The organism is Nostoc sp. C057 (genome assembly GCF_013393925.1).
GTDB lineage: Bacteria > Cyanobacteriota > Cyanobacteriia > Cyanobacteriales > Nostocaceae > Nostoc > Nostoc muscorum_A.
Genome location: NZ_CP040282.1, coordinates 1 through 113,001, shown reverse-complemented (window position 1 = coordinate 113,001; position 113,001 = coordinate 1). Strand labels below are relative to the sequence as shown.

Below are 113,001 nucleotides of genomic sequence, written 5' to 3'. Positions count from 1 at the left end.
GGATTTTCGACTAGTACCGTGAGTAATGACAATAAAAATTTATTAGCTGGGTTTGCTCAAGGAAGTTTTAGCCAAGTACTACAATCAATCCAGTCATCAAATACTCAACAAATACAATCTTTACAGTCAGATGGCAAAGTGTTTGTAGTGCCAGCCCAGACAACTGTTCAGATATTCGTAAATCAAACGATTTCTCTATGAAAAGTAGCTTGCACTTACCTATTTTATTGAGTAAAAGTATATTAATTACCGAAGAAAGGCAGAGGGCAGAAGGCAGAGGGCAGAAGGAAGAAAATATAAATTTTGCCCTCTGCCTTCATGGTTTAAAGCCCCTAAATTTATTTATGGGGTTTCCCTTCTGCCTTCTGCCTCCTGCCTTCTGCCTTCTCAATTTATTCGTTCTGAGTCCGATTCAAGTTTTAGCTGGTAGTGGAGCTAGAATAGTTTATCAAAGAGAAGCCCAAGGGATTAATTCGGCAGGAATTGAGTTGAAAGTTTGGCGGGGATATGGCTTAACAATTAACTTCATTCCGACTGGTGAAACGATTAAACAAGTCTGGATTGGAGATCCCACTCGTATCTCTTTTACTTCAAATGGAAGCTTATGCCAAAAAACTGATAATTCTTCGTCAAATGATTCGACTTCTAACTGTGGTCAAGCCAATGCAACAGTTATTTTTCTACGTCAAATCAAACCAATAAGTTTCCCCAATATGACCAATAGCATTGATGGCAGTACCCAAATTACCGTGATTACTAGTGGTTCGGATGGGCAGAAACAATATCAGTTTAAATTAATTCCTGCAACAGGGCAACCATCATATACCAGTTTGGTGATTAAGCCGGACGTTCTGAGACCACTGCCGGTAATCAGAACGAAACCGCAAATCGTGCCAACAGTTAGAGAAAACAAAATGCCTGTGACAACTACAGCGCCACCGCAAGAAAGAGTGGCTGCTGTTACACCTGTAAAAACTACAAACTCTATAATATCCCCTGGTATTCCCCAAGCAAGAAATGATGCTAATGCCCTTGTTTACGGATTAGCGAACGCTGGGCGCAATGGTCAGATCAAGCCTGGATCTGCGACATGGAATAAAGTTCAAGATGCAATTAAATTGCTCCGACTTGGTAAGAGTAGAGAAATAGCTATCTCCCACTCTGGTATTTCAGAAGAAATTTTTAATCAGTTAATCGAGTGGGGGCAGAGATAATGAACAAGTATAGGCATGAATCATATAGAAAAGGGCAAAAGTAATAGTTAATTGGAAGGTAAGTTAGATGAAATTCCCCAAATATTTGTTAATAGCTACAGCTTTAATTCCATTGACCTTATCTGCCCCATCGAGGGCAGATACTCCTACCATCACCTATTCACAAGGGAAATATAAAACCCAAGCTCCTAATTGGTCACGCATCACTTGGGGGAATCTCCCACCTGTTCAAGAATCAGGATATCTGACCATTCCAAACAACTTAATCTCAGTATTTGGCTATGACCCGTCGCGGTCGTGGTCAGCAGGTCAAAAGGTAGATTCTGTGGTGATGCTGGGTGATACTGATGATGCCTTTGGAATGTCTAATTTTAGCCTAGAATCTATCAATCTCCTCATCCCAACAACGAACAAACTCACATTAAAAGATTTTGGACTAATGCAATGGCAAACGCCAAAAACATTAGTTAAGGCAATACCTAGTTTAGGCAATCTGACTTTAAAGCAAGTTCCTCCGTTAGCGGCTTTGTTTTCTCAAAATGGGGGAGTTGGCAATGGTAGAATTTCCCAAGTTGTAAGCTTAAATCCCCAAATTGCAAATCTACCTTTGGGTAAGCTTGATCTAAGCAAGTATTCGATTGATTCAATTCCTGGACTGACGAAAACTCAATTGGGGCAGTTCCAATCATGGCAGCAAAGTTACATCAATCAAGTTCCTGGACTCAACAAAGTACCCTTCGATAAGATGCCCCAGCCGATAAACTCTGGTGTTGGTGTTGTGGGTGTTGCTTCTGTCGTACTTGGTACATCCGAAAAAGGTGATGGAAAAGTTGGAAATAATTATTTTATCTCTGGCAGTGTTGTCAGGGGCGACCAAACTTTACCAGTAGCTTGTTCTCCAGGTCAAGAATGCTCATACATGGAGTTAGGCGACTTTGCGGCTTCTGAAGGGGGACTATACGGAAAGCGCTGGGTATCTGGTTCATCACAGCAGGTTAAAGGTGGCTATGGCTTTCTTGCTGCTGTCAACGGTGGTTTTGAGCCGACAGGAAGGCTGGTATATGGTAGTGGATTTAAAGTAGCGCTAACTGGAGTCAGTGAATCCCTTGGAACCGCAGACTTTGGTTTATTCTTTAGAATTTGTGCGCGTCCCCCTTTTATGCAAAAAACTTGTACGCCCTATTTTATTGGGCCAGTTCCCTGGATACCTGTAAGTGAAAATGACTTGGTGATTGTGGGGGTAGGTCGATGAAAGTCACAGGAACGACTTCTCAATCCGTTAACCCAAATCAATTACTGCCATCAGGGATTGAATCGGTGTTGATTTCGCCAGCCGGAGTAGGATTAGTCGCCTGTGGTGCAGTGATTGTGGTAGCCAAATATATTGATGCTTTAGGAGGAAAGTCTAAACTAGCCACTGCAAGATGGGGGGGAACAAGAGAGAAAAAAGCAGCCCGGAAACTAGCGTGTAAACAAATCAATAGCCGCAAACATAACCAAGTATCGTTATATGTTGGCACTCCCAAGAATACAAAAACTGAAATTGTCAATGGCATTAGAAAAACCCAAATTCCTCTTGATGCCAAAACCCTTTACTTTCCAGAAGCACAACGGGGAATTTTAGTTTGTGGTGGACCAGGGAGCGGAAAGTCATTTTCAATGATTAATCCGATGATTCGTTCGGCAATAGATCAGGGATTCCCCTTGGTACTTTATGATTTTAAGTACAGTGAGCAAGAATCAGCTACATCTACATCTAAGGGACAAGCCCCAATACTGGCAGGATATGCGTTGGAGCGAGGTTATCAAGTTACTGTATTAGCTCCAGGTTTTGCAGAATCTGCGGTCGCCAACCCCATAGACTTTCTTCGTAATAATGAAGACTCAGAAATGGCGCGACAGTTGGCGATTACACTCAACCGCAACTTTCAACTTGGAGAAAAGAATTCTGGAAATAACTTCTTTACCAATGCTGGAGATCAGTTGGTGCAAGCTGTTTTTATGCTGGCGAAAGGAACTCCTTACCCAGATATAATGATGTGCCAAGCAATCCTGGGGTTGCCAAAGTTAGTTAAGCGTATGGAGCAAGCAGAAAATCTGAATTTCATGGTCAGAGAGGCTTTCGCACAGTTTGTATCTGTTGCAGGGTCGCCAGAAACAGCAGCTAGTATTGTCGGTACAGCTAGCGGATTGTTCAGCCGTTTTATGGTTCCCTCTGCCCTCGCTGCTTTCTGCGGTCAGACTAACATTCCATTGGATTTGAAGGGGCGGCAGATGGTGATTTTCGGGATGAATAAAGAGAAGCGTGATGTGATTGCGCCTCTGCTAGTCTCAATTCTACATCTATTAGTGAGCCGGAATGTAGCTAACAAACGTACTTGTCCAATTGTTTTAGGGATTGACGAATTACCCACATTATATTTACCAGCACTTGTTGATTGGCTGAATCAGAACCGCGAGGATGGACTAATTTCTATCTTAGGTTTACAAAATCTCTCAATGCTGATTGAATCTTATGGTGAAAACACAACTAATGCAATATTTGGTGGTTGTGCGACCAAAGCATTCTTTAACCCCCAAGATGATGTCGCCGCCGAACGATTTAGTAAATTTTTGGGTGAGGAAGAAATTAAATACAAGCAACGTTCTCGCTCATCAGGAGGCAAGGGTGGTGCAAGCATTTCTAATTCTGACCAAAACAGTACTCGCAAGTTATTTGATGTCAATCAATTTAACACCTTACCATCGGGAAAAGCAGTAATTATTAGTCCCGGTTTCCGTTCTCGTGGTCAAATAAGTTTGCCAATATTGCAATCAATTAAAATTCCTCAACATGAAATCAAATCGGAAGCTGACAGTGTAAAAGCTTGGTACGAGTTTCAAAAGTTTTTATCTAAAAAGTCTACTCTCTTAACTCCAGCAGATGAAGAGATGAGAATTCGTCGAGCAGAGGCATTAAAATTGTTGCCTTTAATAGAAACTCAAGAGCAGCTATCAGAATATGCAAGTCTGATTTAAATGAAAATTGTCTGGGATAAAATTGAAGTCAAAAATACTTAGGATAAAATTCATGTCACCAAGTAAGTTTTACCCGTTCTCTGATTATGATAGAAAACAAATTGCTAAACTTCCTTCTGATATAGCAGCCCTAGCAGATAAATATCCGAGCGAGATTTTAAACACTGCTGATAGTTGGGATAACTTGCCTTTTGATGCTAACTATCTTCCTGAGTGTATTGAAGTCTATAGTGGCGATGCAGATAATGCCAATATTTTTGTATTAAATGGTGTGATGAAAGATTATATCCCAGCTCCTGCTGAAAAAAATACATCATCGATAACAGTGATGATTGATGGAGAATTTGCTTACATTGAAGTTGAAGGGAGACAGGTTCTTAATAAACTAGGTGGAATAGTTTTGCCAGAAGTAGCTATTAATCCTGAACTGTTAATTCAGTCAATTCTCAAAGGCGAAAATAATGATTGATGATGGCGAAGCTAAAGAGATTAAGCAAGATTATCTAGAAATTTTAGAATCTCTCCTCAAACTCATCCATGCGAAAGCTAAAGAAAAAGGATTAGATCCCAGCAAGGATGTTCATATTTACTCTAGCTCTAGCAAAGTTTATCAAGGAACATTGGGAGAATCCCCCTCTAAAAACTTATTAACACCAACGATAGTAAAGAACTTAAAAAAAGCTCTGTCTGACCCGAAAAATTCTCAAGGTGCAATTTCTATTAGAATTGGTAATGAAAAAGTATTCCATATTAAAAATGGAGAAGTACTGACTGACAAATTAGGTTTAGCTCCGGCATCACAGAAAAATAAAGTTGTAAGTAATGAGCGAATCTACAGTGTAGAAGCTTTAGGAAAACAAGTGCAAGTATTGCAGAAAAAACTAAGCGAACAACAAAAACTTGTAGATAGTATCAAATCAGAACAGCTTTCACCCGAATCTTTATCACAACTAGCTGCTCAAGTTGCCGAAATGAGTAAATCTTTGGAGAAGCAGCAACAGTTGATTGAAAACACCCAAAAAGCATTGTCACAGGTAAATGAACGGTTTTTACCACAAGTTCAAAATACGGTTCTTCAAAATTGGGTGGGTACGGTTGAGAACAAGGTAAAACAAACTGCCAAGAATGTTTTTGAGCGGATTAAAGATGTGCTGACACCCGAAGTAACGAAGCTCAGAAAGGAAATTACTTCACTTAAATCTCAAATTAATGAACAAATTACTAGCTTCAAGGATGAAGTTAAATATCAGACTGACAGTGTAAGAAATCAACTCAATCAACAAGTTGGTAACTTAACTCAAGAGATACGTACACAGGTAGACGGTGTTAAAAACACGGTTGGTCAAAGCCTTATGGGTGTCAAGTCAGGTATTGACAATACTCGAACTGAACTACGGGCTGCTGTTGAGGATGTCAAAGGTCAGGCAATTGAGCAAAGTGTCAAAGCGCTGCTGAATATCTTGGGCAAAGATAACTCTGATGGTTCTAAAAGTTTTAAAAGTAGAAGTTTTGATTTTGAACGCCTTGGCGATAATGTAATCGTTCGTGCCAAAAACGGCGAGGCTGTTCTTACTGATGGAGTTTTATCACCTAACGTAAATGAGCAACAGTTACAGGCACTTGATAAAGTTCAATCTGTTGTTGATATGCATCATCAAATTCAGCAGGATTTTCAACAAGAATCACAATTTAGAAATATGCACAGGTAAGCCCGCATTTCTCATAAGCTTGAGGGGATATTGGGCAGAGGGGCAGAGGGGATTGAACTTGGCACATTGAACTTTCCTCTGCCCCCTATCTCAAGAGCCTCCCTGTTCCATGATCAAAGGGGAGCGTAAAAATGATACTAATCCTAATCATTGGTTTGTTGTTTGCACTGGGTGGAATAATTTTTCTAGCTTGGCTGTTTGTATTATTTCCACCTTCAATGCCAAAGTCAAAGTATCGCTCCCAAAGTTTTAAGCAATCGCCATTACCACCTAAGAGTACAAAATCGTCTGATATTTCATCTCAAAATTTTGTACGACAAAGCCCAGCACCAACGCAAAAGACTTTCTTAGCTAAAAACTTTAAGAAGCCTGGACGACAAAGCCCAGAACCAACGCAAAAGACTTTCTTAGCTAAAAACTTTAAGAAGCCTGGACGACAAAGCTCAGTACCAACCCAAAAGGCTTTCTTAGCTAAAAATTTTAAGAAGCAATTACTACCAAGCCCAGCGCGAACACTAAGGGTTAGATTACCTAAAAATCTTAAAAAACACTTGAATAATATTGAGTATGCTAGTCAAGTATTACTTGAGCTTCGTAGCATAACTCAATTAGCCAAATTGCCAGTAGTAATCGCTACGCTACGCAGGATATCGCCTTACGTTTTTGAAGAATTGGTACTCACTTGCTGCTTTGAACAGGGCTGGCAAATCCAACGCAACTTTCGGTACACCGGTGACGGCGGGATAGATGGTCGAGTGTTGATTTTGGGAAAGCTTTATGTAATCCAGGTTAAGCGTTACGCTGATTACATTAGTCCAGAACACATCAAAGATTTCCTGTCCTGTATTGAAAGTGAAAGAGCTAGTGGTGGATTCTTCGTGCATACTGGCATAACTGGACAGTTATCAAAACAGTTGATTCGTCGCTCCGACAAAATAATCTTAGTGAGCGGTCAGAAACTGGTAAATTTTGTTTTAGGTAAGCAGTTGAAGATAATAGGGATAACAATACCAGTTAAATCAGTGAACAATTATCAGTGAATAGTGAACAAATAACCCATCAATTCATTGATGCAAATATCTGATAACTGTTGAAGAAGGCAGAGGGTAGAGGGCAGAGGGCAGAAGGTTCAATTTAGAAGGGGATTCAAACCAGGGCAAACGCATCTAAAGTATAAGAATCCTTTAATAGCAAGGGTTTTGGCGTTTTTTAATTTAGCCTATTTTTTCATCAAGATCCTTGCCCAGCAAGGGTTTCAGAAATCCCGTGCGTTCGCCCTGGGATTCAAACCCCTCCTAAATTGAGGCCACAAAACAAGAAAATTTGGTGGGGGTCTTAAACCCTTGTTCCCAACTCTTGGAGACGCTGCGCGAACGGTCACGAACAGAGGACACGAGTCAGAATTCCCTTCTGCCTTCTGACTTGAAAATACTCCTTCGATGCGTATCTATATAGATCCGTCTCACATCACATTTTCATGCAAGGCTTTGAAACTTGTTTCATCGGAACTGCCCTCTGCCTTTCCCGATAACTGATAACTTAGCGTCGAAATCGGAGATGTTCACCGTTGTCATCTGGCGATGGCGAATTAATTCTCAATCTTTCCATAATCGATGGTTTGTCATCTCTAATCAGCTGCCTAACGATATTCATTTTCTGCTCAAAACTCAAAGCTTTGGCATCAGTTGTAACACTCGTGAATAACTCGCTGACTTTTTTTCCTGTTACCTTTTCACCTTTAACATACTTACCTACTTCCATAACTACCTCTGCCAGTTGTTCACGAGCTAAACCTTGAATCATCTTTTTGAGGTGCAATTTAACTGACTCTTTTGATAATTCAGTTTCTACTTCTATATTTGTTGTGAGCCTTAAAGAGAGGGGCTGAACATTTTCTTCTTCATGATTTTGATGATGTTCCAAGTTTTCAATCAATTCAAGCACTTTTTGTAAGGCAGTAGTAAATTCGGTAAGAGTTTGAGATTGACTCATCCCTAGCAATTCTTTCAGTTTTGAGAGCGCTGATACAGTCTTATAACTTGCAACAGTTTCTTGAGCAACGTAGTCAGAAATAGCGTTAAGAACTAAGTGTTCTGAAGTTCGAGTTTTTTGGGTCAAATACCCTATTAATTCATTGTCTAGTAGTTGCTGAAACTGGTTGAATCTGGTTTTTCCTCCTTTTAGTTGCTGGCTGAATTGAGAGAGTTGTTTTATTAGTTGTGGTAAGGGTTCAGTAATGATGGACTCAACTAATGACTGTTCTATACTTTGAGCAATTGATAAGATAGTTCTTTGTGATGAAAGTTGTTGTTCAATTTGAGTAATAGCTGCTTCTAAGCCGTTGAATCTGGTTTTTCCTCCTTTTAGCTGCTGATGATATTGAGAGAATTGTTTTATTAGTTGCGGTAAAGTTTCAGTGAGGGCAGACTCAACAGCCGAGTATTCGATATTTTCAATAATTGGATCTATAATTCTTTGCGAATCAAGTCGTTGTTCAATTTGAGTAATAGCTGTTTCTAAGTTTTCAAACTTAGTTCTTGTTCCCTTTAGCTGTTGGCAAGTTTGAGAGAATTGTTTTATTAATTGTGGTAAAGTTCCAGTGAGGGCAGATTCAACAGCCGAGTATTCGATATTTTCAATAATTGGATCTACAGTTTTTTGTGAATCAAGCCGTTGTTGAATTTGAGTAATAGCTACTCCTAAGCCATCAAAGGTGGTTCTTCCCTTATGCTGCTGGCAAGTTTGAGAGAGTTGTTTTATTAGTTGTGGTAACGTTTCAGTAATAATAGATTCAACTAATGACTGTTCTATATTTTGAGCAATTACGTCTACAGCCCTTTGTGAAGAAAGATATTGTATTTCATGCTCAATTCTTGTAGATATTTTATCAAATGCGGGTTTCAGAGCTTTTTGCTGTTGGCAAGTTTTAGAAAGTTGTTCTATTAGCCGTGGTAAAGTTTCAGCTAGGGCAGACTCAACTAATGACTGTTCTATGTTTTCAACAACTGATAAGACAGTTTTCTTTGTTGAAAGGTGCTGCTCAAATTGAGAAATTGCTGTTTCCAGGTCGTCGAATTTAGTTATTCTTCCTGATATATGCTGGTGATGTTGAGAGAGTTGGTCTATTAGTTGTGGTAACGTTTCACTTAAAGCAGACTCTACAGCCAATTGTTCAATATCCTCAGCAATTATATCGATAGTTTTTTGTAAATCAAGGCGTTGTGATAATGGCTCAATTGCTGTAAATATTTTGTCGAATGTGGCAATACCTTTTTTTAGCTGCTGTCTTAAAGGAGAAAATTGTTTTATTAGTTGCGGTAATATTTCAGTAAGGGCAGAGGAGACAGCCGAGTATTCAACATTTTGAGTAATTGCGTCTATAGCTCTTTGTGATGAAAGTCGTTGCTCAATTTGAGTAATTACTGCTTCTAAATCGTCAAATCTACCTCTGACTCGTTTTTGCTGCTGTCTCAAGGGAGAGAGTTGTTTTATTAACAGTGGTAAAGCAATACTTAGCGTAGATTCAACTAATGACTGCTCAATATTTTCAGCTATTGCCCAAACAGTTTTTTGTGAACTTGAAAGTTCTGACTGTTGAGCAATAGCTGTTCTATGAGCTAATTGCTGACTGCCTTGAGAGAGTTGCTCTAGTAATTCTGGCAACAAAGTTATTAGCGTGGACTCAACTACTGACTGTTCAATAAAGTCAGAGATTACATCCACTGTTCTTTTTGATGAAATTTGTTGCTCAATTGAAGCAATCACTGCTCCAAAGTCATCTAATGTGGTTCTGGCTCCTAAGAAGTGCTGCTGATACCCGTACAGTTGTTCTGTTAATTGTGGTAACGTTTCAACCAAGGCATCATCAACCACTGATTGTTGAATATTCTCAGTAATTGCGTTTAGGAGTTGTTCGGTAGTTGGTCGTTCGGCGTTTCCATTTTGTTCAAAACTGACATCACTTGCTGCGCCGTCAATAATTGCTGAATCTTCTGGGTTAATTTCTCTTGAGAAGTTCGTTGCTCGTTGACCTCGAAGCCGACCATCTGTAGAGCTTGGGTTAATTCTTGCACTAATGGCTCCAAGTTGCTCGATTTCTTGGCATTCAATGTCTCGGCTAACTGCTGTAAGAACTCGCTCAACCTCTGTTGCTGGGCTACCTCTAAGCTCTGAATTTTCTCGGTGAGTTGAGAGTTTTTGATTTCTAACTGCTCGAAATTCTTGTTCAGTTTCCCGTGAGAGGTTAATAATTCCTCTATCTTCTCGGTTAAGAACTGTATCTGGGTTGGGTTGTTGTTGGTTGTCATGGGTTTGTCCTATTGGTTGATTTGGTGAGGTTTGTTGTAAAGAACTTTCTTTAAGCTGAAGTTTGGGTGGTTCTATTGCAGCAACTTTTGAGTGTTGATTGTGCTGTTGCCAGTCCCTTAACTTCATTGCTTCATGGCTCAATTTTTCGTAAGCCAGTGGCCCACTTGCGACTATGAAATCGTCAACACCTTTAGAAGGCCCTGGCAAGCTGACGACCTTGACCCTAGCTCCAGCTTTTTGTAATAATCTTCCAGTTACGGAAATATCTCGCTCAATATTGAGCTTCGTTTCCGGCTTGGTTTCGTAGTCAAAGCAGAATTTGATTTCTCGAGAAGGTGTGGCGAAAACTGCTAACTCTTCATGTAGGTAAGACTTGCCAATTTTCTTGCCAAACTCATCTTTGGGAGTTCGGTATCCCGCCGAAATCCCAGGTAGCCCAATGGCAGCATGACCCTGACTCAACAGATTAGCTGCTTTTTTAGCTCCTTCTGCGATCGCACACGGGATATTATGTTTCCAAACACAGTACCAAAATCCTGATTGGCGATCGCTATCACTGGGGTTCACCTTGTGTTTGGAGTAAATGCGTTCGGCAATATCGTCAGGGACATCTAGCAAGAAGATACTTAATTCAACTTTTGGGGGATGCTCATATTTAATGAATTTCCCTTCAATTATTTGCCCAGACTCATCTTTTTTGGGTCTTGGTTGATTTGGCTTGTAGCATCCCCATCGTTTAATCGGCGGTTTCTCACCTGGCTTTAAGTCAGCAAATGTTCGCGCATCAACTCCAGCATCACACCACCATCCACCAGCATCAAGATGAGAATATGCCCTTATAAAACCATCTGTTAGCCGTCCTGTATTTGTTCGATTCAGCTTTTCGCTGACCATGAGCCGTTCCCAGGCTTCATGCTCACCACCTGCATAGTTAAACTGAAGACTCTCAAAGTTCAACGCTGTAATATTGGGATGAATAGCACTTGATTCAAACTCTTGCCAGTGCTTTGGTTCAATAAAATTAGGTATTTTTTCAGTCTGATTGGGTGTCCAGAATGGTTCTGTTGGTACAGCAGTCTTTAATACTGGTTTTTCAAAAACAGGAGACTTTCTATCATCTCTATGTTTCTCTTTGAGAGTGGGTTTGGCTACAGTTTCTAAACTCGTCGTAACTAATGGGGCTGTCCGACTAACTGGCTGACTAACTGATAAGGAGACTTGTTCAGTGATTGGTGGTTGAGCTTTCAGTACAGGCTCTGCTATTGCAACTTCAAGTTTTACTATTGGCTGATTAGCTCTTGGACTGACCGAGGCAGTTATCGCTTCTGATTGTGATTTTTGCTGTAGTTCCACTTTTAAGGAATTCATCAGCAATTCTAAGGCGTTATCTTTGGCTTTAGAAGAATGGGCAAGCTCTAGTAACTCTGATTTGTCTTTAGTATAAAGTTTGACGTTATGCCTAGCTCGGCTAATTGCCACATAAAAACTTTCTTGTCCAATGGTGTAATCTGCTGCAATCAACGCTAAATCAGTAGTTTTACCTTGGCTGCTGTAGATTGTGCTGACTAACGCATAGTCTAAGTTTTGCGCCTGTTTGAGGTTGATAGTCTCAGTAATTTTGGTGTCTTTGTACTCAATTTGGGCAGAGTCTCCCTCAATCGCCGTGACTATAAACTCCTGCCCATTTCGCCTTTGTAATTGGCGGTCATTTTTCTTCCATTGCAAGCGATCGCCAACGGCAATCTCAATTTCATCACACTGGTAAACCGCTTTGTCAAAATTGGTATCTACTTCTAAATGTGTCCCAGCAGAAGTTCTTAATGTTAGTCGGTCAAGATCCTTGCTGACAACTTCATAGATTTGACCTTTCTCTAAACCCCGGCGCTTATAGTTGCGCGTCGGCATCACCACATCACCCAGTTCAAAGTTATGGGTGTAGCGCATCTGAACTAAAGTGAGATTTTTTGCTTGTAACTGGCTGATGTTTGCAGTTGCCCCTAAACTTCCTTCCTCTTTTAACTTGCCTCGAATTGCTTGGGTAAGTGCCAATTTTTCAACATTTGTGCCAGCAAGTACTAGCGTTCTTGCTCGTTGTTCTTTCGCTAATGCTATATAGTCAGCAGCAATTGTCTCTAATTTCGTATCAGGTGATACCTCTAAAATACTCCCAATTGTCTCTAACTGCTTAAATCCCGCTTCTACTCTCCCGTCTGCCAAAAGGTCTACTGCGATCTTTAACTCTGGGTTTCGCTGCCTGTTCGACTGTGTTAAGTGCGCGGTCTGAATGCCAGCTTGTTGCAGAGATTTGAACGGGTTTCCCGCTTCTACAGCTGATAATTGCTTGGTGTCCCCTACGAGTAATAGTCTTGCTCCAAGAAGTGTAGCTCTCTCTAATAGGGCATGAGCATCTTTAGCACTAAGTAAACCTGCCTCATCTACAATCCAAATCTGGTTTGCTTCTACAACTTGAGCTGGTTCTCCTACCAATAAGCTGGCTACAGTCTCAGAATGTATGCCTAGTTCCTCACTCAGTACCTTTGCTGCCATTGATGAAGGGGCAAAACCTTTGACTGTATAGCCCTGGGCGAGTGCGATCGCGTTTAATTCTTTGAGGGCAAAAGTCTTACCCGCCCCGGCTACCCCTTGCCAGGCAATGAATTGGTCTGTTGTGGTTGCAGCTAGACTAACTGCTTGCCTCTGCCCAAGGTTTAGTGAGGTTTTCTCTAACTGCCTTTCAATTACTTCCTTTGAGCAGATAGGGTTTACTTTACTTTGTCCTGAATGCATCAATTCAATCGTTGCTAGTTCTCGCTTTACTGCCGCCCATGTTGTGTATTGCAGCTGCATTCCAGGCAGAGCAATTAACTCTTGATGTTGCTTGATTAATGGCTCAATTGCAGTCACATCAGTAAAAAGTCTTTCTCTTAGAATGAATTTCTCTAAATCCTCCTGCTTGAAGGCTACATTCCTCTCACTACAATGTGCGATTGCATTATCTAGAGCATCTTCTAGAGTTTGTTGTGAAAAAGAATCTTGTACAAAACTATTTGGCTCAGAAGGTTGAACAAAACTAATGCCTAGCGCCGCAGCTTTTTCATGCCACAGTGATTTGAGTTCCGATTCTGTTACCTTTTGCTTGCGCTGCCGAGTAGTATCCCAGACTTTTTCGCGTTCTGCCCATGTAGTTGATGCACCCGCCGTCGCAATGATTTGCTGTCGCCGTTTTGAGAACGCCTCCAAATCCTGTTCCTTGAACCCTTTGATCTCAAATTGTCCATGTTGACGCGGCTCGACTTCATACCCCAACTTGATTACTTCTGCTGCCAAATAGCTTTGATATGCCATGCCCAGGAATTTCTTATTGGCGAATATCTCACTATTGACCAAACTCATCCACTTGCCGTAAGCCTCAGTTGTGTTCATGACTAAGCAGTGGGTATGGAAATGGGGGTCTAAGGAGCGACTTTCGATGTGGTCGAACTCTGCAACCACCAAGTTAGCTGTGTTTACTCTGTGACGAGAATCTCCTTGTGTGACTCTAGTTATGGCGTAACGTTGTTCCATCAACGTTAATACTTTTTTTAATGCCTGATGGTGCGCGGCAATTAATCTCTCATCTCCACCTACCAACGCCATTAGGCTCACACTTTTGGGGGCGGAGAATGTACAGTCTAATGCTGCCCTGCGTTCATCGGGCTTCAGTACCTTGGCATTAAGCTGCTCACGACCATTAGGCGATCGCCCCTCGATGACATTTTTAAACGCTTGCTGATTTTCAACTGCTCCTGACAATCCCAACTTCACAGCGCCTTCACCACTCCAGCGAGACTTCGCTTGGTGGTAGTAGTTCTTGATGAAGTAGTTCACCGCCATCTCTGAAGAGACATTCGCAGCTGTTAGCATCGCTCACCTCTGCCATGAGATTTACATAACTTAACTCGACGACTATTGGACAACTCCCAAAAAATATTGAAGTCATTGTTAATCATCGTCATCAAACTCATTTTGGTTTGATGCCGATTGAAAAGTTTTTGGTGAGACAATGACAGCAACAAATTTTTATTCACCAACTCTCATGCACTTAAATATAGCAAATTTCTGTCGAAAACTTTCCGCCAAATTTGGCGTACTGTGCGTCGTGTTTTGCTATTATTCATTTAGTAAAAGAATAATATCATTGTAATAGCATATCCTCCGAAAACGCTTGTATTCTAAGGGATTTTGCCAGAATTACGCCAGAGTTGTGCCATTTTTTTGAGAAGAAAGCACTTGATTATCAATAAAAATAATTTGTTGATAAATACTATTTAAGATTTCAGAGTTATGCTAGAGTTATGCCAGAGTTGTGCCGGATTTATATGAGTTTGAGGCTCTTGGTATCAAATTCCATAAATTTGCCATAATTGCGCTATTAACGAATTATGATTTCATGAAATGGTTGAGTAATTTTTGTTGAAAGTAGATGGCAGATTTAATAATCTCATTCGATCCGGGAGCATCCTTGAGTAGAGTTTTTTTTACTCTAGATTCAAGTAAGCCGGAGTTGCTTTTGATGGAACCCTACACAGCATTAATCCCGAAACAAAGCCTTTTAAGTTATGAGGAGGATGCGATTGGTATATCTTCTCCAGAGAATTCAGCTTGGATTGAATACAATCAGCAATGCTGGGGTGTAGGATTAATTTGTCAGAGGTTTTTTGCAGATTTGAAGTTAGAGCAGCCAAAATTTGAGCTAGCGATTTATAAAACCTTGGCTGTTGTGGGTGCTATAGCCCAAAAGAAGTCGTTAGCCAACGGTGCAAGTATTCGTCTAGGCATCTTGTTTCCTTACGGAGAATACTCGGATCGCAAATTATTTGAGATATCGATTACAGGCGCTCTGCTCAACTTTAAATGGAGGGGTGAAAAACGTTCTTTCAAGCTAGTGGAGTTTGTTTGCCGCCCTGAAGGATTTGGATTGCTCTCAAGAGGACGTACAACTACTCATAACTTGCGTTCGCGCAAAATAGCTGTGGTGATGATTGGCTATCGCAATGCCTCTATTTTGATTATGGATAAGGGTGCGATGACAAGTGGAGTTACAGAAGATTTAGGGTTTCAGAAGTTAGTATCATCAGTACAGCGTCGGGTAGCTGGACAAAAATCTCTGACTCTTGCGGCTGCTATTAGTGCTGCTGGTTCCAAAATAAATCTCAAAGCCTTATTACCTTTAGTTCGAGTCGAAGATGCTTTACTACAAGAATTAGAAATTCAATCAATCAAATCAGCAATCAGTATTGCTCGTGAAGAATATTGGGCAGTGCTTTCAAGTTATTTGCATCGTTATATTCCATCAGATATTGATGAGATGATCTTTGCTGGTGGAACTGCCCATTATTTCAAGAGTGAATTGAATCGATTATTTCCGCGTCCAGAAAAAATTTCTTGTGATGCCTTGGAATATTTAGTACAGCAAGAATTTTTAGCTGAGAAACCTAAATCAGATTTATCCTTTCGCTTAACTGATAACTACGGTTTTTTCTCTTATCTTTGTAAAAATTCTCAACAGGTCGCAAATCATGCCTGAGCAAGTTGATTTCCGTTTTCAGTTCAGTACTTCATCTCCTTATTTGCCCCTCTTAAAATATCTGAGTCCCAAAAATAAAACTCTTGAATTTCCGAGACAAAAGATGATTATCTGGGCAATCGCTGCCTTTTGGCATCCAATAGCTTGTCGGTGGTTAGGAGGGTTCTCAGAATCAGATTTAAAATCAAAGGCAAGAATTTCAATTTACCAACTGCAACAACAAATTATTTATTTAGCTCAAATTTTTAACTTGGAGCAAGAACTGGAGAGCCATCTAATCGTTGCAAACCCTACTGACAAGGTTGATACACATTTGGGTTCTTCACCTACTCACGAGGATGATGATTGTTTACTAGAAAATGCCTTTAACTAGGAATAAAATTATGCCTTATACCAAAGAACTGCTACAACAAACATATTCACTCTCTGTAGAAGACGTTGATGCCACGTTGACAGCAAGTAATTTACCTATTGACCAAGCTGATTACAGTGATGAAGAAATTCAGTCCCGTTTTGATGTGATTCGAGCGTTGATTCAACAGGGTAAAACCTATAAACAAGCGGCAGCACACTTCCAACGACAATCGAAAAAACGTGCTGATAAAACTGAATTTCCACCAATGAACATCCTAGAGATGTTAACTCACATCAAATCAGAGTACGGCATTGAGCTAGAACTAACTGAAGCGATTGAGATTATCAGCGCTTGTGGACTATCTCCAAATCAGAAGGAGTATCGTCAGTTGGAGTGTGAGCGCTTTCTCGAAGCTTGCGACCTAATTAAGGAGCAAAATAAAACATATTTTGATGTAGCTACTCACTTTGGTATAGTTCAACCCCAAGATGAGAGCCAGTTAATTGCTGAGTTTTTTGGTGAAGAAGCATCTGTTTCTGAAGAGGAATTGGTCAATTTAGTGGACAATATTACCCGAAAACGCGCTCAAAATATTCCCGGGCTAGTCAACCAAATGTATCTCAAGAATGTACTCCGCGCACTTTCGGAAAACAAACAGGATATTAAGAATTTTTATTCTGGACTAGAACAACGTATATTGGAGCGCATTGAGGGAAAGTCCCCATTGAAAACTCTAATGGCGAATCACTATCCGATGAAGGATTTTCCGCTTTCTTCGCCCACGCCGATGCTATCGCCCAACGTGTCCGAGAATGGAACGAGTACCGATTAGAACAAGAAATTGCTCACCAGAAACGCACCATTGACATTCAGATTGAGAAAGCATCTAATGCCAAACTCTATTCAAAGCTCAAAAAGTCAAAAGAATGGATCAAAGTTCGTCAAGAACGCTTTGAAAAATTTAAAGAGTTTCTTTTTTGGATCGGTGGTTGGATCGGTTCTGGTCGCTCAGGGATAATTACTTACTCCATTACCATTTCCGCAGTTGCTCTTGGTTCTGTGATGATTGGAATTAATACCCCCAGCACTATCCCTTGTCCTGATAATAAAAGCTACTGTTACCAATTGCGGATTGACAAAAAGCAGGTGATTCTCCCCGAACAAGCAAAGCAATTATTGATAGAGTACGAACGCTCTAAAAATAAACCTCATCGCCACCGTCAGTAATTTTGTAAGCATTGATAGATAAAAACGGGATTACAGCGTAACTCACCTACTTTAATAAGAGGTGTCTTTGTCGAAAGGCAAACTGTCTTCCGGCTCAAAGTTACGCAGGTCTTGTTCCATCTGCTGCCGACGTTGGACGTATGTTCTGTTATCTTCAATCCTTCCTCTCATCTGCCATGCACCAAAATTAATACCCTTTTCTGCGTATTTAGCAGACACTTTGTTGTAATCATCAACCTCGATTTTCTTGCGCCACTCAAGCTGTTCCAAGGCACTTTCACTGATGCCAATTTGACAAGCATATTCTACATATTCAGGTCTGAGAGAACCATCTGGGTTAAATTCCTTTTTTTCTTGTTCAGTGAAGAAATCGTAGGCTGTGTAGATTGGCCACGGCTCTGGATCAGTCTCGTCCAAGTGCTTCCACTCGTCGTATTCTTCTTTCAACGAAAGAGCATAGTCAGTAATTGCTTCGTTACTCATTCCTGTAGACAGCATTTGTTGTCGGGCTTCATCTTTCAAACTTCCATCTGGGTTAAATTCTTCATTATTCATATTTATCCAACGCTTAATCCTTGACATAAAAACCTCTCAAAAATTTAATGGTTCTTCAGTACTTACTATGCCAAATTATTAGCTATATCCGTAAAATAAGATTAAGAATTGCATTAAAATTTTGCTAACCGCATTGCAATCATTGACACATAAGGAATATTTGTTATTAGCTGTAAATACTATCAGATTATTTTTTGGAAGATTTACAGCTATGGTTCATAAAAATGATATAAAAATCCTCACAGAAATTCTTGATTTAGACGACATAAAAGTAATATCACATCGTCTTCATGAGGGGATTGGAATAATTTTACAAACTGAATCGAAAAAACTAGATGCTACTTGTCCTAAGTGTGGCACAAAAAGCCATAATTTACATCAAAATCATCGACATATTGTTAAAGACTTACCCTTTGGAGAGAAGCCAGTATTTTTAGAAATAAATAGGCGACAATTCAAATGTAGAAAATGTCAAAAGCCATTTAGTGAATATCTAGATTTTGTGAGGAAGAAAAGAACTTATACAAAACGGCTTGCACACAAAACCATACAAGAAGTTTTAGAAAATGACATACACAGCGTAGCATCAAAAGGTATCGTTACAACAGAAGAGATAGAACGTATGTTAAAAGATGCATCTGAGGATTTACCCAATTTAAAACCTTTGAATTTAAAAAGACTTGGACTTGATGAGATAGCTCTGATTAAAGGCAAGGGGAATTACTGTGCAGTATTAGTAGATTTAGATACATCTAAACTAATTGCGATTTTAAGCGGTCGCACACAAGAAATAATCAAGAAAACCCTTATGGAATGGGGCACTAAGCTGTTAGAGCAAATAAAAGAGGTAAGTATAGATTTGTGGCGAGGGTATAAAAACCTAGTGTTAGAATTAATGCCGAATGCTCAAGTAGTAGCAGATAGATTTCATGTAATGACACAGATAAATAAAGAATTAGATACACAAAGAAAAAGAGAAAAACGAAATATAGAAGATTTAATTAAGAAAGAAAAATTAGCGGCAAAAAAGATGAATACGAAGATATATTGCTCGCATTAAAAAATAGTAAATATCCCTTACTTAAGAATGAAGATAACTTAAATGAGGAACAAGCTAATAAGCTTATCCAAGTTAAAAATGTATCTCCTGTCTTAAAAGTAATGCATGAACTAAAAGAAAAGATTAGAAAAATTTTTAATAAGACAAATGATTGGTATGCGGGAGTGTTTAAACTAGGTATGTGGTTATCGAGAGCTAAAAAATATTTTCCCAATAGCAACAACACTATTATTCGTTGGTATGATGAAATTATTGCTTACTTTGATAATGGTACAAATAGTGGTATGGTTGAGGGAATTAATAATAAGCTTAAACTGATTAAACGTTCTGGCTATGGATTTAGAAATTTTGAAAACTTTAGAATTAGATGCTTATTAAATTGGCATTTTATTTATTAGTTTGGCATAACAAGTACTGAAGAGCCATAAACATAAGTTTTTTAAGGTATTTACGTATAATCAAAAACTTCACCAAGAAATCACTTATGTGAATTTCAGATACAATTTTGATTTGGGATTGGAATGATCTTCCCAAATTAAGCTAAAGCTGTAAGGCAATTGCAAAATTCAAAATCTGAAGACCAGTGATTTCTCGGTAAAGGTATGTGTAAGTCTAAAGAAATTATTAAGGGAATACCCAAGTAAGATGGGTAGAAATTGGGTAGTTATGCGCTATTTTTACCCAAGCGATTGAGCGATAATTATGTGTATAGAAAGCGCTGGCAAAGATTTTAAGCTGGCATTTAATAAACTGCAATATAAAACAGAGCCCTGGATTTTTACAGGGCTTTTTAAATTGAAAACTCAGTTTTCGAGTTTAAAAAAGTGAATGATGGTTTGATTGTATCTTTTACAAACAAATGAAAGCGAGTTTTAATTAGCTGGATTGGAGTTGAGTACAAGATCAAGTAAAGTACGAGCAGGTTGTGATTTAAATAGTGCAGCTTGGTGGTCACTATAAGCACGAACTAGGCGATTAAGCGTGCTGGCACCAGTTTTGGCTTTTTCAATTTCTTCACCTCTGACAATTTCGCCATCAAGCATCTGCTCAATCACAAGTTTAATATCACCAGCTTCAAGGCGGACTTTTTGTAGCTTTTCTAAAGTGCTAAGTAAGGTTTTGAGTGAATTTAAGATTTCGTCACTATCTAGGGCATTTTCCACTGATTCAGCGATCCCTTGAGTTTGTGTCTCATCTGGAAGTGTCAGTAATTCAGCAGTAGATATTTTAGGTTTTGTCTCAGATTCGCTTGCCATTAATCCTGACTCAAGAAATCTTTCTGAGTGTATCGTTTAATTTAGCTTTTGTTTAGTATGACTTTTAGGGAATAGCAGATTCAGGTATGTTGTAAATTAGCCTCGGCGAAAGAGAGCTTCTAGATAAACCTGGGAAACACGGCGATCTCCATCAGCATTTTGCAACAGAAACAGTGAGATAGCTGCGGTAATAAGGCGATGTTCATCCCAATCAGGATGCTGTTCTAGATAGCTGTTTAAAGACTGATGTAGTGTTTCAGGAAGATTAGTCAAGATGTTTTGGGTTGAGTTCATGGGAGCAAAGCTTCCGAAAAAGCAAATCAATAGGGACAATAAGCCAGAGGTGATGCAGTAGTTGTCCTGTTTCACCCCATTCTTTAGTTGTCAAACCACCTGTGCTAGCAACTGAATAGTTTTATACAGTCGATGTTCAAGATGGAATAGACAGCAAAGGCTAGTCGATTTATTGTGTGCTGACTGGCTCGGTTTGTCAATGTTGCAAAATATTAAACATAAATATAGAAAAAATAAATAATTACGTGAAAGCTAGGGTTAGAGATAGATTTTCTTTACGCAACTTAACAAAAACTCCGTAAGACAGACTGATGGCTACAGTCATGACAAAATCCCCAGTGGATGAATAGAAGCTGATTATCTTGTCAAACAACTGTGGAAAACAGTAGAAGTAGCTGTGGAAAGTCTGTGGAATCAGTTAGAAAAAGTAGAGCTAATGATAAGAATTGCAAAAAGTTACAATGTCAGCTCTGCAATTGTCAGGGGCTGAAAATACAGTAGATCCTATGCTACAGACAAATCTTTGGCTCAGTGACGACTCAAGTGGAAAAATTCTTTTTGCGTCACGTTGGAATAACCTCGTATGTAATTAACAACTTCCTTTGACGGTTACAAATCAAAATCAAGGCTGAATGTTTCCCCTGAAGAATCCTCTTCTTTCTCCTCTGCAAATGGAGTTGGAGTCAAAGACGTGAGTTGGTTTGATTCAGTATTAATAGGTGTGTCAGCTAAAAGTTGTGCAGGTAATCCAGCCTTGATAAAAACAAAATAGCAATCAACTATAAAGTAAAGCGTGTCCAGGTAACTTTTATCTAGTTTTTGCGATTCTGCAAATATGCGCTCTCGGTAATTATCTTTGAGGCGAACTTTTTCCGGTGCTAAGTCTTTTTTATCTGCCATAGTTATAACTTTACTTAGAAGATGTAGTAGTTGGATTCTTGCTGGTGATGGTTTTTGCCATCTCTAAAAGCCCAAAGACATTGGCTTCTACCGGATTGTCCAGGATTTTGAAGCCGTTTTTCTCCAACAGCTTCTTAAATCCAGGTAAGAGGCAACCTCCACCAATCGCCCAAATTTCATCACCTTGGTGTCTAGCATCAAGCGTCAGATTCACCACTTTCTTCAAGTATTTTTCATACCAATCTTTTAAGCAAGCGCTGTAAACATCTTTGATATCAATGTCCCGGCTGTACCGAGTATGCCCCATTTCCAGACAAAATCGGATTTTTGATGCATCCCCAATTTTTCCGCCATTTAAATGCTTCATCTTTTGGGAAATATCATTGATGAGAACTTCTACGCCAGTGGGGTAGGCGGTGTGAACTTCTCGTTTTCCTTGGTTGTAACGAGAATGCAGAGTCGTGCCATTGCCAAAATCTAAAATGGTTAATTTTTTTGGTAGTTGATGCCCAAACAATGCACCCATCCCTTCTAGTACGACTTTCAGGACTTCTATTTTCACGTCTGATTGTTTGCCAGCAAGTATTGGCTGATATTCTCCATTGAGTACTTTTTGTAGTTCTTCAGCCAGAGCAACATCATGTAAGCTGACGACTAATTTTAAATGCCAAGCCTTACGGTGTGGGAGATGTGCCAATGCACCGAACAAAGTCAATAATGCGTTATTGACTTTGTTTTCATTGTTATCAGTGTTTCGGTCAAAATAATTTCCTGTACGGAAAGCTGATTCTCCAACTGTGTAAGCATTACCGTTAAAAACTACCCTCCCTGGTACGTCTTCCATCTCGGCATTGGTTATATAGCTGGGGACACGAACTACTTCAAACCCTTCGACTAAAAGTTTAAGGCTTCCGTAACCGTTATCGAAACCCGCAGGAAAAATTTTTTGCAAGGTGTGAATGTTTGACATAAATACAAAAGTAATACACTTTGATTTGTGAAAATTATCTGTTGAAGTGATCTGCAAGGGCAAGAGAAAGAAGAATAAAATAACTTCCCCCTTCTTTCCTAATCTCAAGAGCTTATCATAACCCCTTGGGGGCTAAATGGGGTACAAAATGTTAATGAGTCAAATATACCCCATTTAGCACCTATATGTGCCCTATATAGGGGTCAAAAATTCACCAAAGTCTTGAACTAGTGTTGGGGTATATATAGCCCCCATATAACCCCCAATAAGAATTTTTGAAATCTTTTTTATCAACGTAACAGAAATTAATTTTAGAGCGTTGTTAACTCTTTGATTTATACTCTACTGTCAAGGTCTAAATTAGCTTTACGCAACGCAAGATGTCTAGCCAAAGCTCTGATACACTTGGAATTTACCTACGAGAAATTGGTCGCATTGATAGGCTATTACCTGAACAAGAAATTTTCTATGCAAGACTTGTAAGGTCTATGCTGGCACTTGAGCAGCAAAAGAATCTTCTTGTGCAACGGCTAAAGCGTTCTCCAAATGGGTCTAAACTCTCTGCCGAGGTGAATAAAACAGAAGCAGAATTAACCCAAATCCTTGAACAAGGGCAACTGGCAAAACATTTAATGATTACTGCCAACCTCCGTTTAGTAGTTGCAGTCGCTAAAAAATATCGTTGGAGTAAGCTGGAATTTTTGGATCTGATTCAAGAGGGAGCAATAGGTTTACAAAAAGCGGTAGAAAAATTTGAGCCGAATCGGGGCTATAAATTTTCTACTTATGCAAAAGGCGTGGATTCGGCAAGCAATTACCAGAGCAGTTGCAGAACAATCCCATACTATTCGCCTACCCCATGACCTGACCAAAAGATTGATGCAAATCAAAAAGGCACACGTTGAACTTTTTCAAACCTTGGGAAGAACACCCACTATTATAGAAATCGCTGAAGCTGTTGATGCATCACCTAAACAAGTTGCCGAATGCCTAAACGCATTTCGTCCGCTAGTTTCTTTAGAGCTAGGAATTGGAGAGGAGCAAGAAAACCAACTGCAAGAGATATTACCCGACGAAAGAATCTCTGCACAAGAGTATGTTGCTCTAGAATGTCTCCGATCAGATTTACAGGATTTATTAGCTACCTTGAAACCAAATCAACGCCAAGTCTTAATGTTACAGTTTGGGTTGTCGGGCGAGGACAAGTTGACAGCAAAACAGGTTGCACAAAAACTTAATCTCAGCCATTCCAAGGTACGCTCTGCTCATGGACAAGGTATCAAAGCTTTACGACGTGAGCAAGACAAAATTAAAGATTATTTGGCTAGTTAAAAACTGTTTATGGCAAAGAAGAAGGAATCGCTGTTGTTGAAAGTACTTCTGGCGTATTCAGTTCTAATCGCCGTTTGTTCACAATCGGGGCACTTACAGCACTTACGGCAGCTATGAGGTACGTCCTAAAAGCTGAAAGCGATGATAGGAGAGGGGCAAGGAGAAAACTATATTGCATAATAGCCGGAAGCGCTTTAACCTTAATTTTGATGATTGAAGGTCGCCCGTTATATTCTCCAACTATAGTTTCATTACACAATAATAATCCTGCTGAATTAAGTAGCTAGAACAATAAATGGCGTAGTAACGCAACATTAACTATATTACTGAGACGCATGAGGCTACACAGGTAATTGATACTTTTTTGTCCCTTGTGGCTACCACTCGTAAGTTTAGGATTAAGTTACTAGCTCAAATGACTCTAGATAAAGCTCCTATTAATCTGCTCGACTATTCCTACTAGACAGAGCAACGGATTCCCCTAGATTCTTGAAATAATATCTTGCATCTTTATTAAGCAAGGCTTTTAATAATTCCCCAACATAAATTATAAGTAAAATATTTTCTTATTTATAGTCAACACTTAAGATGTACTATGACCCTAAATATACTCTTCGTTAAAATTTACGTCTAGCAAGGAGAACAATCCTAAAGCCGACTTCCTTGATTTCACTTATTTAAAAATAAAAATACTAATGGCGAATAACGTTATTCGCTTCTGATAGTCCCTTATATAAATCTCAGAGACTAACAGTAAATCACCGTTTATTATCAGTAAATAACTATGACTCGTAGAATTATCGCACTGTTCAACCAAGCCGGAGGTGTAGGAAAAAGCACTCTTACTATGAATCTTGGTTATCATTTAGTACAACGAAATAATAAAGTATTACTTGTTGATATGGACCCACAAGGGTCATTGACGATGTTCATGGGTCTAGAGGCATCAGAGTTAGAGGATACAGTTTACAATGCAGTTGTCGATGGTGATGCCTTACCTATCAGCAAAAACATTCACGGTATGGATATTGCACCATCCAATATTGATTTGAGTGGTGCTGAACTGGGACTGGTTATGGCTGATATGCGAGATTTTAAGCTGAAGCAAGCCTTAGAACCAGTAGTAAATAACTATGACTTTATTTTGATAGACTGTCCACCTAGTCTAGGAATATTAAGCTACATTAGCTTAGTGGCAGCTACTCATGTCCTGATTCCTATTCAGACACATAACAAAGCACTTCGAGGAACAGAGCTACTATTTCAAACACTTGCTCGTGTTCAAAGGGGAGCAAACCAACAGCTTAAGGTTGCTGGTATCATTCCTACCATGTATGATGGACGCACCGCACAAGGTAATAGAAGCCTTGATTCTGTCCGTCAATTAGGAGCGCAAATCCCTGTTTACGAAACTATTCCTATTGCTATAGCTTTTGCGGATGCCTCTGAAAAACACATGCCTTTGGCACTTTATAATTCAAGCCATCCAACAGTAAAAGTTTTAGAAAAAATTGCTAAAAGTCTGGATACTTTACAATGACTAATAAGAAAAGCTCTGAGCCTGCCTATAAAGTCAAGGGTGTTGATTTACTATTTTTACAAAAAAATGAAACACCGCTAGAATCAGTTTTATTATCAGCTATTCATCTCCCCTCAAAACAACCTAGACGCTACTTTGATCTTGAGGCAATGGAAGCACTCACAGCATCAATTAGACAAAAAGGGGTGTTACAACCCCTTCTTGTTCGTCCCAAGGGGCAAAATCAATATGAACTCATTGCAGGTGAACGACGTTATCGCGCTGCCAAAGAAGCTAAGTTGGAAACAGTTCCAGTTATCATAAAGGATTTTTCCGACGAAGAAACTTTTGAAATCGCTCTTGTGGAAAATATCCAACGAGAGGATTTAAACCCTCTTGAAGAAACAGAAGGGATTTTAGACTTGTTATCCTTAAAACTTAATCAGTCAAGAGAAGCAGTCATCTCAGTGTTTCACGTAGTCTCTCACCCTGAGAGGGAGTCGGCGAATAACGTTATTCACAGTGATGAGTGGAAGGTAGTTTTGGATGTTTTTAACATCATAGGAAAATTTACTCCTAACAGTTTTCGTACTAATCGCTTACCATTACTCAATCTTCCAAAAGATATTTTGGAATATCTTCGCCAAGGAAAAATAGAATATACAAAAGCAAGAGAAATAGCCCGAATTAAAGACGATAGCCAGAGGGAAGAACTGTTAACATTAGCAATTACTGAAAAGTTATCTTTGAATCAAATTAAGGAGCGTATTAGCAGTATAAATACAGCCGTTACTAAAACAACGTCTGAAAAAAGCGCATTGTATCAAAGCCGTCTCAAGGCTATATCTGCAAAAGCCAAAAAGACTAAAGTATGGGATGACTCTAAAAAAACACAGAAGTTTGACAAGCTCCTCGCAGAAATAGAAAAACTTCTTGCAGAAGAATAGGTAGCAAAGCATAACCGATATTCACTCCTCCAATCATCTACTCCTGACGGAGGTATTCTTTGAAAATGAGTTTTCGATGACACTAATACTGGGCGTGTACCTTAGTATTTATGTACTATAATTGACTGAATTCCAATATTATAATAATGTGCGGCCTCTTCTAACAGGCAATGTCCACTCCCCCTAATCTTTCCCCTCAACAAGTAAGCGCCTTTCCTCAACACGAAACAATCACCGGAGTAGTAGAACGCCTAACTTTTTACTCTGCTGAATCGGGTTACACTGTGGCAAGGCTGACCCGTCCCCGTAGCACCGAACTGACAACAATTGTCGGCAGCTTTGCTAATATTCAGCCAGGTCAAACTCTACAGCTAACTGGTTTCTGGCGTGACCATCCACAATTTGGCCCCCAGTTCCAAGTAGTCAACTACAAAGAAACCAAACCAGCCACTCTCACCGGAATTGAGAAATATTTGGGCAGTGGACTGATCAAAGGTGTTGGCCCAGTCACAGCAAGACGCATTGTTGCCCACTTTGGTTTAGAAACCCTGGACATTATCGAAAACCAAATTGACCAGCTCATTGAAGTTCAAGGCATTGCCAAAAAGCGGATTAAGTTAATTAAAAATGCCTGGGAGACACAGAAAGCCATAAAAGAAGTGATGGTGTTTCTCCAAGGGCATGGCGTTTCTACCACTTATGCTGTGAAGATTTACAAGCAATATAAGGATGAAGCAATTGCCACTGTTACCAATAACCCTTATCAGTTAGCAGCCGACATTTACGGGATTGGTTTTCTAACTGCTGACAAGATTGCGAGAAATATAGGAATTGCGCCTGACTCAGAATTTCGTTACCGTGCGGGGATTATCCATTGCCTAAGTGAAGCTGCCGAAGATGGTCACTGTTACCTGCCACAAAGCGAACTGATTGAGTCGGTAATCAAACTGCTGACAACCGAATCTCATCAGCCCACAGAAGAAGCAATCGCACAAATCATCAAAGACATGGCTCTAACAGATGAACTGATTAGAGAGTGGGATGAGGATAAAACCCTACTTTGCTACAAACCGACTTACTTTCATACTGAACAGAATTTAGCTCAACTGATCCGCCAACGCTTAGAAAAGCCTGTTGATACTGACATTGAGCGCGTGCGTGATTGGATAGACCGCTTCACCGCTAGCCGTAAAATTCAGCTTTCAGAACAGCAACGCCAAGCTGTAGAAACAGCAGCTTATTCCAAAATCATGATCCTTACTGGTGGCCCTGGCGTTGGAAAAACTTTCACCACCCACACCATTGTCTCACTTTGGAAAGCAATGGGTAAATCTATTGCCCTGGCAGCACCAACTGGACGGGCTGCTCAACGTTTGGGTGAAATGACTGGGCTGGAAGCTAAAACTATTCATCGGTTGTTAGAATTTGACCCGCGCTCAAGGGGTTTCAAGCGTGATAGCGAAAATCCTTTGCCCCACACGGCAATTATCGCTGACGAAGCTTCGATGCTTGATTTGTTTCTGGCTTACTCCTTAGTTAAAGCAGTATTAGCTGGCGCTCTACTATTGTTGGTGGGTGACATAGACCAGCTACCATCTGTAGGGCCAGGTCAAATACTGGCTGATTTGATTAATTCTGGTCGTGTGCCAGTAGTGCGGTTAACTCAGGTATTCCGCCAAGCTCAAACAAGTGCAATTATCACTGCTGCTCATCAGATTAATCGAGGAATTTATCCCACGATTGAGCCAATCTCTGACAATCCTGTGTCCGACTGTATTTGGCATGGCGGCGGACATCAGCCCGAACATGGTGTACAGGCAATCTGCGAGTTGATTACCGATTTGATTCCACGCTTAGGTTTTAATCCTGCCACTGATGTCCAAGTGCTTTGCCCGATGACACGGGGAGTAATCGGGACTCGTAACCTGAACACAGTATTGCAGCAGTTGATCAACCCACCCAGCCCCAGCAAGGTGGAGATTAACAGAGGTGGAAATTTATTACGCGAGGGCGATCGCATCATCCAGCTAACCAATGACTACAACCGCGAAGTTTTCAACGGCGACTTGGGAATAATCCTCACCATTGATACTGTCGAGCAGGAAGTTACAGTACTGTATGGTGAGCGGACTGTGGTTTACGATTACGCTGACCTCAATGAAATTGCCCTTGCCTGGAGCGTGACTATTCATAAAAGCCAAGGCTCAGAATATCCGGTGATAGTTCTGCCAATCTATATGCAGCACTATATGATGTTGACCCGGAACCTGTTTTACACCGGGCTGACCCGTGCCAAGAAGTTAGCGATCGTGGTTGGAGCAAAAAAAGCGATATCTCTGGCGGTGCGCTCTACTGATGACCAACGGCGGTACACAAGGTTGAAGCAGAGGTTACTTCAGGCAGGACTGAATTGTTAAAAATAAAAAAGTTTATTGAATTATTTGATTTATACTTTTAAATCCCCTGGTAAAAAAAGCCGAAAAGTTTGTATGTCCAGCCTCAGTTCAGACATGGTTCGCATCTATTTGCAAGAAATTGGTCAATATCCTTTATTGAAGCCAGAGGAAGAAATTGCTTATGGTAGACAGGTACAGGAAATGATTGCCATTGAGCAATCTAAAAATGAACTCACTCAACAGCTAGAGCGTGAACCAACAATGACAGAATTAGCCAATGCTGTTGAAAAAACCGAAGCACAAGTCCGAGCAGCACTACACCTTGGTCAAAAAGCTAAACAAAAAATGGTGACAGCTAACCTGCGACTAGTAGTTTCTGTTGCCAAGAAATACCAGAACCGCAATTTGGAATTTTTAGATTTGATCCAAGAAGGAGCAATTGGTTTACAACGGGGTATAGAAAAGTTTGATCCCAACCGGGGCTATAAGCTATCGACTTACGCTTATTGGTGGATTCGTCAAGAGATTACACGCGCCATAGCAGAACAATCGCGCACTATTAGATTGCCTGTTCATCTCACTGAAATACTTACCAAAATTAAAAAAGTACAGCGAGAAAGTTTTCAAAAACTCGGTCGTCATGCCACTGCCGAAGAAATTGCAACACTCTTAAACATAAGCACAGATAAGCTTCGAGAATATCTCACTGCTTCTCGCACAGCCATTTCTTTAAATAAACAAGTCGGAGATGAAAAAGAGACAGAATTGGGCGAAATTTTAGCCAGCGATGCCGCTTCACCAGAAAAACTCCTTAGCCAAGAACTTCTATCGCAAGATGTAGCTAAATTCTTAGAACCATTGACACCTATACAGCGTCAAGTGTTGACTTTAAACTTTGGGCTAGAGAACGATCAGCATTTCAATCTAGCTCAGATTGGCCAACAGCTAAACCTCAGCCGAGAGCGGATTCGTCAAATCCAGGTCAAGGCGATAAGTATTCTCCGCCATCGACAAAGCGACATGCAAGAGTACTTAATTGATTAAGTAGAATTACTTTCGTCAGATGATGCACGGATCTTGTAGAACTAAGACGAAAAACTATATTAAAGAAGTAAGTCCACAACAGTAATCAGTCAATGCCCAGTAAAACAATTGATGTCCGAGAGTACACTGTCAGAGCGCACAAGCGGGAAATTCACACTCGCGTTTTTAACTTCGTATGTAAGCAGTGCGAACAACCCACGCAACGAGAAACGTTTGGTGTCCGACCGCTCTACTGTGAAATATGTCGTCCGCCACAAGCACCCAAGAAATCATTAGTCCCTATAGGCAAGAGGAAACCCAGAGCTATGACTTACAAGAGTGGGAAGGATATAGCTGGGTAATTTGTTGTCTCAGGGTTTTGAGCAATCGCCTTTTGGCTATGCATTACTAAAAAGAGTAAGAGGGAATGGCACGCTTGTTAATCGCAAAGCCCTGATATAACAAGATTTTGAGTGTGGGAAGTGTGGGGAGAGGGGAAAGGGCGGGAAGTGTGGGGAGGGTGGGGAGAAAGAGGAGAATTTGAATAACTGCACATCAATGAACGCTGCATTGCCTCCCACACCCCCACACCTGCCAGCAAGGAGGTTTCAGCTTTTCAAGCGTGCCATTCGAGTAAGAGGCTAGAAAGTAGATATAGTTACATCTGTGACAGGTTAAGATAAAATTATCAATCAGTTAAAATACTCAAAATCCCCTTGATAAGAATGATAATCGTGTATGGGTAGAGGGGGAGGAGCAATGCACCTTCTCCCGCTATATAGCAGTTGAAAATCTAGTCTAAACCCCAGTGGAGACAGGCTGTTAGTTCGGTATCGCTAACTTAAAAATTTTGTTGACGAACCCAATATTTTAGATAATATCAATCAATTACTATTACTTATTGACAAGAGCTAAATAGCTTTAACCTCTCACTGATGGGTCAAGCCTAAATGCAAAATCAGAACTTATCTTCACAGTGGCTCTCTCGTGCTGAAGGTAGCGCGATGGGAAAAGCCCTACGGGATCGAGTGCCGCGATCTAGCCATGAAGAGTGGAAACCTGCCCCCAATCGTCCTGACTGTGTTGCGCTGCTGGAGGAATCCAACCAAGGAAGATTGCTGGAATTAGTGCCGATTCGCTATGGACGAATGCTGAAATCTCCTTTTGCATTTCTGAGGGGGGCAGCGAATATCATGGCAGCCGATCTGAGCGAAACTCCCAAGACTGGAATCAAAGTACAGACTTGTGGAGACAGCCATTTGTCCAACTTTGGTGGATACGGTACACCAGAGAGAAATCTCGTCTTTGATGTCAATGACTTCGACGAAACCCTTTGGGCCCCTTGGGAATGGGATGTTAAGCGTTTAGCTGCAAGTATTGTGGTGGCAGGTAGATACCTCAAACTAAGAGACAAAATCAGTCGGGCAGCAGCGATGGCATCTGTGCAGTCCTACCGAGAACATATAAATGAGTACGCCCAAATGACTGCTCTGGAGGTATGGTATGCCCATATTGGGGTGGAATCGCTACTCACCTTTACTACTCACACTAAAGAACTAAATATTGTCAAAAGTGAAGTGAAAAAAGCAAGGGCATTCAAGCCTGTCTTGGATCTGCACAAATTAACTGAAACGGTGAAAGGACAGCGCCGTTTTATTGACAATCCTCCTTTATTATTCCATCCGTCACCTGGAGATCGCCTTGCATCAGAGATGTTATCTGTTTTTCAGAAATATCGGAAAACACTACGTGAGGATTCCCGTATTTTACTAGACCAATATCAGATTGTTGATGTAGCAATGAAGGTGGTAGGGGTTGGTAGTATCGGCACCCGTTGTGGTGTTGCGCTTTTGGTGACAGGAGATAACGATCCTTTATTCCTACAAATTAAGGAAGCTCGTGCTTCAGTTCTAGAACCCTATGCTGGGAAAAGCACTTACGAGAACCACGCCCAAAGGATTGTAGCGGGGGCAGCATTTGATGCAAGAAGCCAGCGATATCTTCCTGGGCTGGACAAAAGGCGATAGTGGTCATGACTTCTACCTGCGGCAACTCAGAGATATGAAAACTTCCGTCGAGATTGAAGGAATGTCGGAGACGGATTTGAGGGCTACTCCCATTTATGTGGTTGGGCGCTGGCGCACAGTCATGCTCGTTCGGGGAATCGATTTGCTATTAGTGGTTATCTCGGTCAAAGTGACACCTTTGAGCGGGCGATCGCTAATTTTGCAGTAGCTTACGCCGATCAGACCGAGGATGATTACAAAGCACTAGCTGATGCAGTTGCAGCAGGGCAGATCAAGGCAATCGAAGAATAATTTTGGACAAGGATTTGAATCCGAAATAATGAAGAAATTGAACGCAAATACAGCCCAGTATCCAACTAAAAAGCGATTTCGCCTGTTTCAGGGAATTTTACCAATGACCGGAGCCACCATTGGGAATGATATCGTTGCGGGTATTGTGCTAGCAGCACTGGGCATTCCTGAAGTCATGGGATACACAAAGATTGCCGGAACGCCCATTGCCACAGGTCTTTATACACTTATTCTTCCAGCCTTGGCGTTTGCGCTCTTTGGATCTTCTCGCCATTTAGTGGTCGCAGCCGACTCTGCAACAGCTTGCAATCCTGGCGGCTGGGCTATCAGGCTTGGCAGCGTTGGGGAGTTCCCAATATTTAGCGGATTCAGGATTAGTCGCCATTTTAGTAGCTGGACTTTTTACTGTTAGCACGCCTGTTTAGACTGGGTTTCTTAGCGGATTTTCTGTCGCGTACCGTGTTGGTAGGTTTCTTGACTGGGGTAGGAATTCAAGTGGCGATCGGTCAATTAGGTGGATTGTTGGATTTAAAAGGCGGGGGAATAATCCAATCCAGCAAATCATTAATACCTTTGAAGGTCTGCCCCATGCTAACCCATTAGCGATCGCTATTTCTCTAGCGGTCTTGATTACCATTAAACTATGCGACAGATTGCTTCCAAAATTTCCAGGTGCGTTGCTGGCTGTAATAGTAGCAATTCTTGCCAGTTGGCTGTTTAACTTTGCCAGTCATGGTGTTATGGTAGTTGGATCTATCCCTAGCGGACTGCCATCCTTTGGATTGCCAACTGTTGCTCTGAATGAAATTGGGCAATTATTTGGCATTGCCCTATCGTGCTGTATCGTCATTATTGCCCAAAGTGCAGCGACCTCACGCGCTTACGCCTTCCGATACAACGAGGATTTTAAAGAAAATATTGACCTTGAGGGTCTAGCTCTGGCGAATCTGGCGGCGGGGGTGAGTGGAACCTTTGTGGTGAATGGTAGCCCGACCAAAACTGAAATTGTTGACACAGCAGGAGGACAAAGCCAAGTAGCTCAACTGACTACAGTAGCAGTGGTGTTAATAGTCATCCTCTTCTTCACTCAACCAATTAGCTATTTGCCGAATGCGGTTTTAGCAGCAATTGTATTTTTGATTGGATTAAAATTGATTGACATTCAGGGGATGCGGGCAATATTTTCGACCCATCGTGAGGAGTTTTATCTTGCGCTCGTTACTACTGCTACAGTTGTTTTTATCGGTGTTAAAGAGGGCATTGTTTTAGCAATTATTTTGTCGCTGATTTTGCATGTGCGTCATAGTTACCGACCGCATTCAGCCATCATTATTCCCGATGCTCAGAGATTATGGCAGCCGATTCCTGTGCGTATCGGCAGTGTATCAGCATCTGGTCTGATCGTTTATCGGTTTAGTAGAGACTTGTTTTATGCTAACGCCAGCTTCTTTTCAGAGGAGGTGCAAAATCTCGTGAAAAATGCGGAATCACCCGTGCGGTGGTTTATTCTGGAGTCCAGAGCAATTACTGAAATCGACTACTCTGCATCGCAAACGATTCGGGATGTCGTCAAGGAATTATCCCTTCAGAACGTAACTTTTGTCGTGTCCGGTCTGTCGCCGGAGGTAAAAGTCCAGTTCGAGCGGGACGGGCTGACAGATTTAATCGGAGCTAATCGGTTTTTTAACCACTTAGAAGAGGCATTGGTGGCTTTCCACGAAGTTGGTAACGAACAATCAACTTAAAGGAATTACAAGTCACTGTGCGGTCGCTTATGAGCGACTAATGGTCAGACTACTAGGTAAAATTAAGCTAATAGTTGGTAATCAAGATAAAAAAACATCAAAAATGCTTGAGAAAGAGCTTAATTTTTGAAGTCGTATGGATAGAACTGAGCAATCTCCCAAGGCAGTTTTATGATGGACGAACTGCACCTCTACGAAACCGACCTGAGAAAAACTAACTAGGGCGGCTCGGCTATATAATAACTTGATTAAAGCTCTAATTTTGCTTGAATTACTACCAAGATAAGAAGTAATTATACAATTTGAATAAAGAAGCAAGGTTACTTTATTTTTTATTTACGATGAATTTTTGGTTTTTATCTTGAATTTGTAAGAGTTCAGGGATGGTGACAAAGCGATAGCCCTGATTGCGAAAATTGGCAATAATTTCTGGTAAAGCCTGTACAGTCCTAGAACGATTACCACCACCATCATGCATCAATACAATTCCACCAGGTTTTGCCTCTCCGAATGCATTGCTGATTAATTTGGAAACAGCAGGACGGGAATAGTCTACAGAGTCAGATGACCACAAAATAATAGCGTATTTACTATTTCTAGCGTAGTCAACTACGCCATTATGCATCACTCCTCCGGGTGGTCGAAATAAATTTGTTTTTAAGCCTGTAGTTTTAAAAATAATATCTTCGGTGTGGTCAATTTCATAAGCAGCAGCTTGTGGATTCAAGAATTGATACCAATGATGCCAAGTGTGGTTGCCAATGACATGACCTTCAGCAATTTCCTGCTTGAGTAAGTTGGGAAAATTTTTGACATTCTCTCCAACCACAAAAAATGTCCCTTTGATCTGATTTTTTTTCAGGATATCTAACACTTGTGCTGTACTTTCAGGCCAGGGGCCATCATCAAAGGTGAGAGCAATGACTTTCTGTTCGGGAGAGAGTTTTGCTGATTCAATTATCGCACCTTGAAAACTTGATGGAATAGAGTCAGAAAAACCCTTTACTTGTGCTTCCTCCTGCCAGCTTTTAAGCATCGCTGTCTTGAATTCCTCAACTCGTTGTTGAGTGACGACATTTGCCGCTACATTATTTACATTTAGAGTCTGTTTTGATTCCAACTGAAAAAGATTTATTTTGCTCAAGATGATTAAACTCAGACTAAAACCACCACATAAGATAAGCAGCCCAACTAATTTCCCTGGAGTCCAAAGACTCTGCTTATTATTAATCACGTAAAATACCTAAAAAATAGTCAAATAATCAGTCATCGTGCTGATCGGAAGTTAGAATTTTTATCTGCTTGTCTTCAGAGAAAGTATAGCCATCTATTTATGTATTGCCAAGAGTTCGATTGCTTATTGTCCAATTTAGCAGGTTAAGATTTATTCTGTTAAAGACCCTAACAAACACTCTGCCTTAGTCAATCCACTATTGGTGTTAGATTATCTTGTTCATATTTAGAAAATCTTTACTTTCTAGAATGGATTTGCTTGGGTTTCAATACAATTATCTAAATAAACACACTTTCGTCATCACTTTGTAATATTTCTATCAACTAAGTATGTAATCATCTTGGAATCATCAATTCAAATTAGCTGTCAATGACTAATCTAGCAAATCCAGAACATAGTAATTCTATTTGACTACCAGTAGAGTCTTTATTAAGACTGACATTGCAAACTAATCTTACTATGTTTTTGGCAAGCAGATTATAGATGTTCCGCATCAATCCAAAAAACCACCAAATAAATAAGTTTATCCTGAAAATAACTCCATGAGATTACGCAGTTTTCTCCTAACTATTATGAGTACTGTATTAATAACATCACCCAGTTTAGCGGCTGATATCAAATCTCAAATATCTGATAATAATCGGAGTCATTTAGAGTCAGCAAGAGATTGGAATTATTTATTGGCTAACTATCCAAGCCGAGTCAGTATACAGAGAAATTTGATTCCCCAACTCAAGCAACCAGAGATTTTCACGAATATAAACGAGCCTTCTTTATTTGGTGGAATCATCTCATTAGGCAAAGAGATACCAGAATTAAAGTCTCAAATTAGAGCATTAATGGCTCATTACAGTTTTCTCAAACCGGGAATGTTTTTCTTAGATGTAGAAACAGGAAATTATTTGAATATTGATGGCGAAAAAGTATTTCCGGCAGCTAGTACTATTAAATATCCAATTTTAATTGCTTTATTTGAACAAGTAGATGCGGGTAAAATCAAACTTGATGAAAAGCTAGTGATGCGGCGTGACTTAGTAGCGAGTGGTTCTGGTGACTTACAGTATAAACGAGCAGGACTCAAACTGAGTGTAATGGAAACTGTTAACAAAATGATTACGATCAGTGATAATACTGCTAGTAATATGATTATTGATCGTCTAGGCACAAAAGCAAAACTCAATCAACGTTTCCACGCTTGGGGACTAAAAAACACAGTAATTCGCAATATGTTAGGAGACTTTAAAGGTACTAACACTACTAGTCCGGCAGATTTAGTCAGGTTGTCAGCCTTAGTTGACCAACATAAGTTGATTTCAGAGGGTAGTCAGTTCCAAGTAATAGATATCTTGCGTCATTGTCATAATAATAAGTTACTGGCGGCTGGTGTGGGCAAAGGTGGAACTATTGCTCATAAAACTGGAGATATTGGATTTTTGGTTGGGGATGCAGGAATTATTAGTTTGCCAAATGGGAAGCATTACTTGGCAGGTATTTTTGTGATTAGACCCCATGATGATGAGCGAGGAAGGGAGTTTGTACGCCAAGTATCGCGGCTAGTTTATCAGTATCTAGATCAACCAAAATTATCCCAGAAATATTAATTTAATTTTACTTAAGGTTAATTGTACTTAAAGCTACACCTTGATAATAATGCCCTAAAATTTGCAGGTAGTTTACTCCTCTTTTCGCTAAATTGTATGCGCCCCATTGACTCATGCCTAAAGCATGACCAAAGCCAAGTCCTTGAAGAATAAAACTACCATTTGCTGCTTTGGTAAGGATAAAGTGGGTACTTTTAATTTTGAGGGCTGTACGTACTTTTTCGCCACGCAGTACAATGGTTGCTTTATCACCAACGATTTTTAAGGCTTTAACACTACCAAAAGGTGAGTAGGTTTGTGCAATCATATCTAAAACATTGCCGACACTAGAAATCCTGGCGCTAATTTCTCTTTGGGAGAAAGTTTTTACCCATTTGCACTCGCTAACATTTTGATCGTAATCTTCAACAGCACGCAGGTAAGGCTCGTGGCTTCCCCAAACATCTTCAACATTTTCAGTATGTCCTCCAGAACAATCATGAAAAACTGAGAGAATAATACTGTCTTCATAAGTTAGTACCTGTTTATCAGTAGCATCGACGGCGGCATAAGTACTAGGAGTTTCATTGATTACTCCTTTATAATTTTGCCAGTGATCTGGACTATCACCTAAATCGTAAACAGGATTATTACGCTGTTTTTCTCGCTCATAGAAAGCAAAAGTCCGGGCGGCAACTGCTTGTGCTTTCAAAGCTTCAGCAGGCCACTCAGTATCCATTTCGCCACCAACAACACTGTAGAGATACTCTTGGTCATCAACCCAGTTAACGGCGGTTAGTCCTTTCTCTGTTGGCACAACAAGAGTTCTGCCTCGATACCAGTGTTCGCCAATGTAAACGAATCCCTTACCTGTGGGTTCAATCCAAAATAAACCAGACTGCCATTTATCTAAAGCCACACCGCCTGGAATAGCTTGGGCATAAAATGAACTCATTGCTGGTAATTGTCCGAGAGTATGACCAGTACTATCTTTAACCAACGCAGTTGTAGAACTGCCAACTGTTACCTGATTAACACCCCTCTCGATTGCTATTCGCAGTATTACAGATGCTTGACTTGGGGTAGCTAAACTCATCCATAATAAGGCACTTACCCACCAATGACCTACTTTTATCTGTGTAAATAAAGTTTTTAATAACAATTGGCATTTCATGTAATACATTTAAAAAGAGTTTTAAATTTCTATCCAATGTTATCTCTAATACCGTAGATTGCGTATATTTAATGTACTCTTCTTGGGCAATCTCATATATTTTTTATCGAACAGAATTCAGGAGTCAGAAGTCAGGAGTCAGAATGGACTAAACCTTAGCTATCCGCTAACAGAATGAGTTCTGTACGAAAAAGCGGATAGCGCACCGTAAAGCCAACTCTTAGAGAGGCTGCGCCCTAAGCGTAGCTATGCCGCAGGCTTTACGGCATGGCAACGCTTAGAGCGAGTCCGCGAACGTCTGAGTTCTGATTACTGAATTCAGAATAGTTGAATTCTTCTTCAATCGTCCCTCCAGATAAATCCGGTATCTGTAGCTCAATAGTAGGGTTAATATGAAATTTGACACTCGGCTAAAAACAAACTATGCCCAAGACTTGGAACATCAAGATAGATAACTATTTTCAAGCCAACCCCAATTGCATCATCGCCACTGCTCATGTAGACTCGTTCCCCACAGACCTACCCCTAGAACCGAACATCCGCGAACCGAACCGTAAAAGCGCAACCTACAGACAAATGTTCGACTCACTGACAACCGAACCTGCAAAATTCTTCTCGCGTCACAGTGGAATCGTTCTGTCAGCTAATATTGCTAAACCTGTTAAGAACAAAACTGAACTGGAGCTAGAAGTCTTAGAAGCTAACGAGGGGGGTAGTGATGGGATTATTAACGGGGGGCATACAGTTTTAGCTTTTGAGCAAGCGAAAAATTACAAATATGACCTAACCGAAGCCAGGGTAAAAGTTACGATCCACATCGGATTGAGTGAAGAATCAGCCAAAGATATAGCCCTAGCTTCAAATACTACAACACCAGTAGATTCTCGCTCCAAAGTCAACGCCAGGGGTGATTACAAATTCATCAAGCAGTATTTAGCCCAGTTAGAACAGAAGGAAGATAGAAAATTCCGCATCGCTTATTACCAAAACCAAAGTGGCGCTCCCAGAAACGCTCAGTGTAATATCACCCATTTGCTCAAGCTCCTTTACTGCCTTGATAGAAATAAATACAACCCCGACGGCAATAAACGAACCAAACACCCAGCAGGGATGAGTCTTCCAAGTAACATCACAGACGCAGAAAGAGAAAGATTAACCGCTTTACTGCCTCTCTTGACTCATGCTTTGTGGATAGAGCAAAGACTCTACGAAATAATCCAAGAATATATCAGCAACCCCAGAAGAAAGGGTGCTAACGATTTAGCATCAATAGATATACGTAAAACGACGTTGTTGCCTGATAGCAAGTATTCATTCGGGTTTGGTGCGCCAACCGACTTAGCACTACCGATAATCGCATCATATCGGGTATTTTTGGACAAGGAGTATAAATGGATTCTGCCGTTTAACGAATTCGCTGAAGATTTCCTGCAACACTTGTGGAATAACTACTTCCGTAAATACTTGGTGTCGGAGAAAACAGCAGGAAATACAGTCGGCACAAAAATCAGCCGCAATCAAGAGATTTGGGAAAGTTTGTATATCTCTGCACAAAGTTATCTAAATCAGCACTTGGTAAAAATGGTTAACTCTAGCAAGAAAGAAGAGGAATCGAAAGTGACACAAAGTACAAAAAAAAGGGGAAAAGGGAAAAGCGATGAACTCAACGCGACTACTGTCCCTAAATAGCCCAGCTAATTAACACCCCAATATTTTGGCATTTGTTACTTTTGCAAGATGTCTACTAAGCAATAAAAAACGACTCTGCAACACTGAGTAGAAAATAAACGCTTGGTAAAGAATGAGACTTGTCCCGATTAATAGCAAATGCAAGTATAGACCAACCATTGATTTTTATGCAAGCAAATCGCAGTTATGTTAGTATTCAGATGAATCTCGGTTCTAGTGGGGAACAGCCGCTAGAGGAAACGGGGAAAGTCCGGTGTAAATCCGGCGCTGTCCCGCAGCTGTAAACAAGGCTTGCCTTGTGAGTCAGAATGCCCGCCGAAGTTGACTTGTAAATTTTGTACATCTGCGAGGCACAGATAAGTATTTTTATGAAGGTTTATACAACTATTCAGCTTTACATTCTCATAGTCCCATATATCAAGACGCTACAGATTACGACTTTCTATGAGAGGGTAAGCGGTTAATTTTCGGTAGAAATTGTGTCTTGAGATCCAGCGATCGCGATCGCCACTCCAGGATGAGAGTATCACTTGAAATATAGTCACAGCAACAAAAAACTCTTCCCAATCACGCATAGGAATTGCTAAGTTACTAAATTAATACTTCAGTTAATTATCATGCCGAAATTCTATCTTCACCGAACTGGGAAGATTCCTACTGCTATTCATCCCTTTGTTAAACAAACGGCTCTTCCTCAAGGCAAACACAAGCCCAGTCTACTGCAATGGAAAATTATTCAAGATGTTCAAAACATTGCAATATCGATGTATCGGATGATTTATATTGCGATTGCCGACCGTGGGCAGTTACGACATCACTCCTCTGATTCAGGACGAGCAGCAATGAGTAAACGGTTGGATCGACTCAAATAGGTGTACAAGATCGTTCAAAAAAATGCCAAGTTTATTATATTCTGTAATTGTTTTTTTTCTGCTATTAGTAATTGGAATTGCGGCTTATTTCCTAACTGCCCGCAAGTATCAATCCTCATCCACAGTTGCCAATTCCTACGATCAATGGACACTTGACGGCATCCTAGAGTTTTATTGGGGAGAACACATTCACCTTGGTCACTACGGTTCGCCGCCACGACGAAAGGATTTTTTGGCTGCTAAATCTGACTTTGTACATTCTATGGTTAAATGGGGTGGAATAGAAAAATTACCCCCTGGTGCTACCGTCTTAGATGTTGGCTGTGGTATTGGCGGCAGTAGTCGGATTTTAGCGCGAGATTATGGGTTTGCTGTCACAGGGATTACCATCAGTCCTATTCAGGTGAAACGCGCCCAGGAATTAACACCTTTTGGGCTAAATGCCCAGTTTGCGGTTGATGATGCAATGGCATTGTCGTTTCCAGATGCCAGTTTTGATGTGGTCTGGTCAATCGAAGCAGGTCCCCACATGCCAGATAAAACCATTTTTGCTAGAGAATTAATGCGGGTGCTAAAGCCTGGTGGAATGTTGGTTGTAGCTGACTGGAATCAGAGGGATGACCGCCAAAAGCCGCTAAATTTTTGGGAGAAACGAGTAATGCGGCAACTCCTCGACCAGTGGTCTCATCCAGCTTTTTCCAGCATTGAAGGTTTTTCCGAGCTTTTGGCAGGAACAGAATTGGTTGAAGGGGAGGTAATTACGGCAGACTGGACGCAAGAAACCCTTCCTTCTTGGTTCGATTCAATTTGGCAAGGAGTGGCTCGACCAGAGGGATTAGTGCGTTTTGGGCTGTCTGGTTTCATCAAGTCTGTGCGCGAGGTACCGACGCTTTTACTGATGCGTTTGGCGTTTGGTGCAGGATTGTGTCGATTTGGAATGTTCCGGGCTGTGCGGGCAGAGGGAAGCACAGAATTCATGGACAGAAACTTTGCTAACCAAAATCCCTCAAGCTTGGTTAGGTAGCGATCGCAGCTATTTATGAATATTTGGATTTTAAATAAGTTTGGGGGGGTTAAATCCTCTAGTTCTAGAGGCAGAACACAATTGAAGCCTAACTAAATCCCCGTCACAAAACGTAATTATGAATTATGAATTATCGAATTAAGGGATTTGTCGCAGTTCCAAACAAAGCTATCCGTCTGGTATTACAGGGGGTTGGTAATCGATTTGACTACTTTTATGACCATCTTTGGCAACCCCAGGAACCTCGTCAAACGCGATTAGTATTGATTGGACGAGAGCTTGAGCAGGTTCGGATTGAATCATTGGTGTTGGGGGAGGAAGTCAATGCGACCATCCAATAGTGTTTGGCAAGGAAATTTTGGCTACTGGCAAAATAGTTTTATTCATAATAATCTGCTGGTCATTGGTTACACAGCATGGAAAGGATTTCAGTCATTTGGACGGGGAGTTGTCTTATGTGATGTAGATACTCAAGTTACTCAGTCAACAATTACAAACTTTGATACAGTTCCCTTCACCCTCCAGTTTCTCCCCTGCGATCTAATTGGGCTTTACTTGCAATCACAATCACTTAACTCATCTATAATCTCATCAATTTTTCCAGCAGTCGCAACATACAATCCCCATCAAGATATTCTTCTGGTGCTAAAGGTTGAACCTCAGATTGAGGTTAATTTTTTACACCAACTAAAAATTACTCCACCCGATTGCTACGAACAAGTTTGCAAGCGTTGGTCAGAATTTCAACCAAGCTTAATGCCCTAATAGTTACTTTATTCCTCAATGCTCAAACCACAATCAAGCAAGATTCCGAAACCTACTCGCTACCAAAATGCGGCGATAGATTATTACATGAACCTATCCCACTAATATGAAAATGTGGTAATCTACTTCTCATTTGAGAAGGGTGTATCACTGTATGGCTGGACGTTTTGAAGGACTGAGTGACGAAGAAATGGAAGTTGTTTGAAGATATATTTTCTGAGGAGGCATCTAAACGTGGCAAAGGAATGCCTCATGCACCATATCGTCATGTATTAAATAGTCTGTTGTACATTTTAATTACTGGGTGTCGATGGTGTGACCTACCACGTGGGGGTGTATGGGCATCGAAAAGCTCTTCCCACCGATGGTTAAAGCGATGGCGCTCAGATGGAACATTTGAATATTTACAAGGACGTATCTTAGCAATCGCTGATGAGAAAGGTCTTATAAACTGGGATTTTGGAGCTATTGATGGCTCTTTTTCCCCGCTTGATGGGAGGAGGTGAGGAAATTGCTTATGGTGGCAAGGGGAAAGGTGTTCTTATTCACACACTGACTGAAGGCAATGGAATGCCCCTAGCTAACTCCACCACTGCCGCCAATAGTAACGAGACAGAACAAGTATTACCTCTACTTGACAAAGTAAAACTGAAAACTTTAAAACGGGGTAGACCACGTAAAAAACTTAAGGTACTGGCTACTGATAAAGGTTACGATTCAAAGGAAAAACGTGCTGCCCTCCGTAAGCGAGGCATTCGACCCCAAATACCAAAACGGGTTTGGAAAACCAAGAAAAATAGAGGTAGACCTATTAAAATCTCTGTTCCCAGATATCAGCAAGAACGTTGTTTTGCTTGGTATCAACGTAAATATCGTCGCCTAGTTGTTCGTTGGGAACGTAAAAAAGTATATTTTGATGCATTCATTGATCTTGCTACTATTCATATCTGGATTCAAAGAATTTTATTAGTGGGATAGATTCATGGGACTCACAAATTCCGACTATCTCCATTATGGGTATTGGGAGCCACTACCTACTTATGGTGAAGAATTAACTCTAACTCGCCTGCGTGTGGCGCAAGAAAACTATGCAGCCAAACTTTTCAGTTTTATCCCAGAGGGGACAAAAACTGTGCTTGACGTAGGCTGTGGCATTGGTGGTAATGCGGCATATTTGTGTGATCGCGGTTTTAGTGTTGAGAGATTAGCACCCGATGCACTTCAGCAAGAGAGATTTATTCAAAATACCAACGGTAAAGTACCTTTTTACTTAACTAGATTTGAAGATTTTCACTCATCAAACTCCTACGATTTAGTTCTGTTGAGTGAAAGCAGTCAATATATTGCTGTTGACGATTTGGCTCAGGGTGCGGCTTGTTTATTGAGTAATGGTGGCTACCTGCTGGTTGCCGATATGATGCGTTCTAATGCGGAATACAGAGAAGGTATTTTTTCTAATTGTCATATCGCCACTGAACTCCAAGCGACTTTAGTTCAGGCTGGATTCAAGTTAATCAAAACTGAAGACATTTCAACCCATATTGCGCCAACGATTGACTTGTGTGTTGATAACTTTCGTACTTTTGGGCTGACAACGGTCAAATATATTGCTGATGTTGTGGCGATCGCTGTTCCTCCATTACATACACTCGGTCGTTGGGCATTTAAGCGCTGGCTGGAAAAGTTGGTTGTCGAAGGGTTAGCAGCACGCGCAATTTTTGAAAGCCATTTATGTTATTCCATCCAACTCTGGCAGTTATCAAAAAGAGTTTAATCAAGATGACCCCAGAAATAAACATCCGAGATTTCTAACAAGCTTTTATCGCCACCAAATATATTAATAATTGGTTACGAGGCTTGGATTGGTTATTGAAGAGGAGTATGTTGACAAACAGAGCGATGGTCTCGAAGATTATTATCGCCGCAGGCGATGGCTCTTTGCGTGTACAAGACTGCCGACGCACCAGAAGACATCGCTTGGCAACTAAAATTAAACTAGTAAATGGTATTACGAATTGAGCTAACGTTTGTAAACCAAAAATCCAGCTATTGCATCTAAAAGTGCTTCTGGCTCATCTGCGCGGATCAAATGACTGCTATTCTCAAAAATTCTCAAATCGGCATTAGGAATTGCCTGAGCAATTTCTTCAGAAAACTCTGGAGCGCAAATCCAGTCATACCGGCCTGCAATAACTAGAGTGGGTGCAGTAATTTTATGTAACTGGTCAAGAATATTGTAGGTGCGGAGGAAACCGCCAAAAGCAACATTGATCGCATCAATTGAGAGAATATTCCTCTGCCAAGCAATGCCTGACTTAATGGGATCATATCTTAGCGAATACATTGGTCCCAACACTTGAAAATACTGTCTTAGCTGTTCCTCATTTTCAAAGTTCCCATCCCAAAGTCGCTGAACGCTTGCTTTTTGTTCCTCAGTTCCTTTTGATGCCAAGATTTCCTTAGCTCTTTCTAAAAAGCCACTATGGGCTGCCGTGGCAATCACAATCAGATGAGAGACATTTTGAGGATAGCGAACTGCATAAGTTAGAGCCACCATACCACCGTAAGAACTACCAATCACAACAATTTTCTCAAGACCAAGGTGTTGGCGCAATGCTTCCATATCTTCAACATTATTGTCTAAAGTATAGGTTTCTTTAGACCCACGGGCAGACCTTCCTTGACCGCGATGGTCAAAATAAACTAGTTGTAGTTTTCGGCTTAAAGTCGAGAAAGTTGGTTTGAAGGAAGTATGATCCGCACCGGGCCCCCCGTGAATTAGAAAGGCAACAGGTTTAGAGCAGATGCTCGCGCCATCCACCACTAGTGCAGAACCTTCCACATCAAAGAAAATCTCTGTATCTCGTATTTTCGCTCGCATTTTTGGGATTATTATATAAAATCAAATGACTTCAAATATATATCAGACTTTTACCCTTATGTTGGGAACTACCGTGTCAGGCTTCGTAGTAAGTGCGAGGATATCTGTATGGCTAAGACTTCAGGTTCTAGGTTTTGGTTCTGTACAACAAGCAGATCGTAAAGAGTCCAATTAATCGTGCCAATAATGCTGTTAATAGCAATTTGAACATTGAGCGCAGGTGGATTAAGAAATATCCGTTGAGCAATACCATCCTCAATAATGGTCAATAAAATATTGCGATAGTTTTGCCGCGCTGACTGAAGTTGTTCGGTTGCTTTCATGTCACCATAACCGACTTGCATGAAGAATAGCTTGATTAGTCCTTGATGCTGATGAAAATAGCGCAATGTGAGTAAAACAACCATTTGCATTGCCTCATCTACGGGAACATTTTGGTTTACCCCTGGCAACATTCGCCAGGGGCCGCACAAAGCCATAACAGACGTTGAACTTCTGACAATTCGCCTGGGAGCAATGGGAGTTTTTGAACTCGATTCCGGTTTGTAAGGGTGCAAGTTGCTATCAAATATTTTCAATTGGGCTGTTCCAGACTCAAATCAATCACCTCAAGGACATCTGGCAACCAGCGAACGTGTTCAATCATTTTGTCATAAGTCCGAGCTTTGTCTCTGATAAGTCTGACATAACTTTAATCCTCTTTTATTGTTACCCAATTACTCAAAACAGCTATGTAGCAACATCAAAAGAAATAGATTTAGCCCATTAATTATTTATCTCCCACACAATCCCGGAAAAAACTTACTCCAAACACTTTGCTCTTTTGAAGGTGATTCTTCTGAGCCTAAAACATTCTGTAGCCCTCGCTGATTACTCTGAATCTCCTGCATATTAAGAGAATGAATCACCTGGGCTAACTCTGGATTTTCTTCTAATAGTTCGGCTTCAAGCTCTAACTCCTGCTGCAACAGTTGGGCATTTCGGCGCAAGAACATCTGCTGATTGTGTCGTTGTATGATTTGGGATTCAGTCAGGTGTAATTGTTCTTCAAAACTCAAATCATCGTATTCGTTATACATTTTATTCAACTCCAATTAAATCAAAGTATTCTGCGAAAAGTTCCATCAAGTATTTGAGAGCTAAACAGTCGCCATAACTAGTGTATATTTGAGCAATAGTTTTGAAGATTTCTAATATATTATCAGGCGTTACTTCAGTAAAACGAGAAGCTAAATTAAATGCTGAGTTTTCATCTTCTGGCTCTAGTGGCGGTGCGTCTGTCCAGACTATTAAACCTCGCTTGTCCAGTTCTGCTAAAGAAATATCATTCACAGCATCCACAACGGAGTCAGGCGCATACTTTATTAATAGCTTAATCACCAAATAACACCTCCATAAAGTAGCTGATATCCCAGCCTCAATCTCGTAATAAATTCGTCAGTATTGCGATTACCCCAAACAGGATTACTAGGGCTTTTTATCCAGTTGATTGGACTATGACAAATCTCATTATGACAACGGTAGCACGTAGGAAATGTAGATTGACCAATGATGTCGTTGCCGTAGTAAGCGTGATGGATTTCTTCACTTCTCTTAGTCAGGCAAACGACACAATAATTGTGAGTTTTTCGGTGAGCGATCGCTACTTGTTTCTTGTACTGTTTGGGATTACCATATCGAGCATTCCAGTTTAATTCTCTGGGTATCCGAGATTTTCTAGTAATAGAGTTACTCCCTTTTCGTTTAACTCTTGCCCTGTTAATTCGTGCCACTTCTGTTTGATTTCCTGAAAATGTGGTCTTCTCCCTAATTCTGCTGCCCATTTTCTAATGTCTTCGTACCAGTCAACCTGCTGCTGTGAGGATTGCTGATTATTTTTAGAACTATTAACAGTGTCAGCCTTCGGTTTGGAATCTTGTTTTTGTTCCAGACCTTTGATATCAAATTCAGGAATCAAAGCTACAAAGGGATTAGACCGAGTGGGAATCACCAGGGCATAACGTACACCAGCTTTATCTAGTAGTTCGCAAGCTTGGCGTAACATCTCCAAAATCTCTTTTTTGACATTTACAAAGTCTTGGGGATGGTCAAGAATATAAGAGGATGTTTGCCCTGTGGCAATAAAACAGACATTCTTTAAGGATGGGCGACTAAATCCGGTTTCTCCAGAGAGCGGGGACTGGCCCATAAACACCCCATGTCCTTTAAGTCCGGCGGTGAATTTGATGATATAGTTCCAAAAACCTTGCAAGTCTTTGGCAGTATCAGCATCAACCATTCCCGGAAGTCCCTTGCCCCCACCAAATACAGAGTCCACCTCATCTTGAGCAAGAAATAATTCAGGAACACCCTGACATTCACCACCAACAATTGATACTCTAGCTTTTTGCTTATCAATTTGGTCTGTGGCAAAGGTGATCCAATTTTTTAATTCTTTCATGCCGTCAAACTTACGGCTAAACTTGCACAGCCATCTGGTGACATCATCCTTTGGATCGCTGCCGATGACAATTGCTGGCGTTTGAGATTTTGCAGCGATTTTGTTGATAATCACGCCTGCCAGCGTGGACTTCCCAGATTGTGTGCCACCAGAAAGGTAAAAATGGTGATTACTGCGAAGAGTCATATTTTGATTAGATGCAGCATTACACAGTTCATCAATCCAAGCACCATCAATTCTGATGTACTCAGGATAATTAGTTGCGATCGCTTGCAGAATTTTCATTGCACCCGGATTAATCACCGACTGCACCGACTCTTCATCGATGTCAGCAATATCGGGATTGGGAATACCAGTCGGTGAAGGTTGTTGTTGTGCTGGTGGTTCTGGGAGTGTAACCAACCCTTGCAACTGATATTCAGCTATCCACCGGGGGCGCTCTTGCATTGGTAGCCGATTCACATAATCAGCAACTCGGCGTTTAGCTGCGATTGCAGTGGTGACATAATCATAAACAGCTTCACCTTGTAAATGCTGCTTAAGTGATTTCAAGTCAGCTTCTAGCAAAGACTGGTAAACTTTTTCCTTACTTTCGCTGATTTGGGCGGATACCCCAAATAAGCCAGCACTCACAGTTCCCGCACCAAGCAGCATCCCGGTTGTTATTCGGTCAGTGTTTAAGAAAAAAGGAGCAGACAGGCATAATACAGCACTCGCTCCTAAAGAACATAAGATAGTCCGTTCTGCATGAATCACTCCACTGGCAGTTAGACGTTGTAATTCAAATGGCATAAATTTATCTCACCCCCAACGCAACACCAGCTGCAACTAATGTCAAGAAGACAAACAGGAATATCACTCCAGGCATTAACCCAATGGTGAAAGTCTTGCGGTTGAAACCGAATCCTTTAACGACTAAGCCAGCAAAGTTAAAGAAACCAACTGCCAAACCGCAAATGCAAATCATGCCAATGATCCACACCAAGAATTGACTGACTGGGCTAGCAACCGAAAGAAACCCCATTAACATTGATAAGCCTACTCCAGAGACGGCATATCCAACGAAAGATAGTTTCAACTGCATAATCATTAATAAAGGAAAAACGTAACTGATTTAGGTTCGTCACCATCAAATGAGGTTGTCCAGTTTAGAGTTTTTCCTTCTGTGTTCATCTGCTCCTGGATTTCCCTAATATTCTTTGGCATTTCCTCTAAAGTGACGGATTCTTCTGGTTTGAGGTCTTTGATATTTTGTTCTTGTTGATTTTTCATATTCTTCTCCTTCAGAACCTAAAGCTGTCTCCCACCTCATCGAACGCCTTTTCATACCCCCCAAGCTGACGCTGCTGCTCCTGTGAACCAAAGGCATGACGGATCACTGCCTCCCCTTGTAACGCCCTGGTTCGCTGCAAATCCTCCTCAACCTTCATAGCTTCACTCGAATATGCCAATTGGTTTTTATACATCTCTGCCAAGGATTGCAACTGTTTGAGCTTGTGCCGGGAGAACTTTGTATGTAGCCACTTCTGTGCTTTTAACGTGCCAGCCACTTCTGCTTCATCAAGAACCTGCTTTGCTGTAGTGTAAGCTGGCAATGTGTAGCGATCGCGGATTGATGAAGGTAAATTACCCTCAATTTGTGTTGCATCACCCACCCTTAAATCCGTTGATACCACTCCATCACCTTTACCGCCGAATAAACCAGGAAGCCATTTACCTAACATTGCTATAACTCTCCTGAACTTGTTGAACTTGTGAGCCGATGTACCGGGTTATGCCATATATCCCCATGAATGAAAACATCAAAACGGTCATTGCTGCGATCGCAGTTTGAGCCATCATTCCCCGTTGCATCAATTCCTCAATCTGTCTATTGGAATGCGATCGCGCCTTTGACTCATCAATAAGTTGCTGGACGACTAGGAATTCTTCTGTTGTCAGATTTTCTAGTGTTAAGCCGGACAGACTCAACTCGCCGTCCTTCTTCAGGTGAATATTGAATGCTTTGCGATGGGTTTGGTCTTGTTGCTCCATATATTGCCACGCCCAAAACGAGGGTTAATAGCAGCAGATTGAGTACTGCTGCTAATCCAATCAATTTATTCGGTCGCATTTGTTGGGCTAATGCCGAAAATACCCGCAACGAGTTCGTCACCGATTGCACGAAAGGAATCTACGTCAGCTTCCTCCTCCATCGCTTTAGAGACAAACTTACTCACCACGTCCTTGGGGGCATTGCGGATCGTTGATAACAACTGGTCGGCTTTGTCAGTTGTGTAAGCATCAATCCCGACGTTGAGAACATCCTCCAAGGATTGAATTTCTTGGTTAGAAACCTGAGATGCGTGAGCGATCGCTCCTTGCAATGGAGGAGTGGATTTACGGCGAGGTGAGTTTTTACCTAACTTACCGTTGCCATTTTTGGACTTGCCATTAGCAGTGGTCAGAGCAGTTGATTTCTTGGCTTGTGCAACTTGAATTGCCACTTCTTGGGCTTCGGCATCATTCAAATTATCAACATCCATGCCAATAGCTGATGCGGCGGACAAAATATCGCCCTCATCGAACTCAATCCCTTGCAAAGTAAGTATTTGTTTGATTTTTTTCATATTATTGTGTTTCTTATATGGTACTACACCACTAATATAGTCTATATTGGCTACATATCACATAAGAACCTAAAGATATTTATTTGTAGGGTTCTTGTCCCATAACCAATCTCATTCGATAATCTGGGTGATTAAATATGGATGCAACAATGCCTAGAACAAAAGCACAGGGAATGACCAGGATTGAACTTTACGTGCCAACAGCACTCTTTGAAGAAGCAGAAGAACTGGCCGAGTTTGAGGGGTGGAAATTATCAGAACTACATCGTGTATTTTGGGAAAACGGTTTTGGCATTTATGTCGAGCGCAGTAACAAGAGAATGATTAACAAACGCCTTCGTTCTAAGGCGGTGAACGACGCTGAGGCTGTAGAAGACTAACAAAGACGGAGCGCCCAGGGAAACCTGGGCATTACATTATCAAAACAGGAGTCAGGAGCCAGAATTCAGTAGGGTATTTTGTGCGACACAACGAATAGCGGTAGTTGAATCTCGACTTTGCTCGATTATCACGTAGCCGAAACTCAGTGCATCGCTGGCGGATAGCGCAACGTCAAGATTACTGACTTCTGACTTCTGACTTCTTCTTCAATGGAGGCAATATGTATCAAGATATGTATAATCTTGCTTGGGTAAAAACAGCTTGTGAACACGTCTTAGGTAAAAGCATTAGTATTAGAGCTTGGCGAAAATGGTTAAGGATATGTGGTGTACAGCAGTATGCCCGACAGGTGAGATTGAAAGAATGCTGCTATTTGTTAGGGCTTGCATATCTCAAAAGTCAAAATCTGTTCAAAAGGTATTCTTTGTCAGACGTTTCATTGTTACTCAAAAAAGATCAAGAGCGTTTTGCCCAATTTGGTATCGACTTAGAAGAACCAGATTTTCCGTTATCTGGGCGAGAACTTCCGAATTTTATCTACGACAGAACAAAGCGTAAAATCAGCTTGCGAACTGTGTATCGTTGGGCTGAAAAACACAGTATTCCCTTCTCTGTATCGAGAATTATTCCCCCACAAGAACTAATTAGATGGCTGGAATTAGGAAATGCCGCTTCTTAAAGATGAATTCAGAACCAAGAATTAGGACGCTCTCTACTAAACTCTAGAAAGCACGACTTTTTTGGACAGAATACCGGTTCTTGTTTCCTGATTTCTGACTCCTAAATTCTAATTTCTAGCCGCTCTTTTTTTTTGCACTGCTCTGTCGCAAAGCGGTACAGAATTCCGGCAGGTGTGCCGTGACATCCAAAACCCCTGCTGTGTATAGATGTCACAAAAAGCGGCATGATGTCAACAACGCCCAGAACCCTTGTGTTTCCGTTAATGTCACAAAAAGCGGCACAGTTGAACTGTGACATAAGCGTGCAGGGACAGTACTCAAAGCCATACAGAATGGGTGTCACGCGAAAAGCGCCCACTTGACGAAAAAAATAGGGATGAAAAAAGCCCCGTTTTTATGGCTTTTTATGAAGTGGGATCGACAGCCCCTGACGCTCACGGAACGCCTGCTTTTTAAGTGTGGGATTCGCTATACTCTATCCCTTACAAGCTTTTCATGACTGATGCTGGATTTTATTTCCCAAGCTTTCTATTTTTTATTTTGCAAGTTTTTCTTCTTCTTTTGTTTAGGGCACTGGATATCGACCATCAACCCATGCTCAAATACGATAGTGTGTTCTGGAGTTGCTCCATCAGTAAGGAGAGTTTTTTTCTGTTTACTCATCAACTTTATTTCCTTAATTGTGTTCTCGAAAAAATGAAGTTGATAGCCACAATCACACTCAAATGATGAAGGGAATGTTTCTTTGGGCATAAACTAATCGAAAAATTATATTTCCTTGGCATTTTTTTTCATAATCCCATTGCCCAGATGAAAAAGTGTAATCTTTTGTATAAGTTATTGAAACAGAGGAAAGCCGGTGGCATGGTTAATCTGTGAACCGCAGATTCGTTAAGGAAAGAAATTATACATTAAGCGGCTAGTGAGAAAATTTCCGTATAGTCAAGCTCATCGCAATAATCCTATTTGAATTACTTTTTTGTTTTGCCAACAAGTGTGTGCTGTTTTACCTAGCCTTTCTTCTAGGTTTCCAATATTTAAACTTTGTGGGACGATTAACCCAGTATTTAAACTCAGCTTAAACATCTTGTTCTGAAATGTGATCTAAATTCATCACTACACGGGAGTGCTTAATCATGGCGCAGGACGAACTAAAGAACAAAGTAGCTTTGATTACTGGTGCAAATAAAGGTCTGGGGCTGGAAATGAGTCGCCAACTCGGACAACATGGATTGACAATTCTGATAGCGGCCCGAAACCTAGATGCAGCTAAAACAGCAGTGAGTAACTTGGAGAACGAAGGAATAATAGCTCACCCAATTGCCCTGGATGTCACTGATAGTACTCAAATTGAATCTGCTGTTCAACAAATTAGTAACTCTTTTGGTCAACTTGATGTCTTGATCAATAACGCGGGTGTGTTTTTAGATGGTGATTGGTTAACCAGTAATGCTAGTTCTATTTCTGTAGACATTATTCGACAGACATTTAGCACCAATTTTTTTGGCTTAGTGGAATTAACTCAACGAGCATTGCCGTTAATATTGAATAGCCCTAGTGGTCGAATTGTAAATATGTCGAGTATTGAAGCCTCGTTAGCACTTCATGCTGACCCCAATTCATTTATCTATGATTCCAAACCATTTGCTTACAATGCTTCTAAGGCAGCAGTGAACTCATTTACCATTCATTTAGCTCATGAGTTACGCAATACTCCGGTGAAAATTAATAGCGCTCATCCGGGTTGGGTAAAAACGGAATTAGGTGGTGAAGGTGCAATGATGGACATCGCATCAGGTGCGAAAACTGGTGTTGAATTAGCGATATTGCCCAATGATGGCCCCAGTGGTGGGTTTTTCCATCTTGGTGAACCAGTAGCTTGGTAGCCTATACCACGATTTGAAGCAGTGGCATAAGTTATTAGTCATTACGCAAAGTTCTCACGATTTTCATACACTCGATACTATTGACCAAGACGGTAAATGGCGATTTATCCCATACATTGAAGGAATGGGATAAATCGCCGTCTTTTGTAAAAAGTTGAGCATTATTCTTCTAACTCGGACTTTTCCATTTCTGGTGAAAAGTTGGCTCTACACTGCTCAAGTCATCTATTATTAGAGGCACTTCTCAGTATGTGGGCATCGACTTAAGCATTGGATATTGTCTCCAACTGTTGCTTGAGAATTACAATTTCGATTTGATACGCTTCAATTTCAGTTTGAAGTTCGACACGTAATTCCAGTGGTGTAAGTGGCTGAATCTTCTGCTCTTCAAGATGTAACACTTCGGAAAAATCGTTTTTATCTAGGACAGCATAACGCCAAGATTCGTTACATAAGCCAGTCAGTAGATTATTGGGTGGATAATACTGAATCCCAACAATCACTCCCTGCTTAGTTCTTTGCCCTAACGAGTATTTTGGTGATGTCCAATGGTTAGGAATAGTGACAACTTTTGAAGTTTCCATACGATTTCAATTATTATTGTTTTAACTGTGTTTGTACTACTCGCTGCTGCCTTTTCTCTACCAAAACCTGACCAATAGATCCCCCAGTACCCAGCCCAAACATTCCTGTAGCAATCATGTACATTGCATTTTTGCCAAAAAATTGCACTCCTAAATATCCGATAGATATGGCCGCTAATGTGCCCGTGAGACTTACAGCAATTACTTGTGCTTGATTCCGTTCCATAATTAGAATGCCTTTCCCTGATAGAGGTTTGAAGTTGTATGATTTTGCTATTAGGTAATCGCGCTACTGGGCAATTTATGATCGAATTGACACCAAAGCAACAAATTTTTATGCTAGATGATGTGCCTACCCGTTTGCATCATCTAGCTACACACTTGTCACAGATTCAATCTTTGTGGACTCAAGGCTCATCAGAGGATTTAATACTGGCCTTGGTTAATGAAAGCAGATACTTTATTGAGTGGACTGTACCAGATATGGTAAAGGCAGATGATATTGACCGAGCCTGTGAATTAGTTGATTTAGTTCGTCTTCTGACTCGTTGGCTATTCCATTGGGACAATATTTGGACTGATGCCGAACAAAAGCAATCTGCATCTCTTGAAACTTCATATTGGTTACGTCGGGTTTTGGAAATATCACGTACTGAACCGGAATCAATGAGTGCTTAATTTGACTCAGTTAGTTTCTTGGTGCTGGGGAACTTCTCGTGATCTGAGCAGGTATCACCTTCTATCCCATGTGGATGAATCGCACAAACCAGCTTTACTTTCCCATATTCAATACCATGAAAATTTCGGCATCCTTTGCAAGCCTTTGGTTTCGCTTTGAGTCTTTCCTCTAAAGTTCTGTCGATTTGTTCTTCAATTTGAGTTTTCAACAGACGATCTAGAGCTATTGTTTGCAATCCAACTCCCCCTAGCATCAGAGACAAGCCAGAAATCCAACTTTTTGCACCCTCTCCCGCAATTGCTCCTTTAACACCGATAATGATACCGATCGCCATTGCCGTTGCTCCTGATGCTGCAACAAAAACATTCAAATATTTAAGCTTTGACATTGGTTTTTCTCTCTATTGTCGAACAAAATAAAATTCTGTACAACTGATCGATTTGACTTGCTTATTTATATGAAAATCATCGGCATTTCGGTGGTTCATACTTCGTAACAAAGCCCCAAAGTTGTAAATCGTTACTGCTGACTTGAGTTCTGATTTGGTTAATTGAATTTCCATTGCTGTTTCTTTCCCTAAAATTTATCCCGTTTAATACTGAAACTTGCTCCGATTAGAGAACTGCCCAAGAAAGCGGAAAAACTGACCAACATTGCACCCAGGCAGATATTTTTCTGCTGCTCCCAACCAGAGATGATTATGTTGCGGTTAGCATTGGACTCGATTACTTCTAGCCCCCAGCACCCCATTGCCCCTACTCCAGAGAATTCAGTTAAGAGCAGAGAGACAATTGCAGTTGTTTCTATGGTGCGGTCGAGAAGAATTCTGGGGTTAAATCTTCTCCTAGTTCGGCGGCGAAGAACCAATTTACTCTTGTGATCTAATTGAGATTGGTAAACAGCTTGTTTGTGATTAGTCATTTTATATCCTCCAATTGAACATAGAAACCTGCACCTGTATTCGTAATCTTTACCTTTCTTTGATTGACCAAGGTTTGAATCACACTAAGACTAAAATTGATGGTGCATAATCGAGCGCTACCCCCACAACGACGGAGATACTGTAGGCATAGTGAGGAATGGTCAGCAGAGGTGGGATGAGTGGATTTTCTCGGCATAATCTTGACTATGACTCTATGATTTGTAGATGATGTGAATTGAAAAAAATCCTTGAACTGGCGGCATATCTGGAAAATGAACTTTCCTTATACTGAACCTACAGACCTGAATTTATGGAACTAGCTGATAATCTGATAAAATTCGTTCATGTTTGATAACACCTGCAAATTTATCGCTGAGATGTATTCTCCTGATTTTGCTACTTGGCTATTAGGAGAACCGATTACTTTAACCAAATTAAGTCCTACAGAATTGTCTTTAGAACCGATTCGTGCTGATGCCTTAATATTGCTGCAATCAGATGAAGTTGTTCTCCACATTGAATTTCAGACCAAACCCGATGACGATATGCCGTTTCGGATGGCTGATTACCGCTTGAGAGTGTATCGCCGTTTTCCCAATAAACGAATGCACCAAGTGGTAATTTACTTAGCCAAAACTGAATCAGAGAAGGTGTATCAAACTACTTTTACTACTGAAAGTTTACGACATGAATTTTCAGTGATTCGTTTGTGGGAGCAGCCTTCAGAGATATTTTTGAGAACCCCAGGGTTATTACCATTTGCTGTATTAAGTGCGACTAACAACAAGGTTGCTACACTGCAACAAGCTGCTGAGACTATTGATAAAATCCCTGAAAGGCGAACTCAAAGTAATATTGCTGCCGCCTGTGCAATTCTGGCTGGGTTAGTATTAGAGCAAGAAGTGATTGGGCGTTTATTCAGGAAGGATGTTATGCAAGAATCAGTGGTTTATCAATCAATCAAGACCGAAGGTAGCGATGAAAAAGCCCGTAAAATTGCTATTAACTTATTAACTGAGGGAATTAGCGTCGATGTGATAGCTCGGGTTACTGGTTTATCAGTAGAAGTAGTGCAACAATTACAGCAGGAATAATCCGAGAACCAAGAGTAATTTTGCGACTATTCCTATACTGAATCGGCTCACCAAGGGCTGCATTTTAATTCCCCATTTTTTACCTTACTCAGTGACGGTGCGGGTTGTTGACAACAATGCCCGTGTTTGTCGTAGCTGCTTGTACTCATCCCAATTCCTGGGATTATAAGGTGATGACATTGATTCTTCAAAGTCCCAGTTCTGAGAATTGGTGTCGAAAAACTCAACCGCTGCATCAAAACCACACTTTAAAAATCTGCTGTATGATTCTTCCGAGCAAAGAATCGATTCGACAATTGCAGTCAAAAGTTTGAGGTTGGTTTCACTAGCAGCACCTTCTTTGTGGAGCCATTCAATTGCTTCGATTAACTGTTGTTTAGCAGATGCCGCAGTAGATTCAGGTAATGCTGCAATGGGAATAAAACCTGTCAATTGTTTCATGTCTGATTGGCTCAAAAATTATCTATTTCTGCAACACCTTCATCAGTTACCACTTTCCGTTGAGATTTAGCTTTGGTAATTTGGAATTCGTTCGCTTTAATCACGGGCATTGCAGCCTCTTTGACTGCTGCTTTTGCTTGATGATAAAGGAACTGAACTACCCCGTCTGCGTCTTCCTCTTCTTCGACTTGCGCCCATAAAGAACAACCTAATTCGATTGATTCGTAGTTGCCCAAGTTGAATTTTCTTGAATAACTAATTGAGACAGTACCGATTTTCATTGACTCGTTTTTGCTGCTAATTTATGTAGTGGCGACTCCAAGGTGAATCGCCTTTCTCGTGTCTAATTACCGCTTGTTAACTTGCGGCATTGCTGTCTGATTCTGTCCTTGCAGAGATGCCCTCGCCTCAGTTTCCGAAACTGGGGGTAATGCTGGTGCAGTGACAGCATTACTAGCCCATCGCTCGTAAGTTTCGTTTGTAACCCAATGAACTGTTGCCCCAGATTCCGCACCACTACGAATCATTTCGGCTGCAACGAGCGCGTCTTTTTCAAAGTCAGACTGTGGGTTACGGTACGACCATTGGATGAACCAGTACGTTCCCAGCGCTCCTTCTACCTTTTGGAACTCCGCACAGAAAATGTAGTTTTTGAGTACGCTAGCGATCGCACCGAAGCAGAACTCTTTGGGATCTCCGGGCATCCCCTCTTCGCACCACTGCTGAAATGCGCGATGGGCGAAGTGGTTGTAGAGTCCAGCAAAATTGTCTTTACTGCGGCGATGGATTAAGAAACTAAGCAACATCGAAGCTGGCCCTTTAAACTGGTCTTTGAGTCCGCCTGCTACCGGAATCACCCATAGTTCGGTAAATGGCTCGTTGGTGAAATTCTCGTTGATAGTCAAGGCACGGTCAGGGCGAGAAATAGCGATCGCAAAGTCAGCCTTGTTACCTTTGAGATATCCTCCTGCTTGTGCTTCTAAAATCGTCAGTTTTGGAGGACAATCGAGAAGGAATTGCCCGTATTCTTTAGCGCAATTCGCTTGTAATTTTGGTTGGCTGGGTGGAATGAGAAAGACGCTGTTGTTGATTTTGATGGTTTCCATAATTGCGTTGTTGTTGCTAAAAATTGCGTTGATACTGGATAGTGTTCGACTTAGCTATTTATGAAAATGCCAGGAATTGTTTTTAACTCATATTTCAGCAGTTCAAGTTGGCGTAGACATTTTTCTATTTCAGCCTGAATCTCTGCTCTCAATTCCTATGGTGTCAGTAGTTCTATTTCGTTCTCTAAGCGATTCCCTTCTTCAATAGAATTGATATCAGGCATGACGATGTACCGCCAGCCTTCACCATATTCATGTGCCAAAAGACTGTCGCTTGGGTAATACTTGATGCTGATAATCAGTCCTTGTTCTGCACGCTGTCTCAAGGTGAAGCGGGGGTATTTCCAGGGCGAACGCACGGGATTTCTGAAACCCTTGCTGGGCAAGGATCTTGATGAAAAAATAGGCTAAATTAAAAAACGCCAAAACCCTTGCTATTAAAGGATTCTTATACTTTAGATGCGTTTGCCCTGGGGGTATTTCCAACCGTGTGGAATTGTTATTGTTGGTTGCATACTTCTGCCTCTTGATTAAATTTGATTTCAATGATTTCTTCTACACAACCCATTGCCTCACCCAAGAAATGCAGAACATCTCCCAAGTGAGTTGCTGCTTCTGGATCAATCCTTTTATCAGCAATCAACAAGAGCCAATTTTCATCTTGAGCGATCGCTTGAATTTTCTGGTAACAGGAGTTGAATCCTTGTAGTATTTCTATCGGTTCCATTGATTTATCAGATGAATTGTGGTGTTCTATTTGGATAAAATTTAGGTTTGCTCCTTGCCACACAGGTGGGTCTATCCTGCCCACCCGTTTCTTGCACTGCCACGTTCATAAATTCGTCCAACCCAACTGCTGCATCAACCGGCTCGGCGTATCGAAGAGAATCAACTCCGTTTGACCAGTGCGTAATGTACTGAAATATCACCCCAATCATGCAATCGCCTTTGTACACTCGATAGTTTCTGGGGCAGGCTCCGTCAACGAAAACCAGCTTGTAGCCAGAAATCTCTTGCACCTCTGCGTTGGGGTCGGTTGGAGGTAGGAGAATTTTCTCTGGGGATTCATCCCAATCGGGTTGTTGAAGAGAAAATGGGCTAATCATATTTGATATGCCATGATGATTTCGATTGTCTAAATTTCGTTGTGGAGGCGATTGCTTTTCTCTTGGACTGCAACCGCCTTTCTCACTTTCTGTACCAGGGATTTATTACACCTCTGCATTCGCATCTGTAGCAGGTAGGAGAATTCTCTTAGGAGTCATAGAAACCCGGATCTGAAAGTGTAATGTTACTTGCTGTATTATGTGCAATGATTATTTGTAATTGCATATAGGTGGCGATTGCAGTTGTCTTGGTGTGCAATCGCCTTTCTCACTTCAGCAACTTATGCCGCTACTGCCACTCGAACTCCTAACGACGCAATAACTTGTTCTGCACTCGGAGCCACACGATTCACCCCGTACTGTCTCGGTCTTGCGTACCAACCCTGGTGATTGCACCCGACGAAGCCAACAAGATGCCCGTCTTGGTAGAGTTTGGTGCTGAACGAGAGCCAATCTATCTCACCATGATATAGACCGAAAGCAGTGCAGGCTTCTTCCAGTTCATCGCTTAATCGTTCGTTCCGTTCCAGGGGTGTCTCTGGTAGAGTCGCTTTGACTTCTGCCACTCTTGTAGCGAACCAGTTGCGATCAAAGGGGAGCCGTCCGCCAGCGACTAACTGCACCCATACTGTGATTCCGCCTTCTATCCAGATGGTACGGACGGATTCGGGTTCCACTTCGATAATCTCACCAATAATCCGACGATCACGAGCAGTCAGGGGGTCTTGGGTTGGGGCTACAGCTTCGGCTTGGGTTTCCAGGTGGCTGTACAGTTCTGCTTGGGCTAGGGCTTGCTCGTCACGAGAAGAAGTAGGAATTGCTTGCTGTGTTAGTGTTTCGTAAGTCATAATATTGATCTCCGTGATAGGGGAAAAGGCGATCGCAGAAGTTGTCCAGACCGAGCGATCGCTACTTGTCTAATTGGCAATTTACTGGACATTAGTGGAAAAAAAATACATATATCCGTCATTGCGATGCACCGACTTGCAATACTTGTAGCGGACTGGGCTAACCTTCTCTTTTGGCGTTCTCATCTCAAAAACTCCGCTTTTCCTAACAGTTAACCTGCCAATATGAGTACCTGCAAACTTGCCAGAGGGAAGGATTGCTCGCACCATGTCGCCAGTCTGAAAGCCAAAAAAAGTCTTACATCGCGTTTTATGTCTCATGGGAAAACCATATTTATTTGGTGTACACATCTGGCGGCTACCCCACCCCTTAGCGGTAATTAGCAAGGGTTGAGAGGCAAGAAGTTGCAAGCTTTCTACCATGCCTACTGCTGCGGCATCTATCCAATGCTTTTTTGGAAGTCCAAGGCGAACTCGATTATATTTAGTCCTGCCTCCCGTCCCAATTTCTATTGGCAGTTCCGTCTTTTTTAGTCTGTCAAACAGTGCCCAACGAGTTGAATTAACAGCAGCAGCATCTTTTAATGGTTGCTTTGCTTGACTTAAAATCCGAGAAAGGATGGCAGGCTTTTTGGCTAAGAACTCTTTAATATCTAGGTTTCCTTTGGCTTGATTACATTCATGACAAGCAAGAGTTAGATTGGAAACTCTATCAGTTCCACCTTTCGATTTTGGGTGAATGTGTTCAATCTCAAAGGGGACGTTTTCGACACCGCAATAAGCACACTTCCTATTCCACTTTTCGAGCAAATACTCCCTTGTTTCATATCCGGCAAGGGTTCCTTGTTGATATTCTTTACCTGATATTTCAGGGTTCTCTGTTGCTTGAAGATCGAATTTTACTAATTCTTGAGATATACCAGTGATTGGTACATATCGGATTATTCTGTTTACCCAAGTCAAAGTGTTTTTGATTCTAGACTCTAGGCTTGGAGGTAGCCATCCCTTCTGCCTAGTGCGGTTAAGAAAGCGCGGCTGCCTGTACCTAGTTTTGCGATTCCGACGGTTGCAGCGAATGGCTCTGCGAGATTCTAAGTCATTTTTTATCTGCTGACCCCTATGAGTTAATTCAGCACCCCAAATAACCTTATCTTCTTGCAAAATTGCCAAGCCACTCACTTTGGAACCTGGGTCAATTTTCAATTGATGTGGCTTTACTTTAGGATCATAAATTATCTTTTTTAGAATGAGCATAAACGGATAACGTCGATAAACAGCAGCATGTCCTTGGTTCAATAATCGTCTTGCTTGTCCTGGTGGAATAGGGTCAAGTGGTTGCTTGTTGGCATCAATTAGAAATACAAAATTAGACATTTTGTCCTCTGATTTAACTCAGGTAAAGTTTTCCTCGCCAATGTTTTGAGAACTTGTTAAGTCAACCACGCTCCCTTAACCAAATACAGGTGTTTGATGGTTGACGACAGAGCTACAAGCTGGAAAGCACCCGGAGGTGTCATGATTCTCAAAACGTAGTTTTCACTATGGCTGGCTATCTGTCCAGTAGCAGTACTAGTTGTCTGGTTCTTGTCCACTGTTTGGTGAATAGCCTTTGTTATGTGTGCAAAGAACGTTGTGGTTTAGCACAACGCTCTCAAAAAGATTTGGCGTAGCCATCAAAGCTAGTTGCTAAGAGCATTCTCAAGACAGTAGACGGCAGCATCGGGGGACGTGTAAGGAAGTGCTGTGTTCGCAAGAGGACACTCTACTAAATTCAGCTTTGCTGTAAAATCTTTGATTTCTAGACGAATGGCACTAAACAACCAGTTTTTTAAGACTTGGTAGGTCATCGAGATCATCTTCGCTGGCTTGAGCATTACAAGTTTGGCTTCCGGCTGCTAGTCCCGGTGGCACTTGGTTTTGTGGTTAATTGAATGAGTTTAAATCCGGGAGTAAGCACTTCTTTGTTTACTAGGAGGCTAGCGCTTGTTTCCTACTTTATATTTATAATACTACGCGAGACGTAGGGGAAAGTCAAGCGTTTAAAATGGTTTTTTCTACATTTAACGTAGTATTTTTATTTTTAAGCGTAGTTTTATTGATTTGTGACCATGTATAATAATGAGTATTCCAAGAGTCGATTTATCAAAGCAAGACGGGGATTAAACTAATGGAGGTGTCACATGGACAAGCGAATGATTGCTTGGAGGTTAAATGAAATAATGGCAAAAAAGCGTATTAGGAATAAAGACCTAGCAGCAGCTTTAGGGATTGACGAAAACTCTGTTCATCGATTGAGAAGAACAGATGAAATGCCTCGATTAACTGGGGAAAGACTTAATGGACTCTGCATTGCCCTTGAATGCCAACCTGGAGATTTAATTGTTTTTATCCCAGATGACCACACAGATACCACAGGAGAAGAAGAACAAAAGGTTAAGCCAATCCCTGTAAGGGAATATCTAAAATCTAAAGCTGATAATTCCCAACCACAGGATATAGCAGCATAAAGCGATCGCTGCCGGTCAAAGCTATGCGATCGCCTGCTCAATCCGTTGATCACAAAGTGAGCTAATTATAATGCTGACATATTTTTGGAAAAACTTTTCAAATCAGCTGCTGGGTTCACTTTGGTTAAATTGCAACACCCCAATTTTCAAGCATTTACCATAGTGGGCAAGAAAAATGCTGACACTAGAAAAAGAACAAACAACAGCACTCGATTACAGTGTTATCAACACCAGCATCCAAGAAACCTTTACCGCCATCGACCGATTCGAGTGGCAAGCGGTAGATGAAATTCTCCAGATGAGGGAACAACAGCTTTACCTGCAAGCTGGCTATAAAAACTTTTCAGAATACTGCCAGCGTGAGTTATACGCCTGGGGTGGATACCGACGAATCAACCAACTGCTAGGAGCCAAAAAGGTCATAGACGCAGTTGGGGAGTTGGGCGGACACATCAAAAATGAGCGCCAAGCTCGTCCACTGCTGCGGCTAGTCAAGGAACCAGAGAAACTAAAACAAGCTGTAACGATCGCTCTGAAAGATAACCCATCCCCTGGTGAATCAGACTTTGCGGCTGCTGCCCAAAAAGTGGTTCCTCAACTTCCACGCAAAAAACATATTGTTCAGGAACCAATGGTTCCCAAAATTGAAGAACCAGTAGTTCCTAAATCCGCCAAAGTCACAGTTTCACAACAGTCACACCCAAGATATGGAGAATCAGGAGTGATAGAGGCAGACGCACCGAATCGTTGGCAACAGATTGTTACCTTTGCTGATGGCGAGAGGTTGTTGATCAACAATGCTGATTTGGATGCCGCTAGTGTCCCATTTTCCAGAGGGCGAGACTATCCACCAGAATATACGGAAGCGATCGCTGCTATTGAAGAACGCCATAAACAGGAGTTAGAGCGACTTTCCCAAGAAATGAGGATTGGTTTGCAAACAGAGGCTACAGCCAGAGCAGAAGAACAAGTGCAAGAGCAAATCCAATCTCTGCAACAACTATTCAAGCAACAGAAAGAAGAAAATATCCAGTTGCAGCAACGGCTTTCAGAAATGGAAGGGTTGAGAAAGCTGGAGACTGAGAACCAACAGCTTAGGCAGCGTATTCAGGATTTGGAAAATGCTGTACAAGAGCGTCCTCAACAGCAGTGGGAAAATACCATGACCCAGCAAGCGACCAAAGTTTTGAACAAGCAGGTGAAACAGGCGTTAGAGAAAACCATTGATTTGCGATCGCTGGCCCAGGAACCGCCGAAAGAAAACGCCCAAGAATGTCTGCGGCTCATGGGTATGGCTTTGAAAAACTTAGCCAGTGCCATGAACAATACTCAGGCACTCGAAGCTGCGGCAATCATTCTGGGGAGTGAACCTACACCATCAGCGATCGCTTACCGAGCCGAACAATTGGAAATGCTACCCCAGGCTGTTAGTGATATTCGGGGGGTGCTTGCAAAACCTGGGTGTACTTGGCAGGAGTTTTTGAATGTTGCCCAAGAGTATGAGGTTATTAAACAAGACTATTGGGCGGAATTGACCAGTGAAGAAACAAATTTAATTACCGCACTCCAGAACGCATCCTCTCAACCGGACACCATTCAAGTTGGTTCTATAGTTGCCCACACCGACCCCTACCGTACTTTGTATGTCGAGAGGGGTGAAGTAGTAGAGGATTTAGGCGAAGAGATGGTGGTTGCCTGGGATCACTGGAAGGAACAATCGAAAAAGACTGATAGGTATTTCCGAGACGAATTGCGATTCTGGCAACCGGAAAAAGAGTAGGTGAAGTTGTTGATTAGAGCGATTGCTTAGTTAAAAACTGTGCAATCACCCTATGAAAAGTGTCTCCGCCGCAAACGGTAGACAACAACACGATTATAAGAATGTAGCTAGTTGTACTGCCAAATGTACTGATAACTTTTAAGACCGATAAATAGCAAACCAAACCCTGCATCACAGTGGGGGAAATTTCCGTGCGTCAATATAAATAGGAGATTGTACGATGACTGCAACTATTACAAAACCCAAGCTCAAAAAGGCTGCTAGTAAACCACAATCCCCATATAAAAGGCTTCATGTCATTATTCCCATCGAAGATATGTTATGGGCATCGCAACAAAAGCCTTCAGTTACGCAATTGTGGCAGGAGTGCTGGACGGCTGACCCTTATGGTTCTCGGTGGATGCCTTTGTCCTCAGCTTTGGGGTACAGTACTTTTATCTCTGCAAAGAAAATTCTCGCTGAAAGTGGACTGTTCATTTTCAAGCCTGATAAGTCTATTCAGGATGGCAGGGAAACGGCTAGCTGGATGGTGAAGAATTTGCATGGTAGCCGGATGAAGGAGTTTTGGGAGAAAGCCAATGCTGAAAATCAGCAATCAGATTCTCTAAAACAAGAACCAGATTCTCAAAAACGAGAACCAAATGCTGAGATTTCAGATAAAGATGCTGGCTGTGAAGAAATACGTGCTTTAAATCAAGCATCTATTTTAGGTCAAAGTGAGTCAGAGCAAGGGTTATGTGAACCCTCACGAACTGCCCAGGAACAGTTCACGAACTCTTCAAAAGAGTTCGTGAACTGTGTCTCTGACACGCTAAATGAGATTTTGCAAGTTGAGGAGACGGCTCATGCGCCCTTGAGGGGCGCGTCGCCTTCACGTATTGAAAGCGCGTCAGAACTTGAAGACTCGCCTACGGCGAATGACTGTACATCGCTGGCGCTTGTGGATGATTCACCAAGTCAATCTGCTTCGTTGTTGGCTGAAAAGCAGGATTGTAGCGTTGAAGCGAGGGACTGTCATGAAGGTACTTGTTCCGCCGCGTCGCCTGCCAAAATTGAAAAATCTTCAACTTCAGCGATCGCAGATCAGAAAATGGAACCGAATCGCCCCTCTGCTTCGTTGTTGGTTAAAAACTCAGTTTCGAGTGTAGAAATCAAAGCAGTTGATGAGGGTGAAAATTCCGCCGTGCCTGTCCCCAGTGCTGAAAAATGGTCACATGAGGCGATAGTTGCACGGTCAAATATGCGACCTGTAAGAAGGGAAAAACTGAATCGAGCGGCGAATTCAGGGGAGAATCCAGGCTTTGACTTCTTGCAGGAGTGTTGGAATGATGATCCGGCTTTGCAGATTGTGATCAAGAAATTGCTGGTGAAGTTTCCGCAGTGGGAGATTGGGTGTGTGGATGGGGAGTTGATTGAGCGGGAAGAGTAGAGCGTGTTATGTCAACTACAAGCTAGACAAGTCAATTCAGATGCGCGGACAGTTTAAGGCTAGAGTAAGCAGAGGATGAAAATTTAGCAATTTCAGCTTATTAGATTTGGCCATTTGTTATTCTAAGCTGTTGCTATTTATGACATATAAGCAGGAAATTATCGATTTTTACAATGCTAGAACCAATTATGATAATGATGTCACTCTCAATCGTGCAATTGCACTTTTTGACTACGCAACTCCGTGTCCTGGGCAATCCGTTTTAGATGTTGCAACGGGAACGGGAAATATTGCGCTTAAAGCCGCTCAGAAAGTTGACACAAGTGGTTCCGTGATTGGAATTGATATCGCAACAGAACTACTCAAGATTGCTCAACAGAAAATTCAAGCCGAAAACTTATCCAATGTTAGGCTAATTGAAGTTGATGCAGAAGCATATCAGCCTGAACCAGACAAGTTTGATGCGATCTATTGTTCTTACGCCATCGTGCTTTTTCCCAACATTCCTAAAATTCTCGAAAATTGGTATCGTTGTCTCAAGTTCGGTGGATTCATCACATTTACCTGCTCGTCTGAAAATTCATATTTAGCATTGTCTATTGTAGAAGCTTGTGCAAGAAATGGAATCACACTGCCAAATCTGCACGAACCATTAGGAACACCAGAGCGAATTCAACAGGTATTAACTCAAGCTAAATTTAACCAAATTGAAATTCATCCTCGGCAGATGGGTACTTATTTGAGCTTAGAAAAGGCACAAAGCCGATGGAATGGGCAATTCTGGCTACATATCGATAATCCGTTACGTCAATTAAAACCGGAAAAAATTTGCCAGATTAAAGCTAGTTATGATGATGAAATCGCTGCACTAGAAACTGAGCAAGGTGTATGGCATGAGGAGTTAATTTACTACGTTGTTGCTCGTAAAGCATAACAGTTTCGGCTCAATTGAGAGATTGGGCGCACAGTCAAGTGGTAAGTGGTGTTAGGCGAATGTACCGAGTATTTAAAAGAGGCACTCCGCGCTTGTAAGGGGGTCAAGTCAACAGAGACTGTGTTTGTCGCTGCTTGCAAAGAAGGCAGAAAACCGGAAGCACAACAGCCCAAGTCCGGTGCGATCGCTCCCTTCGAGTGGGCGAGGAAAAACAGGGTTGTAATTGCGATGTCGGGTGAGGTCGTGTACACGCCGGATGGGGAGGCTATGGCACTGGTGGAAATGATGCGGCGGTGTCCGGTGATTGAAGATGGCAGAACAGTTCCGCGAAAATCCAGAGGATGAGTTTTTGATGGAGTGTTGGGCTGATGACCTTGGTTTGAGGATCGTGATCAAGAAGCTGGTGGCGAAGTGTCCGCAGTGGGGACTTGTGGCGGCGGATGGGGTGCTGGTGAAATGGGATGAGTAGCAAGTAGCAAACAGCTTAATTTTAAGATTTTAACAAAATATGAAATAAGCTAATTCCAAAACTGGATAAAATATTTATTCTATTGGTAATTAATTATCTGGCAAAAATTTCTTATGCCTACAACTTATCCAAGAGATTTAACAGGTTTACAGTTCGGTTATTGGAAAATAATTAGAAAAGGGCAATCAGTCAAATATGCTAAATGTAGCGTAACACTGTGGGAGTGTTTATGCACTTTTAAACAATGCAATGTGATTAAGTTTGTGAGAAGACCAGATTTAATAAGTGGTAGATCCACTTCCTGTGGTTGTTTTAGGGCAGATCAACTTTCTTCATCTTTATTAAAACATGGAAATTCTATTAAAGGTGAAGAATCACGGCTATATCGAATTTGGAAAGGTATGAAGTCACGCTGTAAACCAAGTTATCGTCAGAGGAAGGACTACTATGATCGGGGTATTTCCTTATGCCAAGAATGGGATAATGGCTTTCAAATATTCCTACAATGGTCACTTAAAAATGGGTATGATGATAGTAAAACAATAGATAGGATTGATAATAATCTTGGATATTGCCCAGAAAATTGCCGTTGGGTTTCTCAACAAGAACAGAGTTGCAATACCAGAAGGAATAGGTATTTTGAATATGAAGGTGAAACTAAACATTTAAGTGAATGGGCTAGAGACCCACGTTGTAAAGTTAAGCTAGGGACTTTAAAAGCAAGAGTTACTAAGTATGAATGGCCTTTTTACAAAGCTTTGACAACTCCTACTGTACAAGAAAAATTAACTATAAAAATAATATCAGTTGACTATATTGAAAATAAAATTTATTTATCCAACGGGAAAATTATAAATAATTTAACCGAACATCCCAAAGCACCTTTATATCGAATATGGGATAGTATTAAGCAGAGGTGTTCTAACCCTAATAATCACGCATATAAAAATTATGGCGGTAGAGGTATAAAAATTTGTCAAGAATGGAATGATAGCTTTGAAGAGTTTAAGAATTGGGCAATTAAGCAAGGCTATCACGATTATCAAGGTTGGAGTATTGACAGGATTAATGTTAATGAGTCTTATTTACCCCAAAATTGTAGACTTATTAAAAGAGAAGAACAAGTCAATAATCGTCGAGTATCTAGACTGTACACCTATGCTGGTGAAACAAAAAGCTTGAGCCAATGGGCTAAAGATCCACGATGTAGGGTTAAACGAGGAACGCTTCGAGAAAGATTGGAATTAGGTTGGGACTTTCAAAAATCATTATTAACTCCGTGTCGAAATTCCAGACAGAAACTTGACTAATACATTGTGATTGCTATGTTTAGTGAAGTTGTGTACACACCGAGGGCGAGACTATGAAATTAGTAGAAATAATGCGGCGTTATCTAATTCAGAAATCGATAGCTGATGCTATTGATTAGTGGCATATTTCAGAAGCCGATCCCACTCCCAACGCCACACAGTATCTACCGTGATTTCTTTGTCATTGGTGAACTTGATAAATTTATTTTCTGGAAATCTCTTACAAGTTGCAGCGTGAGAAAGCGAGGAATATTATATGATCTGATATCGTACTACTTTTTAAATGTCTATCTGCGAAGAAGAGAAGACTTGTTTGTTGGTGGGGTAGTCCTCCCTTACCATAGCCTGAGTTTTCTTTTATATGCTTTATTAGATCCTTGTTATCCAGAAAACCGCGACTATGTTTTTCGTTGATGTTGAGTTTTTCGTCATACCATCCAACTGCTTCGGCAAACCGAAAATAATTTTCATAATCTTTGTCAGTCCATTCTCCTAGTTCTATACCCAACCTATTCCCAGTGCTGATCCATATTTTCTTTTGCACACTAAAGCCAAAACGGTTGTCTGCATTAACCCAAAGCTGGTCTATTCTTTGCAGGTCTGGACAAGAAAAACTCTTGATATCGTCATACTCTAAATCTCCTTGTTCTTCCCTTTTAGCAATATTGAGCATAAGTCGAGATGTTTGCTCATCTGCCACTTCCCAATTTTTAGTATTCAAAAAATACTTAAGTTGAGCATATAAATGTTGCGTTAGTGCTAACTCGACTTCTTTGTTTTTAGGGTTTAGCTCTCTTAAACTCCGATAAACTAATTCAATATTCTCGCCCGTGAGCAACTGATTGTCTTTGGTAAAATCAGTTTTATTAGGATGATACTTTAAAATATTAAGTAGGTGGGTGGGAAAAAACCCAACTATATTAAGATAAATAAATACGGAAAATGTACTTACAGAGGTAACAAATGTTATGGGCGCTCGCTTAAGGGTATTCCTCACGCGTGAGCAAGACCAAACCCTGTTAAACCTGAGAACTGTGGATGTACCACAGAAAGTTAAAGATCGAGCAGAGGCAATCAGATTAAACGCGCATGGTTGGTACGTAGAAAAAATAGCTGCTCACTTTGACTGGAGTGTTCAAACAGTAAGAGAAGTCTTACATAAATGGCAGAAGTTAGGTATAGAAGGGCTTTGGGAATTACCAGGTCGAGGAGGAAAACCGAAGTGGAAGGAGGAGGACATAGTATTGTTGGAAAAATGCCTCAGAGAAGAACCACGTACATACAATAGTTTTCAACTCTCCCGGAAATTAGAAAGCGAGCGCCACATAAAATTGAGTCCCGACAGATTAAGACGGGTACTCAAAAAAAGGGGGTCTATTGGAAGCGAGCCAAGAAGAGCCACAAGAGAAAACAAGACCCCGTAGTCAGAGCGAAGAAACAAGCAGACCTAGATATGTTGGAATTATCCGCAGCTACCGGAGAAATAGACCTAAAGTATCTAGATGAATCAGGATTCTGTGTGTGGAGTGAACCAGGTTACACCTATTACTTTAGAGGTGAGCAAAAACGCTTAGAGCAAACCAAGCGTCGTGGTCGGAGATTAAGTATTATCGGGTTTCTTCAACCTTTAATCAGCTTTATTTACGGTCTAGTTATTGGTGGTGTTAGTCGTAAATCTTACATTCAAATGATGGAAATTGAAGCGACGGAAGCTCAAAAAACCGGGCGCACTAGGGTAATTGTGCAGGATAACGGACCGATACACCGATGTCTTGAAGTGCAAAAACTATGGTTAAAGTGGGAACAGATGGGTTTGTACATCTTCTTTTTGCCTGCATACTGCTCCGAGATGAATCCAATTGAATTGGAGTGGCAGCACCTGAAAAAAGATGAATTATGTGGGCAAATATTTGATGATGAGTTAGACCTTGCTTACGCGGTGATTGATGGCGTTAAAGCTAGGGGAGAAAAAGGCAACCACAGTACAAAACGTATTAAATTTGGCTCTAATGGCTCTGGTTAAACTTTCGTTACATAGTTGTAAATTTTCCCACCTACCTACTTAAATGCTTTTTTATAAGATTCTATAGCTTCGTGAGTTTTTTTATTGTGGGCTAGTAAATCACCTTGAGCTTTCTGGACTAATACTTGAACTTGTAAACCTTGGCTAGATTCTAAAACCTTCTGATCAGCTTCAGTTAATAAATTCTGACTTTGATGAATTTCTGATTCTGCCTCTTTCAGATTTTTTAACTGTTGATGTGCTTGTGAACTAGTAGAAAATACTAGTGCTTGTTTAAGTTGATGATTACTAACGTTGAAAGATAAGGCGGACAGCCTTAGAGATTCATTTGAATCAAAAGTAATGCCTCCAGAACGAGAAGTATTATTTTTTTGTAATTCACCAGCTAGTTTGTTTAAATTTTGAACAGCTTCAACTTCATCGTGAGTTTCATCCAGTTGTTTTCTAGCAGATATTCCTACAATTGTAGAACCTACTAATGTTACAATTAAAATCAATGCTCCAATAATAATTCGTTGTTGAGCTTTTTTATTTACCTCGCTGAGTATTTCTTTTTCCTTACTAGCTGCTAAAAACTGTTTATCCTGATAACTTAAATTCTTATCTCTTGCCCATTGTTCTGCTTCTTGTAACGCATTGCCTCGCAGCAACCGCGATTCATCAGTTCCACCAGAAGCCACCCAAAAGCGAAAATTCTCAGAATAGGGACGCAGGTTGTTTAGTTGGTTTTCAATCCAATTGAAGTCAAATATTTCTCGATAAATTTGGTTATAAATTCTTAGCTTACCTTGCTGCCTAATAACTAATCCCGAAAGCTGCAACTCGCTTTGCTCTAATGTCTCGTCTGCTGTTACCTCGGATTGTTCTTCACTCAGCCTGACTTGCTGGTACAGTTCTAGTAAGTACCCTGCCCGTTGTTCATCCCGCAAAATCCTGGCTTGAATCGTCCGTAAATGCTCAGGTTCATCCTGTGATTCCCAGTTTTCAATAATTCGCAACCTGACAACTTGCTCTACTGAACGAGGAGTTTGTTGCTCAGATTCTTCAACCATGAACTGACACAGTTTTTGAGTTAAAAATGGTTGGCCTCCCGTCCACTGCAATATTTCTTGTATTACTGCTTGAGGATTATTAAACTTTCCCTGCAAACCCTTCTCTAATGGTTCAGCCTCATGTAATTGAAAACCCTTAAGGGAGATAGCTTTACCAATGTTAAACGGGGTACGCTGTTTATCTTCAATCAAATTGCTAGGTGATGCAACCAGGGCAAACGCATCTAAAGTATAAGAATCCTTTAATAGCAAGGGTTTTGGCGTTTTTTAATTTAGCCTATTTTTTCATCAAGATCCTTGCCCAGCAAGGGTTTCAGAAATCCCGTGCGTTCGCCCTGGTGATGCAACCCCTAACAAACAAAAAGTGAGACGTAATAATTCTGGGTTATCAACTCGTTTGTTATAACAAGCACGAATCAATGCAAAAAAGTCATCTGTGGGAAATTTTAGACTGAGTACGCTATCGATTTCATCAATAAAAATAACGATACTCTCTTGAACTTCAACAAGTAATACTTCTTCCAAAAACTTGCGAAATCTTGTAACTAGCGAATTTAACTGATTAGCCTCCCACCAATCACCAAAATCTAAATCTAATCCAAAACTATCAATGAGTGTGTCAATTAAATCTGCATACCATTGTTCGGGAGGGACATTCTGAATACCTCCAGCAGAAAGGTCAACGGCTGCACACTGTACGCCATCATCTCTTAATCGCTGCATGGTTCGCACACGCAAGCTGGATTTTCCACTCTGTCTGGAATTCAGTACGTAACAAAACTTTCGCGCCTTCAGCCCTTCATATAACTGTGCATCAGCTTCTCGTATGACGTAGGTGCTGGCATTTTCAGGTAGACTTCCAGAGAATATGTATTGGTCAACCACAATTTACCTACTCCAAACGAGTTGAGAAGTACTGACGATACAAATCACAACTAGGAACGCAATCATTACTAACAAGTTTTACTAACCCCAAGCTATGCAATTTAAACACAACTTCAGTATCTAGCCTGACAGGTGCATTTGCCCTCACTACTTTTTTATACCCTAACTCTAACTGAGGATTATGTTGTAAATGCCACAGTTGTTGTCGCAAGTGGTCACTGAAGATTCCTTGCTCTGTTGGTGCAAGTCTTAACAATTCTTCTAAGGTCACTTGCTGGCTTTTGAGATGGGCAATCGCAGATTGTACCAAGTAAGGATGCCCCCCTAGCAACTCCATCAACCTAGTTAACCTCTGCTCCCCCAGCCTTAACTCATTCTGCTTGGCGAGGTCTGTTACTTGTTGCAGATTAAATTCAGGTAAGTCAATTGCCAATCCCACATTAAACGGGGAATGATTACTGTCTAAGGAAGGGTAAGATTCAGTTGAATGAACTACTACTAACCGCAGCTTCTTCCAGATATTACCAATCTTGTCTCCTTGTTTCGCTGCCTCATACCATCCCCGTAGTAACAAGCAGAATTGAGGGAAAATCTCTGGATATTCAAACAGTCTCTCAAAGTTATCTATAGCTAAAACTAAGGGAGTATCAGTAAGTGATAATAAATATTTTTGAAAATAACGGGTACAGTTTTTATTCAGCCCAAAAACCTCTTGCCAATGTTTTTCTAGTTGGGGTTCTAGCTCCAGACTGTCAGCAACATCAACACATAACCATTGCAGAAATGTTTTTAAGTTAGCCAGAACATCAATATCAGCCAGTTGTAAATCTATTTTCGCAGTTTGATAACCCTGGTGTCTTGCATAGTCTAGGGTTTTCTCCAGCAGTAATGTTTTACCCATTCTCTGCGGGGCTTTGAGACGAATCAATGCCCCTGGTTGCACAATTGCTTTATAGCATTTATCTTCAATAGGTGGTCTTTCAATATATATTGTTGTGTCTGCCGCTAACCCAGAATTATTAGCCGCTTGCAACTGTTGTTCAATTGCATCCAACTTATTACCAAGCTCATTCAGTATGCGCTCCTCTGACTGAAGCTGGTGTTCATATTGGAACTTGCGAGATACATCGGTTTCAATTACTAACGCTGTTCGCAGATTTGTAACTTTCTGGCTTTGGAGGGTGTAAGCTTTTTCGAGTGAGTCTTTTTCGGACTGCGATCGCTGGCGTTGATTCTGCGATTGGACTGAATTATCTGATGCCACCGTCTGCTGCCCAAGGTGAATGTTGTAGATGTCGCCGCCAATTCGCCCAGCGTTTACTGTGCCAGCATTAATCAACCCACCGCCAAACTGGGAATTGCGTAAGTCGTTGCTGACTTGCTTTGGGTCTTCTGAATCCGGCATGGGTTTGACTTGAGCGTTCTTAAGCGTCGTTGTTCTGAATGTTACCACCTATCTGGTCTGCATCAACATTGTTAGCATCTACTATGCCACCTGCAAACTGGGAGTTAGCAATATAGTAATTTGAAGTTTTGTTTCTTGCTTCTTGTTCTAATTCCGAATACTTTTTTAACATTTTTGTGATTTTTGGAAAATTAAGTTTTATATTCTCAAAAGTCGATTGGGAATTAATAGCTTGAGTTTCAAGATTAAAGAATAAGTCACGGAAATACTCTGGCGATACTTCTTTGATGCGAAATACTATTTTTTCTATTGAAGCATATTCATTATCAGATTTACATAACATATTTTTAGGATTTAGTAAAACAAGACATGGTAAGTTATTAATATCTATTTTAAGTTTTCTTGCTAAATCATAAACTTCTGATTTTTGGTATTTCCGATTTTTTAAAAAATTTAAAAACTTAAATTTTTCATACAACTCATCTTCAAATATCTCTTTCCAATATAAATGAGATTTCTCCCATCCTAATGGTGGACGCTCCAGAAGGAAAATAGTACACCAATCTCCAGTCAATTTATCTAGAGATTCAAAATTATCTTTAATATAGTGTGATAATTTATTATCTTCTTCTGTATAGAGAATAATTCCTGGTATAAGATTTTCATTAAATGTAAATAAACTCTTGTTTACTTTATTAAGCTCAGTTTTATTTCCCGAAAAAGAAAATATATCTAAAAATTCTTTTGCAGTTTTAAATGAAACGGTAGCTCCTATAGGAGTGTCCCAAATTGGAGGAGAATAATGTGCAGTAGCTCCATTAAAAATGGCTTTACTCAAGTCTACTTTATCTAAGTTAGCTTCAAAAAGATTAGTTTCACTAAGGTTAGCTTGAAAGACTTTAGCATTACTGAAATTAGCTTCAGTAACGTTAGCTTCACTAAGATTAGCCATACTGAGGTTAGCTTTGCTTAGATTAGCCCCACTGAGGTTAGCTTTATTTAGATTAGCCATAGTGAGATTAGCTTCACAGAGATTAGCCATACTGAGGTTAGCCATACTGAGGTTAGCTTCACTCAGATTAGCTCCGCTTAGGTCAGCTTTAGTAAGATTAATGTTAGTGAGGTTAACTTCACAGAGAAGTAATTTACTCAAGTCGCTCTCATTGAGAACAGGGGTAATTCCTTGGTTATTCTTCCTCCATTCATTCCAAACCTCAACTCCTTGCTTAAGTATTGCCAGATATTCTTCATTCGCCATTACCAGCTAACCTCTCTACTTATCTCTCAAGTAAACTACTCAGCATCCTGCCAGCCTTCTAAAGTTGCCAAAAGTATGTTAACAAGAGGATGATCCACTAATTCCTTCAATGCCTCAGTTCCACCAGATTTCAACGCCCCAATTACCCGCGCTTTCAAAGTAGGATTACTATCAATTTGCTTGAGCGCTTCTGTCACCGCTATCTGTTTTTCTAGTGGAGTGTTAGTAGGGTAAGTCTGCCCCAATTGGTTGAGAAGCTGCTGAATGTCTGCTGCGGCTTGGGCGAGGTTCTGCTTTTGTTCAGGGTTGTAGTTGGTGATGTTGCCGCCGATTTGGTCTGCGGTTACGGTGTCAGCATTTACTAGACCGCCTGCAAATTGAGCGCCTTGTAAGTTAAAACTAGAACTTTTATTACTTACCCTTTGTTGGTTGTTGTCACCCTGGACATTGTTAATATCGCCATCAACTGAACCACCAACTGAAAAGCCACCGGGATTGTTAGTCATAAAACCTACCTGTTCAACATTTGAATAAAAGCTAGGGCGTTGTAGTGCTGTCACTACCATATTCTGTAAATCAGCAATTCTGCCATCCTTCTCAGCGATGAGTGCTTTAACTTCTTGTTCTGCCAAAGCTTTTAGCTGATTATAAGTAGCAAAATACTCTGCACTCAGTTGCGATTTATCGGCTGCGATCGCTGTTTTGGCACGGAGCAGAAAGTTGTCCTCACCACGCACTTCCATCCCAACAATCTGCAAATCTGCTTTGGGGTGATTTTCGGCTAACTGCTTGAACCAGGGCAAACGCATCTAAAGTATAAGAATCCTTTAATAGCAAGGGTTTTGGCGTTTTTTAATTTAGCCTATTTTTTCATCAAGATCCTTGCCCAGCAAGGGTTTCAGAAATCCCGTGCGTTCGCCCTGCTGCTTGAACGAGATGGCGATCGCTCTTGGATCAAACCCTTGGTTTTGATACAGGTCGAGGGTATCGAAGATGGGTTTGATAAAATGATTTTGTTTAGCGGCGAAACCAAGAGTGAAGCCCACGCCACAACCAAACTAAAAATTGAAAAAATCTGTACAAAATACCTAAAGGCGTTTTTGGTTGAGAAAGACATTGAATCTTAAAATTGCAATCTGGCACTACTGGAGTATTTAATCCCATTGTCTGATACAGTTTGTGGGCATTACGATAAGCATCCAGTGCATCTAATTTTCGATTGACCATTTCTAACGCTCGACCTAAATTAAACCAGGCATTTGCTTTTCCTCGAATATCGCCTATATCTCTTTTGATTTGCAAAGACTGCTGAAAAAACTCAATCGCTAGTTGGTATTGCCCCAGATCAGTGTAAGAATTACCCAAATTATTTAAACAAGCACTTTCCCATAGACGATCACCAATTTCTCTAGCTATCTCTAACGACTGCTGGTGGAACTCAATCGCTAGTTGGTATGCTCCCAGTTTATAGTAGGCATTACCCAAATCATTTAAGAAAGTATGTTCGCTTTTCGGATTATTTATCTTCTTAACTATCTTCAAAGACTGCTGTAAGAATTCAATCGCTCGTTGACACTGCCCCAACTTGTAGTAAATATTACCCAAATTGCCTAAAGTATTAGCTTCCCCACTGCGATCGCCTATTTCCCTTTTTATCTCTAAGGACTGATGGTAGAACTCAATTGCCTGTTGGTGATAACCTATACACTCAAAAGCATTGCCTAAATTGTTTAAGGAATTACCTTCTCCTTGACGATCACCAATTTCTCTGGCTATCTCCAAAGACTGCTTCTGTAATTCAATTGCTCGTTGATACTGCCCCAGAAAGCTACAAGTATTGCCCAAACCGCGTAATGCTCTAGCCTCTTCGCTGCGATCGCCAATCTCTCTAGTTATCTCCAAAGACTGCTGCTGAAATTCCATTGCACTTTGGTACTTCGCCAACAATCTATGAGCAATACCCAAATTGTTTAAGGATTGACCTTCCAACTGACGATCACCAATTTTCCTAGCGATGGCTAAAGACTGCTGGTGGAACTCAATCGCCTGCTGGTACTCTCCCAAAGACTTGTAAGCATTACCTAATGAAGTGAGAGAAGCCCCATATTTCCAATTTTCTTTATCTCCAATTTCTGCCCAATTACTGACCAACTGCCCATATAATTCTACTTTGTCTATGTAATAACCCCGCAAGCTTAAAAAATCATTGCAAACCCAAAGCGCATCAAAGGCAGAGTTATAATCTTGTAATTCATAACAGTGATGAAAGATTTCCAAGTATTCTTGAACATCATCTTTTGTTGTCCAAGGTGTTTGTTTCGCAATTGAGCGATAGTAATCAATAGCTCGTTGATGTGCTTCCGTCTGTTCGCCTGCTTTGTAACGCACATATTCTAAAATCACTGGCTGAAATTCAAAACGTCTCTTGCCATTCAGCTTTTCTTCCAATAAAGAACGCTTCGCCAGATTCCGTAATTCTTCTTCAATCTCTGGTTCTAAATTTCCTGGCAACACAGCTACTGCTGCGGCACTGTCAAACACACCACGATAAACACTAATATTCTGCAATAACGCTTTTTGTAACTCATTCAAACGATTAAAACTGGTATCCAACACCAAAACGATCCCGACATTTTCCCTACGATGCACACCTTTCACTTTGGGATCTGTTAACAACTGCCGCAAATTCCCTAAACCCAAGCCTGCTAATCTTTTTAAATCGGGATCTTTGGCATATTCTTGTTTTAATAAGTCGGCGACTAATCTCAACAGTAGAGGATGTCCATCTACTAATTCGACAAACTCTGCTAAATCTCCGCGAATGCCTAATGCAGTTAACAAGGCTACTCCTTCCTTTACTTTTAAACCCCTCAAAAGTAGCCACTCAAAGCCTTTTAATTCTGGTCTTTCTCTGGTAGTGACTAACACTTTACTATTACCACCAAATTCCACCCATGCTTGGAAAAAGTCTCCGTAAAATAGGCTTCCCCATTGCCTATTACGTTGTAATACGCTTTCTAGGTTGTCAATGATGAGTAAAAATTGCTCAGAGCGCAAGCACTTAACTAAGGCTTCCACTAACTGCGTTTCTTGTTCTGGAACTCGGAAGCCAAATTCGGTTAATACTTGTCTGGCTAAGTCGGTAAAACTTGCGCCATTACTGACGTTAGCCCAAAATCGTTTGGGAAAACCTGCAATTTGATTATAAATCTTCGCCGCCAGCATGGATTTACCTATGCCACCGATGCCTTCTATGCCGATTAAGAAGGTGTTTTCATCAGTCAACAATTGCTGTATTTGGGTAATTTCTGATTCTCTTCCTTGCCAGTAAGCCAAGCTCTTACCGGGATTTCCAGCTTTAACTACCCCTGGTGATTCTGGTTGATGAATTTCTTGAAGCCGTTCTAATATTGGTTCTATTCGGTCAACAATATTTTTGACTTCTGTTGGTATCTGCTGATTAAAATCGATATTAATATTGTAGACATCACCGCCAATCTGCCCAGCAATCACCTTGTCAGCATTAACAAAGCCTCCAGCAAATTGGGCATTGCGTAAGTCATTGTTGTTGGCTTCCTTTGGGTCTTGGGAGTCCGGCATGACGTTGGGGTTAGTGGGTTGAGAGTGATTGTTATAAATGCTTATTACCTATTTTTCCGTCAACAGTGTTTGTATCCCCTTTGCCAGATGTAAATTACATTTATAATGAATTGAACGCTATTTTAAGTTAATTTTTTTCATCCTTGCCTAAAGTTTTGCTAATGTATTTTAGCTTTTATAAATTCTAAATCTTTGTCGATTGCTAACCATAAAACAATATTGTCAAGAATCTTAGCTATAGCAATACCAAATTCGAGTAAAAAGACAGCTTCTGAAAGTCGTCCTTTCTTAGCTATTTTCGTTCCTTCAAACCACAAATCATTAACTAATGAAAGTGCCTCTTGATGAGTACTACAAGAATTGACAACTGCTTCAGGTTTCAATTTTTTCAGTTTCTCGATCATATTTGCAGTAATATCAGTAGAAGTATTTTCGTTATCCGGTTCTGGCGGCTCAAAATAAGAATCTGCTTCCTTAGTTAATTTTTGATTATGCTCATGTCCTTGTGTATAATTTCTTGTAGCTTGTAACTGTTGTTCAATTGCATCTAGCTTTTTACCAAGCTCCTTGAGTATGCGTTCTTCTTCCTGAAGCTGTTGTTCATATTGAAACTTGCGGGATGGATCTGTCTCAATTACCCATGCGTTTCTTATACTAGCTACTTTCTGGCTTTGGATTGTGTAAGTTTTTTCTAGTACATCTCTTTGGGATTGCGATCGCTGCTGTTGATTTGGTGATGGGGCTGGACTATCTGATGCCTCCTGCTGCTTTTCAAGGTAAATATTGTAGATATCTCCACCAATTTTTTCAGCATTTACAGACTCAGCATTAATTAAACCACCACCAAACTGAGAGTTAGGTAAGTCGTTATTGATGACTTGATTTAATTCTTCTGAGTCTGACATAGTTCAGTTTAGGCAGTTTTAAGCGTTATCATTGTCAATATAATCACCAATACCTTGTACGTCAACAGGTGCAAAATCTGGCTCAATCCCGCCTAAACTCCATTTGGGCGAAGTGGTCTTGCAGCAGTTTGTGGATGAAGCGGTAGCGACCGCCGACACGCTGGAGTAACATACGCTCGGTACAGTAGTCGAGGAAGCGGGAGTAGTTCCAGGGAATGTAGCCGTTGAAGTACAGAACGAGACGTAAAGAGAAGTGTTGAATGCAAAATAATCCACCAGTAGCTTGCCAGCGAAATATACCGAGTAGTAAGCCAAAAATTAGGAACAATTCAGTTATAGTGGTAGTTTTCCAAATTCTATTAATCCAAAAAAGAATCATAAAGCTGAGGCAAGTAAAAACAGCAACTAATCCAGAAATTCTTATTGATTGCTTAACGCTTTGATTGAAGACTGTTTTATTTTCTATATCTGGTTTCTCAAATATCCCCGAACCTGAAATCAATAGATTAACTATGATAAAAACAGAAACGAAAATCAATCCACCGATTACGGTTTGCTGAAAAGCAGAAATTAAAAAGCAACAAATTAAAACTCCTTGCCCTAAATTAATTAGCAATATGTTGAATACTTTTTTAAATGACCAATGTACATATCCTATCGGTGAAATAGGTTCATCAATATTAAATCTAAAACTATCTCTTAATAAAACTGACGAATAATCTAATACTCTTTGTCTAACTTTGCCTAAATTGTAAGTGTTGCTGTTGTATTTAGTAAAAATAAAATTAGAGAAAGATGAAGAGATTAGATTAAAAGTAACTATAAAAGCAAAAAATAATCCTAACGCTATACCCTTAAAAAAGCCAAAACTTATACTTCCAAATACAAAACCAATCACCCCTGAAGTTAGCCAAATATTTAGCATAAATATGATGCGACATACCCATTTTTGGATATCTTTATTTAAGCAAGTAGGCTGAATACTCTCTGAAAGAAACTCTGTTTGTGCTTCTCTGTCTAATTGTTGAGCTAACCAAGTAAGCCATAATTTAGTTTGTTGAGTTGTAGGGAATTTCTGATTAGTATATACCTTGCTATCAATATCCCATGCTAGCATCCGGCGGATATACGATATTAGTAAATATTGAAGATTGAAAGAATCGATGGATTGCATTTTATCCCAGGCTTCGGCAGTCATGCTATTCCAACGTTCCTCCGTCATATTTTCCCATGAATTTATAAATATCTCTTGGTAAGCTAAGACAACAATACTTAGCAACAGAGGAATCTTAATTAATTCTAATAAATCTGGTTGTTTGCTAATTAAAACGTGTAAATCTGCATGATTAACCTCAACAAGATACGTGTAAATTTGATTGGTAGTTAGAGGCTGTAAGCATACAGTCCCATTAAGTTTAAGGCGAGTTTTATAGCTAGTATACTCTTCGGTGCGGCTACACACTACTATAAACTGAGGGCGACATTCTCCCTGTAGCAATTTATTAATTGCTCTAATGCAAGGTTCTTGCCATACTGGCCCAAGCTCATCTAAACCATCAAGCAATAGTAGTAATTTTTGGCTGTCTATCCACTCTTTACCAAGTTTTGCTGAAACACCATATTTAGATTTAAGTTCTGCCACTAACCAATCAGCTATAGATTGTCGGTCATCTTTCCAAGAAGACAAGTTGAATAAAACAGGAACGAAGTAATCAGGTTGTTCTTCTGCACGGATAACTAAAGCTTGAGCCAGTTCTAATTGTGTAGTCGTCTTACCTGCCCCTGGCGCACCTAAAATTAATAGTTTACCTGCAATTTCCTGGGAGTCAAAAACTGATAAAATTGTTGTGGTATCTGGGAGAAGAACAGCAGGCTTTAAGCCAATTTTTATCTCAGCATCCCAAGGGCGTTTTACCTGTTGCGGTTGTGATTCTTTCCCTAGATTAATCAGCACGGCATTGTGTAGAGATTGCCTTAACCGTAAGGTCACTTCTTCCTTAACTGCGGCAAGTAGTATGCGCTCGTTCTTTGGTCGAGCAGGGTTGCCTACTGGTGTTGTCTGCTGCCCAAAGAAAATATTCCAGATGTCTCCGCCGATTCTCCCTGCATTAACATTCTCAGCATTGATAAACCCACCACCAAACTGGGCATTGCGTAAGTCATTGTTGTTGACTTGGTTTTGGTCTTGGGAGTCCGGCATGGGTCAGCTTGAGATGTCTTCAGTGTTATTGTTTTGAATGTTACCACCAATTTGCTGTGCATCAACGTTAATAGCATCCACTATGCCACCTGCAAACTGCGAGTTTGGTTGGTAGTAAATGGAAAGTTTATCACCAGTCTGAGCTAGTAACTTATTTTGCAGGTTTATTGTGGAGAATAGCTGATTGATTACTTTATCCTGATCTTCCAGTCTTGCTTGGTACTGTGCTTCTAATGCTTTAACCGCAAATTCATACCCCTGCATGAAGTCGTTGTGGATTTTAGCTTTGTCTGCATTAGGGGCAACAGCTACTCTAACTAAAATAACGCCATCGCCTTTCTTCTCAATGCTTTGGACATCCAATTGTGCGCCTTGGTTCTCAACTTCTAATTTTTTGAAGGAGTAGGCGAAAGCGTCCCAGTCGATACCGTTACGGAAAAACAGATCAACTGTCTCGAAAGTTTTTTGAAATACATCATTAAACTCGCCTGTTTTAAAATATCCACTATGCGGTCTTCTTTCTTGATGAGCTAATTCAAGGTAGACGTAATCGCATTGAACATCTTTAAAATTCGTCTCAGGACTAATCCCCCAATTTTTAATACAAGCTCCAGTTAGACTTGCTTCAGCAAAGTCTGTGGCTAATGATTGCACTTCGGATAAATTTGCATTTTCAAGATGAGCTTTATGTAACAAAGTTCTACTGATATCTGCTCCGCTTAAATTAGCATTACTTAAATCTACACTTATTAAATTAAGGTTACTAAGGTTGGTATAACTATAATCCTTTCCTTTGCCATTTCGACTGGCGCACAATTCTATAACTTTAGAATCAATAGAAAATTTGGACTCAGATATATTTGCACCTTGCCAATCAACATAAAATAATTGTGCATCTGAAAAATCAGTTTTTTTCAAAACTGCATCAGTAAACTTTGCATTAGTTAAATTTGTTTTATTGAAGTAAGTTCCACTTAATGAGCTTCTCAAACTTTTAAAAAAGTTTATTGAAACAAAACCAAAAATTACAAACCAAATTACAGAGTTTATACCTAATGCAAAAACGTTAATTTGAGTATAACTGTTATCAATGATGGCTTTTTGCCAACTCCGTGCAAAATCAGCACTATCAACAATTAAGAATATGAACAATATTGTATTTTTTATAGCAAAGTTTATAATTTGTTTAGAAGTCTGTCCTCCTATAGCTTTTTCAAAATTAGCTTTTACTAAGGTTGCCGAAGTAAAATCACAACCTTGAATATTACAGCCGCTAAAGTCTGCTCCTGTAAGGTCTTGACCTTTGAAGGAGCGATTTCTTAAATCCTGTTTAGCAAAATTAAGGTTAACCACTTGCATTATTTTTTAGGAAAGGAATCGCCTCTTACTGTTTTTTTTTAATAAAAAAATAGTAAACAGTAGAGCATCAGCTAACGCTGCTACTCACCTACAAACCAACAAACTACTCCGCATCCTGCCACCCGTCGATTGATGCCAGCAGTATATTCACTACAGGATGGTCGATTAGTTCTTTAAAAGCTTCCGTTCCCCCAGCCTTCAATGCACCAATAACCCGTGCTTTCAATGTTGGGTTACTCTCAATCTCATCCACTGCCTTAGCCACAACTGTCATTTTCTCCGATGTCGTTGCAGTGGGGTATGTCTGGCTCAGTTGGTTGAGAAGCTGCTCAATCTCTGCTGCGGCTTGGGCAAGGTTCTGCTTTTGCTCAGGGTTGTAGTTGGTGATGTTGCCGCCGATTTGTCCTGCGGTTACTGTGTCTGCATTGACTAGACCACCACCGAATTGAGCGCCTTGTAAGTTGAAGTGAGATTCTTTTTTAGGACTTTGTGACATAGTATCTCCTTGATTACTGTAAGTTTGAGCATAAAATTTAGGGCTTTGCAGTGCCGTAACCACCATAGTCTCTAAGCTACGAATTCTGCTGTCTTTTTCTGAGATGAGTGCTTGTAATTCCTGTTGTGCTAATGTTTTAAGTTGATTATAAATTTCAAAATATTCTGCGCTCAGTTCCGATTTATCAGTCATAGCTGCGGTTTTGGCACGAAGCAAAAATTTATCTTCGCCTCGTACTTCCATTCCTACAATTCGTAAGTCAGCTTCTGGATGATTCTCAGCTAACTGCTTGAAGGAAATTGCGATCGCTCTTGGATCAACACCTTGGCTATGGTAAAGGTCGAGGGTGTCGAAGATTGGCTTGATAAAATCTCCAAACTCACCCGGAGCAAACACTTCGTGCCTGTTATCTGGTTTACGGTGCGGGTCGGGGTTGTCTGTAGTGGGCAGGCGCATATAAACGTACTCACAGCAAACTCCATCAAATTTTGTATTAGTGGTAATGTTCCAATCTTCGATGTATGCACCTGTGAGAGTTGCGCCTGTAAAGTCAGTACCATTTAGTTGGGTTTGTACTAGCTTGGCTCTGGATAAATCTGCTTCTTGTAGGTTAGCATGGCTCAATTCTGTACCGATGAAGCTGGCATCTGTTAGGTTTGCTCCTTTGAGGTTAACTCCACGTAAGTCTTGACGGTCAAAAATTTTTTCCTGTCCCTGACCTGTAACTAGCACTTCACGCAGTTGTTCATACTTGAGATAAGTTATACCAGGACGGATGTCATTAATTTTTCTAGCTTTGTGCCAACAGGTATCAATGAGTATTGAGCTTCGCAGATCAGTACTTTTGAGCAGAGCTTGACAAAATTTAGCTTTGGTTAGGTTAGCATTGCGAAAGCTTGTGCCTCTTGTAGTTGCAAAGGTAGTTGCAAATGAACTAATCCATGAATCTTCTTGAGATTTTTTAAAAGCAGACCAGCCAATATAAGAGCTGAATACAGCAATGGCTCCAGCAACATACCCAGGAATATTTCCATTTATTACAAAAGACCCAGCTTGAGCTACAGTGGTTGCGGCGATAAAAGATGCGGCAATAGCAACAATGACAGCAATAAACCCTCCAATAAATTCAGCAACAGACATTGCTAAGGCAACAGCAAAGGCTTTAGCAAAAGCTCCGATTGCGGTAACAGATGCGGTAATAACCCCAACACCTATAACAGCACCAAAACCTGTTTTAGTAGTAACTCCAATAATAGCCCCTATAATAATTCCAGATGCTAGTCCTGCTCCTAAACCTAGTAATAAGCCTTTGCGTATAACCGTAAAGAAAAAGATGGTAACTACTATTAATGAAGTTAGTCCAGCACTGAAATTTTCAGCATTTTTACGATCAAGTATAAGTGTTATAAAATAAGCACTATATCCTGAAAAAATACCTGAAATTGCTAACAATAAACATGAGGTTATAAGCAATCCAACTATCCATCGATGCTGCAAACCAGCTTGAGCATGGTTAAAGTTTGCACTTGTTAGCTCTGCACCAGTAAAATCTGCTCCTCGGATATCTGCGCCGCTAAAGTTTGCCCCAGCAAGGTTTTGACCTTTGAATGAACGACCTCTGAGATTCTGGCGAGAGAAGTCTTGGGACATGGCTAGCCTTAAAAAAGCGAGGGGTTATATTACATACAGCTTCAGTATGGGCTTTTACGGACTGTAACACAAGATTTCTGTTGAAGTTTATGTGTTCAGCAATCGCCTACAAGCAGAATATTGAGTCGGCTTTTGCTGTTGTTGCGCGATCGCGCCATCGCAGTTTTGGCTAAATGCAGAGATTGGGCTTACAGTCGGGCGGTTCTGGGACAAAGTTGGCAAAAACAATGAGTCCTTAAAATTCCTTTAAGGTTTCCTGTAAGGTTTTTTAACCTCTTGTCAGTAGTGTAAGAGTTATAGTATTCCAACTTACCTTGTCAACTCTGAACTTGTGTATAGGTAATTTTGGCAGTTTTTACGAGAAATCTTGTCAACTCTGCTTTTAACAAAGGTATTGAACCCTCAAATAAAATCTAAAGTTACCATGAACAAACAATCGTTTAACTACAAATACCCAATTATTCCTCTATTAGGTGCAATAATAGTTACCAACGGATTTTTCTCCAAAGTATCGGCGCAAAATATTTCTGCTCCAGAGACTACTGATTCTGTTGCTGTCAGCGTCAAAAACCAAGAGTTTCCACAGTGGGGATATTACATGGTGCGAAGAGATTTTCGCAAATGTGCTTCTCCAGTATGCGGTGGGTATTTTATAAAGCAAGTCAACTTGGAATCTACTCCTTGCTTAGATGGTGTTTTTCGCTCCGAATGTTATGTGTCTGCAATTGATTGGAGTTCGATGAAAGTCTCGCTTGACGAACTAATAAAAATTCAAAATGATGATGGTAGTCGTGTGATTCTCAGAGGTAACATCGTTCCAGTAACATTTCCTGGACTTGGTGAGTTTGGGAATTTGAGAGTAAAAGAAGCCTTCTATGCTGCGACAAATACCCAGGCAAAAGGTACTTTTGTGGCACTAAAAGACAATGGCATTCGTTGCATCACAACTCCTTGCTTCTCCACAGATAATCTGGTTCTAAATAAACCTAAGACTGCTCAAGTTTCGTCAATCGATTTGAGTCAAACCGGTGCAACACAAAAACAACTTGACGCAGCAACTAGCGAAATTTTTGGTCAAGGTTTGATTGCTGTAGGTAAAACTGAGGTAGTAGAAAACGTAGATCCAACCAAGAGAGATACTAAGTTTGTGGCTACACAATTTTATCTGAGAGTGGCACCGAACTAAAGGTTGCCCCCGTAAAGTAGTGGTCTGGCAACCCAACTTTGCGTGGTGGCAGGTTGGGGAGGGAGAAATTTTCTCCCCCTGCTCGACCTATACCGCTCTCATTGGGTTGGTGAACTACTAGCCAAATGCGTGCTATATCTTTACCAACGCGATAATTTACAGAAACAGAGAAACTGTATAAACCAATGTTCAAGGGGAGATTAGAAGCCTTTAGCGATGGTGTAATCGCTATCATCATCACCATCATGGTGCTGGAATTGAAAGTGCCTCATGGGGGCGATATAGGCGCACTCCGTCCATTATTGCCAATATTCTTGAGCTATATCTTAAGTTTCGTCAATGTTGGAATCTACTGGAACAACCACCATCACCTGCTACAGGTAGCCAAGCAAGTGAACGGGCGAACTCTCTGGGCGAATTTGCATTTGTTGTTTTGGTTATCCCTCATTCCCTTTGCTACTGCTTGGATGGGCGAAAACCACTTTACGGCTTTGCCTGTTGCTTTTTATGGTGTGGTTCTGTTGATGGCGGCGATCGCATACTTTATTCTGAGTCGTACCTTAATTTCTCATCACGGTAGAGATTCAATGCTGGCCAAGGCTGTTGGTCGAGATTTTAAGGGCAAAATATCAGTGTTGATTTATGCGGCGGCAATTCCCCTTGCTTTTGTAAAACCGTGGTTTGGCTGTGCATTGTATGTTTTAGTCGCGATTATGTGGCTTATCCCTGATCGCCGGATTGAAAGGACGCTTAAACCTTAGAGAGAAAAAAATACTACCAAACCAGTTTAAGGTTTGATAGTATTTTTAATCAAATATTCCGCCAGAAATTCTTACTGATAGATTTCAAACTAACTGTTTGTATTTCAATATGAAGCACTTCAGTTTTCTGCCCAACAGCGACAGCTTGAGGTGGTAGCAATGAATTTAACAATAGTTTTTCCCTTCAAAAATATGATAGTTGTAGCGATCACCCTAGGGCGGGCGCATCATGTCAATAAGTAAAGTATATTCCCAATAGAGTTAAAAATAATGGCAGATCAGAATTTTCTATTTAGCTGCTGAGTTTGTTGAGAAATCAGCCAAGTCATCAAGAAGTTCAAGAGTTAATAATCATCATTCGTTTTTCCCGAATGATTCACTCGTAGTTAGGGCTTCAGCCCTGGTTTTATGCAACTTAAATGCCGATTAGCTTATGCAGCAATTAAGGGAAATACCTTCTTGAAGTTTTGGCTAAATGCAGAGATTCAGCGTACAGTAAAGCGGTCTTGAGAGAATGTGACAGTATCCAATGTGCGCGAGACTCCCGCTTTTTCAGCGATTACAAAGCATCCGTGCGATGTATGGATTCAATCAACTCCTCAACTTCTTCTTCGTCCAAACATTGTTTCACTTGGGTGGTGAACCACTCAAATTCTTCCGGTTCTGTGTCCGTGACTCGGTAAACCAATAATGTTCCGGCAACACGGGTAAGAGTAAGAGGTGATGGAGAAACGTGGCTCAGTAGATCGCACGCATTCTGGTATATTTCCATGACTGATAATTCGGACAAAGGAGATCCTAACTGAGCAGAAAGCTGTTTTAGATTCTCCTGAATAGATGAATGGAAGTCTGGATCTTCGGCTTGGGAAAGAGGGTTACTCATAATTGTCCTTCAAATGCCATTGGATTAGAACAGAAAGCAATGGACTTGGAAACTCAGCAACGAGACGATTAGACGATTACGTACATCATACCCCCACTTGGAAGCTGCGCCATTCCATCACCTTTGCCTGGGTGACTCTAACTCAGGGTAGTTCAACCTACTCATCACGCCATGCAATGGGATTCCACTGTTCTTGTAATGCACTAATTAAAATGGCATTCGGGACTATTTTGTATGGCGTTAACGTGCCAGAAAAGATTGACTCAACCAATATCCAATTGTCGCAAATATAATTATTGATGTTACAGGTATAAACCATACTCCTAAATTGGGATTTTCTGTAGTCGCTAGATGGAATATTTGCCATTCAATGTAAACAAATATCCAAACCATCTCGCTTTTTAACCAATCCAACATTGAACAAGCAATTTGATACTGCTTTAAAGCGTTTTCTTCAGTAATTACAACTGGATAATTAAATGTATTGGGATAACGACTAATAAATGTCAAAAGTCCATAAATTGCTAAACCGATGATTGGTAACAACCACAGAACTTTTTTGCTCCCCCAACCATTAGCTTGTCCATCAAATCCAAAGTGGACAGGTATAGTATCCGGTAATCTTGACCAAGCATAAATAGCGATGCCGAATAATCCTACAAGTCCTACCAGTGCGCTCAAGTTTAGCATCTGTGCCGAATCGAATCCAGGAATTACAATATCAGGTCTAGCATAAATAATCCCAAATAAATTTGGCTTAATCGAGAAGAGTTTGGGCTTACCGTTTAAGTTTACGACGAAAGCGGAAATTTATTTCATACCGCAAATATTCGTGAAGATTGTAATGGATTCCCTAGTAAATACTGGTCATCGGTGAGGCGGGTGATTTCCTCAAATTTACCTTCCATCTGTTTGGGAACTTTTTCGCCTGCTGGTTTAGCCATACAAATCATCAGCAATTGCCACTTTCAATACATTGAATTTTAGACCTGTCCGGCTGTTAATACTAAATCTGCGGTCAAATTCAGCGCAGGGAAAATCACTGATTGAATTGTTTCCGTCCCCTGAAACACAGATTCTTCATATAATCCATCTACCAAAGTCAGCAAAGTAATTCGGGATTTTCCAGGGTCAACAATCCAGTATTCCGGGATACCCCGTGCTGCATATTCAGACCGCTTATAGCGGTAGTCTCTATCCTCATTTACCTTTCCTGGGGACACAACTTCAACTACCATTGCTGGCGAAGGCATATCTGGAGTGATTGTAGCCCGTCCGAGAGCCATCGCTTCTAATAACTCCTGCGTTAAGATCATCAAGTCAGGCAGTCGCACACGAGTCCGGTTGCCTATGACCACAAGTTCTGTATCTTTATGACGGATGAGTTGAATCGGAACAAACTTGAGAAATTGTGACAGTAGATAAAGAGAGATTAAGTTATTTCTATCGCTTTCTGGTGGCATTTCAACCAACTCTCCATCCACAAGTTCGTACTTGGTATCTGTGCCATCATCATAGGCAAGGTACTCTTCAAGGGTAAGTTTCTTGACTGCTATGGTCATAAACCCTTTTTTGACTCTCTAAACTTACATTTTACTGATTTTTGGATATTTCAATACTGGCATATTCTAGAACTCTCCTAAACTCCCAGCGCCACACCGCCTCTACCAGTATTTCTTTGCCGTTGGTGAATTATAATGAATTCTTGCCCAAAAGCGAGAAAACACATCAGCAACGAGGCGATTGCATACATCATACCCCACTTGGAGGCTGCGGCATTCCACCGTTCATTAGCAATTCTTCCTTTCGTTGCTGATAATAGTTTCAGAGGTAATTATTCAAGAGGTCTGAATTGTGGTCTTTGCTCAAAGCAGTCCCCCAGAAGTAATAACAAGTCGCCTTACTTTAGACGAGTATCGGGCTATGGAAGAAACAAACCCAGAACGCCATGAATACCGCAACGGAGAGATTATTACTATGTCGGGAGGGTCGGAATCTCATAGTGCAATCGCTAGCAACTTTTTAATTTACTTAGGATTTTTACTGAGAGACACCGATTTTCGCTTGTATAATAGCGACTTGCGAGTTTGGATTCCTGAATATCAGTGTGGTACTTATACCGATTTGATGGTTGTTAATGGCGAACCAGAGTTCAATGGCAATCGCAATGATGAGATTCTGAATCCAATGCTTATTGTCGAAGTTTTATCGCCCTCGACTGAAGCTTATGACCGAGGGGACAAGTTCAGAAAATATCGCTCGATTGCCAGCTTTTGTGAATATCTGCTTGTCAGCCAAACTGAACCATACATTGAGCAGTATCATAATTTGGATCGGAACAGTAACGATCGCTGGCTATGGCAAGTTCACTCTCACCTTGAGCGGACGATTATACTGCACAGTTTAAACGTAGAAATTCCCTTGACTGAAATCTATCGTCGCATTAATTTTTAAGGCTGCTTAACTCTCTTGGAACTGATTAGTGAGACTCATTACCAAAAGAAGCACTTCCAAGGAAGCTAGAAAAAGCAACTAACATCCAACCGAAACAAATATGTTTTTGGGTTCGCCAATCGTATCTGTCTTCTACTGTAGGGATTGTTTTAGCTTCAACAATTTCTAATCCCCAGTAGCCTAATGCACTGATGCCAAACAACATAGCGCTGACGATGGACAATTTAGCAATGACTTTGAAAATGCAATTGCTTAACGTAGGCTGTGTCTGAAAAGATTGCCTGTGACGATGATGAATAGCGAGTTCACTTGGAGCTACAACCAAAACACGTCTTGGTTTTTGTTGAGTGAGTTGAGAGACAACTTGTTTATTATCAGTCATGGGTCAAACCAAAGCCTGTTGGTTGTAACTAGATTAGTTTCAGTAACTATATTGTAAACTTTCGTTAGGCGGATGTGGTTAAATTTACATAAATCTTCTATATTTAGAAAAGATATTCTAATAGTTAAGCGATGTCATACGAAAAAACCCAGAGGATAAACAAGCAATTAAGCTGAAAGTCAGTTAGAAATATCCCCCAGTGCGGTATAGGCTGGAGGATACACTTAATCAATCCGCATTGCTGTAGTAAATTGGCTGCAATACTTTCCGACAAGCTAATTTACAAATGTCGCCAGAAGTTCTTGCTGATAGTCTTGAGACTGACTACCTTGGGTTCTGTTGCCGCTTCTGGAGTATAACCACCAGCCACAGCAGCAGCAAGTGGTGCAGGTGTCGCTAACAGAGAATTGAGTAATTCTTGTTGATAGTCTATATCTGCTACTGTGCGGTAAACTCTGTGATAATTTATCTGCATCCCCAAAGGTGTTGGGACAATTTTCAGATATTCATTAAGAGCAGATATGTATGTATCACCAAAATTCTGGAGAGCAACAGATGGACGGATAATATTCAACAATTGAATAGCTCGTCTAATGTCTGCAATACTGCGGCTAGCATCAATCTCTGGCTGACTTTCACGGTAGCCCTTGCCTTTTTTTTCTGCTACGAGATTATGAAATTTAGTAATGGCTCTTTGATGATTGCCTAATGTGTGGATTTTAGTCTGTGCATGATAACCGACTCTGCCCCACTGCACTGTCAAGTTACCATCTTCGACAATGGCCGCCCAGAATTTATTGCTGTTTCGGATAGCATCAACAAAAACTAAATAGATTTCCATGTTTTTTACCCTGTCAATTCACAGCTTGACGGGCATTGCCCCATCGAATTTGATGCTGTAAAGCTTCAAGTAATGTTTCCGCTTCCAGAGTTGTTAGTCCATTTAAAACAGAGCAGACATCCTCAAACAAGTTTTTATACAATGGATATGAAACTAATAAGCCCAGATTAGACAATGCATCCTCAAGTGCCTCAGCAACAGTATGCTTAGTAGAACTGTCTTTTTCTAACGTAAAAATGTAAGTTGCTAATGCCATTCGGAGCATAAGCTTAGTTTCTCTGTCCAACTTCTCTAAATACACACCATATTTATCAACCAGTTGGTCAATAGTTGGAGTTTGACCATAATATGTAACTAAGTCTGTTATCATGTTTCTTCGCCTTATTAACTATGTTAATTGGTTGCTCTCAATTACTAAAAAAAAGAGTGATTGCCCCCATAGAATCAGGAGACAATCGCTTTCTCATCAGTTCATATTCCGAAACTTAGCAGCACGCAAAGATTGAGTTTGCGCTGCAACCACAGGACTACTAGCTCGTCGTGCGGTGGATGCCCACACCTGCATTCTTTCAACCGCCGCCGCATCCTGAATTGCAAGTGGGGTAATGGTTTGACGACAGGTTTCGAGGTCAGTAAGTGTTACCTGCTGCGGTCTACCCTCATCGAATGCCAGCAGAGCAGCTTCAGATGCTAGCGTTTCCAATTCAGCACCGGAAAATTTCGCGGTGTTGGCAGCGATCGCTTCCAAATACTCCGATTCCAGATGAATGCCAAAGCGTTGTAGATGAATCGCCAGAATCTGTACACGCTCCGGTTCTGTAGGAAGATCAACAAAGAAAGATTCGTCAAATCTTCCTTTCCTCTTAAATTCACTTGGTAGTGCTGATGGGTCATTGCAGGTTGCAACTATGAACACCCCAGCAGTGCATTCAGCCATGAACGTAAGCAAAGTACCCAAGATGCGTTGAGAAACACCGCTTGTATCGCCCTGACCTGACAGTGCTTTTTCTACTTCATCTACAAACAAGACACAAGGTGCGATCGCCTCGGCAGTTTTCAAAGCACGTCTGACATTCCCCTCAGACTCACCTACCAGACTGCCCAAAAGGGACGCAATATCGAGTTGCAGAAGTGGTAGATTGAGTATGCTAGCGATGTTTTTGGCGCAGTGAGATTTCCCAGTACCTGGAGGCCCTGCCAGTAGCACACCTTTTGGTTGGGGTAAGCTAAGACTTCGCGCCTCTTGTGTGAATAGCCGCCGCCGCCTCATCAGCCACTCGCGCAGTAGATCCAAACCGCCGAATGCGATTGTCGCAGGTTTACCCAACTCGATACCCATTTGAGACAGTAGCCGAGTTTTATATTCGACGGCTTTGGGGATGAAATCAGCATCAACTACGACACCATCATTAGTTAAGTTTTCTTTGACTGTTAACCGAAGGAAGTCGCTAATCTCCTCCAGGGTTAAACCCAGTGCAGCACGAGAAAGAGTTTCAAATTCAGCATTTTCAAGCGTAACAGTAAAGGTTAATTCTTGCTCTCTAGCAGACTGTTGTAAGTCATGCAAATAAGAATTGATATGAAGTAGTATTTGGTCAATACTAGGTAAAGGAACTTCACAATAAGGAATCAATCTGACTAGAGATTCGTGTAATTGTATGTTCTGACCCAACAAGACAATGCGTTTATCTGTGGGTTTTAACCTGTGGTAAAGGTTTTTAATCTTGCTTAAAATTTCCCAACTCAATTGGGGTGAATTCTTAGCAATAAAGGGGTGAATATCTCCGAGGATAAATACACCATTCCCACTAAAGTTAGCAATGTAATCAAACACATATAACAATGGATCAGCCTGTGGTGGTTTCTTATACTCTGCAACGGGCTTAAACACCAGTCCACCATCTGCTGCGATTAAACATTGCTCTAAGGTTGATACCCCCAGATTCCAGAAGAACACTGGACTTGAGAGCTTATTGTTAGCTTCAGTAGTCAGCCACTGAATAATCGTCGCTTCATCAGGAGACAGGATATCAACCGCAGCAATGGGTATTTGTGAATCGAGTGTGGAGAGAAGATTTGAGAGTTTCATGTCAATTATTTAAATATTTCACTTATGAAATGGCGAAGCCTTTATGATCAGCAGTTACCAGTCTTAACTCGGCTGGTAACTGATGACTGATTACTGACGCAAACGTGTTTGATTACTGTTCGTAGTCCGAAGTTGTTGGGTTTGCGCTTCATCTTTAAAGGTGCGATCGCTCTCGCTCACAACTCCCAAAGCGGATTCAAATGGTTGCGTAGCTGATAAACAACTCAAACCCTCAAATCCCTCCGCTTCTACTCGAACTTCACCTGTAGCATTGTCGAAATGAATCAGTATTGAACGTTCCATGCTTATCTCCGTGCAAATTGTTTAACTTCTTGATGTCCAGCAAAAGTCAGCCGTAGAGTTTGCACACTCCCTTTAGTTTCTTCAGCGATCACACATTCACCAAACTGCTCTTGTAACTCAGCAGCCTTAGTACGAATCAAATGCTTACCATAAGCCAACATCAGCTTGTTACTAAAGAAGTCTTGCCCTAACTTCGGAACTGTTTCGTAACTGTCGTGTATCACATCGTACACGCCGCTTGATTGATTCCATTTGAAACCGATGTCTGCACGGGCTTTTATGGTGCGACCAGATACGATAATTTCAGCACTTTGTCCTTGTGAACCGCCATAGTATCCTTTTAGTGGCTGTGCTGTTTCGTAAACTTGCGGATTCAGTTTCAAATCTTGTAAAGCTTGTACTAGACATTCGCGGTTAGTAAGCTTGGTTGGGAGCAATGCGATTTTGTGAGATTGGCTAAAAAAGGTGCGATCACTAATCATCTCTTACGTACTAGCTAAATATTTAATACAACAGCAGTAGTAATATTCCTTAGAAGATGCAACCTGTACCAAAAACGAGGTTTCTGTAGATTGTTGCGACTAGAAAAAAGGTAAAATTTCCTTTCAGGAATAGTTTTGAAATAGAAAGTATCTACCTTTATGGAAAAAAACATATCTGCGAATCTAAATTTCGCCGATTCATTATCAGATTTCCAAGAGGATGTTACAAAACTTTTAGATTTAAAAAATATCGAGGAATGGTCTGGAAGAATAGTTAAAGAAAGAGAAGAAAAAATTAGACAGGCTGCGTTAGTTTTAGCGGGTCAATGTATTGCCATATTATTGCATAAGCTTTCTCAATCAGAGTCAGCTCATAAAACAGCAATTAATCAAACCAAAGGTTGGTGGCATACCGATACGCGAAGACACGGTTATACGAAGAGGGAAATATTAACAGTAGGTAATGTTGTGGTAAGTCTCAAATTACCATACGTTGTTCAAAAAAAACAAAAAAAGGTGAAGAATAAATCTACTCATGTTGGGTTCTGTCCCTTGTTAAAATGGTTAGGAATGTCAGAGGGCTTGACTCCATTAGTTTGGTCAGATATTGCAAAATATGGTGCCATAGCTAGTTCTTTTAAAGCTGCACATACAATCTTGGACGATTGGGGAATTAATATTAGTGTTAAACGAATTGAACGATTGACATATAAATTTGGTCAAAGCGGCATTGATTTACGTCAAACTAAAATATCTAACTTGCAACAAGGGAAATTACCTGATGGAAATATACTTAAAGACCAAAGGGTTGTAATTGCTGTAGATGGCGGTAGGAGTAGAATTAGGATTAATAAAAAAGGTAGAAAAAATCTCAAAACAAACAAGCACGGCTTTACAGGGGAATGGGTTGAGCCAAAATTATTAACAATTTATGTGGTTGATGAACAGGGTAAAAAAGTTAAAGATGGCGAAATAAAGATTGTAAATGATGGCACTTATGAAGACTATAAAGGCTTTTTACTAATTTTAGAAATGCATCTGATTAGTTTGGGAATTAGTCAAGCAAAACAAGTTTTATTAATTGCTGACGGTGCTGAATGGATTTGGAAGCATATTCCCCCTCTTTTAAAGAAATTGAAATCTCCAGATGCGACTTATCAATTATTTGATTTTTACCATGTTACTGAGCGACTACAGAAATTTGCTGATGTAGCGTTTAGTGATGATAAGGAGCGGAATAATTGGTTTAAAAAAGCACGAAGAACTTTAAAAAAAAGTAATGCCATGACCATAATTAGGCAGATGGATGAATTTATCTTTGAAGCCACGGGAGAGCGTTGTAAAACTATGGTCATACAGAGAAATTACCTTTTACGTGCCTATCGTGAAAGGCGTTTAAATTACGCTAAGATACTAGACCAAAAACTACCAATAGGTAGTGGGGCAATTGAGAGTTTAATCCGTCAAGTTGTCAACTTAAGAATCAAGGGTAATAGTAAATTTTGGTTGAAAGAAAATGCAGAAATTATCTTACATCTGCGTTGTCAATGGATAGCTGAAAGTTGGGATAATTTTTGTGGTTCTATCTTTAATTCCTTTATCAAACCCCAAACAGCTTGATAAATTTTATACTTTAATCCTGTCTTTAATTTACTTTTTGACATAATTCATACCAAGTATGAAAGACTGATTGCAGATATTTTTATAAATAATCGTCAAATGACTTGCTAGCAATCTTTTTGAAATATTTCATCAAGATGGCTTTTTGTGTAAACCAGTATTTTATTTGCAAATAAAATCACCTTGTACCTAAATATAATTTTTAGCGATCGCACCTTTTTTGGCCGACCTCACAAAATCGCATTGCTCCCGCTTGGTTTTAACGGTTGAGAAATGCGACATTTTTAGCTCCCAGGCTTTCAAATTGGTTTGAGAAATAATAAAAGCGAGATATCCTTTTTGAGGTGAACACCCCAGAGGTGAACACCACATTTCCAATTCATTAGTTAGTCTTGAGCGAATACACCCTCGCCCAAGACTGTTTTTTACCTGAACTTGAAAGACATCACGGTAGCTTTCGATAAGCCCACGTCGTCAGTCGCAAGTGATTGTAGATTGCGTTGTTCATCTAACAACTTGGTGCGAATCTCTTGCATCTTTTGCTGCAATTGACTGCGCGTATCAGAACCAAGATTTTTGGACTCAATCGCTGGATCATTAACGATAGAATCTAAGTGCGCCATCATCGCCTCCAAGCTACTGCCTGCCTCTGGTGAAGCGTTTGCCAATAGCACTTGAACCTTCATCAGATGACGTTGCATCTTCTTTTTGAACTGCACCGGCTTACGTCCTGGCTCCCAGTCGCTCAATTCTTCTAACAACTGCGCGGCTAGTTGTTCACCGCCAGCGATCGCAGATTCCCGTAGCCTTTGCTCCAGATTTTGGTCATACTGCTGAATGAACTTGGTAATCTGGTCTAGACATTCGGCTTGCTGCTGGTTCAGTTGTTCGGACAATGCCGGGATAATTACCGGACGACCAATGACGACTTGCAAATAGTCTTCGAGATCGGTCAGAGTCGGGAATGCTCTTAACAAGTTGGCTTTGACTGACTCTTGCTTATCCTGTGCTAATTCCCAAGTGTTAAGCGAGAGGAACTGATCAATCCGTTCCTGATAATCAAGAAGTCCCGCTTCGTAATCAACTTTTAATTGATTGCGTAAACCAGGGGCGATATTATCTCTGATATTAAGTAGTTGGCTCCAAACGAGTGGAGCTAAATCAATCGGACAAATCCAGTCACCAGTATCACTACTCATCCACTCCTGAACTGAGGCGATTTCTTGACGAAGTTGTGCGGCAGCTTCATCCAGCTTCTTAAATACCTTGATTCCCCGCAAACCAACTTCAGAATTTGTAACTTTCACAAGGTCTGATTCTATTTCAGAGACTTCAGCTTTTAAGACATCTGCCCATTTAGGAGCGGCAGATTTTGTACTTTTCTTTAACTGGATACGAAAGCGAATGCGGGTTTTATTTAACTGTGAGAAATTGTGGCGCTCGACTACTGCATCAGTTAGGAAATTGGCAACGATAGTGTTGTCGATTACTTGTACCATGATTATTAACCTCAATCATTATTTTTCACTTTCAATTAAGCGAAGCTTTCTTTGTGGTGATTTCTCAAGAGAGCGAATGTCTGTAGTAGCTCTATAGATTACTTTTTTAGAGCCATTTTGTAGTCGGATATGTCTTTTAATGACTGGTGGTTTATGTATTGACATGGCTCAAAATAGTTGAAGTTGCTGTGAATTATCCTGTGCCACAGGCTTGTTATAAACCATGCTTTCGACTTCATAACAACGGGTCATAAGTTTGTTGCGATTTAGTCGAAAGCTGGCTTTTTTTCTTTGATTTGGCAGAGGTACAAATAGATACTGTGGATGTTGGATAGTACCTGCATCGCCTAAGTATCGGCAATGTGTACCATTAATTTGGTAAACTTTTGATGAGCTTAACAGCGTTGTATCGTAAACTTTAATCAAATTTAATTCCATCTTAGTAGCAGTGAAGTGTGCCATAATTTGTTGTGGAATCGATTTTTCTCTACAGTCAGATTTAATCAGTCTGACTGTAGAGTTTTTCACGAATAATTCGTTGTCTTTGCGTTAATTATTGATTGAGAGTGACAGAAGATTACAGATAAAAACGCTCAAAAATCTGATGAAGTTTTTCCTTTAATTCATCAGGCAGAGCCTTAAAGTTAAATTCGTCTGATTCCCAAACTTCATCAATACTTGTAGACTCATCGATAATGTTTGCAATCAAACAAGATTCATCGTCGTAGTTCCAGCCATTTGCTAGGAGCCACGGCAGAACTCCCTCAGATTGCAATAGTTTATCGATATCGAACGAGTCAGAAAACTGCTGTAAGTTTTCGATATTGGGGTGAACAATTGTTGTTGTCATTTCTTTTGATTGGTGAATAAGTAGACAGCAAAAAGAGGGGGAAAGGTTAAAGGGGAAAGGGAAAGGGATTCATGAATTAAATCATCCTTAGAAAAGTAAGGCTTTTACCTTTACCCCTTTCCCTTTTCCCATTCCCCTTCTTCATTAGCTGTAGACAAGGCTTAAGCAACTTCTAATTACAGTTGCCCAAACCCTGTTTACAACAAGTTAGAACACCATTTCTGCCGCAGCTTTGGTTACAGCAATTGCCTGCTTGCTGACCTCGCGCCAGTTCGTTTCTTCGCTGTAGGATGCCATAACTAATTCCGACCCAACCCATACCCGACAGAACAACACGTTTTCATCTGTCGTACCTGGAGTAGGCTGTAGTGTGATGGGAGAATATAATTGTTGTGGGGTTAAAGTTGCGATCGCGGCTAATACAGATTTAGCAAAGTGAGTATCATGCCCACTTTCTAATATATAGGGTCTGTCTGCTTGAATTGTAATCAGCAACTTATAAACTTCTTTACCTCTGCGCTCACACTTCTCAAATTTGAGTTCTTTTAGATATCCAGTTAAGGCAGTTTGAGTAATCGCACTCGCTTCACTGTTGTTTAGGGTGTACCACAGTGAACCATTGTGACGATTACAGTAGATTTTGCAACTGCCAGCTTCAGAATGCAATCCCAGTTTTGGCTTATTGATTGCTGCGACTAACTGCTTGAGTAGTTCCTCTTGACGCATTAAGGCAGCAAGTAGTTCAGCATTTTCTTGAGGGTTCATTGTTCAATACCAATACATTTCACTTTCACATTGGCGAAGCCGTTGACTACAAATGTATGAAATGTAGAGCCAATAAAACAGCGCTCTTGATTTCACAAAAGCGCTTTTTATTACTAATTATTTGTAGTTATGGATTACTAGTGTGAATTAAATCTTGCCAGCAAATCTTCACGGGATAAACTAGACAATTCCAGTAAAAATCTTGCAAAGTCATCTGGTGATAACTGCAACAAAGTATCAACTACTCTTGACAGTTCTTCATCCACAGAACCAAACCGGAATCTCAACAAGTTTTCTACAACTTGGCGGCGTTCTAGTTGTACTCCTTGCTCCACCCCCTCCTGTACCGCTTGCGCTCTTGCTTCTTGATAAGCTTCTGTTAAATTCATAATTAACTCCTGGTCATCTTCAGTTAAATCTGTTTGTGTCATTACACTGATACGCCACCTGTAAACCATTTCTAGAACATTACGGCGGACAATATTCTCTGGTGGAAGGGCAACCAGTTCACTTACTGCTTGGATTTGTACTTTTCCCCGACCCAACAGCCTAAACCACAGCGTGTCTGGAGTTCGCGGTAGCTTGTTAATCGCTACTATTGCTGCTCTTACCCCTTCAGGCAGAAAGTACACTCCGCTCATCCAATTGTCTAAATCTAGTTTAGCTTCAAAAGCCTTGAGCAGAGCTTTGGAAGCACTGGGAGAAATAATCCACAGTTGTGCTAGCTCGTTCTCCGTTATTGTTATATCTTCCCTGTTGGCAAAACGTTGCGCGTCTGCAATCACAGTAAATAATTTTTGAAGGCAACTACGTACTTCTGTTCTATTTGGTTGATTACGAAACGGTTCTAGTAAAGTAGTATTTAATACCGCTATTCTACCCAATAATCCTAAAGTTTCTGCATCAACCGCAGATGTTGGTGTTGGCGAAAATAACACATCAACAAATCTTGTTTCATCAGTGACTTCCCTGTTAGTTTTTACTTCCCCAAAGGGAGAAAGTAACTCTTCTAAAAACTGCTTGGCAAATTTATCGTGAGGTTGTTGGGTCATTTTGTAAGGGCGAACTGTGTTTTATTTTACGAGGTTGAGAAAAGCTTAGTGGTGGGTATAAAAACCCACCATTTCACTTACGCCGCTACCAACTCCCGACGAACTTGCGGCAGTTCAATCGAAGCAGTTGCCCTGGACAGTCCCTCTACAGCCTCCCTGACAGACCAATACCGTACTCCATCACCACAGCGCCAATAGTAAGTCTTGAGGTCGTTTTCCCAGACTTCATCAGTGTTCCTGACCTTGAAGAGTATGCCCAAGAATTCACCATCTAGATATACATTGTGAGCCGTCTGAAAGTCAGTGCGTCCTACATAGGTCAGTCGATAGCCGTCTACTGGTTTGCACAAGTCTTCTGCACGAGTCCCGCGATAGGAGCAGTTTCCGCAGCCGTGACCATCACAATCTGGGCAGATAGCAGCAGGCATATTCCACTTCGGCAGTGTAAAATCCCATTCAGCCGGTGGGGTTAATATTCGAGCCTTGTGGGAAATATAACAACCAGCATGACCGATTACTTTATCAGAATGGTATTGAACGCTTAACGATAGCCAATCACAATCACCTAACAAGCCTATTTTCTCAGAAGCTTGTTTCAATTCCTCATCTTCTTTGTGATTGCACTTTACTGGAGCAGAAAGACTCGCTTTTACCTCTGCAACAGCGCGTTTGAATGGCTCTTTGTGATATCGAGCATAGCCGTGGGTCATTTTTACCCACACGATATCATCACTGTTGATCCAGATAGTCACTACATCTTCGAGCTTGCACTCTTTTGAGTAGTCCGACTGATTGACGATGGTTGCAATGATTTGGCGATCGCGTGTGGTTAACGGATCTTTTGTTGGCGTAGGGGCTAAACTTTGTGTCATCATTAGAAATTGCCTCTTCTTTAGATGGTTGGGGCATAGGGGCGATCGCTAAGTTTTCCAGGCCAGCGATCGTCCTATTTTTATTGGTCAGTTTGTTGTGCTTTCAGCACAACACTCTCAATCTAGAATTGGCGAAGCCTTATAGAACCCATTTGGGATCTTGGAAGAACGGGTAAAATGAGAAATAAATGCCGTACTCCAGCAGCTTAAGCGACGCATAGTGGGCAATCATTGAACCACTATTGCCGCAGAAAAAGCAAGCCAGACCACCAAAGTGGACAAAGCGACAAATCTTAGATGGTATCTTGTATCAACTCAATGCAGAAATACGTCCTGAGAGTTTTGTGATCGCCCATAGCGCTCTTGTAAAATCATTTTCAATTGTTGAGAATTCGCAAGAGAAAAAAGTTTATGGCAGATATGTCCGGTCAAGACCCCTCGGAAATCACAATGGCAACGGTTGATGAAGAACGAAAAGGCGCAACTTTCATCGGTACGGTCATCCTTGGGATAGATCCTGATGCTGGGGAAGTCGTTTTCTTTAGAGACTTTTTAATTGAAGATTATAAAGGCGAACTTACCGCAAATCTTGCAACAGATGGCGATATAACGAAAAGCATTGATTTAGGCGAACTCGATCATAAAAGCCCCAGTTTTAGGCTGCCAATTCCGTTGGGAACGGATACATTACCCTACAATACAGTCGTGTTGAGCGACAAAAAAAGCAAGAAAAAAATCCTGACGATCAATCTATAAAATTTGTAACTTAGCTCGTAGTTCAGCCAAATTCGATTGCCCTCCTGTATAGATATCAAATGGGTTCTATAAAAGTGTTCAAGGGTAAAGCGTATTAACTGATGTCAAAACACCAGACAGCACAAAGCTGTAGAGAAGATATTGGGATATTACCGTGTCCTCTGTACAGCCATGTGATAAGAATTGATTGAAAAGGCGATTGCATACTACTGAGTACGCAATCGCCTTAATTCTGGAAAGATTGAAGTTTTTACAACCAGTTTTTAGACTTGGTTGGTCATCGGAATCATCTCCGGTGGCTTGAGCAATACAAGTTTTTGGCTTCCGGCTGCTAGTCCCGGTGGCGGCTGGTTATTGTGGTTTCGTATCGTTAACTCGATTTGTAAGGGTTGAATTTTGAGCGCTTCTTTGTTTTTCAAAAGAGGCATCGCGCTCGTCTCCTCTCTTATGATTACTATACTACTACGCTCACCAGTAGTTGTCAAGCAATTTTTACTGGTGAGCGTAGTAGATAGTGTCTTAACTGTTGTAATCTATGTTCCAAATAAGTGAAGTGATATCCCCATCTAAAGCAGCACAAAGTTTCTCTAGAATTTCTGTACTAACAGTCATCTGATACCAATTTAATATGAAGCTGCATATAATAGAGGAAACAAACTCGATAAATTAAAAGAACCATGAGCCGCCCTTTTAAGATTGAAATCGCAGAGAGCGAAGAAGAACTTAAAAAACGTTTACAAACAGCGAATTTAGGAACCCAGAAAGAAAAGCTTATTATGCTGTGGTGGATAAAAAGCGGGCAGGTTAAAGAGCAGCAAGATATTGGAAAACGCTTGGCAAGAGATACTTCAACGGTCACGAGATGGTTGCAGAAGTACAAAACTGATGGGATATCAGGCTTATTAGAAATCAAAAAAGCACCAGGAGCAAAACGGAAAATCGATGATGCTGCGATCGCAGCACTTGAGGAGGAGTTAAAAACAGGAAAAGGCTTTAGTAGCTATGGTGCAATAGTTGAGTGGTTAAAAGAAGAACATGGACAAGATATAGAGTATGCAACGGTTTATGCGTGGGTTCGATATCGATTGGGGGCAAAACTAAAAGTGCCTCGCCCTCAAAGCCATAAGCAGGACGAAAAGTTGGTATCTGAGTTTAAAAAAAACTCGGTATCATACTCAATTGTCTAGAAGAACATTTAGCACCCGGCAAGTGTGTTCGCTACCTGTGCCAGGATGAAACTAGGGTTGGACTCAAAACTCTTACAGGAAAAGTGATTACAGCTTTTGGAGTCAAGCCCACTGTTAAGGTGATATGGCCGAGGGAAAACTTTTGGATTTATGGTGCAATTGAACCATTAACTGGAGACCACTTTCTTTATGAATATCCAAAACTAGATGGCGAGTGTTTTCAACAGTTTTTGGACTGGCTATCTGTGCAATTAGGCTCGGATTATGCAATTTTACAGATTGACCAAGCACCGGCTCATACAAGTTCAAAACTCCGTTGGCCAGAAAATATTATTCCTTTGTTTCAACCACCTTCAGCCCCTGAACTCAATCCCATTGAAAGACTTTGGCAACTCCTCAAAAAACCACTCAAAAATCAACTTTTTTCTTCTTTACAAGCTTTACGCGAGCGCATCCAAGAAATATTCGACCAACTTACTTTTGAGCAGGTAATTTCTGTCTCTTCTTACAACTTTATCCTGGAAGCTTTATTCTATGCAGCTTCATATTAAATTGGTATGAGTTGGTTTCTTTGGTTTGTTAATAAAGACATGAGGAGTCTCTAGCTGCTGAATATAAGCCACAGAAACTCCCACAGCATCAGATAGCTTTTGTCTACTATATCCAGCTTTGTCTCTTAGCTCCCTGAGTTTTTGGGCATTTTCTTCATTCCACCTAAACGCAGCGATGGGTGTTACATCTACTGTGATATTCATTTTTACTTTAATTTTATTTTCACTGCGCTCGCCAGTTGACATGATAATATGATTAATATACTGGTGTCAACCATAAGGCTACACCAAGCAAAGGTGAAAGCGATCGCTTGCCCTCGGGATCTCCCCGGCAGCTCCAGCGTTAGAAGTTTACTTGCCGCTACTCCAGGCTAGCTCCGCTACTTTTCCCGGTGGCACTTCAGTTTTGGTTCGTTGAATTAGTTTGCGATCCCTTTTTGCGTTCGGCTTAAAGACTCAGTATACTGAGTAATATTTAAGTTGAATCTCTCTAGCTATTTTCTTATCTAGAACTTAAAATAGTCGTTAATACTGTTTGCGGGACTTTGGTGCGACTTCCGAACCTAGCCTGTAATGCTATCCTAGCTTGTCGTGTCGTCATTCCCCGAACAGTACCCCTTCAAAAAAGCCACTATGTCAAAAATGGACATTAATCGGGCGAAGCAACATCAGCAAGTGGCAAGGGAAGATTTAGTCATGTTCATTAATGCCTGCCTCTCCTGCACAGGACAGCGTGAATTCTACGGTGATAGTTACGGGCAGCGCGTATCTATTGATTTTTTGCACGACTATATTTTAGGTAATTACCGCTTACTCTATACCCGAACATTGGCAGCAGGGATTAACCACTTCAACCAAGCGCAGATTATCCTCAAGTTACTGGCAACAGGAAAAGATACACCCCCTGAACATCGACAAGAAGAAGGTGCATTAATTGCCGCAGCATTAACAGCCTTACCAGCACAACGAGGTTGGGAAGTATTGCAACAGTTGCGGAAAAGAAGTATCAATAATCGTCGTAGCAGAGCGATCGCTCGTGATTATCTCCAGCAAAAACGTGACATCAACTTTGATGCTGTGAAATATCGCTCCAAATTTCGAGCGATCGCTTCCCATGCTCACCTCACCCTACCAGGAGAATTAGGTAATTTTCTCTTTGGGAAATGGAAACAGCAGGTTTATCAAACAGAATTATTCGAGACATTTCGCCAAGCACACTATAGCGCTCAAGCAGTTTATCAACTACCCTTTACAGTTGCCGAAGGTTTAGCAGCAAAACACGGAATTAAACGAGAAGTCTTTTTATCCCGTATTCAAGAGCAAATGACTTTGAATGAAAAATTGCGCTTTCAAAGTTCAGCCAACCGCACAGAAGTAGAAATCGACATTAATTTAGGTCGTCTCCCCCTAACTCGTTTGGCGCTGTATATTCTATCCTTGCCATTGGATACTCGCAAACAGCAGTGGGATATTTTAAACCAAGCATTAGAGAAATCTGCTGCCTTCACATTAAGAAAATCACCTCTAAAATTAGGACGAGTAGCCGCAGTTCTAGATTGCAGCTACTCCAGTTCCGGTTCAGCCGAAAAACATCGTCGTCCTCTAGGGGTAGCCTTAGCGACTCATTACTTATTAAAAGCAGCATCCCAGGAATACCAAGCTTTTTGGACTGCATCAACCAGCGATCCACTGCTGATTCTAGCTCGTGGACAAACAGACCTCGCTACTCCCCTACTCGATGCTTTGGAATGGGGCGCAGATTTAATAGTACTTGTCACCGATGGTTGGGAAAACGACCCTCCCAGTGGAGCATCGGAAATTCTACGTGTATATCGTAATCGTTTAGACCCAAAACAAAAAACTTCGATTATTCATTGCAATCCTGTTTACAATGCCGATGACTTTTCTTTACACCCCCTTAGCCCCACAATCCCCACAGTAGGATTACGGGATGCAGAAGATTTACCTACCATGTTGGGCTTTGCTCGATTTGCTGAAGGTTCTGCATCTTTAGCCGAATTGGAATCATATTTAGCAGAGCGAGTCAAGCAAATGTTAAGCGATACAGCAATCAAAACTCCTAAACCCAGGACTGATAAATCTTGAGCGACAATTATGGCATCCAAAAGCAATCTGTTAGCAGACATATCACTCAAAGGACTAGAAATTGCTCCTTCTCAAATACGGGGAGCAGTGCGGATTGTGCCATTATTGCGCCATCAAGTACGTAATGACTTGCGCTTGCTGCGTCGTAGTTACGATGAAGATTTAGCAGTTGTTTCCTTAGCGGGAGAAATGACAGCACCAGGAATGAAATATTTTTCCTATGTTCCTCACGGGCTAGTGTTGTCCTGGACTGATGACGGCAGCCCTGTAGGGGCTTTTGGAGGACAGCTTTTTAAAACAGATGGTAAACAGCTAAACTATGGTTGCGCCAGTGTCCGGTTGATGCACCGGATGGTGAAGCGGGAATCTAGTAATCAACTAAGATTTTTGCCACTTCACTTGGCAATGGAAGGCTTTTTATCAATGTTTTTCTCTGGCCCCGATATCGCCTGGAGTGAATATTCTAAGTATGCCCTTTCTCATGGGCTGGGTAGCCGAATGGAAAGCTCTTTTAGTGGACGTTACATTGCTGGACTTGAAGATGCTTTGCGGGTATTTGAAATTCACTCTCGACAGGTTGGGGTATTAGTATTTGTTGCTGAGACATTAGCATCAGCTTTTGTAGTACCGACCCCAGAGGACTATCGACTTTTGCACAATAGCTTGTTAAAAGATTTCTATGGTGAGTTATTGTACCAATACGCTTTACTGCACGATACAACTTTGACCATGAATGTATCTTTAGATGAGTCAAAAATTAATGATTTAAAAGCTTTGAGAGCAGCAGTACAAAATATGCGTTCAGATTGGGCATCGTTTCAGGGTTTCATGGCAGACGGACTGTTAGGACGCAAGTTAATTTCTCAAAAAGTCTATACTGCTGGTTCGTTCATGTTACAACGATTTATTACTGACCTCAACCCCAACGAAGAAAATCATATTGGGGAAGCAATTATTCGAGAGAATGGTGAATTGGAGTATTTAAAGACTTATCGCTTATCAGGTATGCAGACTCGCCGAGTTTATTTGCTGAGTCAGTTAGCGAACCATAATTGGAATTTGGATGCTACAGCTAGTAAATTGGGCAATACACGAGAGGAATTTGTGCTGCGTTTAGAGAAGGTGGGTTTTGGTTATTTGCTTAATGCAGAAGTAAGACAAGCAGCATTAAAAAAAGTCAAGGGAAAAAGGTGATATAGGTCTATTATCCTGATTAATTTGAATAAACATCTTTAAAGCTTCGGAGTCAATTGAACAATCTTGATTTTAATGAAACATTTTTACTGCTTAACTGAAAGCTGTGTTTCGTCGTAGTTATTTTTCGCACCCAATCCCATCACCATCTCGGTCAAACCCATGAGGATCTGGTGGCAGCACTTTAAACCTTCGTTGGCTAATATCTCGGCAATCTAAGTCTGGTGAATTCTTTGGAATGCAAAAATCTGGGTAAGAGGGATCACAGTTATTCTGTTGCTGCGGTTGAATCGGGACTGATGTTGTCTTTTGGGTAGCTCTGTGGCGGAAGTCCCAAGGCATCACAGGATTAGCCTGATTCCAAAATGCTAAACGCTGTTGTTTGGCGGTGTTTTCACCCTGCAACAAACTATCTTTAGATTGTGGGCAACTTTTGAGATACTGACGATACACTACAGCCTGTCCCTCTTGCACCATACTCACGTTGACACTGCGATTCTCGACAAACACCTCTGCAACTAAGCGCTTATATTTGTCAGTTTCAATAGCACGTAGGGTAACGGACTGTCCTACTGGAAGTAATTGCTTTAGTCGCGTTGCCGATTGTTGACCCCAAGGATTCTGTTTCATCTCTGGTGCATCAATGCAAGCGAGGCGGAGTGTTACAGTTTTGTTACCAGTTCTCACCCGTATGGTGTCACCGTCGCCTACGCTTACAACTGTGGCGGTAAGATTTTTGGCAAATACGGGTAACGACATTTGAGCTACAAGCAGAACGCTAATTGCAACAAAGGAAATTTTTGGAAGCATCTGTAGTAATAATCACTATATAATACTTATGATGCCCAGACAACTAATTAAAAGTAGCTAATAAAATCAGTAAAGTTAAATTAATAACCCAAATTGTTAGTTAAGTTTGTGCTGCTCTTTTGTCGCAACTGATAATCGTCATACACTAACATTGACTAAATCAACATCAGCAAGCCATATTGTTCTGCTTTGGGCAGACACTTCTTCTAAAATTGGAGAGCGCCACTCTACCCCATAAAGCCAATTATCTTTGAGGCTAAAAATTCCTTGAATAATACGGCGTGTCGGCTGTTCACCGAAATCAACCTCAACTATATCCCCCAATTTAAAAGCTGGAGTAGAAACAGTGGACTTTTCTAATAGATTTGTTCTATGAAATTCTTGTTCAGCTAAGTAGAGAGTTTCACTCTGGCAAACAATTGCATAAATCCATTCCTGTCTTTCCCACTGAACACCACAGCAGTAGCCTGACAAGTTTGAGATTGGCAACAAAACTTTTTCTAACATTCTTACTGCTACTGGAGGCATGGTCTGACCCCACTCAGGAGAAATATGCCAACAAGATTCTAAAGCGGTAATTTGGTTAATCATCTGGGAATGTTGTTCTCTTTTTTATACATACACTCACTTGCTTCAGTCTGATCCGGAATATAATTTAAATATCGGGAAGCTAACGCAACAGATGGGGATTTAAACCCAATCAATTCGAGAGCCTCCCGATTTGAGAAGACTTTACTGATTCACTAATTCGTAACTAAGATAAAATTATTTTGGCAGTAGCGATCGCCTGCTCCACACTCTCCACAATATAAACATTTTCTGGCGACAGTTTTTTAAAGAAAAGTTTACTTTCTTCATCATTATTCAACAAAATTACTTGCTTATTTGCTTTCAAAGCTAGAGCAATTTCTGAAGCGGTTCCTGCACCCATCCCGCAAGCAATTACCACATCACTGGTAAGAACGTTAATATTGTTCCTAGAATTACCCATGTCTGTGAAAATAGCAATATCCACCCAAGAGGACATACCATCCTGATTTTCACCTGGAAGAATACCAATAGTTAAACCATCAGCAGATTTTGCACCTTTACTTACTGCATCCATTACCCCTACATTTCTACCACCAGTGACTAAAACCCATCCTTGTTTGGCAATAAGTTGACCTAATATATAAGCATTTTGTAAATCATTTGCTGTCGCATTTTCTCCTCTCCCCATAACACCAATAATAATTCTTCGCATAAAATTTCAGGTGATACTGGTTTTGGGCAACAAGTCAAAGCTTTCTCCATAAAAGGGCAATTGGCTGAGGCGTTAGGAAGATAGCAATCGACCTCTTTTGGCAGTGAAGCGCGTTTGCCTCACTTTAATAATTCTTTGCCTGCTCATCCAAAAAACACCATAACCACTGTTCTCCTAATTCAGCCGAGCTAATTACTGAATGTCCAGTTTCCTCGTAATGCCGTCGGGCATGTTGATGAACAGAAGAATCACAGCACAGCATCTTGCCGCAACTTTGACAAATACGCAGATGCACCCAGCGACTGTTTATTAGGATACACTCTTCACAACGGAATACTGGATAGTTTGCTTTAGAGATCAGAGTTTCCGTAGTCAGATTGTCTAAATGTTCGCAACTCATAGGAATTTGAATGACACGTTAATCAGAGTATAGATTAGTGCAGAGAAACTTCTATTTAATACAGAAATGGCTGCGCCAACGCCTGCCAGAGAATGCCCGAATGTGAATAGCGCCTCTTTTTTTGAGAAGGGCTGTAAGTCAACGCTACAGCTTTGCAATACAACCAAATTTTTAATTAAACATCAATATTCATCTGTTCTATCTGTCTAGCAGCTTTATCCCACAGCTTTGCAGAAGCCTCATCTTTCCAATGATTTCTGAGATTTTCTGCTTTTTTATGACTGATTCTTTCTAACATTTCTAGAACTGCGGCTAATGTTAATTGATCAACAATTGTCTCTAAAGACTCCATGTATTCTTTTGTCATAACTAACCTCTTGAATAACTTTTCGTTGCCTTATGCTGTCTTGAGAAAAGCGAGAGTTACAGCTTTACAGTGATTGGATAGCCAGTGGTAAAACAATTTATCTATGGCGCTACTTTTTCTTTAAACTGTTTCCCAGCAGAAAACGCAGGCACTTTGGTCGCTGGAATAGTCATTGGCTCATTGGTTTTGGGATTACGCCCTTCGCGCTCTGAGCGTTCGCGTCGCTCGAATGACCCAAACCCAATCAGCGTTACCTTTTCACCATTAGCTACAGCCTCGGTAACAACTGACAAAAAAGCACTAATGACTTCATCGGCTTGCTTTTTTGTGACGTTGGCTTTGGCTGCTACAGCATCCACTAGTTCACCTTTGTTCATAAATCACCCTGAATCATTGCAAGTAATCGAAATCTAGCATTATTACCTCTTATCTAGAAAGGGGAAAAGGAATAATTTTCTAGCAACACGCGAAAATTAACAAAGCACGACGACTGTTACTGTGTCGATTTGGCACGATATATAATCGCTATTTTGCTCCAAAACCGTCTAATTGGTGTAACGGTTTTGTTTTCGATTAGGTAAATCCATCTTCATATTCAGCCACAAGAGATAGGACATCTATTTAGTACACAAGTACTATAAATAGCCAGGGAACGTTCAATAGGCAATCGATACTTCGTTCCTCTGGCAGCAATCGCAGCATATAGAGGCTATGCCTTGAGCAACTATGTTACCTTTTCCAAATTTAGAAGCTCTACCTATTGAGCGACAACGAGCAGAGGATTCATAATTTACAATGCAGCCAGGATTTAACTATCAATTAGTTAAATCCTGGCTGCATTATAAAACTTCTAGCATTAACAGAGAGATACTATAGGACTCAATTAATTGTGTCTTTGGAATTTATGCAGCTAATTGAATCTGGCAAAGCCGCCATATTTCTTTATATTTAATACAAGAAAAATCGTTAAAAAATAAAAGTTTTAATTTCTACAATGTGCAGGAGAATAAATAATGGAGTGGGTGTATTTGTTGGTTGCAGGGTTGTTAGAAATTGCATGGGCAATTGGTTTGAAATATTCACAAGGCTTTACTAAACTGGCTTTCAGCATTCCCACAGTTGTTTGTATGATATTGAGTTTTTTCTTTCTATCGATAGCACTACGCACATTACCAGTAGGTACTGCTTACGCCGTTTGGACTGGCATAGGAGCAATGGGTACGGCTTTCTTAGGAGTATTTTTATTTGGTGAACCTGCTTCTGTAAAGCGTTTTATTTGCATTGGCTTAATTTGTGCAGGTGTACTGGGACTGAGATTAGTATCAAGTCGTTAATCCTGCCAAACAGAAGCCTAACTTTTCCTGTTATCTTTTTAGTAGAGCTATCATTTATTATGCACATATCTCTAAACGCTATTCTCTCGTGATTTATTACCATTAAAATTAATTCTTTAAGTTTGCCCTCAGCAATGGTTTCTCTAACACAAAAGCTCCCAAACTGGATCTTTGCGCCAGATTTCCCATCAACACGCCACTCATCACTCCAATAGCCCACATCAGCAGGGCTTTTGGCAATAAGAGAGGGAATCGATTGGGGAGATGATAGACTATGCTCTGCTTGAGCGATGTCTACGACAGGCTGTCCGGTGTCGCTTGATTAAATGCCTTTGCGGAACATGATAGCCATCCCACAATGAAGACTTAGCCAATAGCCGAAAATAGCGTAAAAAGAAATTTATAAGAGGTCAATGCTTTCACTATTTGGAGCGGCTCAACAAGAACGTCCAATGAGCCATCAAAGAGACTCACGTAAGCGTTCCAAGCTCGAACATTAAAGCCGAACCTGCGTGTATCGCCATATCTGCGCTCGTAGAAATCTACAAGCTCCCATCTCTGACTAGTGCCTAAAAATTCGAGGATTTCATGCGTGTATATATGAAGGTGGTAGGGGACATGCACAGGGTTATAATGATCGGGTAAGTCGGGTCGATTTAGGTCGATATTAGCAGCGTTAGGTGTAGTGATTAGAATATAACCCTTAGAAGATAGCAGGCTGTTTAATTGGCTTAATAATGCATTAGGGTCTTCAACGTGTTCGATGACCTCATGGAGCAAAATGTAATCAAATTGCCCATGCCCAAGAACTGCCGGATTGCCGAAGCTATCCTCTGATGCATAAGGATCATAACCGTAGGAGTTGGTAAAGCCGCGTTCCCGAAAATATTGTACAAACAGACCGTTGCCACCACAACCATAATCGAGCAAAGAGTGAGTTTTAGAAAACCCATGTTTAGTCAACTGACGATATACATTGCTACACAAAGATCGATATCCCTGTGTTAATTTAGCTTGAGAAAGAGGGTATTTTGCATAGTAATGGTCGAGATCCACCGTATCTAGACAATGAATCGTCTTACAGTGCGGACATCTCCAAACCTTGAACTTTTCGCCTATAAAGGCTCTAACATTACAAGGGAACGTAAAAAATACAGATTTATCATTTGCATCAAGATGATAATGACAAATCACGCATTCAAGGCGTTGCTTGTTTGTATTAACTTGTTTCGGTTGCAATTGCATGAGAATTTATCTAAACCTCATCCAGCTTGAAAACTGGAGTTTTCTAGAAAACATATTACTGTGAATGAGTGGGTACAGAGGATGAAACAGGAATACTTAAAGTAGAATGCGTAGGCGCAGCCAGCCTTTTCTACGAGACGCTCTGCGCGTTTGGCATTGCTGAGATGAAAGTACCTCCGTGTCAGCTTTCAACAAGAATTGCTTGTATGGGGGTGGCTAAAACGCGTAAGTCTGGGGTTAATTCCCGAATTATCTCACTTTTGAACAGATTTTGAACATAGCGATCGCGGCTGGTGTGTACATTCCACAAGTTGATTTTATGATTGAAATAAGTGCTGAATATCAAGCCATACTTAAAAAGTAATTTAGGCAGGAATGATTAAAGCAATTAGTGAACGCTTATCAAGTGATTGAACTTTTCCTACAGAGTTCAGATCACTTACAACCCGATCTAATAGTTCTCCAGCTTGCTCACGATATTGATGTTCCCGACCTCGTAAACGAACGGCAAACTTCACCGAATCGCCTTTACTTAACCACCCAACTGCTTGTTCAATACGTAACTTATAATCAGCTACACCTATATTCAAACCAAACCGAACTTCTTTTACTACTGGTCTAGCACTTTGTGCCTGACGCTTTTTCTTTTGATACTGAAGCTTGCCATAATTCAAAATCTTTGCAACTGGAGCCTCTTTTCCTTCAGACACTAATACTAGGTCTAACTCTAGGCTTTCGGCTAGCTGTAATGCTTCATTGGTATCGGTCAAACCACGATTATTATTCTCATGGTCAATCAA

The 113,001-nt window shown here is 40.8% G+C and carries 125 protein-coding genes, 4 pseudogenes and 1 riboswitch (1 of these 130 only partly in view); of the genes and pseudogenes, 58 read left to right on the top strand and 71 right to left on the bottom strand.

Features of this window, described 5'->3' with window-relative positions:
• The 7 genes from FD724_RS32180 to FD724_RS32150 all read left to right on the top strand — a co-directional run.
• Nucleotides 1–201, top strand: partial view of a hypothetical protein gene (locus tag FD724_RS32180; protein ID WP_179075792.1) — the final stretch only. The gene continues 1,329 nt to the left of window position 1, outside the view; the window shows 201 of its 1,530 coding nt (coding positions 1,330–1,530); the start codon falls outside the window, past its left edge; it ends in the stop codon at nt 199–201.
• Nucleotides 198–1,214 (top strand): hypothetical protein, encoded by a 1,017-nt coding sequence (locus tag FD724_RS32175; protein ID WP_179075791.1) that lies wholly within the window; start codon nt 198–200, stop codon nt 1,212–1,214. Before FD724_RS32180 ends, FD724_RS32175 begins: the two co-directional genes overlap by 4 nt.
• Before the next feature lie 67 nt (nt 1,215–1,281).
• Nucleotides 1,282–2,466 carry a hypothetical protein gene (locus FD724_RS32170; protein ID WP_179075790.1) on the top strand — a complete coding sequence of 395 codons (1,185 nt, stop codon included), beginning with the start codon at nt 1,282–1,284 and terminating at the stop codon, nt 2,464–2,466.
• Nucleotides 2,463–4,232, top strand: coding sequence for a type IV secretory system conjugative DNA transfer family protein (locus FD724_RS32165; RefSeq protein WP_179075789.1), 1,770 nt, complete (start codon nt 2,463–2,465; stop codon nt 4,230–4,232). The genes FD724_RS32170 and FD724_RS32165 overlap by 4 nt, the downstream gene beginning before the upstream one ends.
• Nucleotides 4,233–4,284: 52 nt before the next feature.
• Nucleotides 4,285–4,701, top strand: coding sequence for a hypothetical protein (locus FD724_RS32160; protein ID WP_179075788.1), 417 nt, complete (start codon nt 4,285–4,287; stop codon nt 4,699–4,701).
• Nucleotides 4,694–5,941: a hypothetical protein gene (locus FD724_RS32155; RefSeq protein WP_179075787.1), complete on the top strand. Its 1,248-nt coding sequence runs from the start codon at nt 4,694–4,696 to the stop codon at nt 5,939–5,941. Before FD724_RS32160 ends, FD724_RS32155 begins: the two co-directional genes overlap by 8 nt.
• Before the next feature lie 131 nt (nt 5,942–6,072).
• A complete protein-coding gene (locus FD724_RS32150) occupies nt 6,073–6,981 on the top strand; it encodes a restriction endonuclease (protein ID WP_179075786.1) in 909 nt (302 codons plus the stop codon).
• 499 nt (nt 6,982–7,480) lie between these two features.
• Here the strand turns inward: FD724_RS32150 and mobF are convergent, their stop codons facing one another.
• Complete coding sequence (mobF, locus tag FD724_RS32145) at nt 7,481–14,152, bottom strand: MobF family relaxase (protein ID WP_256874649.1); 6,672 nt, start codon at nt 14,150–14,152, stop codon at nt 7,481–7,483.
• A gap of 559 nt (nt 14,153–14,711) precedes the next feature.
• Between mobF and FD724_RS32140 the strand changes: the two genes are divergently transcribed.
• The 4 genes from FD724_RS32140 to FD724_RS41230 all read left to right on the top strand — a co-directional run bounded on the left by FD724_RS32140 (nt 14,712) and on the right by FD724_RS41230 (nt 17,397).
• A complete protein-coding gene (locus FD724_RS32140; RefSeq protein WP_179075785.1) occupies nt 14,712–15,815 on the top strand; it encodes a ParM/StbA family protein in 1,104 nt (367 codons plus the stop codon).
• Nucleotides 15,808–16,188 carry a hypothetical protein gene (locus FD724_RS32135; RefSeq protein WP_179075784.1) on the top strand — a complete coding sequence of 127 codons (381 nt, stop codon included), beginning with the start codon at nt 15,808–15,810 and terminating at the stop codon, nt 16,186–16,188. Before FD724_RS32140 ends, FD724_RS32135 begins: the two co-directional genes overlap by 8 nt.
• A 10-nt stretch (nt 16,189–16,198) precedes the next feature.
• Nucleotides 16,199–17,002, top strand: a complete 804-nt coding sequence (locus FD724_RS32130; protein ID WP_179075783.1) for a hypothetical protein — start codon at nt 16,199–16,201, stop codon at nt 17,000–17,002.
• Nucleotides 17,003–17,229: 227 nt separating this feature from the next.
• The gene (locus FD724_RS41230) at nt 17,230–17,397 is read left to right on the top strand and encodes a hypothetical protein (RefSeq protein ID WP_256874648.1); all 168 of its coding nucleotides are present in this window, start codon (nt 17,230–17,232) and stop codon (nt 17,395–17,397) included.
• Nucleotides 17,398–17,448: 51 nt separating this feature from the next.
• On the opposite strand, the gene FD724_RS32120 is transcribed toward FD724_RS41230, so the two are convergent.
• Complete coding sequence (locus FD724_RS32120; protein ID WP_179075782.1) at nt 17,449–17,979, bottom strand: hypothetical protein; 531 nt, start codon at nt 17,977–17,979, stop codon at nt 17,449–17,451.
• Nucleotides 17,980–18,163: 184 nt separating this feature from the next.
• Here FD724_RS32120 and FD724_RS32115 point away from each other — a divergent pair.
• Nucleotides 18,164–19,410: pseudogene (locus FD724_RS32115) on the top strand (ISL3 family transposase).
• Nucleotides 19,411–19,884: 474 nt separating this feature from the next.
• Here the strand turns inward: FD724_RS32115 and FD724_RS32110 are convergent.
• The 4 genes from FD724_RS32110 to FD724_RS32095 all read right to left on the bottom strand — a co-directional run bounded on the left by FD724_RS32110 (nt 19,885) and on the right by FD724_RS32095 (nt 22,432).
• Nucleotides 19,885–20,268 carry a hypothetical protein gene (locus tag FD724_RS32110; RefSeq protein ID WP_069074866.1) on the bottom strand — a complete coding sequence of 128 codons (384 nt, stop codon included), beginning with the start codon at nt 20,266–20,268 and terminating at the stop codon, nt 19,885–19,887.
• A 96-nt stretch (nt 20,269–20,364) separates the two neighbouring features.
• On the bottom strand, nt 20,365–20,562 hold the full coding sequence (locus tag FD724_RS32105) for a DUF2811 domain-containing protein (protein WP_069074080.1): 198 nt from the start codon (nt 20,560–20,562) through the stop codon (nt 20,365–20,367).
• Nucleotides 20,563–21,171: 609 nt separating this feature from the next.
• Nucleotides 21,172–21,462, bottom strand: a complete 291-nt coding sequence (locus FD724_RS32100; RefSeq protein WP_179075781.1) for a hypothetical protein — start codon at nt 21,460–21,462, stop codon at nt 21,172–21,174.
• 10 nt (nt 21,463–21,472) lie between these two features.
• Nucleotides 21,473–22,432, bottom strand: coding sequence for a ParM/StbA family protein (locus tag FD724_RS32095; protein ID WP_179075780.1), 960 nt, complete (start codon nt 22,430–22,432; stop codon nt 21,473–21,475).
• Between the two features lie 380 nt (nt 22,433–22,812).
• Here FD724_RS32095 and FD724_RS41760 point away from each other — a divergent pair, with 380 nt between their 5' ends.
• The 11 genes and pseudogenes from FD724_RS41760 to FD724_RS42195 all read left to right on the top strand — a co-directional run bounded on the left by FD724_RS41760 (nt 22,813) and on the right by FD724_RS42195 (nt 33,712).
• Entirely contained in the window at nt 22,813–23,295 is a 483-nt protein-coding gene (locus FD724_RS41760; RefSeq protein ID WP_306297107.1) for a sigma factor, read from the top strand.
• A complete protein-coding gene (locus FD724_RS41755; protein ID WP_306297106.1) occupies nt 23,219–23,764 on the top strand; it encodes a sigma-70 domain-containing protein in 546 nt (181 codons plus the stop codon). The genes FD724_RS41760 and FD724_RS41755 overlap by 77 nt, the downstream gene beginning before the upstream one ends.
• A 784-nt stretch (nt 23,765–24,548) precedes the next feature.
• On the top strand, nt 24,549–25,304 hold the full coding sequence (locus tag FD724_RS32085) for a ParA family protein (protein WP_179075779.1): 756 nt from the start codon (nt 24,549–24,551) through the stop codon (nt 25,302–25,304).
• Nucleotides 25,301–26,230: a ParB/RepB/Spo0J family partition protein gene (locus FD724_RS32080; RefSeq protein WP_179075778.1), complete on the top strand. Its 930-nt coding sequence runs from the start codon at nt 25,301–25,303 to the stop codon at nt 26,228–26,230. Before FD724_RS32085 ends, FD724_RS32080 begins: the two co-directional genes overlap by 4 nt.
• 170 nt (nt 26,231–26,400) lie before the next feature.
• The gene (locus FD724_RS32075; protein WP_179075777.1) at nt 26,401–28,647 is read left to right on the top strand and encodes an ATP-dependent RecD-like DNA helicase; all 2,247 of its coding nucleotides are present in this window, start codon (nt 26,401–26,403) and stop codon (nt 28,645–28,647) included.
• A gap of 72 nt (nt 28,648–28,719) precedes the next feature.
• Complete coding sequence (locus FD724_RS32070; protein WP_179075776.1) at nt 28,720–29,670, top strand: RNA polymerase sigma factor, RpoD/SigA family; 951 nt, start codon at nt 28,720–28,722, stop codon at nt 29,668–29,670.
• Between the two features lie 92 nt (nt 29,671–29,762).
• Entirely contained in the window at nt 29,763–30,011 is a 249-nt protein-coding gene (locus FD724_RS32065; protein ID WP_179075775.1) for a hypothetical protein, read from the top strand.
• Between the two features lie 588 nt (nt 30,012–30,599).
• A pseudogene (locus FD724_RS32060) lies at nt 30,600–31,967 on the top strand (DUF2252 domain-containing protein).
• 28 nt (nt 31,968–31,995) lie between these two features.
• Nucleotides 31,996–32,379, top strand: a complete 384-nt coding sequence (locus tag FD724_RS41225; RefSeq protein WP_256874647.1) for a SulP family inorganic anion transporter — start codon at nt 31,996–31,998, stop codon at nt 32,377–32,379.
• 47 nt (nt 32,380–32,426) lie between these two features.
• Nucleotides 32,427–33,130: pseudogene (locus FD724_RS42200) on the top strand (SulP family inorganic anion transporter); the annotation flags it as partial.
• Between the two features lie 6 nt (nt 33,131–33,136).
• Nucleotides 33,137–33,712, top strand: coding sequence for an STAS domain-containing protein (locus tag FD724_RS42195; RefSeq protein WP_372726540.1), 576 nt, complete (start codon nt 33,137–33,139; stop codon nt 33,710–33,712).
• Nucleotides 33,713–34,037: 325 nt separating this feature from the next.
• Here the strand turns inward: FD724_RS42195 and FD724_RS32050 are convergent, their stop codons facing one another.
• Complete coding sequence (locus FD724_RS32050) at nt 34,038–34,946, bottom strand: polysaccharide deacetylase family protein (RefSeq protein ID WP_179075774.1); 909 nt, start codon at nt 34,944–34,946, stop codon at nt 34,038–34,040.
• Nucleotides 34,947–35,488: 542 nt separating this feature from the next.
• On the opposite strand from FD724_RS32050, the gene FD724_RS32045 reads away from it, so the two are divergent.
• Nucleotides 35,489–36,547, top strand: coding sequence for a serine hydrolase (locus tag FD724_RS32045; RefSeq protein ID WP_179075773.1), 1,059 nt, complete (start codon nt 35,489–35,491; stop codon nt 36,545–36,547).
• Nucleotides 36,548–36,554: 7 nt separating this feature from the next.
• On the opposite strand, the gene FD724_RS32040 is transcribed toward FD724_RS32045, so the two are convergent.
• Complete coding sequence (locus tag FD724_RS32040) at nt 36,555–37,700, bottom strand: SpoIID/LytB domain-containing protein (protein WP_179075772.1); 1,146 nt, start codon at nt 37,698–37,700, stop codon at nt 36,555–36,557.
• A 423-nt stretch (nt 37,701–38,123) separates the two neighbouring features.
• Between FD724_RS32040 and FD724_RS32035 the strand changes: the two genes are divergently transcribed.
• Nucleotides 38,124–39,389: an AIPR family protein gene (locus tag FD724_RS32035; RefSeq protein ID WP_179075771.1), complete on the top strand. Its 1,266-nt coding sequence runs from the start codon at nt 38,124–38,126 to the stop codon at nt 39,387–39,389.
• A 191-nt stretch (nt 39,390–39,580) separates the two neighbouring features.
• Nucleotides 39,581–39,724: riboswitch (cobalamin riboswitch) on the top strand.
• Nucleotides 39,725–39,814: 90 nt separating this feature from the next.
• On the opposite strand, the gene FD724_RS32030 is transcribed toward FD724_RS32035, so the two are convergent.
• The gene (locus tag FD724_RS32030; protein WP_179075770.1) at nt 39,815–39,964 is read right to left on the bottom strand and encodes a hypothetical protein; all 150 of its coding nucleotides are present in this window, start codon (nt 39,962–39,964) and stop codon (nt 39,815–39,817) included.
• Nucleotides 39,965–40,006: 42 nt separating this feature from the next.
• Between FD724_RS32030 and FD724_RS32025 the strand changes: the two genes are divergently transcribed.
• The 8 genes and pseudogenes from FD724_RS32025 to FD724_RS31990 all read left to right on the top strand — a co-directional run bounded on the left by FD724_RS32025 (nt 40,007) and on the right by FD724_RS31990 (nt 44,069).
• Nucleotides 40,007–40,261 (top strand): hypothetical protein, encoded by a 255-nt coding sequence (locus FD724_RS32025; protein ID WP_179075769.1) that lies wholly within the window; start codon nt 40,007–40,009, stop codon nt 40,259–40,261.
• A gap of 22 nt (nt 40,262–40,283) precedes the next feature.
• The gene (locus tag FD724_RS32020; protein WP_179075768.1) at nt 40,284–41,285 is read left to right on the top strand and encodes a methyltransferase domain-containing protein; all 1,002 of its coding nucleotides are present in this window, start codon (nt 40,284–40,286) and stop codon (nt 41,283–41,285) included.
• A gap of 131 nt (nt 41,286–41,416) precedes the next feature.
• A pseudogene (locus FD724_RS32015) lies at nt 41,417–41,626 on the top strand (GTP-binding protein); the annotation flags it as partial.
• Nucleotides 41,610–42,050, top strand: coding sequence for a hypothetical protein (locus FD724_RS32010; RefSeq protein WP_179075766.1), 441 nt, complete (start codon nt 41,610–41,612; stop codon nt 42,048–42,050). The pseudogene FD724_RS32015 and the gene FD724_RS32010, both read left to right, overlap by 17 nt.
• A gap of 179 nt (nt 42,051–42,229) precedes the next feature.
• Nucleotides 42,230–42,556, top strand: coding sequence for a transposase (locus tag FD724_RS32005; protein WP_256874645.1), 327 nt, complete (start codon nt 42,230–42,232; stop codon nt 42,554–42,556).
• Nucleotides 42,522–43,028 carry a transposase gene (locus tag FD724_RS32000; RefSeq protein WP_179075765.1) on the top strand — a complete coding sequence of 169 codons (507 nt, stop codon included), beginning with the start codon at nt 42,522–42,524 and terminating at the stop codon, nt 43,026–43,028. The genes FD724_RS32005 and FD724_RS32000 overlap by 35 nt, the downstream gene beginning before the upstream one ends.
• Nucleotides 43,029–43,032: 4 nt before the next feature.
• A complete protein-coding gene (locus FD724_RS31995) occupies nt 43,033–43,824 on the top strand; it encodes a bifunctional 2-polyprenyl-6-hydroxyphenol methylase/3-demethylubiquinol 3-O-methyltransferase UbiG (protein ID WP_179075764.1) in 792 nt (263 codons plus the stop codon).
• A 107-nt stretch (nt 43,825–43,931) separates the two neighbouring features.
• Nucleotides 43,932–44,069, top strand: coding sequence for a hypothetical protein (locus tag FD724_RS31990; RefSeq protein ID WP_179075763.1), 138 nt, complete (start codon nt 43,932–43,934; stop codon nt 44,067–44,069).
• A 1-nt stretch (nt 44,070) separates the two neighbouring features.
• On the opposite strand, the gene FD724_RS31985 is transcribed toward FD724_RS31990, so the two are convergent.
• From FD724_RS31985 to FD724_RS31970, 4 genes are all read right to left on the bottom strand, one after another.
• Entirely contained in the window at nt 44,071–44,931 is an 861-nt protein-coding gene (locus FD724_RS31985) for an alpha/beta fold hydrolase (protein WP_179075762.1), read from the bottom strand.
• A gap of 68 nt (nt 44,932–44,999) precedes the next feature.
• Nucleotides 45,000–45,509, bottom strand: a complete 510-nt coding sequence (locus FD724_RS31980; protein WP_179075761.1) for a hypothetical protein — start codon at nt 45,507–45,509, stop codon at nt 45,000–45,002.
• 195 nt (nt 45,510–45,704) lie between these two features.
• Nucleotides 45,705–46,010 carry a hypothetical protein gene (locus tag FD724_RS31975; protein WP_179075760.1) on the bottom strand — a complete coding sequence of 102 codons (306 nt, stop codon included), beginning with the start codon at nt 46,008–46,010 and terminating at the stop codon, nt 45,705–45,707.
• Nucleotide 46,011: 1 nt separating this feature from the next.
• Entirely contained in the window at nt 46,012–46,311 is a 300-nt protein-coding gene (locus tag FD724_RS31970) for a hypothetical protein (protein WP_179075759.1), read from the bottom strand.
• Nucleotides 46,312–46,427: 116 nt separating this feature from the next.
• On the opposite strand from FD724_RS31970, the gene FD724_RS31965 reads away from it, so the two are divergent.
• A complete protein-coding gene (locus FD724_RS31965) occupies nt 46,428–46,625 on the top strand; it encodes a hypothetical protein (protein ID WP_218651549.1) in 198 nt (65 codons plus the stop codon).
• On the opposite strand, the gene FD724_RS31960 is transcribed toward FD724_RS31965, so the two are convergent.
• From FD724_RS31960 to FD724_RS31935, 6 genes are all read right to left on the bottom strand, one after another.
• Nucleotides 46,622–48,163 carry a hypothetical protein gene (locus FD724_RS31960; RefSeq protein ID WP_179075757.1) on the bottom strand — a complete coding sequence of 514 codons (1,542 nt, stop codon included), beginning with the start codon at nt 48,161–48,163 and terminating at the stop codon, nt 46,622–46,624. The genes FD724_RS31965 and FD724_RS31960 overlap by 4 nt on opposite strands.
• Nucleotides 48,164–48,167: 4 nt before the next feature.
• On the bottom strand, nt 48,168–48,455 hold the full coding sequence (locus FD724_RS31955; protein WP_179075756.1) for a hypothetical protein: 288 nt from the start codon (nt 48,453–48,455) through the stop codon (nt 48,168–48,170).
• A 5-nt stretch (nt 48,456–48,460) separates the two neighbouring features.
• On the bottom strand, nt 48,461–48,643 hold the full coding sequence (locus FD724_RS31950) for a hypothetical protein (protein WP_179075755.1): 183 nt from the start codon (nt 48,641–48,643) through the stop codon (nt 48,461–48,463).
• Nucleotides 48,644–48,654: 11 nt separating this feature from the next.
• Complete coding sequence (locus FD724_RS31945; RefSeq protein ID WP_179075754.1) at nt 48,655–49,095, bottom strand: hypothetical protein; 441 nt, start codon at nt 49,093–49,095, stop codon at nt 48,655–48,657.
• Nucleotides 49,085–49,405 (bottom strand): hypothetical protein, encoded by a 321-nt coding sequence (locus tag FD724_RS31940; protein ID WP_179075753.1) that lies wholly within the window; start codon nt 49,403–49,405, stop codon nt 49,085–49,087. The genes FD724_RS31945 and FD724_RS31940 overlap by 11 nt, the downstream gene beginning before the upstream one ends.
• Nucleotides 49,406–49,470: 65 nt before the next feature.
• Nucleotides 49,471–49,980 (bottom strand): hypothetical protein, encoded by a 510-nt coding sequence (locus tag FD724_RS31935; RefSeq protein WP_179075752.1) that lies wholly within the window; start codon nt 49,978–49,980, stop codon nt 49,471–49,473.
• Nucleotides 49,981–50,129: 149 nt separating this feature from the next.
• Here FD724_RS31935 and FD724_RS31930 point away from each other — a divergent pair, with 149 nt between their 5' ends.
• Together FD724_RS31930 and FD724_RS31925 are read left to right on the top strand one after the other, a co-directional pair.
• The gene (locus FD724_RS31930) at nt 50,130–50,360 is read left to right on the top strand and encodes a hypothetical protein (RefSeq protein WP_256874644.1); all 231 of its coding nucleotides are present in this window, start codon (nt 50,130–50,132) and stop codon (nt 50,358–50,360) included.
• A 221-nt stretch (nt 50,361–50,581) separates the two neighbouring features.
• On the top strand, nt 50,582–51,040 hold the full coding sequence (locus FD724_RS31925) for a DNA-binding protein (RefSeq protein WP_114080764.1): 459 nt from the start codon (nt 50,582–50,584) through the stop codon (nt 51,038–51,040).
• A gap of 529 nt (nt 51,041–51,569) precedes the next feature.
• Here the strand turns inward: FD724_RS31925 and FD724_RS31920 are convergent.
• A complete protein-coding gene (locus FD724_RS31920; RefSeq protein WP_179075750.1) occupies nt 51,570–51,794 on the bottom strand; it encodes a hypothetical protein in 225 nt (74 codons plus the stop codon).
• A gap of 383 nt (nt 51,795–52,177) precedes the next feature.
• Here FD724_RS31920 and FD724_RS31915 point away from each other — a divergent pair, with 383 nt between their 5' ends.
• Entirely contained in the window at nt 52,178–52,927 is a 750-nt protein-coding gene (locus FD724_RS31915; RefSeq protein WP_179075749.1) for an SDR family oxidoreductase, read from the top strand.
• A 263-nt stretch (nt 52,928–53,190) separates the two neighbouring features.
• Here FD724_RS31915 and FD724_RS31910 read toward each other — a convergent pair whose 3' ends face one another.
• Nucleotides 53,191–53,511, bottom strand: a complete 321-nt coding sequence (locus tag FD724_RS31910; protein ID WP_179075748.1) for a hypothetical protein — start codon at nt 53,509–53,511, stop codon at nt 53,191–53,193.
• A gap of 13 nt (nt 53,512–53,524) precedes the next feature.
• Nucleotides 53,525–53,737 carry a hypothetical protein gene (locus FD724_RS31905; protein WP_179075747.1) on the bottom strand — a complete coding sequence of 71 codons (213 nt, stop codon included), beginning with the start codon at nt 53,735–53,737 and terminating at the stop codon, nt 53,525–53,527.
• Nucleotides 53,738–53,775: 38 nt separating this feature from the next.
• On the opposite strand from FD724_RS31905, the gene FD724_RS31900 reads away from it, so the two are divergent.
• Nucleotides 53,776–54,189, top strand: a complete 414-nt coding sequence (locus FD724_RS31900) for a hypothetical protein (RefSeq protein WP_256874643.1) — start codon at nt 53,776–53,778, stop codon at nt 54,187–54,189.
• Here FD724_RS31900 and FD724_RS31895 read toward each other — a convergent pair.
• Both FD724_RS31895 and FD724_RS31890 read right to left on the bottom strand, forming a co-directional pair.
• Entirely contained in the window at nt 54,186–54,578 is a 393-nt protein-coding gene (locus FD724_RS31895; protein WP_179075746.1) for a hypothetical protein, read from the bottom strand. The two genes, FD724_RS31900 and FD724_RS31895, sit on opposite strands and share 4 nt — an antisense overlap.
• 188 nt (nt 54,579–54,766) lie before the next feature.
• Nucleotides 54,767–55,111: a hypothetical protein gene (locus tag FD724_RS31890; RefSeq protein ID WP_179075745.1), complete on the bottom strand. Its 345-nt coding sequence runs from the start codon at nt 55,109–55,111 to the stop codon at nt 54,767–54,769.
• 345 nt (nt 55,112–55,456) lie between these two features.
• Between FD724_RS31890 and FD724_RS31885 the strand changes: the two genes are divergently transcribed.
• Nucleotides 55,457–56,206 carry an Rpn family recombination-promoting nuclease/putative transposase gene (locus FD724_RS31885; RefSeq protein WP_179075744.1) on the top strand — a complete coding sequence of 250 codons (750 nt, stop codon included), beginning with the start codon at nt 55,457–55,459 and terminating at the stop codon, nt 56,204–56,206.
• An 84-nt stretch (nt 56,207–56,290) separates the two neighbouring features.
• Here the strand turns inward: FD724_RS31885 and FD724_RS31880 are convergent, their stop codons facing one another.
• The 9 genes from FD724_RS31880 to FD724_RS31840 form a co-directional block, all read right to left on the bottom strand.
• On the bottom strand, nt 56,291–56,647 hold the full coding sequence (locus FD724_RS31880) for a hypothetical protein (RefSeq protein WP_179075743.1): 357 nt from the start codon (nt 56,645–56,647) through the stop codon (nt 56,291–56,293).
• Between the two features lie 11 nt (nt 56,648–56,658).
• Nucleotides 56,659–56,928: a hypothetical protein gene (locus FD724_RS31875; RefSeq protein WP_179075742.1), complete on the bottom strand. Its 270-nt coding sequence runs from the start codon at nt 56,926–56,928 to the stop codon at nt 56,659–56,661.
• A gap of 66 nt (nt 56,929–56,994) precedes the next feature.
• Nucleotides 56,995–57,753, bottom strand: coding sequence for a hypothetical protein (locus tag FD724_RS31870; RefSeq protein ID WP_179075741.1), 759 nt, complete (start codon nt 57,751–57,753; stop codon nt 56,995–56,997).
• A gap of 155 nt (nt 57,754–57,908) precedes the next feature.
• Nucleotides 57,909–58,112, bottom strand: coding sequence for a hypothetical protein (locus FD724_RS31865; protein ID WP_256874642.1), 204 nt, complete (start codon nt 58,110–58,112; stop codon nt 57,909–57,911).
• A 140-nt stretch (nt 58,113–58,252) separates the two neighbouring features.
• Complete coding sequence (locus tag FD724_RS31860) at nt 58,253–58,480, bottom strand: hypothetical protein (protein WP_256874641.1); 228 nt, start codon at nt 58,478–58,480, stop codon at nt 58,253–58,255.
• A gap of 7 nt (nt 58,481–58,487) precedes the next feature.
• On the bottom strand, nt 58,488–58,859 hold the full coding sequence (locus FD724_RS31855; RefSeq protein WP_179075693.1) for a hypothetical protein: 372 nt from the start codon (nt 58,857–58,859) through the stop codon (nt 58,488–58,490).
• A 281-nt stretch (nt 58,860–59,140) separates the two neighbouring features.
• Nucleotides 59,141–59,707, bottom strand: a complete 567-nt coding sequence (locus tag FD724_RS31850) for a hypothetical protein (RefSeq protein WP_179075739.1) — start codon at nt 59,705–59,707, stop codon at nt 59,141–59,143.
• 81 nt (nt 59,708–59,788) lie between these two features.
• Entirely contained in the window at nt 59,789–61,081 is a 1,293-nt protein-coding gene (gene iscB, locus FD724_RS31845; RefSeq protein WP_179075738.1) for an RNA-guided endonuclease IscB, read from the bottom strand.
• A gap of 305 nt (nt 61,082–61,386) precedes the next feature.
• Nucleotides 61,387–61,554 carry a hypothetical protein gene (locus FD724_RS31840; protein WP_179075737.1) on the bottom strand — a complete coding sequence of 56 codons (168 nt, stop codon included), beginning with the start codon at nt 61,552–61,554 and terminating at the stop codon, nt 61,387–61,389.
• A gap of 333 nt (nt 61,555–61,887) precedes the next feature.
• Between FD724_RS31840 and FD724_RS31835 the strand changes: the two genes are divergently transcribed.
• The 7 genes from FD724_RS31835 to FD724_RS31805 all read left to right on the top strand — a co-directional run bounded on the left by FD724_RS31835 (nt 61,888) and on the right by FD724_RS31805 (nt 68,136).
• A complete protein-coding gene (locus FD724_RS31835; protein WP_256874640.1) occupies nt 61,888–62,214 on the top strand; it encodes a helix-turn-helix transcriptional regulator in 327 nt (108 codons plus the stop codon).
• 175 nt (nt 62,215–62,389) lie between these two features.
• Nucleotides 62,390–63,994, top strand: coding sequence for a hypothetical protein (locus FD724_RS31830; protein WP_179075736.1), 1,605 nt, complete (start codon nt 62,390–62,392; stop codon nt 63,992–63,994).
• A gap of 220 nt (nt 63,995–64,214) precedes the next feature.
• The gene (locus FD724_RS31825; protein WP_179075735.1) at nt 64,215–65,423 is read left to right on the top strand and encodes a hypothetical protein; all 1,209 of its coding nucleotides are present in this window, start codon (nt 64,215–64,217) and stop codon (nt 65,421–65,423) included.
• A gap of 139 nt (nt 65,424–65,562) precedes the next feature.
• Nucleotides 65,563–66,357, top strand: coding sequence for a class I SAM-dependent methyltransferase (locus FD724_RS31820; RefSeq protein ID WP_179075734.1), 795 nt, complete (start codon nt 65,563–65,565; stop codon nt 66,355–66,357).
• Nucleotides 66,358–66,402: 45 nt separating this feature from the next.
• On the top strand, nt 66,403–66,702 hold the full coding sequence (locus FD724_RS31815) for a hypothetical protein (protein WP_179075692.1): 300 nt from the start codon (nt 66,403–66,405) through the stop codon (nt 66,700–66,702).
• On the top strand, nt 66,668–66,826 hold the full coding sequence (locus tag FD724_RS31810; protein WP_179075691.1) for a hypothetical protein: 159 nt from the start codon (nt 66,668–66,670) through the stop codon (nt 66,824–66,826). The genes FD724_RS31815 and FD724_RS31810 overlap by 35 nt, the downstream gene beginning before the upstream one ends.
• A gap of 113 nt (nt 66,827–66,939) precedes the next feature.
• The gene (locus FD724_RS31805; protein ID WP_179075733.1) at nt 66,940–68,136 is read left to right on the top strand and encodes a hypothetical protein; all 1,197 of its coding nucleotides are present in this window, start codon (nt 66,940–66,942) and stop codon (nt 68,134–68,136) included.
• 220 nt (nt 68,137–68,356) lie between these two features.
• Here FD724_RS31805 and FD724_RS31800 read toward each other — a convergent pair whose 3' ends face one another.
• The gene (locus tag FD724_RS31800; RefSeq protein ID WP_256874639.1) at nt 68,357–68,836 is read right to left on the bottom strand and encodes a GUN4 domain-containing protein; all 480 of its coding nucleotides are present in this window, start codon (nt 68,834–68,836) and stop codon (nt 68,357–68,359) included.
• Nucleotides 68,837–69,104: 268 nt separating this feature from the next.
• Between FD724_RS31800 and FD724_RS31795 the strand changes: the two genes are divergently transcribed.
• Nucleotides 69,105–70,159 (top strand): IS630 family transposase gene (locus FD724_RS31795; protein ID WP_256874324.1). Its coding sequence is split into 2 segments (ribosomal slippage): nt 69,105–69,497 and nt 69,500–70,159, totalling 1,053 coding nucleotides; the frame shifts between segments, so codons are not numbered across the junction.
• Nucleotides 70,160–70,194: 35 nt separating this feature from the next.
• Here the strand turns inward: FD724_RS31795 and FD724_RS31790 are convergent.
• The 11 genes from FD724_RS31790 to FD724_RS31740 all read right to left on the bottom strand — a co-directional run bounded on the left by FD724_RS31790 (nt 70,195) and on the right by FD724_RS31740 (nt 84,969).
• A complete protein-coding gene (locus FD724_RS31790) occupies nt 70,195–71,463 on the bottom strand; it encodes an AAA-like domain-containing protein (RefSeq protein ID WP_179075731.1) in 1,269 nt (422 codons plus the stop codon).
• Nucleotides 71,464–71,499: 36 nt separating this feature from the next.
• Nucleotides 71,500–72,096, bottom strand: coding sequence for an AAA-like domain-containing protein (locus FD724_RS31785; protein WP_179075730.1), 597 nt, complete (start codon nt 72,094–72,096; stop codon nt 71,500–71,502).
• Between the two features lie 7 nt (nt 72,097–72,103).
• Nucleotides 72,104–73,549 carry an AAA-like domain-containing protein gene (locus FD724_RS31780; RefSeq protein ID WP_256874638.1) on the bottom strand — a complete coding sequence of 482 codons (1,446 nt, stop codon included), beginning with the start codon at nt 73,547–73,549 and terminating at the stop codon, nt 72,104–72,106.
• Complete coding sequence (locus FD724_RS31775) at nt 73,521–74,759, bottom strand: pentapeptide repeat-containing protein (protein ID WP_179075729.1); 1,239 nt, start codon at nt 74,757–74,759, stop codon at nt 73,521–73,523. Before FD724_RS31775 ends, FD724_RS31780 begins: the two co-directional genes overlap by 29 nt.
• Nucleotides 74,760–74,794: 35 nt before the next feature.
• A complete protein-coding gene (locus FD724_RS31770) occupies nt 74,795–75,568 on the bottom strand; it encodes a hypothetical protein (protein ID WP_179075728.1) in 774 nt (257 codons plus the stop codon).
• Nucleotides 75,569–75,616: 48 nt separating this feature from the next.
• Entirely contained in the window at nt 75,617–75,805 is a 189-nt protein-coding gene (locus tag FD724_RS31765; RefSeq protein ID WP_179075727.1) for a hypothetical protein, read from the bottom strand.
• Entirely contained in the window at nt 75,777–78,359 is a 2,583-nt protein-coding gene (locus FD724_RS31760) for a tetratricopeptide repeat protein (protein WP_179075726.1), read from the bottom strand. The genes FD724_RS31765 and FD724_RS31760 overlap by 29 nt, the downstream gene beginning before the upstream one ends.
• A 158-nt stretch (nt 78,360–78,517) precedes the next feature.
• On the bottom strand, nt 78,518–79,264 hold the full coding sequence (locus tag FD724_RS31755; protein ID WP_094329332.1) for a hypothetical protein: 747 nt from the start codon (nt 79,262–79,264) through the stop codon (nt 78,518–78,520).
• 82 nt (nt 79,265–79,346) lie between these two features.
• Complete coding sequence (locus tag FD724_RS31750; RefSeq protein ID WP_179075725.1) at nt 79,347–81,464, bottom strand: NACHT domain-containing NTPase; 2,118 nt, start codon at nt 81,462–81,464, stop codon at nt 79,347–79,349.
• A 3-nt stretch (nt 81,465–81,467) separates the two neighbouring features.
• The gene (locus FD724_RS31745) at nt 81,468–82,817 is read right to left on the bottom strand and encodes a pentapeptide repeat-containing protein (protein WP_256874637.1); all 1,350 of its coding nucleotides are present in this window, start codon (nt 82,815–82,817) and stop codon (nt 81,468–81,470) included.
• 109 nt (nt 82,818–82,926) lie between these two features.
• Nucleotides 82,927–84,969 carry a pentapeptide repeat-containing protein gene (locus FD724_RS31740; protein WP_179075724.1) on the bottom strand — a complete coding sequence of 681 codons (2,043 nt, stop codon included), beginning with the start codon at nt 84,967–84,969 and terminating at the stop codon, nt 82,927–82,929.
• A 424-nt stretch (nt 84,970–85,393) separates the two neighbouring features.
• Here FD724_RS31740 and FD724_RS31735 point away from each other — a divergent pair, with 424 nt between their 5' ends.
• Both FD724_RS31735 and FD724_RS31730 read left to right on the top strand, forming a co-directional pair.
• The gene (locus tag FD724_RS31735; RefSeq protein ID WP_179075723.1) at nt 85,394–86,155 is read left to right on the top strand and encodes a DUF6748 domain-containing protein; all 762 of its coding nucleotides are present in this window, start codon (nt 85,394–85,396) and stop codon (nt 86,153–86,155) included.
• 185 nt (nt 86,156–86,340) lie between these two features.
• The gene (locus tag FD724_RS31730) at nt 86,341–86,916 is read left to right on the top strand and encodes a TMEM175 family protein (RefSeq protein ID WP_179075722.1); all 576 of its coding nucleotides are present in this window, start codon (nt 86,341–86,343) and stop codon (nt 86,914–86,916) included.
• 559 nt (nt 86,917–87,475) lie between these two features.
• On the opposite strand, the gene FD724_RS31725 is transcribed toward FD724_RS31730, so the two are convergent.
• The 4 genes from FD724_RS31725 to FD724_RS31715 form a co-directional block, all read right to left on the bottom strand.
• Entirely contained in the window at nt 87,476–87,799 is a 324-nt protein-coding gene (locus tag FD724_RS31725) for a hypothetical protein (RefSeq protein ID WP_179075721.1), read from the bottom strand.
• A 240-nt stretch (nt 87,800–88,039) separates the two neighbouring features.
• On the bottom strand, nt 88,040–88,489 hold the full coding sequence (locus FD724_RS31720; RefSeq protein ID WP_179075720.1) for a DUF1648 domain-containing protein: 450 nt from the start codon (nt 88,487–88,489) through the stop codon (nt 88,040–88,042).
• Nucleotides 88,490–88,614: 125 nt separating this feature from the next.
• Nucleotides 88,615–88,743, bottom strand: a complete 129-nt coding sequence (locus FD724_RS41215) for a hypothetical protein (RefSeq protein ID WP_256874636.1) — start codon at nt 88,741–88,743, stop codon at nt 88,615–88,617.
• Nucleotides 88,744–88,782: 39 nt separating this feature from the next.
• Nucleotides 88,783–89,361: a Uma2 family endonuclease gene (locus FD724_RS31715; protein WP_179075719.1), complete on the bottom strand. Its 579-nt coding sequence runs from the start codon at nt 89,359–89,361 to the stop codon at nt 88,783–88,785.
• Nucleotides 89,362–89,653: 292 nt separating this feature from the next.
• Between FD724_RS31715 and FD724_RS31710 the strand changes: the two genes are divergently transcribed.
• Nucleotides 89,654–90,253 (top strand): Uma2 family endonuclease, encoded by a 600-nt coding sequence (locus FD724_RS31710; RefSeq protein ID WP_179075718.1) that lies wholly within the window; start codon nt 89,654–89,656, stop codon nt 90,251–90,253.
• Between the two features lie 25 nt (nt 90,254–90,278).
• Here FD724_RS31710 and FD724_RS31705 read toward each other — a convergent pair whose 3' ends face one another.
• From FD724_RS31705 to FD724_RS31680, 6 genes are all read right to left on the bottom strand, one after another.
• Nucleotides 90,279–90,635 carry a hypothetical protein gene (locus FD724_RS31705; protein WP_179075717.1) on the bottom strand — a complete coding sequence of 119 codons (357 nt, stop codon included), beginning with the start codon at nt 90,633–90,635 and terminating at the stop codon, nt 90,279–90,281.
• Nucleotides 90,636–90,915: 280 nt separating this feature from the next.
• Nucleotides 90,916–91,476, bottom strand: coding sequence for a WGR domain-containing protein (locus FD724_RS31700; protein WP_179075716.1), 561 nt, complete (start codon nt 91,474–91,476; stop codon nt 90,916–90,918).
• A 13-nt stretch (nt 91,477–91,489) separates the two neighbouring features.
• The gene (locus FD724_RS31695) at nt 91,490–91,846 is read right to left on the bottom strand and encodes a hypothetical protein (RefSeq protein ID WP_179075715.1); all 357 of its coding nucleotides are present in this window, start codon (nt 91,844–91,846) and stop codon (nt 91,490–91,492) included.
• A gap of 96 nt (nt 91,847–91,942) precedes the next feature.
• Nucleotides 91,943–93,565, bottom strand: a complete 1,623-nt coding sequence (locus FD724_RS31690) for an AAA family ATPase (protein ID WP_179075714.1) — start codon at nt 93,563–93,565, stop codon at nt 91,943–91,945.
• Nucleotides 93,566–93,655: 90 nt separating this feature from the next.
• A complete protein-coding gene (locus FD724_RS31685; RefSeq protein ID WP_179075713.1) occupies nt 93,656–93,868 on the bottom strand; it encodes a DUF2997 domain-containing protein in 213 nt (70 codons plus the stop codon).
• A gap of 2 nt (nt 93,869–93,870) precedes the next feature.
• Entirely contained in the window at nt 93,871–94,350 is a 480-nt protein-coding gene (locus FD724_RS31680) for a DUF1257 domain-containing protein (protein ID WP_179075712.1), read from the bottom strand.
• Between the two features lie 159 nt (nt 94,351–94,509).
• Here FD724_RS31680 and FD724_RS31675 point away from each other — a divergent pair, with 159 nt between their 5' ends.
• Nucleotides 94,510–95,970: an ISLre2 family transposase gene (locus FD724_RS31675; RefSeq protein WP_179075711.1), complete on the top strand. Its 1,461-nt coding sequence runs from the start codon at nt 94,510–94,512 to the stop codon at nt 95,968–95,970.
• A 425-nt stretch (nt 95,971–96,395) separates the two neighbouring features.
• Here the strand turns inward: FD724_RS31675 and FD724_RS31670 are convergent, their stop codons facing one another.
• The 6 genes from FD724_RS31670 to FD724_RS31645 form a co-directional block, all read right to left on the bottom strand.
• A complete protein-coding gene (locus FD724_RS31670; protein WP_179075710.1) occupies nt 96,396–97,469 on the bottom strand; it encodes a hypothetical protein in 1,074 nt (357 codons plus the stop codon).
• Between the two features lie 168 nt (nt 97,470–97,637).
• Complete coding sequence (locus FD724_RS31665; protein ID WP_256874635.1) at nt 97,638–97,997, bottom strand: hypothetical protein; 360 nt, start codon at nt 97,995–97,997, stop codon at nt 97,638–97,640.
• A gap of 49 nt (nt 97,998–98,046) precedes the next feature.
• The gene (locus FD724_RS31660) at nt 98,047–98,319 is read right to left on the bottom strand and encodes a hypothetical protein (protein WP_179075709.1); all 273 of its coding nucleotides are present in this window, start codon (nt 98,317–98,319) and stop codon (nt 98,047–98,049) included.
• Nucleotides 98,320–98,526: 207 nt separating this feature from the next.
• Entirely contained in the window at nt 98,527–99,084 is a 558-nt protein-coding gene (locus tag FD724_RS31655) for a hypothetical protein (protein WP_179075708.1), read from the bottom strand.
• A 137-nt stretch (nt 99,085–99,221) separates the two neighbouring features.
• Entirely contained in the window at nt 99,222–100,136 is a 915-nt protein-coding gene (locus FD724_RS31650; protein ID WP_179075707.1) for a hypothetical protein, read from the bottom strand.
• Nucleotides 100,137–100,213: 77 nt separating this feature from the next.
• Nucleotides 100,214–101,011: a hypothetical protein gene (locus tag FD724_RS31645; RefSeq protein ID WP_179075706.1), complete on the bottom strand. Its 798-nt coding sequence runs from the start codon at nt 101,009–101,011 to the stop codon at nt 100,214–100,216.
• Here FD724_RS31645 and FD724_RS31640 point away from each other — a divergent pair.
• Together FD724_RS31640 and FD724_RS31635 are read left to right on the top strand one after the other, a co-directional pair.
• On the top strand, nt 101,002–101,184 hold the full coding sequence (locus tag FD724_RS31640) for a hypothetical protein (protein ID WP_179075705.1): 183 nt from the start codon (nt 101,002–101,004) through the stop codon (nt 101,182–101,184). The genes FD724_RS31645 and FD724_RS31640 overlap by 10 nt on opposite strands.
• Nucleotides 101,185–101,419: 235 nt before the next feature.
• Nucleotides 101,420–101,764 carry a hypothetical protein gene (locus FD724_RS31635; protein ID WP_179075704.1) on the top strand — a complete coding sequence of 115 codons (345 nt, stop codon included), beginning with the start codon at nt 101,420–101,422 and terminating at the stop codon, nt 101,762–101,764.
• A 263-nt stretch (nt 101,765–102,027) separates the two neighbouring features.
• On the opposite strand, the gene FD724_RS31630 is transcribed toward FD724_RS31635, so the two are convergent.
• Entirely contained in the window at nt 102,028–102,192 is a 165-nt protein-coding gene (locus FD724_RS31630; RefSeq protein WP_179075703.1) for a hypothetical protein, read from the bottom strand.
• A 249-nt stretch (nt 102,193–102,441) separates the two neighbouring features.
• Between FD724_RS31630 and FD724_RS31625 the strand changes: the two genes are divergently transcribed.
• On the top strand, nt 102,442–102,951 hold the full coding sequence (locus FD724_RS31625; protein ID WP_179071244.1) for a helix-turn-helix domain-containing protein: 510 nt from the start codon (nt 102,442–102,444) through the stop codon (nt 102,949–102,951).
• On the top strand, nt 102,933–103,502 hold the full coding sequence (locus FD724_RS31620; RefSeq protein WP_179075367.1) for an IS630 family transposase: 570 nt from the start codon (nt 102,933–102,935) through the stop codon (nt 103,500–103,502). Before FD724_RS31625 ends, FD724_RS31620 begins: the two co-directional genes overlap by 19 nt.
• Here the strand turns inward: FD724_RS31620 and FD724_RS31615 are convergent.
• Nucleotides 103,494–103,748 carry a helix-turn-helix domain-containing protein gene (locus tag FD724_RS31615; protein ID WP_256874634.1) on the bottom strand — a complete coding sequence of 85 codons (255 nt, stop codon included), beginning with the start codon at nt 103,746–103,748 and terminating at the stop codon, nt 103,494–103,496. The two genes, FD724_RS31620 and FD724_RS31615, sit on opposite strands and share 9 nt — an antisense overlap.
• Nucleotides 103,749–104,144: 396 nt before the next feature.
• Between FD724_RS31615 and FD724_RS31610 the strand changes: the two genes are divergently transcribed.
• Nucleotides 104,145–105,608 (top strand): hypothetical protein, encoded by a 1,464-nt coding sequence (locus FD724_RS31610; RefSeq protein ID WP_179075879.1) that lies wholly within the window; start codon nt 104,145–104,147, stop codon nt 105,606–105,608.
• 9 nt (nt 105,609–105,617) lie between these two features.
• Entirely contained in the window at nt 105,618–106,802 is a 1,185-nt protein-coding gene (locus FD724_RS31605) for a hypothetical protein (RefSeq protein WP_179075702.1), read from the top strand.
• 120 nt (nt 106,803–106,922) lie between these two features.
• On the opposite strand, the gene FD724_RS31600 is transcribed toward FD724_RS31605, so the two are convergent.
• The 6 genes from FD724_RS31600 to FD724_RS31575 all read right to left on the bottom strand — a co-directional run bounded on the left by FD724_RS31600 (nt 106,923) and on the right by FD724_RS31575 (nt 109,999).
• A complete protein-coding gene (locus FD724_RS31600) occupies nt 106,923–107,612 on the bottom strand; it encodes a thermonuclease family protein (protein WP_256874632.1) in 690 nt (229 codons plus the stop codon).
• A gap of 138 nt (nt 107,613–107,750) precedes the next feature.
• Nucleotides 107,751–108,203 carry a DUF1392 family protein gene (locus FD724_RS31595; RefSeq protein WP_179075701.1) on the bottom strand — a complete coding sequence of 151 codons (453 nt, stop codon included), beginning with the start codon at nt 108,201–108,203 and terminating at the stop codon, nt 107,751–107,753.
• 163 nt (nt 108,204–108,366) lie between these two features.
• Nucleotides 108,367–108,855 carry a TIGR00725 family protein gene (locus FD724_RS31590; RefSeq protein ID WP_179075700.1) on the bottom strand — a complete coding sequence of 163 codons (489 nt, stop codon included), beginning with the start codon at nt 108,853–108,855 and terminating at the stop codon, nt 108,367–108,369.
• A gap of 124 nt (nt 108,856–108,979) precedes the next feature.
• A complete protein-coding gene (locus tag FD724_RS31585) occupies nt 108,980–109,255 on the bottom strand; it encodes a UBP-type zinc finger domain-containing protein (protein WP_084227073.1) in 276 nt (91 codons plus the stop codon).
• A gap of 175 nt (nt 109,256–109,430) precedes the next feature.
• Nucleotides 109,431–109,622, bottom strand: coding sequence for a hypothetical protein (locus FD724_RS31580; protein ID WP_179075699.1), 192 nt, complete (start codon nt 109,620–109,622; stop codon nt 109,431–109,433).
• A gap of 101 nt (nt 109,623–109,723) precedes the next feature.
• Nucleotides 109,724–109,999 (bottom strand): HU family DNA-binding protein, encoded by a 276-nt coding sequence (locus FD724_RS31575; protein WP_179075698.1) that lies wholly within the window; start codon nt 109,997–109,999, stop codon nt 109,724–109,726.
• A gap of 636 nt (nt 110,000–110,635) precedes the next feature.
• Here FD724_RS31575 and sugE point away from each other — a divergent pair.
• On the top strand, nt 110,636–110,956 hold the full coding sequence (gene sugE / locus FD724_RS31570) for a quaternary ammonium compound efflux SMR transporter SugE (RefSeq protein WP_179075697.1): 321 nt from the start codon (nt 110,636–110,638) through the stop codon (nt 110,954–110,956).
• 366 nt (nt 110,957–111,322) lie between these two features.
• Here sugE and FD724_RS31565 read toward each other — a convergent pair whose 3' ends face one another.
• Nucleotides 111,323–112,201, bottom strand: a complete 879-nt coding sequence (locus FD724_RS31565; RefSeq protein WP_256874631.1) for a bifunctional 2-polyprenyl-6-hydroxyphenol methylase/3-demethylubiquinol 3-O-methyltransferase UbiG — start codon at nt 112,199–112,201, stop codon at nt 111,323–111,325.
• Nucleotides 112,202–112,566: 365 nt separating this feature from the next.
• On the bottom strand, nt 112,567–113,001 hold the full coding sequence (gene infC / locus FD724_RS31560) for a translation initiation factor IF-3 (protein ID WP_256874630.1): 435 nt from the start codon (nt 112,999–113,001) through the stop codon (nt 112,567–112,569).

Excerpts from the sequence above, each read along its gene's own strand:
- FD724_RS32175 (WP_179075791.1), top strand. The coding sequence starts at position 198 with ATGAAAAGTAGCTTGCACTTACCTATTTTATTGAGTAAAAGTATATTA.
- FD724_RS32170 (WP_179075790.1), top strand. The coding sequence starts at position 1,282 with ATGAAATTCCCCAAATATTTGTTAATAGCTACAGCTTTAATTCCATTG.
- FD724_RS32165 (WP_179075789.1), top strand. The coding sequence starts at position 2,463 with ATGAAAGTCACAGGAACGACTTCTCAATCCGTTAACCCAAATCAATTA.
- FD724_RS32160 (WP_179075788.1), top strand. The coding sequence starts at position 4,285 with ATGTCACCAAGTAAGTTTTACCCGTTCTCTGATTATGATAGAAAACAA.
- FD724_RS32155 (WP_179075787.1), top strand. The coding sequence starts at position 4,694 with ATGATTGATGATGGCGAAGCTAAAGAGATTAAGCAAGATTATCTAGAA.
- FD724_RS32150 (WP_179075786.1), top strand. The coding sequence starts at position 6,073 with ATGATACTAATCCTAATCATTGGTTTGTTGTTTGCACTGGGTGGAATA.
- mobF (WP_256874649.1), bottom strand. The coding sequence starts at position 14,152 with ATGCTAACAGCTGCGAATGTCTCTTCAGAGATGGCGGTGAACTACTTC.
- FD724_RS32140 (WP_179075785.1), top strand. The coding sequence starts at position 14,712 with ATGGCAGATTTAATAATCTCATTCGATCCGGGAGCATCCTTGAGTAGA.
- FD724_RS32135 (WP_179075784.1), top strand. The coding sequence starts at position 15,808 with ATGCCTGAGCAAGTTGATTTCCGTTTTCAGTTCAGTACTTCATCTCCT.
- FD724_RS32130 (WP_179075783.1), top strand. The coding sequence starts at position 16,199 with ATGCCTTATACCAAAGAACTGCTACAACAAACATATTCACTCTCTGTA.
- FD724_RS32120 (WP_179075782.1), bottom strand. The coding sequence starts at position 17,979 with ATGTCAAGGATTAAGCGTTGGATAAATATGAATAATGAAGAATTTAAC.
- FD724_RS32110 (WP_069074866.1), bottom strand. The coding sequence starts at position 20,268 with ATGGCAAGCGAATCTGAGACAAAACCTAAAATATCTACTGCTGAATTA.
- FD724_RS32105 (WP_069074080.1), bottom strand. The coding sequence starts at position 20,562 with ATGAACTCAACCCAAAACATCTTGACTAATCTTCCTGAAACACTACAT.
- FD724_RS32100 (WP_179075781.1), bottom strand. The coding sequence starts at position 21,462 with ATGGCAGATAAAAAAGACTTAGCACCGGAAAAAGTTCGCCTCAAAGAT.
- FD724_RS32095 (WP_179075780.1), bottom strand. The coding sequence starts at position 22,432 with ATGTCAAACATTCACACCTTGCAAAAAATTTTTCCTGCGGGTTTCGAT.
- FD724_RS41760 (WP_306297107.1), top strand. The coding sequence starts at position 22,813 with ATGTCTAGCCAAAGCTCTGATACACTTGGAATTTACCTACGAGAAATT.
- FD724_RS41755 (WP_306297106.1), top strand. The coding sequence starts at position 23,219 with ATGCAAAAGGCGTGGATTCGGCAAGCAATTACCAGAGCAGTTGCAGAA.
- FD724_RS32085 (WP_179075779.1), top strand. The coding sequence starts at position 24,549 with ATGACTCGTAGAATTATCGCACTGTTCAACCAAGCCGGAGGTGTAGGA.
- FD724_RS32080 (WP_179075778.1), top strand. The coding sequence starts at position 25,301 with ATGACTAATAAGAAAAGCTCTGAGCCTGCCTATAAAGTCAAGGGTGTT.
- FD724_RS32075 (WP_179075777.1), top strand. The coding sequence starts at position 26,401 with ATGTCCACTCCCCCTAATCTTTCCCCTCAACAAGTAAGCGCCTTTCCT.
- FD724_RS32070 (WP_179075776.1), top strand. The coding sequence starts at position 28,720 with ATGTCCAGCCTCAGTTCAGACATGGTTCGCATCTATTTGCAAGAAATT.
- FD724_RS32065 (WP_179075775.1), top strand. The coding sequence starts at position 29,763 with ATGCCCAGTAAAACAATTGATGTCCGAGAGTACACTGTCAGAGCGCAC.
- FD724_RS41225 (WP_256874647.1), top strand. The coding sequence starts at position 31,996 with ATGAAGAAATTGAACGCAAATACAGCCCAGTATCCAACTAAAAAGCGA.
- FD724_RS42195 (WP_372726540.1), top strand. The coding sequence starts at position 33,137 with ATGCGGGCAATATTTTCGACCCATCGTGAGGAGTTTTATCTTGCGCTC.
- FD724_RS32045 (WP_179075773.1), top strand. The coding sequence starts at position 35,489 with ATGAGATTACGCAGTTTTCTCCTAACTATTATGAGTACTGTATTAATA.
- FD724_RS32040 (WP_179075772.1), bottom strand. The coding sequence starts at position 37,700 with ATGAAATGCCAATTGTTATTAAAAACTTTATTTACACAGATAAAAGTA.
- FD724_RS32035 (WP_179075771.1), top strand. The coding sequence starts at position 38,124 with ATGCCCAAGACTTGGAACATCAAGATAGATAACTATTTTCAAGCCAAC.
- FD724_RS32030 (WP_179075770.1), bottom strand. The coding sequence starts at position 39,964 with ATGCGTGATTGGGAAGAGTTTTTTGTTGCTGTGACTATATTTCAAGTG.
- FD724_RS32025 (WP_179075769.1), top strand. The coding sequence starts at position 40,007 with ATGCCGAAATTCTATCTTCACCGAACTGGGAAGATTCCTACTGCTATT.
- FD724_RS32020 (WP_179075768.1), top strand. The coding sequence starts at position 40,284 with ATGCCAAGTTTATTATATTCTGTAATTGTTTTTTTTCTGCTATTAGTA.
- FD724_RS32010 (WP_179075766.1), top strand. The coding sequence starts at position 41,610 with ATGCGACCATCCAATAGTGTTTGGCAAGGAAATTTTGGCTACTGGCAA.
- FD724_RS32000 (WP_179075765.1), top strand. The coding sequence starts at position 42,522 with ATGGCTCTTTTTCCCCGCTTGATGGGAGGAGGTGAGGAAATTGCTTAT.
- FD724_RS31995 (WP_179075764.1), top strand. The coding sequence starts at position 43,033 with ATGGGACTCACAAATTCCGACTATCTCCATTATGGGTATTGGGAGCCA.
- FD724_RS31990 (WP_179075763.1), top strand. The coding sequence starts at position 43,932 with ATGTTGACAAACAGAGCGATGGTCTCGAAGATTATTATCGCCGCAGGC.
- FD724_RS31985 (WP_179075762.1), bottom strand. The coding sequence starts at position 44,931 with ATGCGAGCGAAAATACGAGATACAGAGATTTTCTTTGATGTGGAAGGT.
- FD724_RS31975 (WP_179075760.1), bottom strand. The coding sequence starts at position 46,010 with ATGTATAACGAATACGATGATTTGAGTTTTGAAGAACAATTACACCTG.
- FD724_RS31965 (WP_218651549.1), top strand. The coding sequence starts at position 46,428 with ATGACAAATCTCATTATGACAACGGTAGCACGTAGGAAATGTAGATTG.
- FD724_RS31960 (WP_179075757.1), bottom strand. The coding sequence starts at position 48,163 with ATGCCATTTGAATTACAACGTCTAACTGCCAGTGGAGTGATTCATGCA.
- FD724_RS31955 (WP_179075756.1), bottom strand. The coding sequence starts at position 48,455 with ATGCAGTTGAAACTATCTTTCGTTGGATATGCCGTCTCTGGAGTAGGC.
- FD724_RS31950 (WP_179075755.1), bottom strand. The coding sequence starts at position 48,643 with ATGAAAAATCAACAAGAACAAAATATCAAAGACCTCAAACCAGAAGAA.
- FD724_RS31945 (WP_179075754.1), bottom strand. The coding sequence starts at position 49,095 with ATGTTAGGTAAATGGCTTCCTGGTTTATTCGGCGGTAAAGGTGATGGA.
- FD724_RS31940 (WP_179075753.1), bottom strand. The coding sequence starts at position 49,405 with ATGGAGCAACAAGACCAAACCCATCGCAAAGCATTCAATATTCACCTG.
- FD724_RS31935 (WP_179075752.1), bottom strand. The coding sequence starts at position 49,980 with ATGAAAAAAATCAAACAAATACTTACTTTGCAAGGGATTGAGTTCGAT.
- FD724_RS31930 (WP_256874644.1), top strand. The coding sequence starts at position 50,130 with ATGCCTAGAACAAAAGCACAGGGAATGACCAGGATTGAACTTTACGTG.
- FD724_RS31925 (WP_114080764.1), top strand. The coding sequence starts at position 50,582 with ATGTATCAAGATATGTATAATCTTGCTTGGGTAAAAACAGCTTGTGAA.
- FD724_RS31920 (WP_179075750.1), bottom strand. The coding sequence starts at position 51,794 with ATGCCCAAAGAAACATTCCCTTCATCATTTGAGTGTGATTGTGGCTAT.
- FD724_RS31915 (WP_179075749.1), top strand. The coding sequence starts at position 52,178 with ATGGCGCAGGACGAACTAAAGAACAAAGTAGCTTTGATTACTGGTGCA.
- FD724_RS31910 (WP_179075748.1), bottom strand. The coding sequence starts at position 53,511 with ATGGAAACTTCAAAAGTTGTCACTATTCCTAACCATTGGACATCACCA.
- FD724_RS31905 (WP_179075747.1), bottom strand. The coding sequence starts at position 53,737 with ATGGAACGGAATCAAGCACAAGTAATTGCTGTAAGTCTCACGGGCACA.
- FD724_RS31900 (WP_256874643.1), top strand. The coding sequence starts at position 53,776 with ATGATTTTGCTATTAGGTAATCGCGCTACTGGGCAATTTATGATCGAA.
- FD724_RS31895 (WP_179075746.1), bottom strand. The coding sequence starts at position 54,578 with ATGTCAAAGCTTAAATATTTGAATGTTTTTGTTGCAGCATCAGGAGCA.
- FD724_RS31890 (WP_179075745.1), bottom strand. The coding sequence starts at position 55,111 with ATGACTAATCACAAACAAGCTGTTTACCAATCTCAATTAGATCACAAG.
- FD724_RS31885 (WP_179075744.1), top strand. The coding sequence starts at position 55,457 with ATGTTTGATAACACCTGCAAATTTATCGCTGAGATGTATTCTCCTGAT.
- FD724_RS31880 (WP_179075743.1), bottom strand. The coding sequence starts at position 56,647 with ATGAAACAATTGACAGGTTTTATTCCCATTGCAGCATTACCTGAATCT.
- FD724_RS31875 (WP_179075742.1), bottom strand. The coding sequence starts at position 56,928 with ATGAAAATCGGTACTGTCTCAATTAGTTATTCAAGAAAATTCAACTTG.
- FD724_RS31870 (WP_179075741.1), bottom strand. The coding sequence starts at position 57,753 with ATGGAAACCATCAAAATCAACAACAGCGTCTTTCTCATTCCACCCAGC.
- FD724_RS31860 (WP_256874641.1), bottom strand. The coding sequence starts at position 58,480 with ATGGAACCGATAGAAATACTACAAGGATTCAACTCCTGTTACCAGAAA.
- FD724_RS31855 (WP_179075693.1), bottom strand. The coding sequence starts at position 58,859 with ATGATTAGCCCATTTTCTCTTCAACAACCCGATTGGGATGAATCCCCA.
- FD724_RS31850 (WP_179075739.1), bottom strand. The coding sequence starts at position 59,707 with ATGACTTACGAAACACTAACACAGCAAGCAATTCCTACTTCTTCTCGT.
- iscB (WP_179075738.1), bottom strand. The coding sequence starts at position 61,081 with ATGTCTAATTTTGTATTTCTAATTGATGCCAACAAGCAACCACTTGAC.
- FD724_RS31840 (WP_179075737.1), bottom strand. The coding sequence starts at position 61,554 with ATGACCTACCAAGTCTTAAAAAACTGGTTGTTTAGTGCCATTCGTCTA.
- FD724_RS31835 (WP_256874640.1), top strand. The coding sequence starts at position 61,888 with ATGGACAAGCGAATGATTGCTTGGAGGTTAAATGAAATAATGGCAAAA.
- FD724_RS31830 (WP_179075736.1), top strand. The coding sequence starts at position 62,390 with ATGCTGACACTAGAAAAAGAACAAACAACAGCACTCGATTACAGTGTT.
- FD724_RS31825 (WP_179075735.1), top strand. The coding sequence starts at position 64,215 with ATGACTGCAACTATTACAAAACCCAAGCTCAAAAAGGCTGCTAGTAAA.
- FD724_RS31820 (WP_179075734.1), top strand. The coding sequence starts at position 65,563 with ATGACATATAAGCAGGAAATTATCGATTTTTACAATGCTAGAACCAAT.
- FD724_RS31810 (WP_179075691.1), top strand. The coding sequence starts at position 66,668 with ATGGCAGAACAGTTCCGCGAAAATCCAGAGGATGAGTTTTTGATGGAG.
- FD724_RS31805 (WP_179075733.1), top strand. The coding sequence starts at position 66,940 with ATGCCTACAACTTATCCAAGAGATTTAACAGGTTTACAGTTCGGTTAT.
- FD724_RS31775 (WP_179075729.1), bottom strand. The coding sequence starts at position 74,759 with ATGGCGAATGAAGAATATCTGGCAATACTTAAGCAAGGAGTTGAGGTT.
- FD724_RS31770 (WP_179075728.1), bottom strand. The coding sequence starts at position 75,568 with ATGCGTTTGCCCTGGTTCAAGCAGTTAGCCGAAAATCACCCCAAAGCA.
- FD724_RS31760 (WP_179075726.1), bottom strand. The coding sequence starts at position 78,359 with ATGCCGGACTCCCAAGACCCAAAGGAAGCCAACAACAATGACTTACGC.
- FD724_RS31755 (WP_094329332.1), bottom strand. The coding sequence starts at position 79,264 with ATGTCAGACTCAGAAGAATTAAATCAAGTCATCAATAACGACTTACCT.
- FD724_RS31750 (WP_179075725.1), bottom strand. The coding sequence starts at position 81,464 with ATGCCGGACTCCCAAGACCAAAACCAAGTCAACAACAATGACTTACGC.
- FD724_RS31740 (WP_179075724.1), bottom strand. The coding sequence starts at position 84,969 with ATGTCCCAAGACTTCTCTCGCCAGAATCTCAGAGGTCGTTCATTCAAA.
- FD724_RS31735 (WP_179075723.1), top strand. The coding sequence starts at position 85,394 with ATGAACAAACAATCGTTTAACTACAAATACCCAATTATTCCTCTATTA.
- FD724_RS31730 (WP_179075722.1), top strand. The coding sequence starts at position 86,341 with ATGTTCAAGGGGAGATTAGAAGCCTTTAGCGATGGTGTAATCGCTATC.
- FD724_RS31725 (WP_179075721.1), bottom strand. The coding sequence starts at position 87,799 with ATGAGTAACCCTCTTTCCCAAGCCGAAGATCCAGACTTCCATTCATCT.
- FD724_RS31720 (WP_179075720.1), bottom strand. The coding sequence starts at position 88,489 with ATGCTAAACTTGAGCGCACTGGTAGGACTTGTAGGATTATTCGGCATC.
- FD724_RS41215 (WP_256874636.1), bottom strand. The coding sequence starts at position 88,743 with ATGGCTAAACCAGCAGGCGAAAAAGTTCCCAAACAGATGGAAGGTAAA.
- FD724_RS31715 (WP_179075719.1), bottom strand. The coding sequence starts at position 89,361 with ATGACCATAGCAGTCAAGAAACTTACCCTTGAAGAGTACCTTGCCTAT.
- FD724_RS31705 (WP_179075717.1), bottom strand. The coding sequence starts at position 90,635 with ATGACTGATAATAAACAAGTTGTCTCTCAACTCACTCAACAAAAACCA.
- FD724_RS31700 (WP_179075716.1), bottom strand. The coding sequence starts at position 91,476 with ATGGAAATCTATTTAGTTTTTGTTGATGCTATCCGAAACAGCAATAAA.
- FD724_RS31695 (WP_179075715.1), bottom strand. The coding sequence starts at position 91,846 with ATGATAACAGACTTAGTTACATATTATGGTCAAACTCCAACTATTGAC.
- FD724_RS31690 (WP_179075714.1), bottom strand. The coding sequence starts at position 93,565 with ATGAAACTCTCAAATCTTCTCTCCACACTCGATTCACAAATACCCATT.
- FD724_RS31685 (WP_179075713.1), bottom strand. The coding sequence starts at position 93,868 with ATGGAACGTTCAATACTGATTCATTTCGACAATGCTACAGGTGAAGTT.
- FD724_RS31680 (WP_179075712.1), bottom strand. The coding sequence starts at position 94,350 with ATGATTAGTGATCGCACCTTTTTTAGCCAATCTCACAAAATCGCATTG.
- FD724_RS31675 (WP_179075711.1), top strand. The coding sequence starts at position 94,510 with ATGGAAAAAAACATATCTGCGAATCTAAATTTCGCCGATTCATTATCA.
- FD724_RS31670 (WP_179075710.1), bottom strand. The coding sequence starts at position 97,469 with ATGGTACAAGTAATCGACAACACTATCGTTGCCAATTTCCTAACTGAT.
- FD724_RS31660 (WP_179075709.1), bottom strand. The coding sequence starts at position 98,319 with ATGACAACAACAATTGTTCACCCCAATATCGAAAACTTACAGCAGTTT.
- FD724_RS31655 (WP_179075708.1), bottom strand. The coding sequence starts at position 99,084 with ATGAACCCTCAAGAAAATGCTGAACTACTTGCTGCCTTAATGCGTCAA.
- FD724_RS31650 (WP_179075707.1), bottom strand. The coding sequence starts at position 100,136 with ATGACCCAACAACCTCACGATAAATTTGCCAAGCAGTTTTTAGAAGAG.
- FD724_RS31645 (WP_179075706.1), bottom strand. The coding sequence starts at position 101,011 with ATGATGACACAAAGTTTAGCCCCTACGCCAACAAAAGATCCGTTAACC.
- FD724_RS31635 (WP_179075704.1), top strand. The coding sequence starts at position 101,420 with ATGGCAGATATGTCCGGTCAAGACCCCTCGGAAATCACAATGGCAACG.
- FD724_RS31630 (WP_179075703.1), bottom strand. The coding sequence starts at position 102,192 with ATGCCTCTTTTGAAAAACAAAGAAGCGCTCAAAATTCAACCCTTACAA.
- FD724_RS31625 (WP_179071244.1), top strand. The coding sequence starts at position 102,442 with ATGAGCCGCCCTTTTAAGATTGAAATCGCAGAGAGCGAAGAAGAACTT.
- FD724_RS31615 (WP_256874634.1), bottom strand. The coding sequence starts at position 103,748 with ATGTCAACTGGCGAGCGCAGTGAAAATAAAATTAAAGTAAAAATGAAT.
- FD724_RS31610 (WP_179075879.1), top strand. The coding sequence starts at position 104,145 with ATGGACATTAATCGGGCGAAGCAACATCAGCAAGTGGCAAGGGAAGAT.
- FD724_RS31605 (WP_179075702.1), top strand. The coding sequence starts at position 105,618 with ATGGCATCCAAAAGCAATCTGTTAGCAGACATATCACTCAAAGGACTA.
- FD724_RS31600 (WP_256874632.1), bottom strand. The coding sequence starts at position 107,612 with ATGCTTCCAAAAATTTCCTTTGTTGCAATTAGCGTTCTGCTTGTAGCT.
- FD724_RS31595 (WP_179075701.1), bottom strand. The coding sequence starts at position 108,203 with ATGATTAACCAAATTACCGCTTTAGAATCTTGTTGGCATATTTCTCCT.
- FD724_RS31590 (WP_179075700.1), bottom strand. The coding sequence starts at position 108,855 with ATGCGAAGAATTATTATTGGTGTTATGGGGAGAGGAGAAAATGCGACA.
- FD724_RS31585 (WP_084227073.1), bottom strand. The coding sequence starts at position 109,255 with ATGAGTTGCGAACATTTAGACAATCTGACTACGGAAACTCTGATCTCT.
- FD724_RS31580 (WP_179075699.1), bottom strand. The coding sequence starts at position 109,622 with ATGACAAAAGAATACATGGAGTCTTTAGAGACAATTGTTGATCAATTA.
- FD724_RS31575 (WP_179075698.1), bottom strand. The coding sequence starts at position 109,999 with ATGAACAAAGGTGAACTAGTGGATGCTGTAGCAGCCAAAGCCAACGTC.
- sugE (WP_179075697.1), top strand. The coding sequence starts at position 110,636 with ATGGAGTGGGTGTATTTGTTGGTTGCAGGGTTGTTAGAAATTGCATGG.
- FD724_RS31565 (WP_256874631.1), bottom strand. The coding sequence starts at position 112,201 with ATGCAATTGCAACCGAAACAAGTTAATACAAACAAGCAACGCCTTGAA.